Source organism: Bradyrhizobium septentrionale (genome assembly GCF_011516645.4).
Taxonomy (GTDB): domain Bacteria; phylum Pseudomonadota; class Alphaproteobacteria; order Rhizobiales; family Xanthobacteraceae; genus Bradyrhizobium; species Bradyrhizobium septentrionale.
In genome coordinates this window covers 6,889,430-7,003,766 of the sequence record NZ_CP088285.1, presented here as the reverse complement: position 1 = coordinate 7,003,766, position 114,337 = coordinate 6,889,430, and the positions used below count along the sequence as shown (strand labels likewise).

The window sequence follows — 114,337 nt, the reverse complement described above, 5'->3', positions numbered from 1 at the left end:
TGGCGAGCGTGGTGTAAAGCGCTGATGCGGCGTAGGATTCGGTTGCAAAGCCACCCCATCACCTTCAGCCGCGAACACCACGCCCGCCATGACCGATGATACGATTCTGCCCTTCTCGTTTCCAGCCGTTCACGCCAAGAAAGTCACAGCTGCCTTCGATGGCGGTCGGCTGACCTCGAACGGGGGCGTGATGCTTCTGGCGATGGCCGAGCGGCGTCTCGGCTTGGCCGACAATTTGGCCCGGGTGTTCCCGGATCGGCGCGATCCGACGCGGGTCGTGCACAGCCTTGTCGATATGTTCCGCGCGCGCATGTTCGCGATCTGCTGCGGCTACGAGGACGCCGACGACCTCGATCATCTGCGGTCCGATCCCGCATTCAAGCTGGCCTGCGGACGGCTGCCGGACACGGGTCGCGATCTGTGTTCCCAACCGACGCTGTCGCGGCTGGAGAATGCTCCGCGCCTGCGCGACGTGATCCGACTGACCTACACTTTGGTCGACGCATGGATGGATAGCTACCCGCGCGAGCCGGCATCCGTCACGCTCGACATCGATGATACCTGCGATGTCGTCCACGGCCATCAGCAGCTCTCGCTGTTCAACGCTCATTATGACGAACGCTGCTTCCTGCCTGCCCGCTGAAAGGCCGCCGCCTCTGCCGACGAGTCGGCCGGAGAGGCATCTTGCGCGTCCACGCTATCCGTTTGTTGACGCGCGCGATACATTGAGCGAAGTTCATCTGTACTCACTTTCGAAGATGAAGGCCAGGAGCGCTGATCGTATGTGCCTGGACTTGAGCCGACACATCGCCGGCATTTGACGGTTCAGCTGCCAAGCGAAAGGAAGTCGTGGTCACGACGCTCCCGATCGAATTTCAATCGGACCCCGTTGTCGATCTGTTCGAGGAGTTCGCGCCGTCGAGCTCATCGGGGATTTCCTCTCGGTGATAACGGCCACTTGATCGTGTCACCACAGCGGCGCTCCGGCGCGAGACACCCAGGTAACTACATCCCGAGGCGCGCGAACTGCATCGACGCGTGCTCCGCCTCGGGAAGGGGATACCACGGCTGGCTGCCAGCTGCGGTGCGCAACAAGGACCTACAGAACGCCGGCGTGAGCTTGCCGCGGTGGATCACGACGTTCTCGCGCCCCGTCGCAGCTCGAGCGCTCTGCCAGTCCTGATTGTAGCCGCGCTGGTCATTGGACTTCACGTGGCAAGCGGCGAACGCGGCATCGCTCAGCGTTGCCAACTGCCAGGCATGTACCGGCCGCTTGGTATGGATGTGCACCCACATCGGGCTTGGGATCGCGCCATTGCGCAGGGCCTTGGGCTGCAGCTTGATCTCGAACAGTGTCCCCGGATCACCCTTCAAGGCGCGCGGTGGATTCACAGACGCCAGCTCCCCGGCCGCCCGCAACTGTTCAAGATACTTCTGGGACGGAAACGCGTAGGTCTTCATGCAATCGATCGTGATCGCCGCCTTTCGCGTCTTCAAAGAGTTCGCCTGTCCCTGCACCTCGGACAACATCGCCTTGAGCCGGGTTATTTTGTCATGCACTTCCGGCACTTGCGCAGGCGTGAGTAGGCCACGTCGGCGAGGCTCCTCCAGCGCGACTACACTGGCCTCAATCTCGGAGGCCTGCGTCTGCAGTCGCTTAACGACGAGATCCACGACGTGATCGGCGTCCTCGGGCTTCATCTGGCGCGCTTGCGAGACGGCGCTTTGCTGAGCCGGCAGATCGAACTGCAAAAGTTCGTCCATTCGCTCGAGTAATCCGCTCAGTGCTTTCCTGGAGGGCGGAGCTTGCAATATCTCCAGGTGCCCAGTCGCCGACGATGACGCCCTCGCGTCTGCCTCCTCCGCGCTCGCGAGTTTCTTTGTACCCAAATCCGAGAGTACGATCACCTTGCCTGTTGGGGCCGTGGCAGCGTCGGGCGTGGCGAGCTGCGGCTCGCGCAGCCCGGCCGCCGAACTTCGCTCGCCTGCGGCCGGGGCGCGCTTGCCTTTCCCCTTCCTCCGCGCCGCACCCCCCTCAACCACTACGGCAGTCCGGGCCGGCGGCTCAATCATGGCGGGCGTCTTTGGCTGCACGTGCAAAAGACGCGTGACGTCGTCCGCGGTGACCCATGCACCTTCCGCGATCTGGCCCAACAGTTCCAATGGAAGGTCGGCATCCGTTCCGGCGTCCCTTAGCCTGGTAACGACGCCGTGCACCCCTGAGGCAAATTCCGAAAGCCGCTCCATGACTCCTTCCAGAACGGTGCAGTGGTCTGCGTCGAGCGCCGCTCCCCGCAGAACGGCGTCGGAAGTCGAGTTGAATGCCGGAAAAAAATCCGTGATAAAGGTCCCAAGCAGTCGCACCCGCCCGTCCTCACCCATGAGGGCGTCGTTCACGGCTGGGCCGAACGTGGCCGCCTTCGACTCGATCAAGAGTCGCGCGAGAGCGATGCGCGATTCCAGGTACATGCACTTCGTATTAAGTGCCCAGCCGGTACGCTGGCGTAGCGCGGCCTCGTCCTCCTCCCGCATCTTGGACGTGGCGCTTGGCAAGTTGGCGGTGGCCGCATAGACGGACTGCATCCGCTCCGAGCGCAATACCTTCTTTCCCCACCAATCCAAGCAGGCTTCGTAATGCTTCGCCACGCTGGATACCGCCCGGCCCAGCTGGCCGGGCGGAGCGCCGGCATCTCGCATCCGGCCGAGCACGGCTGCTGCTTTGCTCCTGTTCGCCTCCAGGTCCTTGACAATCCAGGCGGCCACGGCGTTGCATTCGTCTCCCGCAGCGATAGTTTCGGCGCGGACTCGGCGAGCCTGACCGTCGGAAAGAAGCTCGCGCGCCATGTCCGGGGGAAAGCTCGCGTAATAGCCCAGAACTTCCGAGCCTGCCTTGACGACTTGATCGATCCGCTCTTGCATCTCCGACGGATCCCGGGCTTGCATGACTGCATTTTTAGAAGCATCAAGACCCTCAAGCAGGCTGCGCATTTTTTGCTTCGCTGCTTTGATTCCGTCGCCACTCGAGGGCATCCGGACCGCCACACCGGACGCGGGTGGCTCACTCATGAGCGCGATTCCATCTTGAGGTCCGGAGCGCATCCGCTCCAATTCGCTGTCGAAAGATTGCCCGCCTTCCCCAGGGGCGGGACCGGGCTCCGGGCTCGAACTGCTCGATCCCCATGCGCTGTCGGCTCCTGAAGGCCCAACAATGCCCGCCATCTTCCACCTCCAATCAGGTCCATAATGCGCAGCCTGTTTGGATAGACAGCTTGGCTGACGAGAAGCTGACCAAGGGCGTTTTCCCCGGATGCACAGGAAAACCCAGCTCACCATGGGTTGCAATTCTATGGCGTCTGGGGTGCTGCTGGAGGTAGCGGGGCATCGTCAACTTAATCGACCGGGAGCCGAAGGAGGCGCTTCTCAAAGGTTTGAGATTAGCTAGGAGCTTGTCTGGATAGTCGCTGTTCAAATCTGGTCGGGTCTGATTCAACATTGGGCGATGAGCAAGTATTTTCGGCCTTGGAACATCGATCAGACGCTGCTTCTGCCGCCGAATGTGCAGGACTTCGTGCCGAAAGGCCATGTCTCGCGGTTTATGGTTGATCTGGTGCGGGAGAGCCTCGATCTCAGGGAGATCATGGGCAGCTATGTGAGCGGGCTTGGGCAGCCGCCGTTTGATCCGCGGATGATGGTGGCGCTGCTGCTGCATAGCTATGCGAGTGGGCTGTATTCGTCGCGTCGGATTGCCAAGGCCTGCCGGGAGCGGAACGATTTTGTGATGATCGTGGCGCTGGATGCGCCGGATTTTCGGACGATCAGCGACTTTCGCAAGCGACATTTGAAGGCGCTCGGCGCGCTATTCGTGCAGGTTCTGAAGTTGTGCGAGACGGCCGGGCTGGTCAAGCTCGGTCATGTCGCGCTGGATGGTACGAAGATCAAGGCGAACGCGTCGAAACACAAGGCGATGAGTTATGAGCGCATGAAGAAGCGCGAGGCGGAATTGAAGGCCGAGGTCGCTCGCATGCTGGCGGCCGCCGAGGCGGCGGATGCCTCGGAGGATGAGACTTTCGGCAACAGCGACGAACTGCCGGACTGGACCGTCGACAAGCAGAAACGGCTGGCGAAGATCCAGCAAGCGATGGCGGCGCTGGAAGCGGACGCCAAACTGGCGGCGGAGGAAGAGCGCCGCATCGAGGCCGAAAAGGAACAGCAGCGCCAGGCCGAAGGCCGCAAGAAGCCGGGCAAACCGGCGGCGCTGCCATCGGAGGAACCCAATCCCAAGGCGCAACGCAACTTCACCGATCCGGAAAGCCGCATCATGAAGTCGAAGGATGGCTTCGTTCAGGCCTATAATGCCCAGGCGGCCGTCGATGCACATGCCCAGATCATTGTCGCGCAAGAACTGACCCAGCACGGCAGCGATCAGGGCCAGTTGGTGCCCCTGATCGAGGCCATCGAGAGCAATCTTGGCCGCAAGCCGCGGCAGGCCTCAGCGGATTCCGGCTACTGCAGCGAAGCCAATCTCGAAGCGCTCGACACACGCAGCATCGATGGCTATGTCGCGCCCGGACGCGCCAAACACCCGACAGTAGCGAACGGAAAAGTCGGCGGCCCGCTGACACAGGCCATGCGAAAGAAGATCGACGATGGCGGCTTCGAAACACCCTACCGATTGCGAAAGCAAGTGGTGGAGCCGGTGTTCGGACAGATCAAACAGGCAAGAGGCTTCCGCCAGTTCCTGTTGCGGGGCATCGAGAAAGTGCGCGCCGAGTGGACAATGATCTGCACCGTCCATAACCTCCTCAAGCTGTTCAACCTCGCAAACGCAGCCTGAGCCTGCTACTCTACAACAAATGCCCGTCACGAAAACATATCTGGACGGGCTCCTAGGCTCTCAAGGTCTAGGACCATCTTTCGCAGGGCTTCATGGGTGTTCTCGATATCGCCCGCCAGCGTCGCCCGGCGCTTCACCAGCCCGTTCAAGACAAATTCGTTCATTGGACCCCTCCGGTGTTATGGTGCAAGCGCCACCAGCGAGGACAGTAGCCGGGCAGGCAGGATCAACCGATATGTGGCTTGGTGAGTTTGCTACCTAATGCCGGATCTTCCTCCCCTACCGGACCACGCACCTGCGGCTCTCGCAGGCCCAGCAGCGGGCCTTCCGGGCCGGGCTCCTCTCCCGCGAGGAGGCCGGGCTGCATCGCGTGCGAGGCCATTTCAAAATTCGAAAAACCGGCGTGTACTGGTGGAGCCCGTTCTTCCGGGGTGATCCGGACAGGCCTCTGGAGCGGCAGCAGTACAACGTGGCTTGAGCAGGAGGTCACATGGCCAGCAAGAAGAATGAGCGCATCGAGGCGCTGCGCGACGCCTTCGCCAAGGCTGCAACGGCGAACGACCCAGCAGGCATACAGCTCATCGGTCGCGAGCTGCTGACCGAGTACGCCAACCAGCCGAAGCTCAGCAAGCACTACCAAATGCACCGCGACATCGTTCACATGACCCTGGTGACGATGATGGCAATGGACGAGCTGCGAAAGGATGAAACCTTTGGCGAGATGTCGCCAGAGCAGCGCGACCGGCTGCCATTCGACTTAGCCATGATGGCGATGGACGTGCTGAAAAAGCAAAAACAATGATGCCCGCCAAGTTTCCCGACATCCCGCCCGACGTGGCGCGCAAATTCCTCAACGATATGGCGGCCTATTTCAGCGCGTCGACCGAGTTGCAGCGCGACGAGATCGCAGCGCGGTGGCGCCACATCCTGCTCGACTACATGCCGGCCAAAACCACGCTGCGGCTCAACGACGTGAAGGAACTGTTTCGCAAGATGCGAGACGAGGGATGATCACCGAAGTCCTCGCCCAAATCCGCGCCCCCAACTTCACCGCCGGGATCGTGCTGTTCGACGACGTGGTGGTCGAGACCGCGCCCATCGTCGGGCGACGCGCAATCAACGGCCGAATGACCAAGAAAGCCGCCTTCGCGCGGGCGCAGGAACTGCTGGAGGTCAGGGATGGCAGACGACAATAACATCAGCCGCGCCCGCCGGGACGCCAGCAAAAGCAAAACGGCCCGCCTCTCGGCGGGCCGTTTGCACTTCAATCGAGTGTCCCCTTTACGCCGCCTTCTTCAACGGGACCACGTTGTCGGCATCCTCACGCGCCAGCAGCGCATCGCGCGCGATGTCGTCCGAATATTCGGTGATGTGCTTGCTGTAGGTGCGTTCAATCTCGATGGAGGACGTATCGTGCAGGCTGGCAACCAGCCGGATCGGCACGTTCTTCAGCAGCATCCGAACAATCGATGAATGCCGCAGGGCGTACATCGTCACCTTTGTGGGGTCCTCGCCGATGCTCGTGACGATCGCCGTCACGTCATCGCGATAGTCGTCGGCCGGCCGCTCGCTCCAGGGCCGGTCATCGCTCCGCAGCAGGAGCGGCGCATCCGGCGCGCGACCCTTGGCGGCCGCCTCCAGCCTCTCGGCCAGCTCCACACTGATGGGCACGGAATAACGCTCCTGCTTGCGCTTCATCCGGTTTTTGGAGCCACCCTTGCCACCCTTCGGCATCATCAGTTTCGGCTTAGCGCCGCAGCGCAGGTCCTCGACCAGCAGCCGCGTCGGCTGGCTCGGCCGGGCACCGGTCTCGGCCAGAACGTCAACGAAGTCGCCCAGCTTCCTATCGATGGCAAGGGCTCCGTTCACGAACGCGCGGACCTGGGCATCATCGAGCGGGAAATTGCGCGCGACGTGGGCATCGGGCAAGGCTTCGAGACCGTCCTGCCAGGCCTCCAGGTTCTTGATCCGCCGATCATGCTTGGCCGCCAGCTTTACCGCAGCGAGCAAGCCCTTGCACAGGCGGTTGACCGAACCATCCACCAGCTTGGTGCGCAGGCCATCGTGCCATGTGCTCAGCTCGTTTTTGGCAACGAGCGCCACCGGCTTGGACAGCAGCACGCTGGTCAGGTGCTTGCGCGGATACGTGGCATTGTATTTGGAGCCGCCGCGCTTTTCGAGATCGCGCTCATAAGCGGCCAGGGCACCATCGACGGTGATTGGCGCGGCATCGGACGTCACCGCTTCATCGCCGCCGCGCGCCAGCTCCTTTGCCCGATCGCAAGCCTGATAGAAGGTCAGGATGGTCTTGCCGTCAGCGTCCTCGAGATCATCGGCGAACGCGAAGCCCTTTGTCCAATATGAGCCGTGACCGTCGGCGGCCTTCACCACCCAGGTGCCATTCGTTTTGTTGCGGCGATAGAGGAGCTGGATGCCGCGTGCGAGCGTCGGCCCCGTGTAGGTCTTGAAGCGGATCGCGAGCTTCGTCAGCCGCGCGGTGCGGCTCTCCAATTTGCAGTCTTTTGCCTTGCGTGCCATCTGAATTGCTGTCCTTTTCTGTCCCGTGAACTGTCCCAAAAGCGGGCGTGTAAGCCGAGGGAACCGTATAGCACTCATGGTGGAAAATGACAACGCCGCCAATGGTTTAGCGAGATTTGTATGGAGGCGTATGGGGGCGTGGGAATTGCAAATTCTCCCCTTGTGGGAGAAGGTGGCGCGCAGCGCCGGATGAGGGGTCTCTCTCCACGGATGAGCTCGCGGAGAGAGACCCCTCACCCGGCTCGCTTCGCGAGCCACCCTCTCCCACAAGGGGAGAGGGTACACCGAGCAAGATATTGGCAGCTTTTGAGCAGCGATGGATGGCCGGGTCAAGCCCGGCCAGGACCGTCCAAGACGGCCACCGGGCGCGCTATACGGAAGGCGTCATCGACCCGCAGGGTTTCAAGCTTTTGAGCAGGTGCCCGCTCCAGCACTCATGATGCTCCTGGGCGTAGCTAATCGCCCCAATCACAATCAAAGCGATTACAACAAGTCCGGCGACGATGTTCTGCACCATGGCTGCCACTCCGGGACCGCACCGCCTAAAGGGCGGATGATGGACACCAGGAACCATCGCCGTCAATGCGCTACATGGGCTAGGCGAGCGGCGCACCGCCTGGGAAACTCGTCATGCCCCGGGTTTATCCCGGGCATCCACGTCTTTGGTTTCGGCATCAAGAAAGACGTGGATGGCCAGGACAAGCCCGGCCATGACGGGCGTGGCGCCCTCAGCTGAAATAGATCAGGCCGAGCCAGTCGGCGACCAGCGCGGGCTTCTCCTCGCCCTCGATCTCGACCGTGACGTTGGTGCGCGACAGCAGTTCCTTCGGCTTGCGCAGCGTGGCTTCCGCCAGCACGAAGCGGCCGCGGACGCGCTTGCCCGAGCGCACCGGCGAGATGAAGCGCAGCTTGTCGAAACCGTAATTGACGCCCATCGCGGTGCCCTCGAGCACCGGCATCACCTCGTAGGACATGATCGACATCAGCGACATCGTCAGGAAGCCATGGGCGATGGTGGTGCCGAAGGCCGTCTCCTTTTTGGCGCGCTCGGGATCGACATGGATGAACTGGTGATCCTCGATCACGTCGGCATAGGTGTCGATACGGCCCTGATCAAGCAGGTGCCACGACGACACGCCGATCTCCTTGCCGACCATGCCCTGGTAGGTTTCCAGCGACACCGGCGGCTTCTTCCAGACTTCGTTCATTTCGCTAGCTCTCCGATCCGGATGACCGCACTCTCTGCAGCTCCGGAAATTCTTCCTCGCGGAACTCGGCTCCGCGCAACGCATCGCTGCGATTATCGTCATGTTCGAGCCGGCGCAACTGCACCCGGCGGATTTTTCCGGAGATCGTCTTCGGCAGCTCGGTCACCAGCTCGATCTTGCGGATGCGCTTGAACGGCGCCAGCCTTGCATGCAGGTGCTGGAAGATCGACAGCGCGGTCTCCGGCGTGCGCTCGACACCTGAGACCAGCAGCACATAGGCCTTGGGGATCGCCAGCCGGATCGGGTCCGGGCTCGGCACCACGGCGGCTTCCGCCACCGCATCGTGCTCCAGCAGCACGCTTTCGAGCTCGAACGGCGAGATCCGGTAGTCGGAGGATTTGAAGACGTCGTCGGTGCGGCCGACGAAGGTCAGATAGCCCTCGTCATCGGTGAACACGACGTCGCCGCTGCGATAGATCTCGCCGTCGGCGCCGGCGAGCTTGCCGTCGTCGCCCTGATAGCCCTGCATCAGACCCGCCGGCCTGTCGGCGCCGAGCAGGAGCGTCACCTCGCCTTCCTTGGAGGCATGGCCGTCATTGTCGGTGACCTGCACGCGATAGCCCGGCAGCGGCCGGCCCATCGAGCCGACCTTGACCTTCTGCCCCGGCGAGTTGCCGGCGAGCGCCGTGGTCTCGGTCTGGCCGTAGCCGTCGCGGATGGTCAGCCCCCAAGCCGATTTGACCTGGTCGATGATCTCAGGGTTGAGCGGCTCGCCGGCGCCGCAGACTTCCCGCAGACTCACCTTGAAGTCTGACAGTTGCTCCTGGATGAACATCCGCCACACCGTCGGCGGCGCGCACAGCGTGGTGACGCCACAGCGGGCGATGGTCGCGAGCAGTCCTTTCGCCTCGAAGCGTGGCTGGTTGGCGATGAAGATCGTCGCGCCGGCATTCCACGGTGCGAAGAAGCAGCTCCAGGCATGCTTGGCCCAGCCGGGCGACGAGATGTTGAGATGGACGTCGCCGGGCTGCAGGCCGATCCAGTACATGGTCGAGAGATGGCCGACCGGATAGCTGCGCTGGCTGTGCCGCACCAACTTTGGCTTTGCCGTGGTGCCCGAGGTGAAATACAGCAGCATGGGGTCGTCGGCCTTGGTCGGGCCATCGGGCGTGAAGGCTTCGGGCGCCTTCGCGGCGTCCTCGAACGGCAGCCAGCCCTCCTGGGTCTGCGCCGCACCGACCACGATGCGCACCAATTTGTCGCTGCCGAGGCCCGCGAACTTCGCGACCTGATCCTGCGTCGCAACCACCGCCTTGGCCCGGCCGCGATCCAGCCGGTCGCGCAATTCATCCGCGGTCAATAGCGTGGTCGCCGGGATCACGACGACGCCCAGCTTCATCGCCGCCAGCATGGTCTCCCACAGCGGCACAACGTTGCCGAGCAGCAGCAACAGATGATCGCCGCGCTTCAACCCCTGCGCGCGCAGGAAATTCGCCACCTGGTTCGAGCGGCGCGACAGCGCGGCAAAGGAAAGCTTGGTTTCTTTGCCGCTGGCGGCATCGACGATCCACAGCGCCGGCCGATCGCGGCTGTCAGGTGATTTCGCCAGCTCGGCATCGAACCAGTCCAGCGCCCAGTTGAACGGCACCGGATCCGGCCAGCGAAAATCCCTCACCGCCGTGTCGTAGTCGGTGCGGTGCTTGAGCAGAAAGGCGCGTGCGTCCTGAAATGTGGTCATCCGGCTTCACCACGTCTTCTGGCGTCATCCTGAGGAGCCGCGCCCTTGCGCGGCGTCTCGAAGGATGGGTCACGGGCACCGCATCCTTCGAGGCTCGCTGGCGCTCGCACCTCAGGATGACGCGATTAACATTACTTCCCAGCGAGGCTGCGAACGTGCTGGATAATTCCGGAAAAGTCGACCCCGCCATGGCCCGACGCGTCGAAGGTCTTGTAGAGTTCCTGCGCATGCTTGCCGAGCGGCGTCACCGCGCCGGCGGCATTGGCGGCGTCCTGGGCCAGCGTGAGGTCCTTGACCATCAGGTTGGAGGCGAAACCCGGCTTGTAGTCGTTGTTGGCCGGCGAGGTCGGCACCGGGCCGGGAACCGGGCAATAGGTCGTCAGCGACCAGCACTGCCCCGACGAGGTCGAGGCGACGTCGAACAGCGCCTGGTGCGACAGGCCGAGCTTTTCGGCCAGCACGAAGGCCTCGCCGACCGCGATCATGGAAATGCCGAGGATCATGTTGTTGCAGATCTTGGCCGCCTGCCCTGCGCCGCCGCCGCCGCAATGCACGATCTTCTTGCCCATGTTGGCCAGCATCGGCTGGGCCGCCGCAAAGGCCTTCGCCTCGCCGCCGCACATGAAGGTCAGCGTCCCGCCCTTGGCGCCGCCGGTGCCGCCGGAGACCGGCGCATCGACCGAGGCCATGCCATGCTTGGCGGCCAGCGCATGCGCCTGCTTGGCACTCTCGACGTCGATGGTCGAGCAGTCGATGATCAGCGCACCCTTGGCCATCGACGGAAGCACCTCGTTCCAGACGCCGAGCACGTGCTTGCCGGCCGGCAACATGGTGATGACGACATCGGCGCCCTTCACGGCAGCAACGCCGCTCTCGGCGATCGCGGCACCGTCGTGCCTCGCCTGATCGCGAGAGGCCGCGACCAGATCGAACGCGGTGACCTTGTGGCCGGCCTTGACCAGATTGGCCGCCATCGGCCCGCCCATATTGCCGAGCCCGATGAATGCGACGTTTGCCATGGGAAGTCCTCCGCTTGCGACGTTTCTATTTGCTGTCAGGAAATTTCAGTTCGTCGGCGCCGATCTCGGCGAAATACGGTGCAACCATCTCCGGCGTCACATCCTCGATCCGGGTGGGCGACCATTTCGGATTGCGGTCCTTGTCGATCACGGCGGCGCGCACACCCTCGCGGAAATCGTCGCTGGCGAACACCTCGAGCGCCGCGCGATATTCGCGCACCAGGCACTCTTCCAGCGTCGCGGCCGCCCGTGCCAGCCGCAGCAGCTTCAGCGTTACCACCATGCCGCGCGGCGACTTCTCAGCCAGCGTCTTCAAGGTTGCCTGCGCCAGGTCCGATCCATCGGCTTTCAGCGCGTCAATGATGTCTTCCATCCGCGCGCACGCGAACCATCCGTCGATTTTGGCCTGCATTGCGGCAACAGGGCCGGATGTCTCGCCGGTGGCGAAGCCTGCGATCAGGCGATCGATCTCGGTGGATGTCGTGCCCGGAGCAATCTTGGTCAGCGCCTCGCGCAACGCGGGGAGCTTGGCGCTCGGCACCACCGCGTCGGCGAACTTCGCGTAGATCGCGTCCGGACCATTCATGGTGGTGCCGGTCAGCCCAAAATAGGTGCCGACCTCGCCGGGTGAACGCGACAGCAGATAGGTGCCGCCGACATCGGGGAAGAAGCCGAGACCAACCTCAGGCATCGCGAGCTTGGTTCGCTCCGTCACCACGCGGTGGCGGCTGTGCGCCGACAGGCCGACGCCGCCGCCCATCACGATGCCGTCCATGAAGGCGACATAGGGTTTTGGGAATGTCTTGATCCGTGCGTTGAGGATGTACTCGTCGCGCCACAGGATCTTGCCGAGGTCACCCTTGACCTTGGAGCTTTCCCAGAGCGCGCGGATATCGCCGCCGGCGCACAGGCCGCGCTCGCCGGCGCCTTCCAGCAAAATGACCGCGACATCAGGATCGGCTTCGAACAGGTCGAGCGCCCTGTCGATGTCGTGGAACATCTCCAGCGTCACGGCATTGATCGCCTTCGGCCGGTTGAGCCGGATGATGCCGGCCGATCCCTCCCTGCGCGCGATCAGATCGCCTTCGGCAGAAGCCGCATCATTCATCGCGCGCCCTCGATCAGCTTGCGCGACACGATCAGCCGCATGATTTCATTGGTGCCTTCGAGGATCTGGTGCACGCGCAGATCGCGCACGATCTTCTCGACGCCGTATTCGCTGAGGTAGCCGTAGCCGCCATGCAACTGTAGCGCCTGGTTGGCGACCTCGAAGCCGACATCGGTGCCGAACCGTTTTGCCATTGCACAGAGCATGGAGGCATCCGGGTCCTTGCGGTCGAGCGCCGCCGCGGCGCGCCACAGGAAGGTGCGTGCGGCCTCCAATTCGGTCGCCATGTCGGCGATCTTGAACTGCAGCGCCTGGAATTCGTCGAGGCGTTTGCCGAACGCCTTGCGGTCCTTCATGTAGGCCAGCGCCTTGTCGAGTGCTGACTGCGCACCGCCGAGCGAGCACGCCGCGATGTTGAGCCGGCCGCCGTCGAGGCCGGCCATCGCGATCTTGAAGCCGATGCCCTCCTCGCCGAGCCGGTTCGCGACCGGCACGCGCACGTTCTCGAACACGACAGCGCGGGTCGGCTGCGCATTCCAGCCCATCTTGCGCTCGTTGGCGCCGAACGATACGCCCGGCGTCTTGCCGTCGATGACAACAGTCGAGACGCCGCCCGGACCATCGCCGCCGGTCCGCACCATCGCCACCAGCAGGTCGGTCGAGCCGGCGCCGGAGATGAACTGCTTCTGGCCGTTGAGCACGTAATGATCGCCGTCGCGCACCGCACGGGTGCGCAACGCGGCCGCGTCGGAGCCGGCGCCCGGCTCGGTCAGGCAGTAGCTGGCGATCAGCTCCATGGTGCAGAGCTTCGGCAGCCACTTATGGCGCTGGGTGTCGTTGCCATAGGCATCGATCATCCAGGACGCCATGTTGTGGATCGAGATAAAGGCCGACGTGGTCGGGCAACCCGTCGCAAGCGCCTCGAAGATCAGCGCGGCGTCAAACCGCGTCATCGCCGAGCCGCCGACATCGTCCTTGATATAGATGCCGCCGATGCCGAGGCCGGCGGCCTCGCGCATCACGTCAACAGGAAAGTGCTTCTTCTCGTCCCATTCGAGCGCGTGCGGCGCGATCTTCTCCGCCGCAAACGCCCGCGCCATGTCGCGAACCGCGATCTGGTCCTCGTTGAGAGCGAACTGCATCTTTGCCTCGCCCTGAAAGGACCTACTTCATCGTCGGGATCGAGAACTCCGCACCATCCTTGACGCCGGACGGCCAGCGCGAGGTCACCGTCTTGGTCTTGGTGTAGAAGCGGACCGAGTCCGGACCGTGCTGGTTGAGATCGCCGAAGCCCGACTTCTTCCAGCCGCCGAAGGTGTAGTAGGCGATCGGCACCGGGATCGGCACGTTGACGCCGACCATGCCGACATTGACCTTGGCCGCGAAGTCGCGCGCGGTGTCGCCGTCGCGGGTGAAGATCGCAACGCCGTTGCCGTAGTCATGCTCCGACGGCAGCGCCAGCGCCTCCTGATAGTCGTGCGCGCGCACCACCGAGAGCACCGGCCCAAAGATCTCCTCCTTGTAGATCCGCATGTCCTTGGTGACGTTGTCGAACAGCGAACCGCCGAGATAGAAGCCCTTCTCGTAGCCCTGCATCTTGAAGCCGCGGCCGTCGACGGCGAGCGTCGCGCCTTCCTTGATGCCGATGTCGATGTAGCTCTTGACCTTCTCGACCGCCTCGCGGGTCACCAGCGGACCGTAATCGGCCGACGGATCGACCGAGGTGCCGATCTTGAGCGACTCGACGCGCGGGATCAGCTTTTCCATCAGACGGTCGGCAGTGGTCTTGCCGACCGGGACGGCAACCGACACCGCCATGCAGCGCTCGCCGGCCGAGCCGTAGCCGGCGCCGATCAGCGCATCGACGGTCTGGTCCATGTCGGCGTCGGGCATGATGATGGCGTGGTTCTTGGCGCCGCCAAAACACTGGCAACGCTTGCCGGTCTGCGCGGCGCGCTCGTAGATGTATTGCGCGATCGGGGTCGAGCCGACGAAGCCGACCGCCTTGATGTCGGGATCGTCGAGGATGCCGTCGACCGCTTCCTTGTCGCCGTTGACGACGTTGAGGATGCCGGCCGGCAGGCCCGCCTCCATCATCAGCTCGGCGAGTTTCATCGGCACGCCGGGATCGCGCTCGGAGGGCTTGAGGATGAACGCATTGCCGCAGGCGATCGCCGGCGCAAACTTCCACATCGGGATCATCGCCGGGAAGTTGAACGGCGTGATGCCTGCGACGACACCGAGCGGCTGCCGCATCGAATAGATGTCGATGCCGGGGCCGGCGCCTTCGGTGTACTCGCCCTTCATCAGATGCGGGATGCCGCAAGCGAACTCGGCGACCTCGAGGCCGCGCTGGATGTCACCCTTGGCATCGGGAACCGTCTTGCCGTGCTCGCGTGCCAATAGCTCGGCGAGCTTGTCGTAGTCGCGCTGCACCAGTTCGACGAATTTCATCATGACGCGCGCGCGGCGCTGCGGATTGGTGGCGGCCCACTCGGGCTGCGCTGCCTTGGCGTTCTCGACCGCGGCGCGGACTTCCGCCTTGGAGGCCAGCGCCACCTTGGCCTGGACCTCGCCGGTCATCGGCTCGAAGACGTCGGCCGTGCGGCCCGATGTGCCCTTGACCTCCTTGCCACCGATGAAATGTCCGATCGAGCGCATGAATATCCTCCCTTGGAGACCTGAATCGCCGCGGCCGGCGGCGAGATCGCTTTACAAACCCTAATGACCCTGCATTTTATAGGATTCAAGTCCGATAAATTGCACCATAGATGTGCGGAAATGCAGGATCAAGGCGGCGACGCGATCGACTGGGACGACTTCCGCTTCGTGCTGGCGATCGTGCGCGGCGGGTCGGTTTCGGCTGCCGCCAAGCAGCTCGGCGTCGATCATGCCACAGTGATCCGGCGTGTCGACCGGCTGGAGCGCCACCTCTCCGCAAAACTGTTTGATCGCCGCAAGACCGGCTATCTGCTGACAGAGGCCGGCCAGCGCGTCGCCGACAGCGCCGAGGCGATGGAATCGACCATCGTCGCCAACCAGGAGGCGGTCGGCGGCTCGCGCGCGCATCTCACCGGCACGGTGCGGATCGGCGCGCCCGACGGCTTCGGCAGCCACTTCCTGGCCTCACGGCTGGTCAAGTTCACCGAGCGGTATCCCGACCTCGATCTGCAGCTCGTTGCCACCGCGCGGCTGTTCTCGCTCTCCAAGCGCGAGGCCGACATCGCGATCAGCCTGACCATGCCGAAGGAAGGCCGCATCGTCGGCCGCAAACTCTTGGACTACACGCTCGGGCTTTATGCCGCACCTACCTATCTCGCGCAGGCGCCAAGGATTGCCGCGCGCGCCGACCTGCCGCAGCACCGCTTCGTCGGCTACATCGAGGAGCTGTTGTTCACGCCGGAGCTGGACTATCTGCCGCAGGTCTCGCCGAAAATCTCGGCAAAATTCCGCAGCGCCAATCTGATCGCGCAGCTCAACGCCACCATCGCCGGCTTCGGCATCGCCGTGCTGCCGCACTTCATGGCGACCGCCCACCCCGAGTTGGCGCCGGTGCTGCCGGACGAGGTGCGGATCTCCCGCACCTTCTGGCTTCTGATGCACGCCGACAGCAAGGACCTCGCCCGCATCCGCGCGGTGGCGGATTACATCTACGAGACGGTGGAAACCGAGCGCGCGCTGTTCAGCGGGCCTTTCCGACGCGCTGACGCCTGATGGTCAGACGCGCGTGGTGCCGGGTTCGAGCCCCAGCGCAAGCCGCCCGACGATGGTGTAGTTGTTCGGACTTACCGCCACATGCTTGGCCGCCGCCTGGACGTCGCGAACCGCACGCTCCAACTTTCCGGACTCGAAGATGGCCGCGGTGCCGGCGTTGGCCGCGATGCTATCGACAATCTGCAGCGCGCATTCGGTTGCATTGCTGCAGGCCGCTCGAAACGCGGCGCGCGCCTGCAAGAGACGATCCCCGCCGACATCGGTTGCCATCATGAGCTCCGCCATTGCATCCACCAGCAAGGCACGCGCGGCGTGCAGTGCCGTTTCCGCACGCCCCACCATCGCCTGAACGAGTTCACTCTCGCGCAGCAACAGAGTGCTCCCTAGTCGCGCCTTCCGGCCGGCAAGCGCAATAAATGCGTCGATCGCCCCCCGCGCGATCCCGAGTGGAACGGCCGAGATGGTCGATGCAAACGCCGACAGGCCGGGCAAGCGGTAGATCAAACCCGGCTGCGTCGGCTTGAAGTCGACCAACGGATGCGTGTGGTCGGCGGAGACAAAGACGTCGCGGACTTCAAAATCGCAGCTGCCGGTGGCGCGCAGACCGGAAACGAACCAGTTGTCGTGAATGGTGACATCGCACTTCGCGAAATAGCAGCACAATGGCGGTTCGCTCTCACCGTCGGCGGCCTTGACGTTGGCCAGTCCCATGAACCTTGTGGCGTGATGGGCGCCGCTGCCGAACGGCCACCGCCCGCTGACGCGATAGCCTCCGGCCACACGTTCCGCCACGCCGACGGCTCCGGTCGCGCTGGCAATGAACGTGTGAGGGTCGGCGAACCAGTCGCGAACCACTGTTTCCGGCAGATACCCTCCGATCCGGCTCATTCCCGCGCCATTGCCAACCAGCCAGCCGACCGAACCGTCAAGCGCGCAAGCGGCTTCGACGACGCTCATGAAATCGAACGGCGACAGCTCGGGCCCGCCCAGCACCTTCGGCAGATAAAGGCGGAATAGTCCGGCCTCGGCCAGCGCGATGAACACCGCGTCGGGAATCCGGCGCTCCGTATCGAAGCTTCCTCGATGCTCGTCGATGAGAGGCACGAGCCGTTGCACGGCTGCCAGATAATCCGACACACCGGTGTGAGCCGTCATCAGCATGGACACCTCCATCACGCGCGACAGGCAGTCTAGCCCGTCTTATTCGTCAGAGTGCGCCTGAGAGGCTGGCGAGCGTGGTGTAAAGCGCTGATGCGGCGTAGGATTCGGTTGCGAAGCCAACCCCATCACCTCAACCGCGAACGCCACGCCCGCCATGACCGACGATACGATTCTGCCCTTCTCGTTTCCAGCCGTTCACGCCAAGAAAGTCACAGCTGCCTTCGATGGCGGTCGGCTGACCTCGAACGGGGGCGTGATGCTTCTGGCGATGGCCGAGCGGCGTCTCGGCTTGGCCGACAATTTGGCCCGGGTGTTCCCGGATCGGCGCGATCCGACGCGGGTCGTGCACAGCCTTGTCGATATGTTCCGCGCGCGCATGTTCGCGATCTGCTGCGGCTACGAGGACGCCGACGACCTCGATCATCTGCGGTCCGATCCCGCATTCAAGCTGGCCTGCGGACGGCTGCCGGACACGGGTCGCGATCTGTGTTCCCAACCGACGCTGTCGCGGCTGGAGAATGCTCCGCGCCTGCGCGACGTGATCCGACTGACCTACACTTTGGTCGACGCATGGATGGATAGCTACCCGCGCGAGCCGGCATCCGTCACGCTCGACATCGATGATACCTGCGATGTCGTCCACGGCCATCAGCAGCTCTCGCTGTTCAACGCTCATTATGACGAACGCTGCTTCCTGCCGATCCACGTCTACGACACGGAGAAGAGCCGGCCCGTGGCGGTCGTGTTGCGGCCCGGCAAGACGCCGGGCGGCGTCGAGGTGCGTGCCCATCTGCGCCGCCTGATCCGGCATATCCGGACGCGGTGGCACAACACGCGAATTACGTTCCGTGGCGACGGGCACTATGCCCGGCCGGAGGCCATGGCGTGGTGCGAGACCAACGGCATCGACTACATCTTCGGTCTGTCCGGCACCAAGCCGCTCGCCAGAAAACTCGACGAGGCCGCCGACGACATCCGCACGCGACGCGCCATCGAGAACCTGCCGGTTCTGCGTGGCTATACCGAGACGCGCCACAAGGCCAAGTCCTGGGATCGCGAACGGCGTACCGTCGCCCGTATTGAGGCGACGATGCTCGGCCTCGACATCCGTTTCGTCGTCACCAGCCTCGATGTCGGCTCGGCCGAGTGGATCTACGACAGCCTGTATTGCGCGCGCGGCCAAGCCGAGAATCTGATCAAGCTGCATAAGACACAGCTCGCCTCCGATCGCACCAGCTGCCGTTCGGCGCTCGCCAATCAAGTCCGCCTCGTTCTCCACACCGCCGCTTATTGGCTGATGCTGACCGTGCGCGACGCGATTCCCAAAGCCCGGGAATTGGCCACAGCCGAGTTCGCGACGCTGCGTCTTCGTCTCTTGAAACTCGCTGCCCGTGTCGTCGAGACCACGAGCCGCATTCGCCTTGCGTTTGCCGCGGCATGTCCCGAAGCCGACCTGATCCGCGGCTTGCCAGGCGCGCTGCTGCCGCTCGGTCCTTGACCGGCGGGGCATCCGCCCCCCGTTCGCCCAACCTACACCTCAAGCGCGTTGCAAAGTACGGGTCGGTCAGGCGGTGAAAAGCCGAAGGCAATCCCGCGCGCCTCGTCAGAGCAGATGTGCGGCCACATCAAGCGGACTAAAAAACGCACTCTCACGAATAGGACGGGCTAGTACCCAGAATCAGAGCTGAGTGATACGGCGGCCTTTGAAACGGCGTTGACGGACCTTTTTCTTGGTCCAGACGAAGGGCTCGGCTCTGTCGTTGTATGCGTTGACGTAGGCATCGATGTGCTCCTGAAGCTGCGTGAGGCTTGTGAAGGAGGTGCCGCTGAGCGACTGCCCCTGCAAGATCGAAAACCATACCTCGACCTGATTGAGCCAAGACGCACTTGTCGGCGTGAAATGAAATTGCACGTTGGGGTGGGCCTTGAGCCAATGCTCGTTCTTCTTGTGGGTGTTGAGGTTGTCGAGGATGACGTGAAGCTTCCGGTTCGGAAAAGCCGCGGTGACGCTGTTCATGAAGTCGAGAAACTCGACGCGGCGTCGGCGTTTTGAATGCGCCGCGATGATCTTTCCGGTGGCGACTTCGAGCGCCGCAAACAATGTTGTGGTGCCATGCCGCTTGTAATCGTGGCTCTGGCCGGTCAAGGCGCGGCCATTGGGCAACTTCAGATAACCCTGCGCTCGCTCCAAAGCCTGGATCGAGGGCTTCTCGTCCACGCACAGCACAATGGCCTTCGCGGGCGGGGCGACATAGAGGCCGACAACATCGGCGGCTTTGGCCGTAAAGTTCGGGTCGTTGCTCTCACACCAGGACTTACGAGCCGCGAGGTCAATCTTGTGGCTGCGCAGGAACCGCCAGACATATTGGACGTCAACATCGCCCAGCGCCCCGGCCAGCAGGGGCCCGGTCCAGCGTGCGAACCCGTCCGGCGGCGGCTTGTCCAGCAGCTTCAGAATCCGCTTGTCGGTGGCCTTCGTATAGATTGGCTGCTTGCCCGGTCGCGGCTTGTCTTGCAGCCCTTCAAGGCCTTGGTCGGCATAGCGATGCCGCCAAAGGCTGACAATCCGCGGCTGGACCCCAACTTCCTTGGCGATCGACCGAGTGCTGCGTCCATCCGCCGCCAACAGAACTATCCGCGCCCGCTTCAAATCGCGCTGCAACGTCACCGGGGAGCGGCAACACGCCTCAAGCACCTTGCGATCTTTCCTCGAAAGGTGGACTTCTCTTGCTTCGGGTATCATCCCGACCTTGAATCACGACTCACGCTTTAAGAACAGTAGGTACTAGAAAGCAGGAACTGCCACGGCAAATCCGAAGAATTCAGGTGCAGGTGAACTGAATTCATCTACAATGCCGCATGCGCAAATTGCCGCCGCTGACCGAACTGCGCGCGTTCGAGGCCGCCGCCCGCCACCTCAGTTTCAAGCTGGCCGCGGCCGAGTTGGGCGTCACGCCAACCGCAATCAGCCACCAGCTGAAATTGCTGGAGCGTCACTGCGGCCAGTCGCTGTTCCGCCGCCGGCCGCGGCCGCTGGCGCTCACGCGCGCCGGACAACAGCTGTTCCCCGTAGTTCGCGACGGCTTCGAAACCTTCGCCGAGGCGCTGAGCGGGATACGAAGCGGCGGCACAAGCGGACGGCTCCGCCTGACCGCGACCAACGCATTCACCGCACGGTGGCTAGTGCCGCGATTGCCTGACTGGCGGCACGCCTATCCACGCCTGAAGCTCGACATCATCGGCACTGACACGGTGCTCGATCTCGATAGCGGAGAGGCCGACATTGCCGTTCGCTACGCCCGCAAGGCGCCGCCGGGCCGCCCCGCGATCGAGCTGTTTCGCGACGAATTCTACGTCGTCGCCAGTCCCCGGCTGGTCGGCGACCTCAAGCGACCGTTGAGCCCAGCGGAGCTGGCGCGATTTCCCCTGATCGAAGCCGAATGGCCACCGACCGATCTTGATGCGCCGCGCTGGCAGCACTGGCAACGCGTCGCCAGCCGGCGCCATCGCTCCGCGCCCGATTTCACGGCGCTGCCAAGTCTGAGCTTTCGCGAGGAGCTGCATGCGATCGAGGCCACGATCGCCGGCCAGGGTGCGGCGATCTGCAGCACCGTCCTGATCGGTCCCGAGCTCGCAAACGGCAAGCTGGTGCGGGTCTCCCGGATCAAGCTGCCGGGTTACGGATTCTACATCGTGCACCGCGCAGGACACCCGAAGACGGACTTGATCAGGGCGTTCATCAACTGGGCGCGGGCCGCCGGATAGCCGGCTCGCCAGCGGCGGGAGCATAGGCGGAAAGCGTAACCGACCGTTCAGGGCGGGCATCTGCGCCAGGAGACGCCTGGTTGTGTCCAATTCCGGCCGCTGCCGGATATCGACATCGTCAGGCGGGTCGGATGCCGCGCGGGTCGGTATCCCGGTTCGCGGCGACGTAGTCGATCTCGCCACGGGAAATCCCGATATCGACGAGCTCCCGATCGCTCAAACTGCCGAGATCGGCGCGCAGCCGCTCCCATTTGCGCCATTCCTGGATTGCATCCCAAAAACTCCTGAAGGCGCCGCGCCCACGCGGCGTCGATGCGGTCGTCCGGGCTGAACGCGTTGGACTGTAGGTCGTGCTCATTGCAGCACCTCCGGGATACGTTCTCTCAATCCGGACAAGGTGCCGCGGCATGAGCGCACGCGCTTCACAGGCGGCTTACATTTTCCTCACCGGCGGCTTATTCTTGGCGCTCCAGGCGGTGCCAAGGCGCCTCGTGACGATCATCGGAGGCACACCCAAGGGATTCGCAGCTTGCGCTATCTCTTCGAGGAGTACGCACTCGACACTGACCGGCGCGAGTTGCATCGCGGGGCGGAGGTGGTCTCCGTCACGCCACAGGCATTCGACCTGCTCGACTTTCTGATCCGCAACAGGGAGCGCGTCGTCAGCAAGGACGACGTCATCGAAGCCATCTGGAACGGGCGCAGCGTGTCCGACGCAGCGCTGACCACACGCCTCAATGTCGCGCGCAGCGCCATCGGTGATTCCGGCGAACAGCAGCGCCTGATCAAGACACTGCCGCGCAAAGGTTTCCGGTTCGTCGGTGCGGTCCGGGAAGATCTGGGGCCAGCAAGCGCGGCAACAGCCGACGCTGAGCTGGAACTGCCGAAGCCAACCGTCGCGCTCCCCGACAAGCCTTCGATTGCCGTGCTGCCCTTCCAGAACCTGAGTGCTGACCCGGAGCAGGAGTATTTCGCCGATGGCGTCGTGGAAGATATCACGATGGCACTGTCGCGGTTTCGCTGGCTGCTCGTGATCGCGCGCAATTCGAGTTTCACCTACAAGGGCCGGCCCGTGGACATCAAGCAGGTCGGCCGCGAACTCGCGGTGCGCTATGTCCTCGAAGGTAGCGTGCGCAAGGCCGGAAATCGCATTCGCATCGCCGGTCAGCTGATCGATGCCGAAACCGGTGCGCATCTCTGGGCTGACCGCTTTGATGGTGGGCTCGAAGATATCTTCGATCTGCAGGACCAGGTGACCTCTACCGTCGTGGGTGCAATCGCGCCCATGCTGCAGCGCGAGGAAATCAGGCGAGCCAGGCGCAAGCCGACCGAGAACCTGGATGCATACGACTATTACCTGCGTGGGTTGGCGAGCGTTCGCCGGTGGACCAGGGAAGCGAACAGCGAAGCACTCCAGCTCTTTTGCAAGGCGATCGAACTCGACCCCGGTCTGGCGTGCGCCTATGGCATGGCCGGATGGTGCTATATCCAGCGCAAAGCCCGTCGCTGGATGATCGATCGTGCGCAGGAAAGTGCCGAAGCTACAAGACTAGGCTGGAAAGCAGTGCATCTGGGAGCAGATGACCCGGCAGCGATGTGCATGGGTGCATATGTCCTCGCCTTCATCGCCCATGAGTTCGATGATGCGATTGCTTTCGTGGATCGCGGACTGGCGATCAATCCGAACCTGGCGCACGCTTGGAATCTTGGTGCCTGGGTGAGAGCTTTTAGAGGTGAGCCCGACCTCGCACTTGACTACGCTGCGCGTGCCATGCGCCTGAGCCCGCTCGATCCGTCTATGTACGCAATGCACGGAGCCATGTCGTATGCTCATTTTCTCTCGGGCCGCTATGATCTGGCGTCGTCAGGGGCCGAAAAGGCATTGCGCGACAATCCGGATTTCCTGCTGGCAATCTGCGTCTTCGCAGCAAGCAATGCGCTAACCGGACGCCTCGAACTGGCACAGAAGAGCATCGCGCGTGCACGCGAATGCAATCCCGATTTGCGCATCTCCAATCTGGAAGATCTGGCACCATTTCGCCGCGTGGAGGATGGTGCCCTTTTTGCCAAGGGTCTTCGCGAAGCTGGGCTTCCGGACTGATCGTGAGTCCGCGGCCTCACCCGCGTCCACGCGGTGACTGCATCTACGAGACACTAGAAGCCGAGCGCGCGCTGTTCAGGGGGTCTAATCTCTTCGTCGTCCCGGCGAAGGCCGGGACCCATAACCACAGGATCGTGTTGTTGACGGGATCGTGGCCCCAGCGAGACTCACAGCTGGCATTCGTGGTTATCGGTCCCGGCCTTCGCCGGGCCGACGCTGGGGAAGCAGATTGCCTAATTCACCTTCTTCTTCGCCGGCGCCTTCGCCGCCGCCGCCCGGCCCATCGCCGCCTCGCGGCCGGCGGCCAATATCTCGTCGGACATTTCGCCGCTACCCGAGATTCGCGACATCACGATGGTGCCCATCATGGTCGCCAGCGTAGCCATCGCCTGCTTGCGCGCGGCCTTGCGCGGCACGTCGGGGATCTGGTCGGCGATCATGTCGATCATCTGGTCGAGCTTGAGGGCAAACGCCTTGCGGGTCTTCGGGCTCTCGCGGGCGATCTCGGCGCCGAGCGCCGGGATCGCGCAGCCCTGGCCGGGATCGTCGCGATGAGCCGCCGACAGATAGCCGTCGATGATGGTCGACAGCCGCTTCTCCAGCGGTATGTCCGCCGCGACCTTGCGCCAGCGCTCGATGGCGCGGTCCATCGCGTAGCTGAAGGCCTCGATCACCAGCGCCTCGCGCGAATCGAAATGCGCGTAGAAGCCGCCATGGGTCAGCCCGGCGTCCTTCATCAGGTCGGCGACGCCGATGCCGTGGGCGCCCCGCTCGCGCAGCCGCGTCGCGGCCTTCTTCACGATCCGCGCGTGGGTCTCCTGCTTGTGCTCTTTCGAATAGCGCATGCCGCTCTCATGGAATGTTTCTAATCATATAATAGCAGATTTGTGCCCGCGATGCTGCATTTATTTCGTCTCATTCGGTGTCTGGTCCCGACTGTTGCCCAGAGTCTTGGGTTCCCCGCCGAGCATGGAAAATGTCGCGGTCGCGTGCACCGCAAGATTGCCCCTGCCGTCGCGGACGAAGCCTTCAGTATAGCTGGTCTGGCGGCCGAGCTTGATCACCTTGCCCTCGGCCGAGATGGTTCCGGAGCGCGACGAGAGCGGCCGCAGATAGGTCAGCTTGAGGTCGAGCGTCACCGAAGTCTGCCCGGCCGGCAGCACCGTCGAGATCGCACAGCCCATCGCGGTATCGAGCAGCGCCGCGGCGGTCGCGCCGTGCAGCAGGCCGATGGTGTTCTCCAGGCTCTCATGCGGCTCGAGTTCCATCACGATCCGCTCCGGCTCGACCACCGCCATGCGGAAGCCGATCAGCTTGGCCATTGGCGGCGGCGGCAGCCGGCCGTCGCGGATCGCGCGCATCGCCTCGATGCCCGACATCGGCATCGCCGCCTTCGCGACCGGCCCGGGCGCCTGCCACTCCACCACGCGGGTGCGCAGCAGATCGGGCGAATGAAGGTCTGATGTCTCGGCGGCGGTCATGACGGCTCCATTTGTATGATGAATATAATTCTATAGATGCGCGCCCTGCGACGCAACCGCCAGTCCGGTCCCTTGACAGCGGCGCGCTTTGTCCGGGACATGGCGCGATCCAATTCCTGCGCCGGGACTTTTTTCATGGACATGCTCAACCCCCACTGCGGCATCGACCGCGACGCCAGAGGCGTCGTCCGCCTCACGATCTGCAACGCCGGCAAGCTGAACATCGTCAGCTCGGCCGTGACCAACGGCGTGCGCGAGGGTTTTGAGCACCTCGCCGCCGACCGCGATATCCGCGCGGTGGTTCTCGCCGGCGAAAGCGAGCGCAGCATGATCGGCGGCGCCGACATCAAGGAGATGGCAAAGCTCGACCAGACATCTGCAGAGGCGTTTATCAGCCGCCTGCGCGACCTCTGCGAGGCCGTGCGCAACTTCCCTGCGCCGGTCATCGCCCGCCTGCCCGGCTGGTGCCTCGGCGGCGGGCTCGAGGTCGCGGCCGCCTGCGACGTCCGCATTGCGGCGCATGACGCGATGTTCGGCATGCCCGAGGTGCGCGTCGGCATCCCCTCGGTGATCCATGCGGCGCTATTGCCGCGCCTGATCGGCTGGGGCCGCGCCCGCTGGCTGATGATGACCGCGGAGAACATCGACGCCCCCACCGCGCTTGCCTGGGGCCTGGTCGACACCGTGGCAAAACCCGGCGGCCTCGACGACGCCGTCGAGCACACCGTCAAGGCGCTCCTCGAATGCGGCCCCGAGGCGCTGCGCATCCAGAAGGATTTGCTGCGTCAGTGGGAAGAGCTGCCGCTGACCGAGTCGGTGAACCTCAGCGTCGGCGTGTTCGGCAAATCCTTCCAGACCGGCGAGCCGCAGCGCCTGCTGCAGGGGTTTTTGGATCGGAAGCGGTAAGCGGGCGACATCTTGTAGCCCGCATGAGCGCAGCGACATGCGGGATCGTCTGTCCCCGGATGTCGCTTCGCTCGTCCGGGCTACGCTGACGTCATCCCCTCACCTTGCATTGGCCGGCGCATGCGTCGGCCAGAGATCGGCGCGCCAGTGCAGTGCGATCGCCAGCATTGCGATGAAGCCGGCAGCGGCGAGCAGCGTGCCGGTCGCGGTGTAGCCGATCAGGTCGATCAGGCTGCCGGCGGCGAGCAGGCCGAGCGGCAGGCCGTAGATCACCATCATGCGCACGCCCATCACGCGGCCGCGCAGATGCGCACTGGCGTTGCGCATCAGCATCACCGCCGCCGAGATCATCGACATGCTCTGCGCGATGCCGGCCAATACCAGGCAGGCCATCGCCACCGGCATGGTCCGGAGCTCGACGAAGACCAGCAGCATCGCATACCAGGCCAAGGTGGCGCCGATCAGGAGCCGCGCGATGCGCACGCCGCCGGCCATGCTGAGCGTGATCGAGCCGATCAGCGAGCCGACCGCAAAACTCGCCGAGAGATAGCCGAGCCCGGTCTGGTCGGTATGGAAGATGTCGCGCGCGACATAGGGCAATAGACCGTTGGTGAGCGGGAACGCGGTGAGGTTGGCGAGGAACGCAACGCACAGCGCGGCGCGCATGCCCGGGCCGCTCCAGGCATAGACGATGCCCTCCTTGAGGTCCCGCACCAGCTTTGAACCCGGTAGATCGTCGGCCGCGAGATCGGCTGCGCCGTGTGATTTCGGACGGCTCATGCACAGCATCAGGATGGCGGCGATGAAATAGAAGCCGGCGATCCCGACATAGACATAGCCGATGCCGAGCGCCGCGAACAATCCGGCCCCGGTCAATGCGCCGGCGATGCGGGCGGAGTCCTGCGTGGTGCGCGCCAGGCTGATGGCGCCGACCAGTTGCTCCGGCGGCATGATGTCGGCGAGCAGCGCACCGCGCACGCCGAGATCCGACGGGCGGATCACGCCCATGATCGCAACGATGATCATGACGTTCAAGGGCGCCAGGTGCCCCGTCAGCGCCAGCGTCATGATGGTGCCGGCGAGTACGGTATAGGCAAAGCGCATCACGGCGAGCAGATCGCGATGCCCCATGCGATCGCCGATCATGCCGACGACAGGCGCGACCAGGGTGCCGACATATTGCAGCGAGGCGAGCACGGTCAGCAGCAGCACCGAGCCGGTCTCGACCATGATGTACCAGCCGAGCACCAGCGTCTCGACCTCGAACGCCCACGAGGTGAGCAGATCGGACGGCCATTGAAAGCGATAGCTGCGGATGCGAAATGGCGCGAGCGCGGAGGTCCGCGTGGCTCCGCTCAAGACGCGATGACGCGTTTCACGGCGTTCCTGCCCTTGTTCTTGGTTCTTGGTCGGCTCTCGAGTCTGGTCGTGATGAGTCTGGTCTTGATCGCAGTCGGTTGGGAAAACTTCCCTGTTCCGGAAGCCTAGCGCCAACGCTGCCCCTGTCAATCGCAGCCGCCGCATGCGGCCATGCTTGGCGGGCCCTCTTCGCACCGCTCGCGTCAAGGCCTCGCGTCAAACCCGGACCGAATCAGCCGCAGCCGATCATGCGTTGGCGGAAGCGCCGGCAACGGCGAAGTGAGTATTGCTGGTTTTTCCCGATCATAGGAACGAACCGATCTCCCCCAAGTTCTCCGTTCGAAGCAAACGCGGAGGAGCGAGATGGGCGCTGGCGATCAGGTCGCATGCATATCGGTGGTGGCGTTGTTCTCGATCGCGCTGATCGTCACATCCAGCCTGTTCGTCGAGTCGCGGGCGGCAAGGAGCCCTGCAATGCCGGCCGTGCCGCAGGTCCGGGCCCCGCTCTAGCGCGCGGTCAAGTGCTCACGCGCTGTCACGGCCTGCGATCTCTGAGCCGTCTGAGGCGAAGTGGTTAATTGAGGTGTCTCAACCATCCCGCGCGGCGCGACTACCGCGCCTGATCCCGTTCCTGCTCCACCAGTCCACACAAAAAATCAGCTCCAGCGCAGCCGGGGAACTGCGCCGGAGTCTTATTGGGAAGTTGATTGTGTCTTAATGCACGGCATCAACCGGGACAGAGACAAACAGTTCCAGCCGGCTGCATATTTTTCCCGAAAGGCAGGAATGGCCGTCTTCCGCAAAGCTCAGTCCAGCTCCAGCTCGACCGCGATCCGCACCAGGTCGGAGTGGTTCTTGGCGCCGAGCTTCTGCTTGAGCAGCGAGGTGGTGTTGGCGACGGTCTTGTAGGAGATGCCGAGCGCGGAGGCGACATCGACGATCTTGTCGCCGCGGCCCAGCAGCCGCAGGATCTCCAGTTCCCGCGCCGACATCTGCGAGGCGGGGTTGGCCTTGATCGCGGCGCCCGCGAACGCGATCGCCTCCGCGAGATGCGGCGAGATGAACCGCTCACCGGCCGCGACCTTGCGCACCGCCTTCACGAACATGCGCGGATCGTCGCTCTTCGAGAGGTAGCCCTGCGCGCCCATCTCCACGGCCCGCACCACGAATGCGGGGTCGTCGTTCATGCTGAACATGATGATGCGGGCGTCCGGATCGTCCTTGCGGATCCTGCGCAGCAGCTCGAACCCGGAGACATCGGGCAGCTTGATGTCGATGACGGTGACGTCGGGCCGCTTCTGCATGAAGGCACGATGGCCGGCCTTGGCATCGGCGGCCTCGTCGATCTTGACCGTCTTGTCGGAGGCGAACAGGGAGCGGCAGCCCGAGACCACGACCGGATGGTCGTCGACGATCAATACCCTCGTGGCTGATTTGGCCGTTTCGTGCATGACTACCCCTCCGCCTTGATAGAAACTTCGCGCGGGAATGGAAAGAGAAGAATCGCCGAACGGAGCCCGACGTGCCAAAACTCTGGAACCGCCTCTCCCTTCGCGCCCGGCTGTTGCTGCCGATGGCGGCGATGGTGGTCGGGGCGCTGCTGCTCGGCGGCCTGGCCCTGCAGATCGCCTCGCCCGAGCAATTCGAGAGCGAGAACGCGCAAGGGGCGAGGTCCGCCCGGTTCGTCGCCGACGCGCTGAATGCCGCGCTGGCGGCTGCGGGCAATCCGCAGCGGACCCTCGATGCGTTCGCGGCCGGGCTCGGGAGCCATGAGGCCATCGCATTCGTACCGCCCGGGTCCAGCCCGCAGCGCAATGCGGCCGCCCCCTACCGTGGCAACATTCCCGCCTGGTTCACCGCCCTGCTCCAGGTCCCCCAGCTCGGCTCGACCCATCCGGTCAGAATCGGGGCGGTGCATGTCGGGGACATCGTCTTCAGTCCGGATCTTTCGCCCGACATCGAGGAGAAATGGTTCGGCTTCCTGGCCATCGCCGCGTCCAGCTCGGCGCTGATGCTGCTCGCCGCGCTCAGCGCCTATTTCACGACCGGCACCGCCCTTCGCCCGCTGGCCGAGCTCGGCGCCGGCCTGACCCGGATGCGAAACGGCGATTACGATGCCGCCATTCCGCAGGCCGGCCCGCCCGAGATCCGCAACAGCTGCGCGGAAGCCAACCAGCTCGCCGCGACGCTGAGGCGCTTCAGCCAGGACAATCGCGAGCTGCTGCGCAAGCTCGTTGCGGTGCAGGACGACGAGCGCCGCGAGCTCGCCCGGGAGCTGCATGACGAGATGGGCCCGCTGCTGTTCGCCATCCGCGCCAACGCCACGGCGCTGGCCGAGGCCGAGGGCCCTCCCGAGCCGGGCTCGCCGGCGCATGGCATCCTCAGCGCTGCCGAGGCCTTGCAGCTGGCCAACCGGCGCGTGCTGGAGGGGCTGAGCCCGCTCTATGTCACGGAGCTGGGACTAATGGCCAGCGTGCAGGCGTTGCTGCGCAATGCCAAATCCCAGGCGCCCGACCTCAGCCTGCAATCGCAGATCGATCAGGGGCTGAACGACCTCGACGGCCTGCTCTCCCAAACCGCCTACCGCGTCATCCAGGAGGGGGTGACCAATGTCCTCCGCCATGCGGAGGCGTGGACGATGAGCGTCGCGGCGGCGATCGAGGACGCCCAGATCCGGATCGAGATTTCGGACGACGGCATTGGCCTGCCGCGGAACCTGGTTTTCGGCCGCGGCCTGACTGGCATGCAGGAACGCGTGCGCGCGCTCGACGGCACGCTGGAGCTGGTCCGCGAGCAAGGCCTCACCGTCGTGCGTTGCCGGCTGCCGCTCGACCATCCCGTCGCGCAATGAGGAAGGCATCACTGCGACGACGGCGCACAGCGCATATGCGATATCCGTCCCTCGGCATCGAACCCGAACACAATCTGAACCCGCCGGCCCTCGAAGCTCAGATAGTCAAGCACCACGCCGTTCCCTCGCGGCGAAATCTCCTCGAGCCCGAACGCGCTCGACGCCACCGCGGACAGTTTCGGCCGCCAGTAATCCGCCAGCGCGGAACGGCCGCTGATCGAGCTCCCCTCGCAGGCGCATTCCAGCCGGGCATCATCGGCATAGTGGTCGAGCAACGCCTCGAGATCGCGGCTCCGGCAACAGTCGAGCCAGTCCACCACGACGGCCATCTCATCAAACTGATTGGTCAAATGAGCTCCACAAAAATCGATTGCGGAATAATGCCGGTCAGGTCGCGCCCGCCGAATGCAGCGTAAACGCCGCTCCGGCTCGTTCTGCAACGACCGCGCCGCTGGATGTTAACGCATCCGCGGATGCCGATACAGCAGATCGTGCTCCGGCGCCGCCGCATGCCGCCATGCCGCGGTGGCATTAGCGGTGGGGTCTTCGATCTGCGGAAGCCGACGTCCTTCACGTCCGCGGCACGGCGCGCCGCAGCATGAAGTGGGTGGGGATGAAGGCGAGCAGCGGAAGGCCTATCATCAGGCCGGCGAGCCACACCAGCGGCGGCACGAAGCCTTGCGGCGCCCTGTCGCTGGTGCCGAAGACGTAGTTGATGTTGACCGGGGTCATGCCCCGGTCCGGCCGCGGTGGCGGCATCACGAAGTAGCAGAGCAGCAGCAGCGCCCACGCCAGCACGCTCCAGGCGATCAGCGCGCGCTGGTCGTAACCGAGACGCCAGACCAGGAACAACAGCAGGAACGGCAGCCAGCCGTGGAAGCCCGACAGGAAGCGCAGGAACAGCGAGAGGTTCGAGTCGAACATGTAATCGGTCATTCCGGTCAGCGAAAAGCCGGCGACATGCGCGAGGAAGTCGATCACCCAGACGGTCTGCGGCACCAGCAGCCCGACGGCACACATCGAAATCAGGAGCGCGCTTTCGGTCCAGACCCCGATCAAAGTGAGGATCAGGCAGACGTCGCAGAAATACAGAAAATTCGTCGGCCCGTAGGAATATGTGTACACCGGCACCAGGACGGCCATGAAGGCGCTGAAGCCGATCTTGACGGAGAGCGGAATGCGCGCGGGCGACTGTTCGACAGCGATGACGGACATTGCGATATGACTTTCAATTGCACAATCGGCGATGCCTAGCATCCGATCGGTAAACGGACCCTCCATGCCGCAACCTTGAATTGATCGGCGTTCGGGAATTCGGTTAACGCGGGCCCTGCGTGACCGGTACAGTTTTAGGTGCCGCCGTGCGGGTTTTTGGGTAGCATGCCCGCTTCAAAGCTGCGGAGGATCACATGAAAGCCTTCGAAGTTTTCGCGATCTATCTGACGCCCTTTGTGATCCTCGGGGTCGCAATCCGGCTCTTGATGAAGCGTTACGCCGTTGATCTGCCCGATCTGCACAAGCAGGCAGGCGCCACACCGAAGCGGCGGTTCCTGCTCGGCGCGTGGCGGTCGGACTGAGGCACACAGGCCTAGTGGCATCGAATGCGGGACCTCACCATCCCGGACATCGCCGCGCCAACGCTTTGCAGCAAAAGCCTGAGAACGTCGCGCAGATCGCCGCAGCATGGGATGAGAAATGCCTTAGAAATCCCTTGGCGGCGTAGCGCTTCATCCTTAAACCGTATTGTGGACGGACCCTGAGGAGGGAGTATGACTGTGCCCGACCCCGAAAGCCTTCCAATCGACCAGATTTACGTTCCTCTTAAGAAGAGGAAAACGCTGAGGCCTGAGCTCGTTCAGGAAATCGCGGCGAGTATTCTGGAATCAGGACAACAGATCCCTATTCTCGTTCGACCTGATGAAGGCCGGCTCGTTTTGCTCGAGGGATTGCATCGGCTCGAGGCCTGCAAGGCGCTCGGCGAGACGACGATTATCGGAGTCTTGGGTTCAGCCGAGACCGCTCACCACAAGGCGCTGTTGTCGGACACAGCTGAAACTGAGGCCGAGCGGGACAAGATGGCGCGATTGAAGAAGCTGCGCCTCGAAAAGGAAGCTGCGGAGAGATCGACCGCTTCCGCGGAGGCAGTCACGGAACCCCAATCAACCGGGCTTCGGTCAACGCGTTCCGGCGGGAGTACCCGACGAGGGTCGTCGGCCGATCCAGGATCAAAAACCAGGACCCTGTCGGAATGGCTCACGCAACAGAAGCGCGATGGTGGTCGCTATTGATTGCCGGCTCACACTCCTTCTGCCTTCCGCGTATGCCCAAAGGTGCACACAAGACAGCATCTTCGAACGCTGCGTGCGTTCCGCTGCACCGCAAAATGGAACTTTAGGGCGAATCGGGAGTAGACTTCTTACCTCCGGCAAGCGACGCCCCTGAGAGCCCAAGAGAGCCCAAGTCGGGAGCACAGCCCCGGTAAGGAGGACGAAATGCCTTACACCCATGAGTCCAGGAGACCCACCCAGGCTCAGCGCGAGGCCCAAAAGGCGTTCCGGGCAGCTGACGCCAAGACCGCGACATCGGAACACCAACGCGTCCAGAACGCATTTCATGCGAACCGAGAGCGATTGAAGGCGGAGCGTTTGGCGCGCGAGGCAGCGGCGAGCGCCGAAGCCGCGCCCAAGAAAAAGCGGTGAAAGCGTCTGGCAGCGCCGCCGATCGGCAGGTGCGCAGTGGGCCAGCAGGCGAAGACCCCCTCATCCAAGCGTCTGCTCGCCTGGGACCTGCATCCGCGGGCTACAACGCTTCAGCCATCACGGCACCCGGCCGCGCCCCTCGCCTGCAGGCGGTACACCGCCTCGGCCAGCGGCATGTCGGCCTGCGCGCCGTCGCGCTCGCGCAAGGTCACCCGGCCCTCCCTCATCTCGCGCCCGCCGACGATCGCCATCACAGGCACCGCCATGTCATGCGCCGCCACGATGCGTCGCGACAGCGTGTCGGCGCCGTCATAGCCAACGGCCCGGATCCCGGCATCCTCGAACGCTGCCTTGACGTCCGCGCCATACGCCGCCTGCGCTTGCGAGATCGGCGCCACCGCAACCTGGTCCGGCGACAGCCAGAACGGCAGCGCGCCGCCGTGATGCTCGAGCAGGATCGCGATCATGCGGCCGAGCGATCCGAAGATGGCGTGATGGATCATCAGCGGCGTCGCACGGCTGCCATCGGGAGCGATGTAGGATGCCTCGAGCCGCTGCGGCAGCACACTGTCGAGCTGCACCGTGCCGCACTGCCAGGATCGGCCGAGACGGTCGCGCAGCGCGAACTCCAGCTTCGGTCCGTAGAACGCGCCTTCGCCCGGATTGATCTGCGGCGCGAGGCCGCAGCGCCGCGCGGCGTCGCCGAGCTTCGCCTCCGACCAGTCCCAGTTCGCATCGTCGCCGGCGCGCAGCGCGGGCCGCGTCGCCAGCGCCACCTCGTAGTCGGGAAAACCGAGCTCGCGATAGACCTCGTCGAGCAGTGCGATGAAGCACGCGACTTCGCTCTCGACGTCCTGCTCGCGGCAGAACACATGCGCGTCGTCCTGCTCGAACGCGCGCGTTCGCATGATGCCGTGCAGCGAACCGGACGGCTCGTTGCGATGGCAGGCGCCAAACTCGGCATAGCGGATCGGAAGCTCGCGCCAGGAGCGCAGCCCCTTGTTGAAGATCTGCACATGGCACGGACACGACATCGGCTTCAGCGCCATCGCCGCTTCGCCGTCATCGAGGCGGAACATGTGCGCGCCGAACTTGTCCCAGTGGCCGCTGCGGTCCCAGAGCTGCTTTGGCAGCAGCTGCGGCGTCCGGACCTCGGCATAGCCGGCGCGGCGCATCTTGCGCCTGACATAGTCCTCCAGCACCCGGTAGAGCGCGGTGCCGCGCGGATGCCAGAACACCATGCCCGGCGCATCCTCCTGAAGGTGCCAGAGCTTGAGCTGTACGCCGAGATGTCTGTGGTCGAGATCGTCCATGGCTATTGTTCCTTGTGATGGGAAACAGCGCGGACGGTGACCACCCAAAACAGAAAAGGCCCCGTCCGTCGCCGGCGGGGCCTTTTCTGGGTGAAGGACGCTTGTCTCTAGCGCGCGCAACCAGCAGGCGATCCGCCGTCAGCGGTCGCGGTGGTGGTCGAAGCGGCTGAGAAAAGCTTGTTCATGCGTTGTATATGGCGGCAAAACGCCCGGGCGTCAACGCCGGCGCGAGCCGCTCGGCGTCGCGCCGAGTAATGGCGCCTCGCTCGTCGGGGCCCCTTAACCAGAAGCGTCTCAGTCGTCCCGCTGCACCAACTCGATGGTGATGCCCTCGGGACCCTCGAACAGCCGCAGCTTTCGGCTGATGTAATCCATCTCGTCGCTCAGCATGGTGACGCCGTTGGCCACGAGGTGTGCGGTGGCCGCCTCAATGTCGTCGACGCGGAACGCGAGGTGGTTGAAGCCGCGTCGTCGCAGATTCGTCGGGTGCTCACCCGGATCGGTCGCAGGCGGCGGGTCGAATGCGAGCAGCTGGATTTCGAAATGAGGATCCGCTCCGTCGAGTACGAGCGTGATGTGCTGCGCTTTCATGCCCGGCATGCCCATGTACTGGGCGGGCACGCCACCGTCGATCGTCGCGACATGCGCCTTTCTGAAGCCAAGCAGCGCGAAGAACGCGATCGCCGGGCCGGCGTCGGCCACTGCGATGGTGACATGATCTGGATTGAGTATCATCTCATTGCTCCCGTCATCAACGCCAAGGCCCGGTCATCTCATTCGGGCACGCCAGCGATACGATAGGCTTCGATAAAAAGCTCAACATCCTCTTGCCGAAACATCTCGATCCGCTTCCGGCTTTGAGGAATCGTCGTAGCAACACGCCGACGGGCCAGCATCATCTGCGCATCGGGAATACGGCCCAGCATGGCGTAACTCGCTGTAGCAACCCCTCTGGCCGGGACGTAATTTTTTTGACGGGCCAGCGCTTTGGTAGCCCACGATAATGCAACCTCAAAGCGACGTAAAAAGAAATTGGCAAACGCCAGTCCGGACTCCACAAGGTAGATTTCCGGATCGAGCGGATTAAGCCGCATCGCGTACTGGAATTGCTCGATGGCGGCCTCGTGTCGACCGAGGTAGGCGCTGATCCAGCCGCGCATTCGCCAGGCTATGGACAGATTGGGGTTTACGGCAATTGCTTGATCCACAATCGCATCGGCAGTTCCGGTGTCCCCCAAATTACGGCCGAAGAAGTTTGCCGCCCGCGCAAGCGCAAACGCGTCATCCGCTCCGACTTCGATTGCGCGCAAAGCATATTGCTTGCCTTCGGCGGCAGCATCATCGGTTGTGATCCAACCAAGCTCTTCCTGCCCAATATAGCAGTCCAGGGCTAGGCCATACGCGGCCGCAAAATTGGGATCGAGCGAAATCGCTTGCCGGGTAAGCCGCACAGCATCTTCGTATCCTTGACGGGTAACGCGCCGGTGAGCGTGGAGAGCACGGTAGTACAGGTCAACGGCGTCGAGGCTTTCAGTCGGTTTGCGCTCCGAGCGATCGATCTCCGCCTGTACAAGGCGCGGCTCGATTGCCGCGACGACGTTTGATGTGACCTTGTCCTGCAGCGCAAAGATGTCATCCAGAGCTCCGTCAAACCGGTCAGCCCATAGATTTGCTCCGGTGGCGGCCTCGATCAGCTGGCCACTGATGCGGACCTTGTCGCCGGTCTTGCGGACACTGCCTTCCAGCACATAGCGGACGCCCAGCTCCCGTCCAACCTGCTTGATCTCGACAGCCTTGCCCTTGTAGGTGAAGCTCGAATTGCGGGCGATGACGAACAGCGATTTGAACCGCGAGAGCGCGGTGATGATGTCCTCCACCATGCCATCCGTGAAATATTCCTGCTCGGGATCATCAGACATGTTGTCGAAGGGCAGCACGGCTATGGAAGGCTTGTCGGGGAGCGGCAGCGGCTTCTCGGCCTCCGGGGCCGGCGCAGAAATCGCTCCGCCCTTCAATTTTGAAGCGTAGATGCGGACGGGGCGGTCAATATTCTTGAGGGTCTGCTCGCCCAGATCGACGAACTCAACCTCGACCTTGCCGCGAACCTGATCGTAGGCAAAGGACGAGATGCAGACGCCGCCGGGTTCTGCGATGCTCTCAAGCCGCGCCGCGATGTTGACGCCGTCTCCAAAGATGTCATGGGCCTCGACGATGACATCGCCGATATTGACGCCCACACGGAAGGCAATGCGCTTGTCTTCAATCTCGCCGATTGTAAGTTCATTGACGCAGGTCTGGAACTGCAAGGCAGCACGAACCGCTTCGACCGCGCTCGGAAACTCCGCCAGGAACCCATCGCCCGTGTTCTTTACGATGCGGCCCCCATGCTCCGTGATCGCAGGCACGACACCATCCGCGAGCAGCGCTGCCAGTTTGGCATGCGTGGCCTCTTCGTCGTCGTGCATAAGCCGCGAATAGCCAGCCACGTCAGCGGCCACAACAGCTGCCAGTCGACGCTCGACGCGCTCGCCCGCCACGAAGCACCCGGTGGTTGATTTGAGCTAAATTATCAAACCATAGGGACCAGCCTCGCGCCAGCGGGGTGCAGCATGAGCCGGGCTAAATGTCGGCCTGGGGTCATTTATGGACCTCAGCCGGGGACACGCGCAGGTCCGCCAACGGCCAAATCCAGGCTCAAGCGGTGCACCAAAAAGAGACGCTATTCGATCATGCGGCCGGTGTTTCCAAGACGGTTTGCTTGATCAATGTTCCTGCTAAGACGAGATCGGGCGTCGCGAAGTCCTCAGTGAACCGTCATCAACCGAGCGGGGACTAACCTTTCAGCGCGGCTGGTCTGACCGCAAGTGGGAAACGGCCGCGAAGCCGCCGCAGCCGAATGCCCTATATGGAACCTCTCGATGGCCGACACCCATACCCGCGACTCCTCGTGGACAACCGATTTGATCTGGCACTATCTCCACAACGTCACGACGGCGGCCAAGACGCCCGCCTATCGCAAGTTTTACAGCAACCAAGACCCCGGCGACGAATTGGACAGCCGCCATCGCGTCTATGAAATGCTGGTGGATGAACCGCTGAACACCCTTCCCACCCTGGCGGCGACCGCGGACGAGTCGATGGAAAACTACAAGAAGAGCAAGCTGCCATGGAACCAGAACAATGGCGGCTTCCTCAAGGCGGTGAACAATCAATATTGGTGCGGTTCGATCATCAAGATCGTGTTCGTCCGCTATATGGGCTGGAAAATGGCCGAACCGACGGCGCGCGACCAGGTGAGCGCGGCCCGCGATCCCGGCAAAGCGGTGGATTGGACGATCAAGAACCTTGAAAACAAAGTGCCGGTGCGGGCCTCCCTCGGCGGCGCCCACTATGTCGGCATCGTCGGTCACCGCACTTCGGGAGCCGACGGCAAGATCACCGAGTTTCTGTGCCTCGACCCATGGGCCTATGGCATCGACGGCGGCAATCGGGACATGAAATATGCCGGTTCGCCGACCGCCTTTCTCGGGATCAGCAAACGCGACGGCGCGATATGGACCTATAGCAACAAGGCCGTCGCCTTCGTCGAACGGCCATCCTAGAGCGTGATCCGGAAAAGTGCGAAGCGGTTTTCCGAAGAGATCATGCTTAAACAAGAATCTAAAGCGCGATGACGGTTCAACCTGATCTCATCGCGCTTTAGAGCGCCAGCGGCGCCGGAACATCAGCCTGGAGGCGGAAGCCGACGTTCCGACGATGTCCGAACCGACCGCTCTATGCGCTCCGCCTGACCTCGGCGAGCATCAGGCTTTCAAGCTCCCTGACGGCTTCTGCTTCGGTCATGCCGCTGACAAGCGCGACTTCTCCGGACAGGCGATCGACTGCGGCCGCGTAAAGCTGTCGTTCGCTGTAGCTCTGTTCGGGATTGACCGCGGGCCGATAGAGATCGCGCATGACTTCCGCGATGGCGACAATATTGCCCGAATTGATCTTGCTTTCGTATTCCTGAGCAAGCCGGGACCAATTCCCCCGCGCTTTGTGCGGCGCTTGACCCAGGATTCGTCGCATCTGCTGGATGGCAGCGGGATCGGACGGTTTACGCATTCCAGCGCTTGCCGCTTTCCTCGTCGGAACGCGCAGCGTCATCTTGCTCTTCACGAAATAGACGACAAAGAACTCGAGGCAAGCCCCTGCCACTGTCTGTTCCTCAATCGCTACAATTTGGCCAACGCCGTGCGCAGGATAAACGATCAGGTCCGTCGCCTTGAAACCAAAGCGCATCTCAGCGCTCTGGCTTTCAGTCGTTTCGTCGACGGGGTTCGCTGATGCTGAATGTGTGTGGTTCGAATAATTGGATGTGGATCGATTATCAAAATTCATTTCGCGACAAGCTCCATGGCTTCTTGAATCGGTTCATGCCAATTCCAGCTCTGATCAATCACGCATCTGAAACAAACTGCCGGGCCGGCAATCATTCATGCTGCCCGATTTGATCCCTAACCAATAAGCCGCGAGCGCGCGCGCCGCCACGAAAATGACGCTTCCAATTTCCATTCCCTTAGATCGCTGTGGTTTCTCGGCAACGTGTTCCCACTCGACGAAATCAATAGTTCCGTGCCGACAAAACGAATGTTTGCCAGAGCTTAGAAACGGGCACTTGCGACCAATCGATGGAATCGAGAGTGATGCACGCGCTTCTCGCCGCTCCTCGTGTGGTGCACCTATCCACAGGCGATGATCTCTCGTGTCTCGGTCAGGTCGATCATTCGTACTGCAAGCGCGATGATCCCGAGATCGCTTGGGTCAAGGGCCGACATCGGCGCACGCCTCCGAGTTTAGCCGCTCTGGGCTGCAAGCGGACCCATCGGTCGGGTCGCCCTCCCCGTCGTCTCGCTCATTCCGGTAGCCGCCTCCCGCAGCCGCAAGTCACAAGCCCGGCCGAAATCTCGATCACTGAGTTGCCCGACGATGCAAGCCCCTCACGCAAAAATATTTCTGTTTCCCGGAACACCCAACTCAGTGTAAGAACTGTTCGTCTCACCCGATCAGGGGCGCTTCGCGGTCGTCACGAACGCGGCGTGGGATGCGGTGGACGCTGACGTCACGACTGACGAGAGTGACGGATGCGGACGGTGAAGTCGTGTGGTCCTGACGCCCTAGCGGCAGGTGTCCTCTCGTATGACGCGAACGCGTCTTGCGAAGGCGGTGACAAACAAGCCCAGTCTCGCCGGGGAGAGCACGAAGTAAGCCGTAACCCATCGCGCAGGGAAAGCCGGATTGTTCGGTTTCACCTGTGGTCCTACCCCCGAGCTTTCTACCTTTTGCTCGGGGCCCATGGGTGCGATCGGCACCCGGCTTTCCCTGCGCCCTCTGTTCAAGAGAGGGCGAGACGAAGAGCAAAGCTCGGACAAATCATGTCGCGAGAATGCGGCGCTATGTCCTCATCCCCATCTGTCGTCGCCCGGCTTGACCGGGCGATCCAGTACGCCGCGGCCTCTCGGTTCGAACGCCGGCGTCTCTGGAATACTGGATCACCCGCATGCGCGGGTGATGACATCTCAGGGTGGGGATACGCAGGGCGACGACTGAATCGACGCGACAGCACTGCCCCACGCTCCCTGTCCATTTCATGCGAACACGACATTTTGTCATGGCAGGCGGACACGCAGTTGCATTTTTTGCATTGCATCATATGATGAGAATAATTCAATCAAATCCCCGGCATTGAAGGAAATCCTGCCATGGCATCCAGCGCCGATCCCGTCGTCATCCTCTCCGCCGCCCGCACCCCGCTCGGCCGCTTTATGGGCGAACTGACGCCGCTCGCAGCACACAAGCTCGGCTCGCACGTGATCGGCGCGGCACTCGAACGCGCAAAACTCGCGCCGGAACGCATCGACGAGGTGTTCATGGGCAACGTGCTGCCCGCGGGCCAGGGCCAGGCCCCCGCCCGCCAGGCCGCGCGCGGCGCAAAACTGCCCGATGCCACCGGCGCCACCACCGTCAACAAGGTCTGCGGCTCCGGCATGAAGGCGACCATGCTCGGCCACGACATCATCAAGGCCGGCTCGGCCGAGATCGTGCTGTCCGGCGGCATGGAGAGCATGAGCAACGCGCCGTATCTGCTGCAGAAGGCACGCGGCGGCTATCGCGCCGGCCATGACCGCATCATCGACCACATGATGATGGACGGGCTCGAGGACGCCTACGAGACCGGCCGCTCGATGGGCGATTTCGGCGAGGCGACCGCGGAGGCCTATCAGTTCACCCGCGCCGACCAGGACGCTTTTGCAATGGAGACGCTGAGCCGCGCCCGCAAGGCGGTCGAGAGCGGTGCTTTCAAGGCCGAGATCGCGCCGATCACGCTGCAGGAGAAGGCCGGCCCCCGCATCATCGCCAATGATGAGCATCCGCTGAAGGTCGATCCCGCAAAGATCCCCGGCCTCAAGCCCGCATTCCGTGCCAACGGCACCATCACGCCGGCGGCCTCCTCCGCCAACGCCGACGGCGCCGCGGCGCTGATCCTGGCGAAGCGCTCGCTTGCCGACCGCGACGGGCTACCGGTGCTGGCCGAGATCAAGGGCCACGCCACCCACAGCCAGGAGCCGCAGTGGTTCACCACCGCGCCGATCCCGGCGATCAGAAAGCTGCTCGACAAGGTCGGATGGAGCGTCGGCGATGTCGATCTGTTCGAGATCAACGAAGCCTTCGCCGTGGTCGCGATGGCCGCGCAGCGCGACCTCGGCATCCCGCGCGACAGGCTGAACATCAATGGCGGCGCCTGCGCACTCGGCCACCCGATCGGCGCCACCGGCGCGCGGCTGATCGTGACGCTGCTGCACGCGCTGGAGGCGCAGAATTTGAAGCGCGGCGTCGCCGCTTTGTGCATCGGCGGCGGCGAAGCCACCGCGATCGCGATCGAGCGCATCACGCACTGACCTGAGGTACGAGTCCGAAAACGAGGGAACTATGTCATTTTAGACATAGCTCCCTCGTGCCATATTGCGCATCACGAACAGAACCCTCATCGCATTTCATTTGGGGCCCAATGATCTCGAACTGGCTTGCTTCCGCCCTCGCCCGCCGCAACATCCACTACGGTTGGGTGATGGTCGCCGTCACTTTCCTCGCCGCGCTGATCTCGGCCGGCACCGTCGGCGCGCCCGGCGTCTTCATCGTGCCGCTGCAGAAGGAGTTCGGCTGGTCCACCGCCGAGATCTCCTCGGCGCTGTCGATCCGCTTCATCCTGTTCGGGCTGATGGCGCCGTTCGCCGCCGCGCTGCTGAACCGCTACGGCCTGCGCAACGTGACGCTGGCGGCGCAATTGATCGTGGTCTCCGGACTATTGGCCTCGCTCGCCATGACGCAGGTCTGGCAGCTCGTGCTGTTGTGGGGCGTCGTGATCGGGATCGGCACCGGCATGACCGCGCTGGTGCTCGGCGCGACCATCGCCACGCGCTGGTTCGTGGCGCGGCGCGGGCTCGTGATCGGGATCCTCACCGCGAGCGTTGCGACCGGGCAGCTCGCCTTCCTGCCGCTGCTCGCGACGCTGACCGAGCGTTACGGCTGGCGCATCGCGCTGTCGCTGGTCTGCGTCGTGCTCGGCGTCGCCGCCTTCGCCGTGCTGATGCTGATGCGCGACCGTCCCAGCGATGTCGGCCTGCGTCCGTTCGGCGATCAGGGCACCGCGCCCCTCCCGGCGCCACCGCCGGCCAATGCGCCGATCGTGGCGGCCGCGCTCGGCACGCTGCGCGATTCCTCGAAATCGTCGGTGTTCTGGATCCTGTTCGCGACCTTCTTCGTCTGCGGCGCATCGACCAACGGCCTCGTCCAGGTCCACCTGATCCCGATGTGTCTCGATTACGGCATCCCGCAGGTGCAGGCCGCCAGCCTGCTCGCCGCGATGGGCATCTTCGATTTCTTCGGCACCATCATCTCGGGCTGGCTGTCGGACCGCTACGACAACCGCTATCTGCTGTTCTGGTATTACGGCCTGCGCGGCCTCTCGCTGCTGTTCCTGCCGTTATCCGACTTCACGTTCTACGGACTGTCGCTGTTTGCGATGTTCTACGGGCTCGACTGGATCGCGACCGTGCCGCCGACGGTGCGCCTCACCGCGCAGCGCTTCGGCGCCGAGCGTGCCAATCTGGTGCTCGGCTGGATCTTCGCCGGCCACCAGCTCGGCGCCGGCACCGCCGCGTTCGGCGCCGGCCTGTCGCGCACGCTCTATCAGAGCTATCTGCCGGCGTTCTTCATTGCCGGCGCGCTCTGCGTGTTCGCCGCGTTGATCGCGCTGGCGATCGCCCGGCCGCAGCCGAAGCCCGCGGCCGAGCCGAAACCGGCAGCGGCTTGAGGCCCTCGCCTGCGCGACTGTGCGCCGGTCAGTACGAGAGGATGGTGCGCATCCCGAACACGATGCTGTCCTTGATCCGATGCGTCTGCGTCGGATCATTGGGGTCGACGGCGCCGCCGCCGGGATGGGCGATGTATTGAAACATCGGCTGCATCGTGAAATTGGCGTTCACGACGTGCTGGTAGGTGATCTCGAGGATCGCCTCATAGTCGCGGATCGGATACGCCGTGCCGCTGAATATCTGCGTATCACGATCGAGCGCGCGGGCGGCGTCGGAAATCCTGCCGTAAATCCCGGCGATGCCGAACCGGTCGTCCGGATATTTGTCGCTGAAGCCGGTGAACAGGAAGCCGCCGTCGACATAGGTGCTGATGAGGTTGCGGTCCGACGGGCTGACCGAAGCTCGCATGAAGAACGCGACGCCCTTGTCCGCGTCCGGCTTGGCGCGCGCGAGCAACTGCTCATAGACCATGAAGATGCCGTTGTCCCGCCGCAGCCACCGCGTGTCGCCGGAGCTGTTGGGATCGGCGAGCGACAGCCCGTCGGCCCCGAAGCGCTGATCGGCGAACGACATCATGTGATACCAGCCGCCGCCGGTGATCGTGGCCGGCAGCTTGCTCTCGCCGATATCGAACTTGTATTTGAGCTGGCCGATCCACCAGGGCGGATCGTTGACGCGAAACAGGATCCCGTGCGGATTGAGGAGTTGCGGGTCCGCGGTTCCCTGCGGCGGAGCGGCCGAACCGTCAAACAGCCCCAGATAGGCCGTGAGGCGGTCGGTCAGGCTTGCCTTGATGCGGATCCCGGGCACGGCAAGCGCCGGCGCGGGTCCGCCGGTGGGAAGATTGACGCCGGTGATGCCGGGCCAGCCCAACGCCGAATTGATGAAGATGTCGTCGTACTGGCTGTCGATGAACTCGACGTCGGAGCCCTGCTGGCCGACGCGCACGGCGAGCCTGCCGTCCAGGAGCTTCTGCTCGATCCAAAACTCGTAGAGCCGCGTCGCCGGCAGCGACTCGACGCCGGACACCAGAAACAAATTGCCGACATAGCCCCGCGACAGCCCGTCGCCATGGATCTGGAACATGTTGGCGTGGAAGGTCGCGCCGGTCCAGCCCATCACCTTCTCGAGGTCGATCGTGGTGCCGAGATCGAGACGGCCGGTATAGGCCGCACCGTTGCTCACACCGCCCGAGGTGTTGGTAAACGCCTCGCCGATATAGGTCATGCTGAACTGGTAGCCGGCCTGCTCCAGCGCAGCGCGCGTATCCGCGATCCGATCGGCAACCGGCTTGTCGTCCGCATGCGCCGGGGTGCAGAGCGCGAGGGCCGCGGCCACCAGTGTTGCGCGGGAAAGAGCTCTGCTCATGGGAGATGCCGCGGTGCGATCGCGCTATTTGACGATGCCGAGCCGCCGCATCAGCAGATAGGCCAGCACCGCCGATCCGATCAGCAGGCCTGCGGCCACCAGAAACCCGCTGTCGACGTCGGTCAGCGGCAATCCCTTGGTGTTCATGCCGAAGATGCCGGTGACAAGCGTCGGCGGCAGCAGCAGCATGGTGACGACGGAGAGCGCATGCAGATGCTTGTTGCTCTCCTCCTCGAGCTTGAAGCGCAGCTCCTCCTCCAGCAGGCGGCTGCGCTCGCGCAGTTCGACGATGTCGTGGTCGAGGCCGTCGAGCCGCTGTGCCAGCTTGCCGGCCTGCAGCCGCAGCGCCGGGCTGAGATTGTCCATGCTCTTCAGCTCGAGCCGGTGAAACAGCACGCGCAGGCCGGCGAGCTGGCGATGCAGCCGCACGCAGGTCCGGCGCATCCGCCCGAGCGTGCCGCGCATCTCGGAATTGGTTTCGCCGGCGACCACCCGGTCCTCGATCGCATCGATCTCGGTGCCGACCTTGTCGGCGATGCGGTCCATGGTGTCGGCGACCTCGTGGATGATCTTTTCCAGCAGCGCCGCGACGCTCTCCACGCGATAGCCGCTTTCGAGCACGCGGCGCGTCGCGTCGACCGCGCAGAGTGCCTGGTGGCGTCCGCTGATCAGGAGACGCTCGGTCATCGCAAACCGAAGGAAGTCGGTCTCCTCGGTCGGAGCATCGATGCTGCGCACCAGATCGGAGAACACGCCATAGACGCAATTGTCGATGGTGTGGATCTGCTGGAATTCGTCGTTCGACAGCAGCAGGTCCCGCGCGAGCTGCGGGATGTGCATGTTGGCGAGCCACGCCCGGGTACGGACATCGCTCAGGTTGAAGTGCAGCCACACCCGTCCGTCATGGCTCGGCTCGATCGGCTTGTCGATAGGAAGCGCCTCGGCACGGCCGTCGTGGTGCAGACGAAACGCCCAGACCAGGCCGGGGACGGCCTCACGCGTCAGCAGCGAGCCGACAGGAGCAGGAGGTGGATCAGCCAGCATGGCCGCTCTCCAAGAGAATATTTCAGGCAACCGCGCGAAATGACATGTTCAAAAACCCGCCCACGCGCAAAACCGGGCGGGCGCGTCCTTCGTCATATTGGAGGACGCGCCCGTTACAGTTTTATGTCAGCGACAGCCCTACTCGGCCGCAAGACCGGTCGGCGTCGCCGCCTCGGCGGCTTCCTTGTTGTAGTCGTGCACGACGCGGCCGAACGGCAGCGTCAGGTCGGCGAGGAAATGATGCGCGCCGACGACGCGCTTGACCGGGAAATCCGCGACCGGCGCGTTGACATGCGGCACCAGATGCAGCCGGCCCGGCCCGATCCACGATCCCTTGACGACGATGTCGGTCAGGTTGATCGCAACGAGCTGGCAAATTTCGAGATGGCCGTCGACGCCGGGGATCATCTTCAGATTGATCTGCGTCTTCGACAGCGTGGCGCGGGTGACGTCGCCATTGCCCGCCATGCTCTCGTGCTTGTAACCCATCGTGCCCATCGCAACGAGCTGCCCGGCATATTCCAGCGTACCGGTCAGCGTGTCCTTGACGATCTCGAGCTTCGGGTGGGCGTACTTCTTCGGAAAGCCCCAGATCTCGCGGCCGGCCGCGATCGGCGGATCATCGTCGAGATACATCTGGCAGACGAAATTGACCTCTTCGCCATGCAAGCGTGCCGGGATCACGAGGCCGGACTCGGTGTAGCTGCCGAAGCCGGAGCTGTCGGGCATCTTGATCCATTCGTAGTGCACGATCGCCTGCTCGATCGGCTCCAGCGGCTCAGGCAGGCCGGCGCGGATCAGCTCGGGATCGGTCTCATAGGTGATGACAAGGAATTCGCGATCGATGAAGCGGTAGGGACCGGCGGGATAGCTCGGACCGGCGGCCGGCATGGACGGAAGCTTGAGCAGATCTTCCCTGCGCATCGCAATAACCCCCTGTTTGAAAAATTTGCACGGAAGCTAACGGCCGAGATTGACAGCGAGATGAGGGATTTCCGTCAGCCGCATGACCCGCGTCTCACGGTGGAGGCGAATGCTAACCATGCAGGCAGGCATGGCGGATGCGCCATGGGCGGACGCGGCGTTTGTCATCACGGCGTCATCGGCGCCCTGAATTCTCGCCGCGAATTTTTGGAGTGTCTGAGATGGACGCGCGAACCCCTCATTTTGACGATATCGAGCACGCGACGCCCGGCTGGCGCCCGGAAGGCTGCGATCGCGTGGCGCTGGTGCTGCAGGGTGGCGGCGCGCTCGGCGCCTATCAGGCTGGGGTCTATCAGGCGCTGCATGAATCCAATATCGAACCCGACTGGGTCTGCGGCGTCTCGATCGGCGCGATCAACTCGGCGATCATCGCCGGCAATCCGCCCTCGAAGCGGCTGGAGCGGCTGCACACGTTCTGGGATCGCATCACCAGCCGCAAGATCTGGCATTACACGCCTGACGGTGACGTCTTCCGCAAGGCGCGCAATTTCACCAGCTCATGGCTGACGACGACGCTCGGGCAACCTGGCTTCTTCACCCCGCATCAGACCAATCCGTGGCTCAGCCCGGCCGGCGCGCGCACCGCCACCAGCTATTACGACACCACGCCGCTGCGTGAATCGCTGCTCGAGCTGGTCGATTCCGACCGCATCAATTCCAAGACGATGCGGTTTGCGGTCGGCGCGGTGAACGTGCTGTCCGGCAACTTCATCTATTTCGACAATGCCCATGACGAGATCATCCCCGAGCACATCATGGCGAGCGGCGCGTTGCCGCCGGCACTGCCGATGGTGAAGGTCGGCACCGATCATTTCTGGGACGGTGGCATCGTCTCCAACACGCCGCTGCAGCACCTGCTCGACCAGGAAGACAACGCCAACTCGCTGGTGTTCCAGGTCGACCTGTTCTCGGCGCGCGGCGTGCTGCCGCGCGACATCCAGGACGTGATGGCCCGCCACAAGGACATCATGTATTCGTCGCGCACCCGCTACAACACCGACGTCTACCGCAAGACCTACAATCTGCGCACCGCCCTGCACAACGCGCTGGGAAAAATCCCCGACGATCAGCTCTCGGATGAAGAGCGCCAGCTCAAGAAGGCGAACAGCCGGCTGCCCGGGATCACGCTGCTGCAGCTGATCTATCAGCAGAAGGCCTATGAGGGCGACGCCAAGGACCACGAATTCTCCGGCACCTCGATGCGCGAGCACTGGGTGAGCGGACACGAGGACACCAAGCGTTCGCTGAAGCATCGCGAATGGATCAAGATGCCGGAGAACGGCATGGGCATCGTGATCCACGACGTGCATCGGGAGAGCGAGTAGACGGGCGCATCTCTTGCTCGTCATTGCGAGGAGCGAAGCGACGAAGCAATCCATGCTTCAACGCGTGCGGATAGATGGATTGCTTCGCTGCGCTCGCAATGACAAGGGCGCGGCTTACGGCCGCGTCGACATGTTGCCCGGCGGGCCCGGGGTGCGGATCGGTTCGGCCAGACGCGCGAATTCGCAGAGCAGCGAGCGCGTCTTGCGCGGATCGATCACTTCCTCGACCCAGAACTTCTCGGCCGAGCGGAACGGCGAGCGCAGCTTGTTGAGGCGATCCTCGATCTCGCGCAGCTTGGCGGCGGGATCGCTGGCCGCGTCGATCTCGGCGCGGTAGGCGGCCTCGATGCCGCCCTCGAGCGGCAGCGAGCCCCAATAGGCCGACGGCCACGCATAGCGCATCGAGAAGCGGTTGGCCGGCTGATGCACGACGCCGGCAACGCCGAAGGCGTTGCGGATGATGATGGTGCACCACGGCACTGTGCTCTGGTTGACCGCCGCCATCGCCCGCACGCCGTGCCGGATGGTCGCCGACTTCTCGGCCTCGAGCCCGATCATGAAGCCGGGGCAGTCCATCAGATAGACCACCGGCAGATGGAAGGTCTCGGCGAAGTCGACCCAGCGCACCACCTTCTGGCAGGCGTCCGCAGTCCACGAGCCGCCATAGTGGAACGGATCGCTGGCGAGCAGCAGCACCGCCCTTCCCTCGATCCGCGCCAGCCCGGTGATGACAGGCCGGCCGAAATTGGCGGCGACCTCGAAGAACGAGCCCGTATCGACGACGGCCTCGATGATCGGCCGCATCTTGTAGACCTGCCTGCGGTTGCGCGGCACGGCTTTCAGCAGCGCCTCCTCGGCGCGTTCCGGATCATCGGTGCAGGGAATGGTCGGCGGCAAATCGTAGACCGACGACGGCAGATAGGACAGGAAGCGCCGCGCGTAGTCGAACGCCTCGTCCTCGGTCTCGACGGCCTGATCGATCGCGCCGGCGCGGGTCTGGATGTCGGCGCCGCCGAGCTCCTGCTTGGTCAGATCCTGCCCCAGGCGCTTCACCACCGGCGGACCGGCGACGAACATCGCGGAGCTCTTGGTCATGATGGAGTAATGCGTCGCCGCCAGCCGCGCCGCGCCGAGGCCCGCGACCGAACCGAGGCCGAGGCCGACCACCGGCACGCGCGCCAGATTGGCGGTCGTGTACCAGTACCAGCGCGTGCCGCCGACGCCGCCGGGCAGATTGGCGGCGCCCTTGGTCTCGATCGTCTTCACCGAGCCGCCGCCGCCGGAACCTTCGATCACGCGAACGATCGGCAGGCGGAAATCATGCGCCATCTCCTCCGCCATCAGCGGCTTGGCGGAGATCGATGCATCGGCCGAGCCGCCGCGCACGGTGAAATCGTCGCCGACCACCACCACGGTGCGGCCGTCAACCCTGGCGCGGCCGAACACGCAGTTTGCCGGCGTCAGATGCTTGAGTTCGTTGCTCTCGTCATATTCGGCGATGCCGGAGATGGCGCCGATCTCGTGGAAGCTGTTCTGGTCGACGAGCTTGTCGATGCGCTCGCGGACGGTGAGCCGGCCCTGGTCGCGCTGCCGCTTGACCTTGTCAACGCCTCCCATCTCCCGCGCGAACGCTTCGCGCCGGGCGAGGTCGTCGAGTTCCGGCTTCCAGTTCATTCATTGCCTCCGTCTTGATCATTTTGTTGTTGTTATGGGCGGCCACCGATAGCGACTTGCGTTCGATGCGATTGCTGAAGATGTCGCCGTCGGCGCCTTCGAGCAGGCTGCCGAGTGCGGCGGCGAGTTCGACCATCTGCGGTGCGACCTCGCGGTGCAGCCGCTCTTCGTCATACATCGCCGAGAGCAGGCCGATCGTGGTGACCACATAGGTCTGATACTGCGGTGACCACAGCGGCACTGCGACGCCGTTGATATGCGGGCTCCACAGGCCGCAGGCGACGACGTAGCCGTGCTCCTGCAGGTGACGGCGGTTGGCCTCGATGCGCGGCGTCAGCATCTTGGCGCTCTCAGGCAACTCGCCTTCCATCTCTGATATCAGCGCGTCGCCGATCGCGGGATCGAGCGCGGCCGTGTAGGCGTGGCCGGCGGCGGTGGTCGCCATCGAGATGCGGCTGCCAGTGGCCTCATGCAGGCCGAGCGCGTTCGCCGCGCGGGCAAACTCCAGATAGACCATTTGAAAGCGGTCGGGGATCACGAAGCCCACCGTACCCGGCAATTGATCGGCGACATCCTGCAGCCGCAGCCGGATCAGATTGCGCAGCTGCAGCCCCTTCATCATCGTGGTGCTCATCGCGACCGCACTCGGGCCAATCCGATACTTCTGGTCGCGCGGCAGATAGACGAGCTGTCCCATCCGCGTCAGCGTGTGCGTCAACCGCGACACCGTCGAACGCGGCAAGCCGCAGCGGTTCGAGATTTCGAGATTGCCGAGCCGGGCTTCGTGCCCCTCGAAGCACCGCAGCACATCGAAGGCGCGCGACACCACCTGGATGACATCGCCATCGCCTGTCTCGCTGGCGAGCATTCCCTGCCTGCTAAGTCGTTCCGAGCGCCGTCCCATTTGCTTTGGCTCCATTCCGTCCTGCGGAATAAAATTCCACTTGCAGATGAAGCTACCTCAGGCAATCTGCCGCCACAACAAAAAGCCGTTCGCCGGATGAAATTTCCGCAAGACGGTATCGGAGAGTGGAATGCCAGAGATCAAGGTCGTGACCGAAGTTGCCGGGCGCGTTTGCGCGCTTCCTGTCGAGGCCGGCACCAGCATCGGCGATGGCGACGAGATTGCGTTCGTCGAGGCGATGAAGATGGAAATACCGGTCACATCGACGGCAGCAGGCAAAATCAAGTCGATTCTGGTCAAGATCGACGACGTCATCGCGGAAGGCCAGGCGGTCGCGATCGTCGAGACCTGAGATCTCGCAACCTCCGCCAGCCGCGACAATCTGTCCGGTGATGCAGCGGCCGAAATCGGCGGCCTGCGGCCAAGGCGGCGTTGCCATCGCCGGATCGCGATGCAATCATCCCGCCCGGGAAAGTTTCGCACAGCGAAACAAAGGGAGGGATTATGATCCATCGGCTGATGGCGCTCGCGCCTGCCGCGCTTGCCGGCCTGTCACTCGTCGCTGCCCTGCCCGCCTCGGCCGAGGACATCAAGCTGCCGCCGACCATGGCGGTGACCGCCTATGACACCGGCACCGCCGGCTTCAACATCGCGGTCGGCGTCGGCAAGATGATGAAGGACAAATACGGCACCGACGTCCGCGTGCTGCCGGCCGGCAACGACGTCGCGCGGCTCGCACCCTTGCGTGCCAAGCGCGCGGTCTCCTCGGCGATGGGATCGGGCACCTATTTCGCGCAGGAAGGCGTGTTCGAGTTCGGCGCCAAGGAATGGGGCCCGCAGCCGCTGCAGCTCATGCTGTCGTCGGTCGACTGCAATTGCGGCGCGCTTGGCGTGGCGGCGGATGCCGGCGTCAAGGAGATGAAGGATCTGCGCGGCAAGCGCGTCGGCTTCGTGGTCGGCTCGCCGGCGCTGAACCAGAACTCGCTGGCGATGCTCGCCTTCGGGGGCCTCACCCAGAACGACGTCAAGATCGTCGAGTTCGCAAGCTACGGCGCGATGTGGAAGGGCCTCATCAACAACGACACCGATGCCGCCTTCGGCACGACGATCACCGGTCCCGCCAAGGAGGCCGAGACCTCGCCGCGCGGATTGATGTGGCCGCCGCTGCCCGCCAGCGACAAGGAAGGCTGGGCGCGGGTGAAGAAGGTCGGCTCGTTCTTCTTCCCGCAAACCGCAACCTGCGGCGCCGGCATTTCACCGGACAAGCCGATTGAGCTTGGCAATTATCCCTACCCGATCTTCGTTGCCTACGCCGCGCAACCGGCCGACCAGATCTATGCGATCACCAAGGCGATGATCGTGAACTACGACGCCTACAAGGATTCGGCCCCCGGCGCCGGCGGCCTCAGCGCCGACCGCCAGACCAAGAACTGGGTCGTCCCCGTGCATCCCGGCGCGGTGAAGGCGCTCAAGGAGGCAGGCTACTGGAGCGACGAACAGGACGCGCATAACAATGCGCTGTACAAGCGCCAGGAGGTGCTGGGCACCGCCTGGACTGATTACGGCAAGTCCAACCCACCCTCCGATGAAAAAGCCTTCCTCGACGGCTGGATGAAGGCGCGCGCCGCAGCGCTTGCCAAAGCCAATATGCCTAATGGCTTTGACTGAAAGCTGTTAGGCTGCCGCGAAAAACAAGATCATCGAGAGGGAGCGCGATGTCCAACGGCGCGGCCGCGACGGCGAAGAAGGTCGAGTTCGACGATCCGCACCTTTCCGCGGCGGCCGACCTGCAGGAGTCCGAGGTCACGCGCGTCCGCACCTTGCGCGGCGCGTGGCGCTGGGCCCTGCTGGTGGCCACGGCTGCGACCATCCTTCTGTGCGTCAATCAGCAATTCTCGCTGCGCTTCTTCATCGATTACACCCAGCTCAACACCGAATATTTCTACGTCCTGATCGCGCTGATGCTGCCGTTCACCTTCCTGATCTTCCCGGGAAGCGAGACCGCGCCGCTCGACCGGATTCCCTGGTACGACCTGCTGCTGTTCGCGCTGACATTCGGCTCGGCGATCTGGCTGATGGCCAACATCCGCAAGGCGGCGCAGGCCGGATGGGAGTTCGACGGCGCGCCGACCAATGTCATCGTAGCCGGACTGATCATGTGGTTCGTGCTGATGGAGGCGTTGCGCCGCACCGGTGGCTGGAGCCTGCTGCTGAGCGTGTTGCCGTTCACGCTCTATCCGCTGTTTGCCGACGCCAGCTGGCTCGGCCCATTCCGCGGGACGCAGTCGACACTGCAGCAAACCACGGCCTATCACATGCTCTCAGGCGAAAGCCTGCTCGGCATCCCGATCCAGGCCTTTGCCGACACGGTGATCGGCTTCCTGGTGTTCGGCACCGCGTTGATGATGACGGGCGCCGGCAAGTTCTTCATCAATATCGCGTTCGCGATGTGCGGCACCTTCCGCGGCGGCGCGGCCAAGGTCTGCGTGTTCGCCTCGGGACTGCTCGGGACCGTCGGCGGCAGCATCGTCTCCAACGTGCTGACCGCGGGCACCATGACCATTCCCGCGATGAAGAAGACCGGGTTCACGCCGTCCTATGCCGGCGCAATCGAGGCCTGCGCCTCGACCGGCGCGGTGCTGGCGCCCCCGGTGCTCGGCGCTACGGCCTTCGTGATGGCGCAGTTCATGAACACGAGCTACGCCGACGTTGCGCTCGCCGCGACCATTCCGTCGGTGCTCTATTATGTCGGCCTGTTCGCGCAGGTCGATGCCTACGCCGCCCGCCACAAGTTGGAAGGCATTCCGCGCGCCGAGCTGCCGCGGTTCCGCGATGCCTTTATGGAGGGCTGGTATTATCTGTTCGTCATCGTCGTGCTGGTGGTGATGCTGCTCTACTTCAAGCGCGAGAGCCACGCGCCGTTCTATGCTTCCGCCCTGCTCGTGATCCTTCACCAGTGGTCGGGCCCGGCGCCGTGGAAGGCCGGCAACACGGCGGTTCTCGCCCTGTCGGTCGCGGTGACGGCGATCATGCTCTGGTTCGGCGTGCTCAACGCTGTGCTGTGGGGAATGTGCCTGCTGGTGGCACTCAATGAATTTTTCCCCGGCAAGAACTGGGGCGGCGCCCGCTGGCTGCAATTCCTCGAACTGAACGGCAAGACCTTCGTCGAATTGATCGCGATCCTCGCCGGCTGCGGCCTCCTGATCGGCGCGTTCTCGCTGACCGGCGTGATCTCGAGCCTCGCTAACGACCTGCTCAGCATCGCCGCCGGAGATGCCTTCCTGCTGCTGATCATGTGCGCGATCACCAGCCTGATCCTCGGGCTCGGGCTGACGACGACGTCCTGCTACATCTTCCTCGCCATTCTTGTCGCGCCCGCGCTGGAGAAGCTCGGGCTGAACAAGATGGCCGTGCACATGTTCATCTTCTACTGGGGCATGCTGTCCTCGATCACGCCCCCGGTTGCGATCGCCTCCTTCGCGGCGGCCGGCATCGCCGGCGCGCCGGCGATGAAGACCGGATGGGAATCGATGTGGGTCGGCAGCATCATCTATTTCATCCCGTTCTTCTTCGTGCTGAACCCGGCCCTGCTGCTGCAGGGCAGCAACCCCTATCTCGAGGCGCTCGGGCTGACCGGCCTTGCCTGTTTCGGCATCGTCTTCATTTGCGGCGGCATTCAGGGCTACCAGGCCTATGTCGGTGACCTGCGCAGGGCCGGCATCGTGGAATGGCCGCTGCGGGTGCTGCTGGTGATCGGCGGCTTTGTGATCGCGACGCCGGGCGGCGGCATCAACCCGCTGTCGCAGCTGCAGGTGACGCTGCTGGGGCTTGCGATCCTCGCCCCGACCACCCTGATCGCGCTGGTGCTGGTGCGCCGCCAGGCGCTGGTTGCGAACCAGTTGCGCGCGCCCTGATTGCGTTGCACAACAGGAGGCGATGAAACAGTCGCCTCCGCCTGTCACCGCCAGCACCGTCAACTGGACCAGCTCGCAGCCGCCGCTGCTGCGGTTTCTGCACACGTGTTACGCAGACTTCCTCGCGGAGGCCGCCGGCGCGGTCGCCGATTACATCCCCGAGCTCGGCAAGGCCAACCCTGCCCATTTTGGCATCAGCCTCGCGACGCTCGACGGCCATGTCTACGAGGTCGGCGATACCAGGGTGCCCTTCACCATCCAGTCGATGTCAAAACCGTTCGTGTTCGCGCTGGCGCTGGACACGCTGGGCGCCGAGCGGGTGGAGAGCGTGATCGGGGTCGAGCCGTCGGGCGACCCCTTCAATTCGATCCGGCTCAATGCCGACAATCACCCGTTCAATGCGATGGTCAATGCCGGCGCGATCGCCTGCTCCGGCCTGCTCCACGCCGACAAGGGCGACGGTGCGTTCGACTTCATCCGCCAGGCGCTCGGCCGCTTCGCCGGCCGCGAGCTCGGCGTCGACGAGGCGGTCTACGCCTCCGAGAGCGCGACCGGCGACCGCAACCGGGCGATCGGCTATCTCTTGCGCACCAACAGCGTGATCACCGACAACGTGCCTGCGGTGCTCGACGTCTATTTCCGGCAATGCGCCATCCTGGTCACCGCGCGCGACACCGCCGTGATGGCGGCGACGCTTGCCAACCGCGGCATCAATCCACTGACCGAAGAGCAAGTGGTGACGCCCTACGCAATCGCGCGCACGCTCTCGGTGATGACCTCGTCGGGCATGTACGACTACGCCGGCGAATGGATCTACCGGGTCGGCATCCCCGCCAAGAGCGGCGTCGGCGGTGGCATTCTTGCGGCGCTGCCGGCCCGGCTCGGGCTCGGCAGCTACTCGCCGAAGCTCGACAAGCACGGCAACAGCGTGCGCGGCATCAAGGTATGCGAGGCACTGTCGTCGCATTACGACCTGCACATGCTGAACCGCAGCGACGACGCCCGCCACAGCATCATTGCCGACTACAATATCGGCAAGAACCCGTCGCGGCGGGTGCGCCGACCGCAGGAGCAGGAGATCCTGGCGAAGCACTTCCAAGAGGTGCGCGTGATCGAGCTGGTCGGCACGCTGTCGCTCTCCAATGTCGACTATGTCGCGCGCCGCCTCGGTGGCGGGCCGCGGCCGGAGTTCGTGATCTTCGATCTGCGCCGCGTCACCGCGACGACGCGCGCCGGCGCCCGGCTGGTCGCGGAAGCCTTCCAGGAACTGGCCGAGCTCGGCGTCACCGTGATCCTCTCAGGCATCAAGCGGACCTCGCGCGAATGGGCCACGATCAGCGAGTGGACCAACCGGCTCGGCAATATCAGGGATTTCTATTTGCTCGACACCGCGATCGAGTGGGCGGAGGACCAGATCGTCTACCGCTATGGCGGCTCGATCGACTTCCTCGAGACCACGGAGCTTGCCGAGCAGCCGCTGCTCGCCGGACTAAATGAGCAGGAGATTGCCGATCTTATCCCGCTCTGCACAGTCAGGACCTACCAGCCGAATGAGCAGATCATCGCTGCGGGCAGCGAGGCGACCTCACTGTTCTTCCTGCGCAGCGGCGTGGTCCACGTCACCCTGCCCGATGGCATCCGGCTGGCGACGCTGACCGCCGGCATGGCATTCGGCGAGATGGGACTGCTGGAGCCGAAGCGGATCGCGGACGTGGTCGCCGACATGTCGGCGACCACCTACGAAGTGACGATCAAGGATTTCGAGCGCTTCCGCGAGCAGCATCCGAGCGCCGGCGAACGGATCATGCGGAACCTCGCGGAGATCCTCGCCGACCGGCTGATCCTGGCGAATGCGAAGATCGATCTGCTGACGTCGGGCTAGGCTCTGCTTCCCCCTCTCCCCGTTCTTACGGGGAGAGGGTCGGGGTGAGGGGCTGCCTCCGCAAAATGACTACGCGTCGCACTCGCGGAGGCTCCCCCTCACCCGGACCGCATTCCGCTTCGCTGCATGCGTTCCGGCCTCTCCCCGCACGCGGGGCGAGGCGAAGAACTCCGCGCGGCGTGATCAGCTCACCACTTCCGTCACCGGCTGCATGTCGATCTCGAACGTCTCGAGAAACTTCGACGTCATGATGTAGAAGCCGACCGAGAGCTGCAGCTCGATCAACGCCGCCGGCGTCAGCATCGCCGCGATCGCCTTGAAGGTCGCGTCGGTCGGTTTCCTCAGCTTGACGATCTCGTCGGTGAAGGTGAGCGCCGCGCGCTGCACCTCGTCGAAGCAAGTCGCGGACTGCCAGTTGTCCAGCGCCGCATTCTGCTCGTCGGTGACGCCGACATTCTTGCCGATGCGCTTGTGCGCGACGATCTCGTAAGGCGCCTCGCAGAGAATGCCGGTGCGCGTGATCGCAAGCTCGCGCACGATCGGATCGAGTTCGCCCTTGTGCCGGATCGCGCCGCCGAGCCGGCAGTATTGTTCAAAGTAGCTCGGCGAATGCGCCATCATGCGAAAGATGTTGGCGTTGCGGTTCTTGTCGAGGATCTCACGGGTGCGCGGGCTTGCCTTCGCGGGATCGGAGTAGTCGATGCGGGCCATTTCCTAACCTTGATCTTGCTGTCGTTTCTGTCGGGTTCCAAAACACTAGAGCCTTTTCCGTTCCGATGAAATCGGAACGGGGCTCTAGATCCTTGTTTTGACGCGTTTTCTTCACGCGAACCGGTACCCACTCCGCTCGAAAACGCTCGGTACGGGCGGCCGTCGCAGGAGCAACACGCGCGAGTCAAATTGCCGCCGCATTCCGAGACAACCTTGTCACAGTCGATATTCGCTGAGTGGGGACTCATCAAAAGCGAATGCTCGACGCGGGGTGTTCCGAGTACAAAAATCTGGCCGTCTTGCGCTTTCTCAGCGCAACGATGAGTCACGCCCAAGTCTAGGGGAAACGCATGAAGGAAGCCACCAAGAGGGCGGCCTCGGAAGCGCTTGCGCAAATGCTGGCGGTGACGGCAATGCTCGTCATCGCCAGCTTTGTCTTTTATTGGCACTGAGGCATGATCCGGAAAAGTGTGTAGCGGTTTACCGAAGGATCATGCCCAAACATAGTATCGACGCAACTGGAGGGGCGCGAGCGAACCAATTCAGCCTGGTCTCGCGTTCTGATCGGATCGTTCAGCCCCTCATTTCGCCTTCGCGAAATACGGAACCAGCCGTCCCGCGAATTGCGTGAAGCGCGCGGAAACCTTGTCGCCGATGGCGAGGTCGTGGTCGCCATGGGCCATCATGCGAAAGCCCTCGTCGGCATCAACAAGCAGGATGTTGTAAGGCGCATGCGCCGGTGTCGCGGCACGGCAGACCAGCGAGGTCGCATACACCGTGCCTGCCCCGCCCGCGCGATGCTCGGCGAGATCGGACGCGCCGCACGCCGCGCAGAAGCTGCGGCGGAAATATTGCCGCGCGCCGCAGGCGTTGCAGCTCTGATAGACGATGGCTTCCGCGCCCTTGGTCCAGTCAGCGATCGGTCCGCTCATCGCACGCGCTCCAGGAACATGCTGACATGCGACGACAGCACGCCGCCGTCGCCGTGCAGCAGCGCGACCGAGGCGTCGCGCACCTGACGGTTTTCGGCGCGGCCGGTCATCTGCAGCTGGGTTTCGACCAGATGCGCCATCGCGCCGCCGACGCCGCAATGGCCGTAGCTAAGCAGGCCGCCATGGGTGTTGAGCGGCATCTCGCCATCCTGATCGAAATAGCCGGCGCGCACCCGCGCCGCCGCCTCGCCGCGCCCGGCAAGACCGAGATCCTCCAGCAGCATCGCGAGCGTGATCGTGAAGCTGTCGTAGATTGCCGCATAGCGAACGTCTGCAATCGCGATGCCCGACGCCTGCTTCGCCTTCGCGATCGAAATCTCCGCGCCAAGCTCGCTCAGCGCCGGCGCGGCGGTGACGTGCTGATGGGTGTGCGCCTGGGCGCAGCCGCGGACGCGGACCCGCCGCTCGCCGGTCGGCTCGCGGCTGATCACGCAGGCCGCACCGCCGTCGGACACCGGACAGCAGTCGAGCAGTTTGAGCGGCATCGCCACCGGCTTCGAGGCCATCACGTCGGCAACCGTAATCGGCTCGTGGAATTGCGCGCCGGGATGCGTCAGCGCGTGCTTGCGCATCAGCACCGCGAACTCGGCGAGGTCTTCTTGTGTGAGGCCATACTCATGCATGTAGCGGGTCGCGACCAGGCCGTAATAGGCCGGGATCGTCGGCCCCAGCGTCACCTCGTAGTCGGGATGCCCGACCTGGGCCAGCGCCTGGATCGAGGCGTCGCGGCTCTGCCCGGTCAGCCGGTTCTCGCCGCCGACCACCAGCACGTGTTTTGCAATGCCGGCTTCGACCAGGTGATGCGCCAGCATGGTCATCGCAAGTCCGGTGGCGCCGCCAACCTGCACGGCGTGGGCGTAAGCCGGCCGGATGCCGAAATGCTCGGCAAACACGGTCGCCAGCATGATGTGCGGCGAGACTGTGGAATAGCCGCAGAGGATGCCGTCGATCTCGGAGCGCTTCAGCCCGGCATCTGATATCGCAAGCTCGGCCGCCTTGCTCATCAGGTCGAGCGAGGATGAGCCCTCATGCTTGCCGTAGGATGTGAGGCCAACGCCGGTGACGAAGCTCATCTCTTAACCTCCCCTTGCAAAGGGGAGGTCGGCTTGCGCAAGCAAGCCGGGTGGGGATCCGTCTCCACCTCGCATGCTTTCGCCCGTGGCTGACCCCCACCCTGCCCTCCCCCTTTCAGCAGGAGGGAGAAGACCGCGATGTGTCTGCGCGAGCGCAACATCTCAATACGACTTCGGAAGGCCGAGCACCTTCTCGCCGATGAAGCTGAGGATCAGCTGCGGGCTGATCGGCGCGATGCGCGGGATCAGGGATTCCCGCAGATAACGCTCGACGTGATATTCCTTGGCGTAGCCGAAGCCGCCATGGGTCATCACCGCCTGCTCGCAGGCGTGGAAGCCGGCTTCCGCGGCGAGATATTTTGCCGCGTTCGCCGCGGGGCCGCACGGCAGGTTCTGGTCATATTGCCAGCCGGCGCGCAGCACCATCAGCCAGGCAGCCTCGAGCTCCATCCAGCACTTCGCCAGCGGATGCTGGATCCCCTGGTTCATGCCGATCGGGCGGTTGAACACGATGCGGCCCTTGGCATACTCCGACGCCCGCTTCAGCGCGATCTGGCCGAGGCCGACGGCTTCGGCCGCGATCAGGATGCGCTCGGGGTTCATGCCGTGCAGGATGTATTCAAAGCCGCGGCCCTCTTCGCCGATGCGGTCCTCGACCGGGATCTCGAAATTCTCGAAGAACAGCTCGTTGGAATCGACGGGCTTGCGGCCCATCTTCTCGATCTCGTGCACGGTGACGCGCTTGCGGTCGAAGTCTGTGTAGAACAGGCTCAGACCGTGGGTCGGGCTGCGCACTTCCTCCAGCGGCGTGGTGCGCGCGAGCAGCAGGATCTTGTTGGCGACCTGCGCGGTCGAGATCCACACCTTCTGGCCATTGACGATGTACTTGTCGCCCTGGCGCACCGCGCGGGTCTTGAGCTGCGTGGTGTTGAGGCCGGTGTTCGGCTCGGTCACCGCGAAGCAGGACTTGTCGCGGCCGTCGATGATCGGCGGCAGCATGCGCTGGCACTGCTCCCTGGTGCCGAACACCACCACCGGATTGAGCCCGAACACGTTCATGTGCACGGCCGAAGCGCCCGACATGCCGGCGCCTGACTCGGAAATCGCGCGCATCATGATCGCGGCATCGGTAATGCCGAGCCCGGAGCCGCCATATTCCTCGGGGATGCAGATGCCGAGCCAGCCGGCATCGGCCAGCGCGCGGTGGAAGTCAGAGGGATAGCCGCCCTCCTTGTCCTTCTTCAGCCAGTAGGCCTCGTCGAAGCGGCTGCAGATCTTTGCGACGGCATCGCGGATCGATTCCTGGTTGGCGGAGAGTGCGAAATCCATCTGTCCTGCTCCTAAGCCTGCACCGCTTTGGCCGCGCCGTCGTGCACCATCGCCGCGATCTCGTCGGTGGAGTAACCCGCCTCCCGCAAGATCTCCGCGCTGTGCTCGCCGAGCCGCGGTGCGAGCCGGCTCGGCTCCACCCTGGTCTCCGACCAGCGCGCCGACGGCGTCATGCTGCGGATACGGCCCTCGGTCGGATGATCGATCACGGGAAAGACGCCGGTCGCGACCATATGCGGGTCCTGCAACAGGCTCTCCAGATCGTGCATCGGCATCACCGGCACGTCGGCCTTCTCGAGGATCGCGTTCCACTCGGCGGTGGTCTTGGTCTGCAGGATGCGCGCGAGCTCGGCGTAGACCACATCGATATTGTTGGCACGGCCGGCGAAGGTCGCGAATTTCGGATCGCTGCGCAGATCGTCGCGGCCCGTCGCCTTGAAGAAGTTCTCCCACTGCTTGTCATTGTAGACGATCACGCAGATATAGCCGTCGAGCGTCTTGTACGGCCGTCGATCCGGCGACAGATGGCGGGCATAGCCGCCTTTGTCGAGCGGCGGATCGTAGGTCAGTCCGCCCATATGATCGCCCATGACGAAGCCGGCCATGGTCTCGAACATCGGAATGTCGACGCGCTGGCCCTGCCCGGTGCGGTCGCGATGCACGAGGCTGGCGCAGATCGCGCCGACCGCGGTGAGGCCGACGATGCGATCGACCAGCGCGTTCGGCACGTAGCGCGGCACGCCGTCGGAGGTCTGCGCCATCAGCGCCGGCAGCGCGGTGGCGCCCTGGATCAGATCGTCATAGGCGGGCTTGGCGGCATACGGCCCTTCCTGGCCGAAGCCGAACACGCCGGCATAGATCAGCCGCGGGTTGACCTTGGCGACGACGTCGTAGCCGAGCTGCAGCCGCGCCATCGCCTGCGGGCGCACATTGTAGACCAGCACGTCGGCCTTCGCGATCAGCCGCAGCACGGCCTCACGCCCCGCCGGCTTCTTCAGATCGAGGCAGACCGAGCGCTTGCTGCGGTTGGTATTGAGGAACACCGGCCCCATGCCGGGATGCCGCGTCGGACCGATCTGCCGCGTGACGTCGCCGTCGGGCGATTCCACCTTGATAACGTCGGCGCCGTAGTCGCCAAGCATCTGCGTGGCATAGGGTCCCATCAGCACGGTCGTCATGTCGACGACCTTGATACCCTGCAATGGTCCCATCGTCCTGTTCACTCCCGGATGTTCTGGTTACGGAGCTAGTAACGGGAGGTTTTTGCTGAGATCAAGCTGCGCCAGGCGTATGGGCGTATGCGTGGCGGCGGCCGGACCGTTTCCACGCAGCGGAACGGCAGGACAAACGAAGCGTGCCCACCGCCCCCAACGTCGGTTACTGCCCCGTCATCGCCTCGCGTGCTTTCAGGAGCTTTTCCAGTTCCGCATTCTGCTGCTCGAGGCGGTCGGCGATGCGCTCCTCGACTTCGGCGCCCGCAGCGCCTGCAGCCTGCTCGATCAGCTGCCTGATGTTGTCCCGGAGGATTGCGATGCGATTGTTCACTTCCGACAGTGACAGAGACGTCTCGATTCCCATGGTCCGTTCTCCCGGTGACAGGCGCAGCCAGCTTAGCGCGGCGGGAGGCGGCGGCCTATCCCTTAGCCCATCCCTTGGCCTATCCCTTTGGCCATCATCTCCCGCAGCGAGGTCTTCAGCACCTTGCCATAATTGTTCTTCGGCAGGGCATCGAGATAGACGTAGCGCTTCGGCCGCTTGAACCGGGCGATCGAGGCCAGGCAATGCGCGTCGAGCTTGCCGTCGTCGGCCGCGGCGCCGTCCTCCAGCACGACGCAGGCGACGACGATCTCGCCCCATTCCGGATCCGGCACACCGATGGCCGAGACCTCGCGGACGTCGGGATGGGTCAGCAGGGCTTCCTCGACCTCGCGCGGATAGATGTTGGTGCCGCCGGAGATGATCACGTCCTTGGAGCGGTCCGACAGCGTCAGGAAGCCGTCGGCATCGAGCCGGCCGACGTCGCCGGTGCGCAGCCAGCCGTCCTTCAGCGTCTCGGCATTGGCCTTCGGGTTGTTCCAGTAGCCGAGCATCACGGTTGCGCCCTTGACCTCGATCTCGCCGGTCTCGCCCGCCGGCAGCAGCTTGCCGTCCTTGTCGGTGATGCGCACGGTGACGACGCTCTGCGCCGTGCCGACCGAGGCCAGCCGTTCGAGATAGCGCGGATGGTCGCTCCGCCGGTGCCAGTCGCGCGACAGCGCCGTGATGGTCATCGGCGACTCACCCTGGCCATAGATCTGCACGAAGCGCTGGCCCATCGTCGCCATCGCGTCCAGGATGTCGGCGGTGTACATCGGCCCGCCGCCATAGATGATGGTGCGCAGCCCCTCGCCGTCCTCGCTGCGCTTCTTGGCGGCATCAACCAGCCTGCGCACCATGGTGGGCGCCGCGAACATCACGACGTTATCGAGCTGGCGGCCGAGGTTGAGCACCTCATCCGGATCGAAGCCGCCGGATTCCGGAACGACGTGGCGGCCGCCCATCCGGACATGCGGGAAATTGTAAAGGCCTGCGCCATGCGAGATCGGTGCGGCATAGAGCGAGGCGTCGTTCGGCGTCGCCGCATCGACGTCGGCGAGATAGCACAGCGACATCGCGACCAGATTGCCGTGGCTCAGCATCACGCCCTTGGGACGGCCTGTCGTGCCTGAGGTGTAGAACAGCCAAGCGAGGTCGTTGACCTCGCGCGACAGCGGCGCGGGCGCGCCCTCGCCGCTTCGCATCGCATTGTAGTCGTCGCTGTCGACCGACAGCATGGTCATGCCGGAGGGACAGTCGTCCTTCGCCTCGCTCAGGGCGCCGATCGTGTCGTCGGAGACGAAGGCGAGCTTCGCGCCGCCATTGCCGCAGATCCACGCCGCCTCGCGGCCGTGGAGTTTTGCGTTGACCGGGATCGCCGCGGCGCCGATCCACCAGATACCGTAGAGGCATTCGAGATATTGCGTGCAGTTCGTCGCAAACAACGCGACGCGGTCGCCGGCGGCAATGCCGTTATCGCGCGCCAGCGCCGCGCCGATCGAGGCGGCGCGGCGGGCAAAGGTTGCGTAGTCGGCGTCGAGATCGAAGCCGGTCAGCAGCGCCGGCGCGTCGGGACGCGCCCGCGCCGTCGCCGCCAGCCATTCGGCTATGTTCATCGCGGTAGCCCAAGCAAACTGTCATGCCCGGGCTTGACCCGGGCATCCACGTCTTTGGCGCCACACAACGAAGAAAGACGTGGATGGCCGGGTCAAGCCCGGCCATGACGAATGGAGAAAATCTCGCTCACTTCGCCGGCTCGAGGATCGAGACGTAATTGGCGACCGCGGCGCCGCCCATGTTGAAGATGCCGCCGATCTGCGGGTTCTTGAGCTGCATGCCCTCGGGCGCCTGCCCCGTGAGCTGCATTGCGCTCATGACATGCATGGAGACGCCGGTGGCGCCGATCGGATGGCCCTTGGCCTTGAGGCCGCCGGAAGGATTGACCGGCAGCTTGCCGTCCTTCTGGGTCCAGCCTTCCATGATCGCGCGCGCACCCTGGCCCTTCGGCGTCAGGCCCATCGCTTCATATTCGATCAGCTCGGCGACGGTGAAGCAGTCATGGGTTTCGACGAAGGAGAGATCGGAGAGCTGCAGGCCGGCCTTCTGCAGCGCGCGCTGCCAAGCGGTGGTGCAGCCTTCGAACTGCAGGATGTCGCGCTTGGACATCGGCAGGAAATCCTGCGCATGCGCGGTGGCGCGGATATTCACCGCCTTGCCCATGGTCTTGGCGGTCTCGGCATCGGTCAGCACCAGCGCGGCGGCGCCGTCGGAGACCAGCGAGCAGTCGGTGCGCTTCAACGGGCCCGCGACGAACGGGTTCTTGTCGCTCTCGGCGCGGCAGAACTCGAACCCGAAATCCTTGCGCATCTGCGCATAGGGATTGGCGACGCCGTTCTTGTGGTTCTTGGCGGCGATCATCGCCAGCGCGTCCGACTGGTCGCCATACTTCTGGAAATAGGCCTGCGCGATCTTGCCGAACACGCCGGCGAAGCCGCCGACCGTGTCGCCATCCTCGGGCAGATACGACGCCTTCAAGAGGTTCTTGCCGATCTCCGGACCCGGCGTCCGCGTCATCTGCTCGACGCCGACCACCAGAACGACCTTCGCAGCGCCGGCTTCGATGGCGCGAATGCCCTGATGCACGGCGGCCGAGCCCGTGGCGCAGGCATTCTCGACGCGGGTGGTCGGCTTGAAGCGCAGCGCCGGATTGGCCTGCAGCACCAGCGAGGCCGTGAAATCCTGCGGCGAGAAGCCGGCGTTGAAATGGCCGAGCATGATCTCGTCGACGTCGGACGCAGCAATGCCGGCATCGGCGAGCGCCTCGTTGGCGACCTTGACGACGAGGCTCTCGACGGTCTCGGCGTCGAACTTTCCGAATGGCGTATGCGCCCAACCCACGATGCTGGCTGTCATGGCCGTATCTCCCTGTTCCTGTTCAGGGAGTTATGTAGCGTATCTTCAGGCGGCTTTCAGCGTTTTCATCGCCTTCGCGCACATGGCGGTTATGCCGGCCCAATTGCCGGCGCGGATATCGGAGGCCGGGCACAGCCAGGAGCCGCCGACGGCCAGCACATTGGGCTCGGCTAGCCAGGTCGCCGCATTGGCCTCGCCAATACCGCCGGTCGGACAGACCCTCACATGCGGGAATGGACCGGCCAGAGCACGCAGTGCCTTGATACCGCCGGCCTGCTCGGCGGGGAAGAATTTGACGACGTCGAAGCCTTGCGCCAGCGCCTGCATCAGCTCGGACGCGGTCGCAATCCCCGGTGCGAAGGGCAGCCGGCTGGCAGCAGCCGCCTTCAGAAGCTCGGGCGTAGCGCCGGGGCTGATGCCGAATTTGGCGCCGAGCGCTTCGGCGCGCGCCAGATCGTCGCCGTTGAGGATCGTGCCGATCCCGACGATCGAGTCGGGCACCTCGGCGATGATGGCCCTGGCCGCATCGACCGCGACCGGCGTGCGCAGCGTCACCTCGAGCGTCCGCACGCCGCCGGCGACCAGCGCCCTGGCGAGCGGCACTGCGTCTGCGAGCCGCTCGATGGTCAGCACCGGGATCACGGTGGCCTGGCGGATCAGTTCGGCGATCCGGTCCTGCTTTGATGTCGTTGTCATTGCGAGGCCTTGCGGGATGGTGGGGGACGAGGCGCCTTCTTCGGCGGCATGGCGTAACGCGGAATGATCGCACCGGGATAGCACACCACGACGCCGGCCAGCCGATGGCCAGCGCGCGCCGCCTCCTCCGGTTCGGCACCGCCGAGCCGCGCGGCGAGATAGGCCGCGGCAAAACTGTCGCCGGCCGCGGTGGTATCGACCACCGGCTTTGGCAGCGGCTCCGCCCTCACCTCGCGCGTGCCGCCGGCAGAGCGCACGATGCAGGCAGGTTCGGCGAGCTTCAGCACGACCTCCGGGCTCGAGATGCCCGCCAGCAGCGCCGTGTTGCTCTCGCCGGGATAAAGCGGCGCCAGATCTTCCGTCGAGGCGAGCACGATATCGGCGGTCTCGAAGGCGCTGCTGAAGGCTTTTCGCGCGATGGTCAGGTCCGGCCAGCCGCGGGCGCGGAAATTGGTGTCGAACGCAAAGCGTGTGCCCAGCAATCGCGCGCGCCTGAGCGCCGCCATCAGCCGCTCCCGGCCGTCCTCGCGCAGGATCGAGAGCGTGATCGCCGAGAGATAGACGACGTCATAGGTCGCCAGCGAGTTCAGCAGGTCGTCCGTCTCGGGAAGATCCATCAGCTCGCGCGCGGCGGCGCTGTCGCGCCAGTGGAAGAAGCGCCGCTCGCCCTTGTCGTCGGTCTGGATCAGATAGAGCCCCGGCAGCTTGCCCGCCAATCGCGCGACATGCTTGGTGCCGATGCCTTCGCTCGCCCAGCCGGCGATCATCTCATCGCTCAGCGCGTCATCGCCGAGCGCCGTGATGTAATCGATGTGGATGCCGAGCCGCGACAGATAGACGGCGGTGTTGAGCGTGTCACCGCCGTAGAAGCGCGAATACAGACCGCCGATCTGGCCGCCCGGGGCCTGACGCAGCTCGATCATGCATTCGCCGATGCTGGCAACCCTGGTCATCTCGAGAGCCGCGCTCGCCCGGACGTCGCTCAGGCGGCGAACTTGCCGCCGAGCTCGTCCTCGATGTGGATACGGATGATATCGTCGAACGTCTTCTCGGCGGTGGTGAAGCCGAGCTTCAGAGCGCGGTCGGTGACGAAATCGCGCGGCCAGCCGGAAACGATGCCGATGATGGTCGGATCGGGCACCCGCTTGATGCGCGCGGTGACGTTCTTGCCGGCGACGCGCTCGAGCGACGCGATCTGCTCACCGACGGTCACGGACATCCCGGGCATGCTGAGATTGCGCCGCGGCCCGACCGCATTGAGGTCCATGGTGCCGGCATGGACCAGGAAGCCGACCGCCGATTTCGGCGAGGCGTGCCAGTGCCGGACGTCCTCGGAGACCGGCAGGACCGCCTCCTCGCCCGCCAGCGGTTCACGGATGATGTTGGAGAAGAAGCCGGACGCTGCCTTGTTCGGCTTGCCCGGACGCACACAGATCGTCGGCAGACGGATCGAGATCCCGTCGAGCAGGCCCTTGCGGGTGTAGTCGTTGATCAGGAGCTCGCAGATCGACTTCTGCGTGCCGTAGCTCGTCAGTGGCGTGTGGAAGAACTCGTCGCCGATCTTCTCGGGGAACGGCGCGCCGAACACCGCGATCGAGGACGTGAACACCAGCCGCGGCTTGTAGCCGCCGCCGACTGCACGGATTGCGTCGATCAGATAGCGGGTGCCGTCGAGATTGATCCGGTAGCCCTTGTCGAACTCGGCCTCAGCCTCGCCGGAGACGATTGCAGCAAGGTGGAAGATCACGTCGGGCCGCTCGGCGATCAGCGGCGCCGCAGCGCCGGCGTCGGCGAAATCGGAGGCGACGACATTGACCGGGATCGCGGCATTCGCGGGCTTGGCCGGCGCGACCACGTCCTGCAGCGTCATCCCAGTGATGTCCTGCTTGCCGAGGCGTCCCTCGCGCAGCAGACGCTCGGTCAGCTTGCGGCCGACCATGCCGGCGGCGCCCAGAATCAGAATGTGCACGACCCTGCTCTCCTTTTCTTGTCTCGTCTTCTTGGCTTGTTCTTCGAATTCAGATGCGGGCCTTGCACGCTCATTCCTTTACGGCGCCCGTCATCGCCGAGACATAATGCTCGACGAAGAAGGCGTAAAGAATAACCAGCGGCAGCGAGCCGCATAGCGCCCCTGCCATCAGCGAACCCCACCGATAGATGTCGCCGTCAACGAATTCGTTGACGATCGCGACCGGCACCGTCTTGTTCGGGGTCGATTGCAGGAACGTCAGCGCGTAGATGAACTCGTTCCAGCACAGCGTAAAGCAGAAGATGAAGGCCGAGATCAGGCCGGGGATCGCGAGCGGCAGCACGATCTTGATCAGGATCTGCCAGCGGCTGGCGCCGTCGATCAGTGCGCACTCCTCGAGCTCGAACGGGATGGTCTTGAAATAGCCCATCAACAGCCAGGTCGAGAACGGGATCAGGATCGTCGGATAGGTCAGGATCAGCGCCATCGGCGAGTCGAACAGGCCGTACTGGAACACGACGGTGGCAAGTGGAATGAACAGGATCGACGGCGGCACCAGATAGGCCAGGAAGATCAGGCCACCGACGAGGTTGGCGCCCTTGTAGCGCAGCCGCACGATCGCATAGGCCGCGAGCACGCTCGCGACGATCGACAGCACGGTGGCGCCGATCGCCACATACATCGTGTTCCAGAGCCAGTGCGGATAGTAGCTCTCGAACAGCAGCTTGTGGATGTGCTTGAAGGTCGGATTCCAGGTCCAGAACGGATTGTATTTGTCGAGGTCGAGCAGCTGGTCGTCCGGCTTGATGGCGGTCAGCCCCATCCAGTAGAACGGGAACAGCAGGATGATGACGATGATCGACAGCGGGATATAGAGCGTCACGATCCGCCGTGGCACCGACTGCAGGTAGCTCATGCCCTCGCTGTTGTCGACGCGCGCCGACGTCGACAGGATCGACTTGAGATCGACCTTTTGGGCGGGAAGATCAGTCATGACGCCCTCTCTTGTCCCGCGCGCGGTGCATCGCGCAGCGGTGCACCGTAGATGCGGGACCCATTGTCTTGGTGGAGTGGACCTGTGGGTCCCGGTTCAGCAGCGCGTCATTGCATGCCGCGCTGCGCCCGGGACGCGAGAGCGCGCGCGGCGCCTGCGCCATCAGCGCAAACAAATGAGCGAGACGGCAGAGATCAATCATTGCTCTCTCCCTGCTGCCACTTCCTGCGCTGCAAGCCGAACCAGGACACCATGATCGCGGCGAGCAGGAACGGGATCATCGCGCTCGAGATCGCAGCGCCCTCGCCCAATTGCCCCGCGATGATCGCGCGCTGGTAGGACAGCGTCGCCATCAGATGGGTGGCGTTGACCGGGCCGCCGCGGGTCATCGCCCAGATCAGCTGGAAATCGGTGAAGGTGAACAGCACCGAGAACGTCATCACGACAGCGATGATCGGCGTCAGCAAGGGATAGGTGATGAAGCGGAACATCTGCCAGCGCGACGCGCCGTCGAGCGTCGCCGCCTCGTAGAGCGAAGGCTGCACGGTCTGCAGTCCGGCCAGCAGCGTGATCGCGACGAACGGCACGCCGCGCCAGATATTGGCGAAGATCACGCAGATGCGGGCCCAGGTGGTGTCGCCGAGGAAATTGATGTTCTGGGTGATCACGCCGAGATGCTTCAGCGACCAGGAGATGATCGAGAACTGGGAATCGAAGATCCACCAGAACGCCAGCGCCGACAGCACCGTCGGCACGATGAAGGGGATCAGCACGGCAGCGCGCAGCAGCGCCTTGAACGGCATCCGCTCATTGAGCAGCAGCGCCAGATAGAGCCCGACCGCGAACTTGATGGCGCTCGCCACGAAGGTGTAGAGCAGCGTGTTGAACACCGACAGCCAGAAGATGGAATCGTCCCACAGCCATTCATAGTTCTCGGTGCCGACGAAATGACCGACGCGGCCGATCCGCGTGTCGGTAAACGACAGCCAGATGCCGAGCCCCAGCGGATAAGCCAGGAAGAAGATCAGGAAGGCCAGCGCCGGCAACATGAACCAGAAGCCGAGCCAGTTCTTGTTGTGGCGGAGCTGATCCCAGGTGGTCGCTTCGCGGATTTCCGTCTTCGCACGTCGCGGTGCAAGGGCAATGTCAGCCATAGGCGATGTCCCGATTGCTCAAAGGATTGAGCATGACCACGCAAACTTCCAATGATGGCATTCCAGCGATGGCGCGAGCGGCGGCCGTCCGCCGCCCGCGGACATCACATCAGCGATAGATGCGCTTCAACTGCCGCTCGGCTTCCGCCATCGCGGTCTTGCCGTCCTTGGCGCCGGTGCAGTAGTTCGCGAACATGTCGACCACGATGAAATCGGCGATCGCGGTCGCTGCCTTCTCGCCGGGCGTGCCGATGCCGGAAGCCGGCAGCGCGCGCTTGGAGGCCTGGCCGAACACGGCATTCTTCGGATCGGCGGTCCACACCGGAGCCGAGTCGTAGGCATTCAGCGTCTGGGTGAGATAGCCCCGCGCGCCCGACAGCCACTTCTCGAAATTCTCCTTCTCCAGCATAAAAGCGATGAACGCCTTCGCCGCGTTCGGATATTTGGTGAAGTTGAACGCCAGGATCGGAACAGCAAGCTGCAATTCGGCCGGCTTGCCGATCGGGCCGACCGGCCACAGCGCGTGGTCGATATCCTCGGCGAGTTCCTTCTTGCTCGGATCGTCTTTCGCCGCGACATAGACCGAGATGCCGTTCCCGGTCAGGAACAATTCGCCCGACAGGAACGCCTTGTTGTTGGACGAATCGTTCCACGATGCCACACCGGGAATGAAGGTCTCCGACAGGGCCTTGGCGTAGTCCAGCGCCTTCATCGTTTCCGGCGAGTTGATGATGACCTTGTCATCCTTGTCGACGGTCCAGGCGTTGTGACCCCAGAGCACATTGTGCAGCCAGAGGTTGGCGTCGCCGGTGGCGTGTCCAAGCGCGAAGCCGGCCGGCGTGTTGTTCTTCTTCAGCGCCTTGCACAGTTCGAGATAGGCCGGGAAGTCGGACGGCACCTGCTTGAAGCCCGCCTTCTCGACCGCCGACTTGCGATAGGTCAGGTAACCGCCGATGGTTGCGACGGGAATGCCGAGCCAGTCATCGCCTTGCTTGCAGGTTTTCGCGGCAGCGTCGGTCCAGCCGCCGTATTTCTTGCCGAGATAGTCGGCAACGTCGTTCATCTTCAGCACTTTGGTCGGGAACAGCTGCGGCAGCGTGTGCAGGCCCCAGGCGAGGTCGAGACCGGAGCCGGTGTTGGCGGCAACCGACGCCTTTGGCTGCACGTCCTCGAAGGACTCGCTGAACACGTTCATCTCGGTGCCGGTCGCCGTCTTGAACGCCGCGACCATGGCGTTGAACGCATCATCTTCCGCAGGCACGAAGCGCTTCCAGCGCATCACGGTGAGCTTGGCGCCGGGCTCCGCCTTCCAGGGCGCGCTCTGCGCCCAGGCCTTGGCGAAGTCAAACAGCGCCGGCCCGGTGAGCATGCCGGTTGCAGCCAGCGCGGTGCCGCCCTGAAGTAGCGAGCGGCGAGTCAAATCGTGCATCGTTCTTCCTCCCAAATGATTTGTGTTTTTCTTGTTTTTGATCTGGCCTGTTGGTCGGCCATTCCGATCAATCGGTCCGTCAGCTATTCAGTCGTTTCCCCGTCGAATCGTCGAACAGATGAACCAGCGCCGGATCCGGCTTGAGCCGAACCTTGTCGCCGGGATTGAACTGATGGCGCTCGCGGAACACCGCGACGACCTGCTCGCCGCCGAGCTTGGCGAACACCTGGGTCTCCGAGCCGGTCGGCTCGACCACCACGATCTCGGCCTCGGCGCCGTCATCGGCGATGGTGAAATGCTCGGGCCGCACGCCGTAGACCGCGGGCTGGCCGTCCGAATTGGCCGGCGCCGATTTCAGCGGCAGCTTGACGCCGTTCGGCCCCTCGAAATAGGCGGCGCCGTTCACCTTGACCTTGCCCTTGAGGAAATTCATCGCGGGCGAGCCGATGAAGCCGGCCACGAACTGGTTCTCCGGCTTGTCGTAGAGCTCGAGCGGCGAGCCCATCTGCTCGACGATGCCGTCATGCATCACCACGATCTTGTCGGCCATGGTCATGGCCTCGATCTGGTCGTGGGTGACGTAGACCGTCGTGGTCTTCAGCCGCTGATGCAGCTCCTTGATCTCGGTGCGCATGGCGACGCGCAGCTTGGCGTCGAGGTTCGACAGCGGTTCGTCGAACAGGAACACCTGCGGATCGCGCACGATGGCGCGGCCCATCGCGACGCGCTGGCGCTGGCCGCCGGAGAGCTGGCGGGGATAGCGCTCGAGCAGCGGCGTCAGGGCGAGGATCTCCGCGGCGCGCTTGACCCCGCCCGAGATTTCCGCGGCCTTGGCGCCGCGCAGCTTCAGCGAGAAGCCCATGTTGTCGGCAACGGTCATGTGCGGATAGAGCGCGTAGTTCTGGAACACCATCGCAATGTCGCGCTCCTTGGGCTGGACATTGTTGACGACGCGGTCGCCGATCGAGATCGTGCCCGAGGTGATGTTCTCAAGCCCCGCCAGCATGCGCAGCAGGGTCGACTTGCCGCAGCCGGAAGGGCCGACCAGAACGACGAACTCGCCGTCCTCGATCGGGATCGACACGCCGTGCAGGACCTCAAAATTGCCGAACGATTTCCGCACGTCGCGAATCTGGACCGACGACATCCACTTCCCTCCCTCAAGTTCCCGACGACGTACGACGAGTGCCGCCACCGCTCTGTTTTGTTCCGGCCGCGCTGGGTGCGCGGCTCTGTTGGACTGACGTTATTGTCCGCAGTTTATCCGATTTTGGCAATCGTTCGATTAGCAATCGCTTGGTAGCGCTGTCAATATCAGTTTGTCTGCGACGAACGTCGTGATATGAGCGGCAAATGGCCCGAAAGCGCATCACGCCAGGCAAGATCCGGCTCGCGGAAGTCGCGAAGCTCGCCGGTGTCAGCCCGATTACGGCCTCACGCTTCTTCAGGAATCCGGAAGCCCTCTCGCTCGGCAGGCGCGCCCGGGTCGAGAGTGCGGCAAAAGAACTCGGTTATGTGCCCAATCTCGCGGCACGCGCGCTCGCATCGCAGCGCACCGAGGTGATCGGTGTCCTGATCCCGTCGCTGACCAACAATGTGTTCTCCGACGTGCTGCGCGGCATCTATGACGCACTCGACGGCAGCCGCTACAGCATACAGCTCGCCAACACCCGCTACAGCATCCTGCAGGAAGAGCGCCTGCTGCGTCTATTTCTGGCACAGAAGCCGGCAGGGCTCATCATCACAGGCATCAATCAGACCGCTGATTCCCGAAGCATCATGGAAACGGTCGATTGCCCGATCGTGCAGATCATGGAGGTCGGCCCTGCCCCGATCGACATGATGATCGGATTCTCGCATTTTGACGCGGCAAAAGCCGCGATCGCCCATCTTCTCGCGCAGGGCTACCGGCGGATCGGCTTCCTCGGCGCGCGGATGGATCCACGGGTGCAGCGCCGGCTCGACGGCTATCGCGCCGCGATGACCGAGGCTGGGCTGTTCGATCCACAGCTGATCGTCACCACGGCGATTCCGACCTCGGTCACGCTCGGCGGCACGCTGTTTGCCGACCTGCTTGCCAAGGCGCCTGATATCGACGCGGTGTTCTGCGTCAATGACGACCTTGCGCTGGGCGCGCTGTTCGAATGCAAGCGCCGTCACGTGGCGGTGCCGGAGCAGATGGCGATCGTCGGCTTCAACGACCTCGAATTCATGGCGTCGAGCGAGCCTACGCTGAGCAGCGTGCGCACCAATCGCTACGAAATGGGCAGAAGCGCTGCCATGATGGTGATCGAGACGCTGGAAGGACGCCGCCCCGCCGAGCCGGTCGTCGATCTCGGCTTCAGTGTCATGGAACGGCAAAGCTCGGCGCGACGCACCTGACATCCACCCGTCAACAGCCCGTCACAAGGGAAGCAAAAATGACAAAATGGTAGCGCAACCAAGAGCCTTCAACTAAGGTCCAATCCATCCAGTGAAACACCTGTGCGTGATCGTCGGGGTTTGTAATGCGCCACGATTTGCGCAAGGTAGAACAACGTTGAACCAGAGCCCTTGAATGGGCCCACCAAGAGTTTGCATTGCGGGAGAAACCAATGACAAAACCCCCCACCAACGGGCACAGCGCCGCAGGCGAGACCAAGCAGGGCAAGGGCCGCCGGCTCCGCTCCCAGGAATGGTTCGACAACCCGCACAATCCGGGCATGACCGCACTCTATCTCGAGCGCTACCTCAATTACGGCCTGACCCGCGAGGAATTGCAGTCGGGCAAGCCGATCATCGGCATCGCCCAGACCGGCAACGATCTGTCGCCCTGCAACCGGCATCACCTGGAGCTTGCGCACCGCGTCCGCGAGGGCATCCGCGCCGCCGGCGGCATCGCGATGGAGTTTCCGACCCATCCGATCCAGGAGACCGGCAAGCGCCCGACCGCGGCGCTCGACCGCAACCTCGCCTATCTCGGCCTGGTCGAGATCCTGTTCGGCTATCCGCTCGATGGCGTGGTGCTGACCACCGGCTGCGACAAGACCACGCCGGCCTGCATGATGGCGGCGGCGACCGTCAACCTGCCGGCGATCGTGCTGTCGGGCGGCCCGATGCTGAACGGCTGGCACGAGGGCCAGCGCACCGGCTCCGGCACCGTGGTGTGGAAGGCCCGCGAGCGGCTCGCCGCCGGCGAGATCGACTATGAGCAGTTCATCGAGATCGTCGCCTCCTCGGCGCCCTCGGTCGGCCATTGCAACACCATGGGCACCGCCTCGACAATGAACTCGCTTGCGGAAGCGCTCGGCTTCTCGCTGCCGGGCTGCGCGGCGATCCCGGCGCCCTATCGCGAGCGCGGCCAGATCGCCTACGAGACCGGAAAACGCATCGTCGACATGGTCTGGGACGATCTGAAGCCGTCGGACTTCCTGACCCGCGAGGCGTTCGAGAACTGCATCGTGGTCAACTCCGCGATCGGCGGCTCGACCAATGCTCCGATCCACATCAATGCGCTGGCGCGCCATGTCGGCGTCGAGCTGTCGATCGACGACTGGCAGAAATACGGCCATGACGTGCCGCTCCTGGTGAACATGCAGCCGGCCGGCTTCTATCTCGGCGAGGAATATCACCGCGCCGGCGGCGTGCCCTCGGTGGTGCGCGAGCTGATCAAGCACAACCGCATCCATGAAGGCGCCCTCACCGTCAACGGCCGCACCATGGGCGAGAATTGCAAGGAAGCGCCGAAGCCCGACGGCGACGTGATCTGGGGCTACGACAAGCCGCTGGTGAAGGATGCCGGCTTCCTCGTGCTGCGCGGCAATCTGTTCGATTCCGCAATCATGAAGACCAGCGTGATCTCGAAGGAATTCCGCGACCGCTATCTGTCCAACCCGAAGGACCTCAACGCTTTCGAGGGCCGCGCCATCGTGTTCGAGGGCCCGGAGGATTATCACGCCCGGATCGAGGATCCCGCACTCGACGTCGACGAGCACTGCGTGTTGTTCGTCCGCGGCACCGGCCCGATCGGCTACCCCGGCGGCGCCGAGGTGGTGAACATGCAGCCGCCGGCGGCGCTGATCAAACGCGGCATCCTGTCCCTGCCCTGCATCGGCGACGGAAGGCAGTCCGGCACCTCGGGTTCACCCTCGATCCTCAACGCCTCGCCGGAGGCCGCGGCCGATGGCGGGCTCGCGATCCTGAGGAGCGGCGACAACGTGCGCATCGACCTCAACAAGGGCAGCGCCAACATCCTGATCTCGGAGGATGAGCTGCGCACCCGCCGCGCCGAGCTGAAAGCCAAGGGCGGCTTCCCGCACCCGGCCAACCAGACGCCGTGGCAGGAGCTGTACCGCCAAACGGTCGGCCAGCACGCGACCGGCGCCTGCCTCGAGCTCGCGACCCGTTACCACGACATCGCCGGCAAGGTCGGCGTGGCGCGGGATAATCACTGAACCCCAAAACCGTCATTGCCGGGCTTGACCCGGCAATCCATCGCTCTTCGCAAGATGGATGCGCGGGTCAAGCCCGCGCATGACAGCAGAAAACATAAGGAAGAAACGCATGTCAGACCGACTGAAGGGAAAGCGCGCCGTTGTCACCGCCGCCGCGGCGGGCATCGGGCGTGCATGCGCAATCGCATTCGCGCGTGAAGGCGCAACCGTGATCGCAACCGACATCAATGAGAGCGGCATCGCCACGCTGGGCAAGGAAGGCGTCGCCGAGACCGCCCGGCTCGACGTTCGCAGCACCGCTGAGGTCAACAGCTTCGCCAAGCGCGTCGGCAAGATCGACATCCTGCTCAATGCGGCGGGCTTCGTGCATCACGGCACCATTCTGGAGTGCTCGGACGAAGATTTCGACTTCTCGTTCGACCTCAACGTCAAATCCATGCACCGGACCATCAAGGCGTTCCTGCCGGCGATGCTGGCGGGCGGAGGCGGCAGCATCGTCAACATTTCGTCTTGCGCGGCATTGCGGCCGCCGGCCAATCGCTATGTCTACAGTGCGTCGAAAGCGGCAGTTTCGCTGCTGACGCGCGCGGTCGCGCTCGACTTCATCACCCAGGGCATCCGCTGCAACGCGATCTGCCCGGGCACCGTGGAGACGCCCTCGATGCTCGATCGCGCGGCCGCCGCCGGCCCGGATGGACGCGAGAAATTCGTCGCCCGCCAGAAGATGGGCCGGCTCGGCACCGCAGAGGAAATCGCGGCCATGGCGGTCTATCTTGCGAGCGACGAAGCGGCATTCACCACCGGCGTCGACATGGTCGTCGACGGCGGCTTCATGCTCTGACCTCCACGCGATCAAAGGCATTTTGCATGAACAAGATCGATCTCAACGGCCGCTGTGCCGTGGTCACCGGCGGCGCGCAAGGGTTCGGCCGCGCCATCACCGAGCGCTTTGTCGCGTCCGGCGCCAAGGTCGCGATCTGGGATTTCGACCAGCCGCTGGCCGAGAAGACCGCGCGGGCGATCGGCGAGAACGTGATCGCGATCAAGACCGATGTCACCGATCCCGACGCGGTCGACGCCGCGCGCGATCAGACGCTGCGGGCGTTCGGCAAGATCGACATCCTCGTCAACAATGCCGGTATCACCGGGGCCAACAAGCCGGTGTGGGAAACCGATCTCGACGACTGGCGCAGGGTGATGCGCATCAATCTCGAGGGCCCCTTCATCTGCTGCAAAGCGATCGTGCCGACCATGATCGGCCAGAAATACGGCCGCATCGTCAACATCGCCTCGATCGCCGGCAAGGAAGGCAACCCGAACGCCGCACATTATTCGTCGTCGAAGGCCGGCCTGATCGCGCTGACGAAATCGCTCGGCAAGGAGCTCGCCCAGCATGACATCCTGGTCAACGCGGTGACGCCGGCCGCGGCGAAGACCGCGATCTTCGACCAGATGACGAAAGCGCACATCGACTTCATGCTGTCGAAGATTCCGAAAGCCCGCTTCGTGCTGGTCGAGGAGCTCGCCTCGATGGTGGCGTGGCTGGCGTCGGAAGATTGCGCCTTCTCGACCGGCGCAGTGTTCGACATCTCCGGCGGTCGCGCGACGTATTAAGCTACGCTACGCCTCGCCGGCTGCCGAAGCGCCGCGACCAAATGATCGGCAAGCAGTGACGCCGCGCGCGAAAGATTTTGCGCGCGGTGCAGGCGGATCTCGGCGCGCGGCAGCCGCGGCATGCCGTCGCGCGCAGTCAGGCGCCGCAAGCTCGGCGGAAAGGTGCCCGACTTGACGACGGTCACGGCAAGGCCTTGCTCCGCGATCGCCTCGACGGCGGACAGGCTGTGGCTGACAAAGGCGAGCCGCCACGGCCGGTTGGCCTCGTCGAGCGCCTGCATCGCCCAGCTCCGGAACAGGCAGCCCTGCGGATAGAGCGCGACCGGCAGCGGATCGAGCTGCTCGACGCGATGCGCGGCGCTCGCGGCCCACACCGCCTGCTCGGTGCGCAGCAGCTCGCCCTCGCCGCGCCCCTCGGGGTGCATCGCGATCACGAGGTCATAGGCTTCGCCGAGCCGGTCCGTCATCGACGAGGTCAGCCCGGTCTCCATCTCGACATGGATCAGCGGATAGTTGGCGATGAAATCCTTGAGCAGCGGCGGGACGATCAACGTGCCGTAGTCGTCCATCACGCCAAGGCGTACGCGCCCATCCGTGCCGTGTTCGCGCACCCGGCCGACCGCCTCCGCATTGAGGCTCAGAATGCGGCGGGCATAACCGAGCAGCCCTTCGCCGGCCGCACTCAGATCGACATTGGTCGTGCTGCGATGGAACAGCTCGGCCTGCAGCCGCTCCTCCAGCCGCTTCACCTGCATGCTGACCGCGGATTGGGTCCGGTTCAGCGCCGAGGCGGCGCGGGTGAAGGAGCGATGGTCCGCCACCGCGACAAAGGCCTGCAGCAGGTCCGGATCGAGGACGGGCGTGCTCATAACGATCCGTGATTTGATTGATCAAATCTATTCGATTTCCTGATTATCGCCGCTTCCCTAGATTGCGCAAGCGAAACCGGGGGCGAACGGCATGGGCGAGATCTCTGGGGTGTTGGCGGCGGTGCTGTCGAGTGCGCTCGGCGGCACCTCGATCGGGGCGACGCGGTATCTGGTCGACGCCATCGATCCGCTGGCGATCGGCTCGTTCCGCTTCGGCATGGGCGTCTTGCTGCTGCTGCCGCTGGCGCTGTTGCTGCGTCGGAGCTGGCCACGGCGGCGTGACTGGCCCGGCGTGGCCGGCCTCGGCCTGTTGTTCTTTGCGGCGTTTCCGATCCTGTTCAACGCTTCGCTGATCTTCACGACCGCCGCGCGCGGCGCGCTCGCGCTCTCGACCCTGCCGCTGCTGACGATGCTGGTCGGCGCTGCGCTCGGTGCCGAGCCGCTGACCGCACGCAAGACCGCAGGCGTGCTGGTCACGATCCTGGGCGTCTCGCTGGCGCTGCTCTCCGGCCTCGCCACGGCGCCCGTGGGCGCCTGACGCGGCGACCTGCTGATGGTCGCGGCCGCGTTGTGCATGGCGCTCTACAGCATCTGGTCAAAACCCTTCATCCGCCGCTCCGGCCCGATCCTCTTCACCACACTCGCCATGGCGGCCGGGGCCGCGGTCCTCATCAGCGCCTCGCTCGTGCGCGGCAGCTTTGCGCCGGTTGCCGATTTCGGCGCACCGCAATGGTTCGGCGCGATCTATCTCGGCGCCTTCGGCGCAGCACTCACCTTCTATCTCTGGGCCTTCGCGCTGGAGCGGACGACGCCGACCCGGGTGGCAATTTCCGTCACCGTCAATCCGATCGCGGCCTCGCTGGTCGGCGCCGTCCTGCTCGGCGAACCGCTGAGCTGGAATCTGACGGCCGGCATCCTCACCGTCTTCGCCGGCATCTGGATCGCCACCACACAGCCGCAACAGGCGCACGTGGCCGAGCCGGCCGTCGCTCCGGACGCGCGCTGACCTGCGGCAACGCCTGCCAGCCAGGTTCTTGGCGAATCCGTGCTAGCCTGACGGTCCGGTCCAAGCGAACCCGACAAGCAAACCCGAGGCGGCACGCATTTGAACATTTCCCTCTACGACGTCTCCGTCTGGGTGCTGCCGGTCCTCATCGCCATCACCTTCCACGAAGCCGCACACGGCTTCGTTGCGCACCGGCTCGGCGACGACACCGCCTGGCAGCTCGGCCGCGTCAGCTTCAACCCGCTGAAGCATATCGACCCGTTCGGCACGCTGATCCTGCCGGCCATGCTGCTGTTCGCGCATTCGCCGTTCCTGTTCGGCTACGCCAAGCCGGTTCCGGTGAACTTCCGCAAGCTCAACCATCCCAGGCTCGACATGGTGTGGGTGGCGTTGGCCGGCCCGGTGACCAACATCATCCTGGCGACCGCGGCGGCGCTGGCATTCCACGCGCTGCCCTTGGTGCCGGCCGATGCCGCAAAATGGACCGCAGACAACCTGAAAAACGCCTTCCTGATCAATATCGTGCTCGCGATCTTCAACATGATGCCGATTCCACCGCTGGACGGCGGCCGGGTCGCGGTCGGGCTGTTGCCGCGGCCGCTGGCGACCACGCTCTCCAGGCTCGAGCCCTACGGCATGCTGATCCTGATCGGGCTGTTGATCCTGCTGCCGGTGGTCGGCCGGCAGATCGGCCTAAATCTTGATGTTATTTCAACGATACTGCGAACTCTGACCGGCTATGTGATCAATGCCCTTCTCCTCATTACCGGAAACACATAGCCTTGGCTTGATCATGACCCGATCGGAAAACCGGTGTCCATTTGTCCGGGTCATGCGCGGCAACGGGAACGCTTCGAGGCCATGGTGATCAAAGCTGCCGATATGCTGATTGCACGACGCGCCGACACCCGCGCGCGGGCTGACTTTGCGACCTGGAAGATGATGGCCAAGCTGAACGGCACCTCCGCATTGCCGCCCGAGGCGCAGAATTTCCTCGCCATCTACAACAAGCTGCTGGACCAGATGAGCGAAGCCGATGCCGGTGAGGCAACCATCCAGCAGATGTATCGCACCTACTATGCGGAGATGGGCGGTGCCGGCAAGGCGCCGGAGGTTCCAGCGCGCTCACGCGAACCGGTCGCCGACACCGGCAACGTCACCACGTTCCGCCGCCTGCCCGCGAAGAAGGTGAGCACCTCCGACGCGAACGCGAAGCGCCCGATGCCGGTCGCGCTGATCTTCGCCTGTCTTGTCGTGGTCTACGTCGCGATCCGCTACTACTTCAAATAGCGCAGGCCGCGCTTCAACCCTTCCCGTTTTGATGATCGACGCGCGGACGCCGCGGCATCCCGTCGCGCGTCACCGGCCACTCATATCGCCGCAGCGTGGAATAACGCGTGCGACCGATCGCGCCAGTGCCCTAGGCGATACGACCGATGCCGGGCATAATGCCGAACTCAAAAAACAAAATCATACTGGAGGGAAGATGAAGCGTTCCATTGCAGCCCTGGTCATGACCACGAGCCTCGTGCTCGCAGGCAGCGCGTCGGCGCAGACCATGGACAAGGTTGTCCGGGTCGGCAGCCTCGGCGATCAGTCCGGTCTTTATCAGGACATCGGCGGTCCCGGCTCGACGGTGGCGGCGCAGATGGCGATCGAGGATTCCGGATTGCTCGCCAAGGGCTGGAAGATCGATGTGATTTCGGCCGATCACCAGAACAAGCCCGACGTCGGCGTCAACATCGGCAAGCAGTGGATCGACGTCGAGAAGGTCGACGTGTTTGTCGATCTCGCAAGCTCGGGCGTCGGGCTTGCGATTGCCAACCTCGCCAAGGAGAAGAACGTCGTCAACCTGAACTCGGGCTCGGCATCATCGGACCTGACCGGCGCGCAGTGCTCGCCGAACACGGTGCACTGGGTCTACGACACCTACATGCTGGCCAACGGCACCGGCAAGGCGCTGGTGAAGTCCGGCGGCGACACCTGGTTCTTCCTCACCGCGGACTACGCGTTCGGCCAGGCGCTCGAGCGCGACACCGCGGCGGTCGTCACCGCGAATGGCGGCAAGGTGCTCGGCAGCGTCAAGCATCCGCTCAACAACGCCGACTTCTCGTCCTTCCTGCTGCAGGCGCAGAGCTCGAAGGCCAAGATCGTCGGCCTGGCCAATGCCGGCGGCGACACCACCAATGCGATCAAGCAGGCGGCCGAGTTCGGCATCGTCGCCGGCGGCCAGAAGCTGGCGGGCATGCTGATGTTCCTGACCGACGTCAACGCGCTCGGCCTCAACGTCGCGCAGGGCCTGAACTTCACCGAAACTTTCTACTGGGATCTGAACGATCAGACCCGCGCCTTCACCAAGCGGTTCATGGAGCGCTTCAAGAAGAACCCGCCGACCATGGTGCAGGCCGGCGTGTATTCGTCGCTGATCCATTATTTCAAGGCACTGGAGGCGCTCGGCGGCAATCCGCATGACGGCCGTGCCGTGGTCGCCAAGATGAAGGAGCTGCCGACCGACGATCCGCTGTTCGGCAAGGGTTCGATCCGCATCGACGGCCGCAAGATCCACCCCGCCTATCTGTTCGAGGTGAAGAAGCCACAGGAGTCAAAGTATCCGTGGGACTATTACAAGCTGGTCGCCACCATCCCCGCCGATGAAGCCTTTTTGCCGCTCGAGAAGAGCGTCTGCCCGCTGGTGAAGAAAAGCTGAGCGCTGCAGCTGTGTAGGGGGATTAGCGACTCGTCCGCCGTAGCTCGACGAGCGAAGGCGGAAGCGTAGTCCGCCGCTCGTCGAAAAAGAATGGCGGGTGACGCTGTCGCTAACCCGCCCTGCGCGACTTCGCGTCGTATTCAATGGTGAAATGGATTCCGGGCTCGCGACTTCGTCGCGCCCCGGGATGACGAAGCCTTGCGATCGTATCGCGAGTCGTCCCGCTACTTCTTCGGCTTGTTGAACTTGACGTCGAGGCTGAAGGAGAACTGATCGTCGGTCAGGTCGGCCGGGGGCGCCGGCACCGGATCTGAACGGTGCACCATCGAGACCGCCGCGTCGTCATAAGCGGCGTCACCCGACGATTCCATCACAGCGACCGACAGCACCTTGCCGACGCGGTTGAGCACAAGGGCCACCTTCACCTTGGCATCCTTGATCTTGTTCTCCGGGAATTTCTTGTGCAGGTCGAGATAGGCGCTGATCTTCTTGCCCCATTTGGCGGTCAGCGCGAGCTTGTCCTTGCCGATGCCGGGATTGGGGGCCTTGGTGGTCTCCGACTGCCGCGAAGCGTCTTCCAGCTTGGTCGGCGCCGCCTGCTCCGAGGCCTGCTGAGCCTCCTGAGCGCTGGTCTCGACCTTGGCGACCTTGGCCTCCTCCTCCTTCTGCTTCTTGCTGTTGTCCTCGGTGACGACGCGATCGGGGTCGTCGGCCTCCATCGGCTGGGCCTGCGGCAGGTCGGTATCCTTGACCTCCGCCTTCTGCTGGGTCATCTCCTGCACGGCCTGCTGCTCGTCGGCCGGCGCTCCGGGCGGTGCGGCTTCCTCAGGCACATCCGGGGAGGCAAGCTCGACGGCATATTCCGCGCCGGCAGCGCCAAGGCCCTCGTCGCCGTCGTCGCGTAAATTGGTCAGCGCCAGCGCCGCGCCGCCCAGATGCAGCCCGACCGCCGTCACCGCGGCGATCACCCAGAGCCGCTTGGACGTCCGCAGATCGAGATCGGGGTTGGTGGACATCGTCGTTCGCCCGTCAGGGTTTGGCCGGCTCGGCGGCCTGCGGTTCCGCGGGCGCTCCCGGAACGCCCTCGAGCGTGACGAGCTTGACCCGCGTGTAGCCGCCAGCGCGCAGCAGCTCCATCACGCCCATCAGCTCGCCATAGGGCACGACACGGTCGGCACGCACGAACACATACTTGTCCCTGCTCATCTCGGGCACCGCATCCAGCGCATTGACCAGGTCGGCGCGCTTCACCGAATTCTCCCCGATCGCCAGCGTCAGGTCCGGCTTGATGCTGACATAGGTCGGCTTGTCCGGCTTCTTCTGCGGCGTCGCGCTGGAGGTCGGCAGATCGATCGGCAAGTCGACGGTCGAGAGCGGCGCCGCCACCATGAAGATGATCAGCAGCACCAGCATCACGTCGATGAACGGCGTGACGTTGATCTCGTGGGATTCCGCGAAATCGTCGTCGCCATCGTTCTCGGAGATCGAGACTGACATCGCCTACTCCGCCGCCGCGGCGCGCGCATGCGTGCCGAGCGGAACGCTGCCATGGGTGCGATCGAGATCGCGCGACAACAGACGTCCGGCCGCACCCGAGGCGCGGTTGACGAGCTCGAGATAGACCTTCGTGACACGCGAGAAATGGTTGTAGATGATCACGGCCGGGATCGCCGCGACGAGGCCGATCGCGGTTGCCAGCAGCGCTTCCGCGATGCCCGGCGCCACCACGGCAAGATTCGTGGTCTGCGACTTCGAGATGCCGATGAAGCTGTTCATGATGCCCCAGACGGTACCGAACAGGCCGACGAAGGGCGACGTCGCGCCGATGGTCGCGAGCAGGCCCATGCCGATGCGGATCTTGCGGGCTTCGGCGCGCACGATCTCGGCAAAGCTCGACGCGGCACGCTCCTTGATGCCGCTGTCGCTGGAGATCCCCGCCGACAGACGTCCCTCGCGCATCGCAGCCGCGATGAACGACGACAGCACGCTGCCCTTGGCGCCGAGTGCGAATTGGGCTTCTGCCAGCGAGCGCGATTCAGCGATCTTGGCCAGCGCGCCACGCAGCTTGCTCTGCGCCACGGTGAGCTCGACCATCTTGGCGATGAACACCGTCCAGGTGACGAGCGACGCGAAGGCAAGGCCAAGCATCACCGCCTTCACGATGATGTCGGCGTTCAGGAACATATTCCACGGCGACAATTCGCGCAGCCCGGTGCCGGTCGACTTCAGCGACTTGCCATCGCCGCCTCCGGGCGCCGCCGACGACGCATCGATCGCGGTCGGTGCCGGAGCCGCCGAGGCAGGTACCGGGGCGGCCTGGGCTTGCGGTGCCGCGGAGGCCGGCGGGGCTACCGGCGCAGCCACTGGGGATGGGGCCGCCGGCGCCTGTTGGGCCGCGGGCGCTTGTTGAGCCGCGGGCGCTTGTTGGGCCGCGGGCGCCTGGGCCACAGGCAATTGAGACTGGGTCACGGGCGCTGGTTTCGCGGCAGGCGCCGTTTGCTGCTGCGCCGAAGACGGCGCGGCCAGCATCAGCATCGCCAGCGAGGCGATCACGGCGGATGCAGCGGGGAACTTGGATGTCATCATCAGTTACACTTCAGCCCAGTGACGGATCAGGTTGTGATAGATGCCGGTCAATTTGACCGTTTCAGGGTCATCGCGCCCCAGCCGCTCCACCAGAGCCTGGATCGCCGTATCGAGATCGAAGATCAGGCTGCGCACGTGTGCATCCCGTACCATGCTCTGCAGCCAGAAAAAAGACGCAACCCGGGTACCCCGGGTGACCGGCGTGACCAGATGCAAGCTAGAAGCAGGATAAACCACCAGATCGCCTGCCGGCAGCTTGATTTCGTGCGATCCGTAGAGATCCTCGATCACAAGCTCGCCGCCATCGTAGTCCTCCGGCTCCGATAAAAACAGCGTGACCGAGAGGTCGGTGCGGATCCGCAGGCCCGTCAGCTTGTCGCCGCGCACCGCATTGTCGACATGCAGGCCGAAATGGTGCCCGTCGCTTGCGGCATAGCGGTTGAACAAGGGTGGAAAGATTCTAAGCGGGATCGCCGCCGAGATGAAGCGCGGGCTTGCCGACAGCGCGCTCAGGATCCGGTTGCCAAGCTGCCGCGCGACCTCGCTGTCGGGCGGCAGCTGCTCGTTGCGCTTGACCAGCGCGGAAGCAGCACCGGCGGTCGAGCGGCCGTCCTCCCATCCGCTGGCATCCATGATGCGGCGGAAGTCCGCCACATCAGCCTTGCTCAATACGTTGGGAACACAGACCAGCATCTTCCGCCGCGAAGCCTCCGTCAGTAACGCGCAGAAACAACCAGATACGCGGCGCGTCCTGGAGCTTCGAGCACGAACGGCGCTGCGCTCTGGTACAACGCGTCGTAGTAGCGCTTGTCGAAGATGTTGTTGACGAACAGCTTCATGGTCCAGTTCTTGTCGATCTTCGCCTCGGCGAAGGCGTCGAAGCGCCAATAGCTCGGGATCGACGTGCCCTGGTTCGCCGCGAGCAGCGTGCCGCCGTACACCTTCGAGCGGTACACCGCCTGCCCGCCGAGCTCCCACATGTCGGTGAGTTGGTACTTCGTCAGCATGCTGAACGACTGAGGCGCGACGTTGGCGAGCGGCAATCCGACGTTGCTGGAGTACAGGATCGTGTTGGCCGGCGGCGCCAGCGACTTCGTCACGACTGACTGCATCAGCACGAGTCCACCGAACACGCTCCATTTGTCGGTGATCTTGCCGCCGACGCCGAGATCGATGCCGCGGATACGGTAGGCGGCGCCCGCCGTGATGCAGGAGATGTTGCCGGCCGTTCCGGCTGGATAGGTGCATCCGAGCGCTGAAGCCGCGGCTGCGTTGTTGACATTCTGCGCTTCGCGCGCGTTTTCCTTCTCGGTCTGGAACAGCGCCGCCGTGACCAGCAAGTGGCGATCAAACAGCTCCCACTTGGTGCCGACCTCGATGGCCTTGTTCTTTTCCGGCCCGAAGATCTGGGTGTTGCCGCCGGGAAGGTTGGGATTGATGCCGCCATAGGCGGTGCTGGTGCCGTCGAACTCGGCGCCGACAGGGTTGGACGAGGTCGCGTAGGCTGCATAGACGCTGCCGTTCGGGAGCGGCTTCAGGGTGAGGCCGAGGTTGAAGTTCGGCATCCCGAACTCGGCCGACTGCTGGCCGAGGGTACCATTGGTCGCGAATGCGGACGTGTTGATCTTGTAGTCGTCGTAACGGACGCCGCCATTGAGGATGACGAAGTCGTTGTAGTTGGCGGAATCCATGACGTATCCGCTCACGGTGTCGATGCCGATCTTGGTCGGCCTTCCCGCCAGCGACGGTATTCCGAACGGCTGATTTGTGAATTGCGGGTTGAAGACGCTGACGCCGGAGAGCGAACCGCTGCCCGTGAACGACGATGTGCCGGTGGTGATTTCGGAGCTCAGGCCGGTGAAGCTGTCAATCGAGGACCGCTCGTTGTCGTATTCGACGCCCGCCGTCGTCGTGTGCTTGAAGCCAAGCCCGTCGACCGACTTGTAGGTCGCCTCGGTCTGGTTGGCGAACACGTCGGTGACCTGGAAGCGGCTCTGCGGATTGGCGCTGAGCGTATACGCCGTGAACGGCGCGCCCGCGGCCAGCGTCGGCGATTCAGGCAGCGTGCCGATGTATTTCTGGGTCGAACGCGATTCCCGGATCTTGTTGCTGATCATGAGGTCCGGCGTGATCTGGACCTCGGCATTGATCGTGCCGATGTCCTGCCCGGTCCTGAAGAAGTCGCGATTGACGAAGCCGTAGAAATTGTTGCGGTTGACACCGAAATCCGGGAACGGGCCGCCGGCCGTGCTCGCGGTGCTCGGCCGATAATACGGCACGCCAAAATCCGGAATGCCGGTGAGCTCGGTGTGGATGTAGTTGCCGGTGATCTTGACCGCATCGACCGGCTTCCAGTTCGCCGCGACGAAGCCGCCATCGCGATTGTCGGTAACGTAGCTGCGGCCGGCGACGCCGGCATCCTGGAACAGGCCGCCGGCGCGGATCGCCAGCGTCGGGCTGATCACCTGGTTGACATCGAGCACCACTCGCTTGGTGCGATCGCTGCCGAACGTGGTGTCCATGTTGTAGAAGCTCCCCCCCGTCGTCGCCTGCTTGGTGACGATGTTGATCGCGCCGCCGGTGGTGCCGCGTCCTGCAAAGGAAGAGCCCGGGCCGCGCAGGATCTCGACCTGCTCGGTGAAGAAGTTCTCGCGGACGCTGACGCCGGCGTCGCGGACACCGTCGATGAAGATATCGTTGCGCGCATCGAAGCCGCGGATGAAGAAGCGGTCGCCGAAGGCGTTGCCGCCCTCGCCCGTGCCGAGCGTGACGCCGGCCGTCGACAGGATAGCCGATTTCAGCGAGGTCGCATTCTTGTCTTCGAGCACGTCCTTGGTCAGCACGGTGACCGACCTCGGCGTGTTCAGGATCGGCTCGGGAAACTTGCCGGATGCCTGCAAGCGGTCGCCCTTGTACGGCGCGGCCGGATCCGCATAGGGGTCGCGGTCGGCGGCAAGACCGCCGGCGTTGGGAAACGGCACCGGTGCCTGCTGCGCCTGCTGGTTGTTGCGGCGCGCGGCACGGCGCAGCGCGTTGCGGGCGCGCACCTGGTCCGAGGTCGGCTTTGACGTGACGGGCTTGGGTCGGGCGACCGGCGCATCGACATTCACCGGCGGAAGGTTGGACTGCTGCGCTTCCGCCCCCGAAAACGACGCCACAGCGATCAGACCAGCGACCGCGGAGACCTTCGTCGCGGAATAACCCGTATCATCAGCCGAACCGTTCGCTGCATCGAAGCGCAGCGATTTCGGCGCCTTCACATTGCTCATTTTTTGCGTGCCCCAGATAAATCCAGTTCATTCGCGAAATGAAGCTGCGACGAACTGTCTTCATCGGTTATCGAGCGTGAGTTTTTTTATCAATGCGATCAGCGCCACAGTCGGTTTGAATCGCCCCAATTCAAAGCGATTCTAATCTGCGCTTTGAAATCGTTCTAAACTCTAGTTTTTAAGCGTTCTAATAACTGTTCTAAAGTGACACCCAAGCGTCACCGGCCACCGCTTTGCAAGGCGCTGATCCATACGTCGTCCCGATCACTCGGCGCTCGGTGGCTTCATCAGCGAAAACAGCTCGTCAATGGTCCGCTGCGCGACCTGCCGCACGCTGTCGCTGTTCTCGAGGCCCGTGATATTGACGCCGTTGACGACAGCTTTGATCTCGTCGCGGAAGTCGGTGAGGAAGCGCAGCGGGTCGCGCTGCTCGTTGGCGACGCGCGCGATCAATCCGGTGACCAGGATCTGGCATGCCATCATGCGCCCGTTCAACTCATCCATCGCGGCCCTCATCCTCTCGCATCGTCGCTCGCGCGATATGAACGACATCGCGCGGCGTTTCAACCACGTCGCGCAAGCTGCAGCAGGTGAACGGACAAGAAAGCAGATCTGCGCGCGACGAGATGCGCGCTATTTCGCGGCGATGTGCTCCGCCTCCTCGCCGAGCGCCTTGATGCGATCCTTGACCTCGCGAAGCGTGTTGAGGCCGCTTTCGACATGCTTGTCGGAGACGTCGCGCAGCACGTCGCCGGCGATCGCATCGCGCAGACTGTCGAGATCGTCGACGAGGCGGCGCCCGATCCTGGTCAGGAACAGGCGATTGGCGCGGCGATCCCTGGGGTCAGGCCGGCGTTCGAGCAGGCCATGCTCGACAAGGCGATCAAGCAGCCGCACCAGCGAGATCGGCTGCAGTTCGAGCACGTCGGCGAGATCGACCTGGGACAGTCCCTCCTGCTCGCGCAGGCGGAACAGCACAATCCATTGTGCACGCGTGGTGCCTCGCGCCTTGGCGCGATGATCGATATAATTGCGCAGCAGCCTGGAACTCTCCACGAGTTGCGCAATGAACTGGCGTTTGAGATCGAGCGACATAGGGGTCCTCGGTGCGTTTCCCAGACGGAATGTTTCTGCTCGTTTCTGACCTAAACCTTTCCAAATGTTTAGGATTCTCAAGCCTTGGTGTGTTTACACATTAAGTGCACGCATATTATATCCGCAAGCTCTGTGAACCGTTTCGATCACCCTTTATTGTTACGTCGAGCCCAAGAGTCCGCATGTCCAAGTCACGCACCATCGGTTGGGTTTTAGTGATCGCTGCGGTCGGCGCGGCCGGTTATTTCGGCTGGCAGAAATACACCGACAACCAGCAGGCGATCGCAGCCGCGCAGAAGCGGGCCGCGCAGCGCCCGGCCGTTCCGGTCAAGATCTCGCCGGTCGAGAAGGCTGACTTCCCGGTCTACCTCACCGGGCTCGGCACCGTGCAGGCGTTCAACACCGTCCAGGTCCGCACCCGGGTCGACGGCCAGATCACCAGGATCGCCTTCAAGGAAGGCCAGTTCGTCAAGGCCGGCGACACGCTGGTCGAGATCGATCCGCGGCCCTATCAGGCGACGCTCGACCAGGCCAAGGCCAAGAAGGCCCAGGACGAAGCCAACCTCGCCAACGCCAATCTCGACCTGCAGCGCTACACCAAGCTCGGCGAGTTCGCGACGCGCCAGCAGCTCGACACCCAGCGCTCCACCGTGGCCCAGCTCACCGCCCAGATCGCCGCCGACGAGGCCTCCATCTTCAACGCGCAGACCCAGGTCGACTACACCACCGTGAAGTCGCCGATCGACGGCATCGTCGGCCTGCGGCTGGTCGATATCGGCAACATCGTCAACGCCTCGGCCGCGACCGGCATCGTCACGATCACCCAGATCGAGCCGATCACGGTGATCTTCACCGCGCCGGAAGACCAGCTGCCCGATATCAAGGCGGCGCTGGCCGTGGCACCGCCCAAGACCATTGCTCTGACCACCGACGGCAAGCGGGTGCTGTCCACCGGAACCCTGGCGCTGATCAACAACCAGGTCGACACGTCAAGCGGGACTGTCCGGCTGAAGGCGGTGTTTGATAACAAGGACCATGCGCTGTGGCCAGGCCAGTCGGTCTCGACCCGGCTCTTGGTCAGGACCTTGAAGGATGCCACCGTCGTCCCGGATGACGCGGTGCAGCATGGCACCGAAGGCCTCTACGCGTATTCAGTCAATCAGGAGAACAAGGCCGAGCTTCGCAAGATCAAGGTCAGCCAGTCGATCGACGGCAAGTCGGTGATCGAGGAAGGCCTGTCGCCGGGACAGCAGGTGATCACCGCGGGCCAGTACAAGGTCTCGCCGGGGACCCTGGTGACGACGGCGGTGGCGAGCTCGGATCAATCCCAGTCGAAGGTCACGCAGGAATGAGCGCCGGAATTTCCGCACCATTCATTCGCTTCCCCATCGGCACCTCGCTGCTGATGGCCGGCATCCTGTTCATAGGCCTCGTCGCCTATCCGCTGTTGCCGGTGGCGCCGCTGCCGCAGGTCGACTTCCCGACCATCCAGATCACCGCGACGCTGCCGGGCGGAAGCCCGGAGACGATGGCGACTTCGGTCGCTCAGCCGCTGGAACGCCAGTTCGCGCAGATCCCCGGCATCGCGCAGATGACCTCGACGAGCTATCTGGGCACCGCGGCGGTCACCATCCAGTTCGATCTCAACCGCTCGATCGACGGCGCCGCCAACGACGTTCAGGCCGCCATCAACGCCGCCAGTGGCCAGCTGCCGAAGACCCTTCCTTCGCCGCCGACCTACCGCAAGGTCAACCCGGCCGACTCGCCGATCATGCTGCTGTCGGCGACGTCAGACACGCTGCCGCTGACCACGGTCAGCGATGCCGTCGACGCGCAACTTGCCCAGCAGATCAGCCAGATCTCCGGCGTCGCCCAGGTCATCATCGGGGGTCAGCAGAAGCCGTCGGTTCGCGTCCAGATCGATCCGGCCAAGCTGGTCGCCAAAGGCCTGTCGCTGGAAGACGTCCGCGCCGCGATCAACATCGCCACCGTCGACAGCCCGAAGGGCAATATCGACGGCGCCACCCGCGCCTACACCATCTATGCCAACGACCAGTTGCTCACGGCCGATCCGTGGAACGACGTCATCATCGCCTACCGCAATGGCGGGCCGCTGCGCATCCGCGACATCGGCCAGGCCGTCACCGGGCCGGAAGACGCCAAGCAGGCCGCCTGGGCCAACGGCAAGCGCGGCGTGTTCCTCGTCATCTTCAAGCAGCCCGGCGCCAACGTCATCGACACCGTCGACAAGATCAAGGCAGCGCTGCCCCGGCTGGTCGCGGCGATCCCGCCGGCGATCAAGATCGATGTCATCTCGGACCGCACCACCACAATCCGCGCCGCGGTGGAGGACGTCCAGTTCACCCTGCTCCTGACCATCTTCCTGGTCGTGATGGTGATCTTCGTCTTCCTGCGCAGTTTCTGGGCCACCGTGATCCCGACCGTCACAGTGCCGCTGGCGCTACTCGGCGCCTGCGCGCTGATGTGGGTGTTCGGCTACACGCTCGACAATCTGTCGCTGATGGCGCTGACGATCGCGGTCGGCTTCGTGGTCGACGACGCCATCGTGATGCTGGAGAACATCAGCCGCTACATCGAAGAGGGCGAGAAGCCGATGGCGGCCGCCTTCAAGGGTTCCAAGGAAATCGGCTTCACCATCGTTTCGATCAGCATCTCGCTGGTCGCGGTGCTGATCCCGCTGCTGCTCATGGGCGGCATCATCGGCCGCCTGTTCCGCGAATTCGCGGTCGTGCTGGCGATGACGATCTTCGTCTCGATGTTCGTGTCGCTGACGCTGACCCCTATGATGGCCTCGCGGTTCCTGCGCGCCCACAATGAGGAGCGGCACGGCCGCTTCTACCAGCTCAGCGAGCGCGGCTTCGACGCAATGCTGCGCGGCTATCAGTCCGGGCTCGATCTTGCGCTGCGCTGGAAGTTCACGACGCTGATGATCTTCTTCGGGACCTTGGCGCTGTCGGTCTACCTGTTCGTCGTCATTCCGAAGGGCTTCTTCCCGCAGCAGGACGTCGGCCTGATCACGGCGACGTCGGAAGCCAGCCAGGACATCTCCTTCGCGGATATGAAGCGGAGGCAGGAGGAGCTCGGCAAGATCGTGATGACTGATCCGGCCGTCGCGACGGTGGCGATGGCGATCGGCGGCAGCGGCCGTGCCGGCAACAACGGCGCAATGTACATCACGCTCAAGCCGCTTAGGGATCGCGACGCCAACGCGCAGCAGGTGATCGCCCGGCTGCGGCCGAAGCTGGAGAAGATCGAGGGTGCCCGGCTGTTCATGCAGGCGGCGCAGGACGTCCGCCTCGGCGGCCGCCCGACCCGCACCCAGTTCGAATTCACATTGCAGGATGCCGACCTCAGCGAACTGAACCAGTGGGCGCCGAAGATCCTCAGCAAGATGCAGACGCTGCCTCAGCTGCGCGACGTCGCCACCGACCAGCAGACCAACGGCACCACGGTCGAGCTGAAGATCAACCGCGACACCGCATCGCGCTATGGCATCCAGCCGCAGCTGATCGACGACACGCTCTATGACGCGTTCGGCCAGCGCCAGGTGACGCAGTACTTCACCCAGCTCAACAGCTACCACGTGATCCTCGAGGTACTGCCCGAGCTGCAGGGCGCGATCGACACGCTGAACAACATCTACATCAAGTCGCCGCTGACCGGCGAGCAGGTGCCGATCTCGACCATTGCGAAATGGACCAGCGTGCCGGTGCGGCCGCTCTCGATCAGCCATCAGGGCCAGTTCCCGGCGATCACCATCTCCTTCAACCTGGCGCAGGGTGTCGCACTCGGCCAGGCGACGGAGGCGGTGCAGAAGGCGATGGTCGACCTCGGCGCCCCGGCGACCCTGAGCTCGAGCTTCCAGGGCACCGCGCAGGCGTTCCAGCAATCGCTGTCGACCGTGCCGCTGCTGATCCTGGCCGCGCTCGTCGTCGTCTACCTGATCCTCGGCATTCTCTACGAGAGCTACATCCACCCGATCACCATTCTGTCGACGCTGCCTTCGGCCGGCGTCGGCGCGCTGGCAATCCTGATGGCGGCCGGTTTCGACTTCTCGCTGATCGCGCTGATCGGCATCATCCTGCTGATCGGCATCGTGAAGAAGAACGGCATCATGATGGTCGACTTCGCGATCGCCGCCGAACGCGACCAGCATATGGAGCCGGAGGCGGCGATCCGTCAGGCCGCCCTGCTCCGCTTCCGCCCGATCATGATGACGACGATGGCGGCATTGCTCGGCGGCGTGCCGCTGATGCTCGGCACCGGCACCGGCTCGGAAATCCGCCAGCCGCTCGGTTACGCCATGGTCGGCGGCCTGATCGTCAGCCAGGCGCTGACGCTGTTCACGACGCCCGTCGTCTATCTCTATCTCGACAAGCTCTCCAACGCGTTTGCGAATTGGGGCCGCTCGCCGCGCGCCGATCACGACGCCGACGACGGCGAGGACGGATCGGTCAAGCAGGCCGCCGAGTGACTTGACTTTGCCCGCATACCGGCACATCCGAAAGATGTTCGTTTCGGAGCCGGTACCGTGCAGATTGTCGCAAAGTCGCTTGTCGTGCTGTTGGCCGTGTTCGGCATGGTCGGCCTCAGCCACGCTCAGACGCCCAAGGCCAGGAATGCCGCCGCGCCGGCTCCGGCCGCAGCTCCACAAGGCGACGCCGCAGCCCCCAACAACACCGGCTGGGTCGCGCGCTGCACAAGTGCGAGCCGCGACGCCCCGCTCGAATGCGCGATGGAGCAGACCGCGGTGCTCACCAAGACCGGCCAGCTCATCGTGCTGGTCAACATCCGCGTTCCCGGCGACACCCGCACGCCGGTCGCGCTGGTCCAGCTTCCGCTCGGGCTGAACCTGCCCGTTGGCGCCAAGCTGCAGGTCGACGACGGCAAGGCCGTCGACGTGCCGATCCAGACCTGCGAGGCGCGCGGCTGCTACATCAACGCGCCGATTGCCGCCGATGTGCTGACCCAGCTGAAATCGGGCAAGCAGCTGAAGGTGTCGTTCCAGAATCTGGCCAAGGAAACCATCTCTATCCCGATGCCGCTCGCCGACTTCGCGACGGTCTACGAGAAGATCAAGTAGATCAGCGCAGGCAGCCGTCCGCGCTATCGCTCTCGCTTGTAGAGGAACGCGTTGTCCGGCTGCGGCATGCCGATCGACTTGTAGAAGCCGATCGAGTCGGGCGCCGACAGCAACAGGCACATCGATTCAGGCCCCGCGTGGCGCCGCGTTTCCGCGATCAGCCGCTTGCCGATGCCGTGCCCCTGGTGCCGACGATCGACCGCAAGATCGGCCAAATAGCAGCAATAGGCGAAATCCGTCAGCGCGCGCGAGACGCCGATCAGCGTGTGCCCCTTCCGCGCCGTCACGATCAGATTGGCATTGGCGATCATGCGCGCCATCCGGTCGGTATCCGCGAGCGGACGCCGCTCGCCGAGGCTCGACTGGCGCAGCACCTCGATGAACTCGTCGATGCCGATCGACGCTTCGCGGGCATAGTGAATTTCGTCCATCACCTTAACCTCTGTCGCAACATTGGAGCGGCCGGAGCCGCGCGCGAGACCATGGTGGATTGCGCCGGGCTAATCCACCCTCGATGCGGTGAGGGCACGCTGCGACGCGTTACGACCGGTCCTGCATCAGGAGCAGGCTGCGCCGCGCAGTCGCGTCAGGATTTTGAGGGTTGCTCGCGCCACTAAAGCAGATTGGCTGGGGAACCTGGATTCGAACCAAGACAAACAGAGTCAGAGTCTGTTGTGCTACCGTTACACCATTCCCCAAGAATTGTCCGTGGTATCAACAGCTTAGCTGGATGACTGGACATCTCGGTGCAGCGCCTTCGCTGGCCAAATCAGCGCCCGCGCGAGTGCGACCTTCTACCTGCTTGGTCCCACGCTTGGCAAGCATTGTTGGCGGGGAATGGGCGTGAAAATCGCCCTCAATACAGCCCGCCCGTCCCTGACCGCATCACGGCCCGGTCAGCGTCGGGTGAGATCGGCTGCTGGGTCCCGTCGATCACATCGGTACCGGCGACCATCGTCGGATCATAGAACGGCGGCGCCTGCCCCGGCTTGAAGGCTTCGAGCACTACGCCCCGGTTCTGACCAGACGAGGCGCGCAGGCCGGTCTTGGCATCGACCAGCACCAATCTGATGCCGACCGGCTGCTTGAACGGCGTGGCCGGCTTGTCGGCCAGCGCGAGCTTCATGAAGTCGCGCGCGATCGGCGCCGCGGTGTGGCCGGCCTGCGCGTTGCGGCCGAGTGAGCGCGGCTTGTCGTAGCCGACATAGAGACCGACCACGAGGTCCGGCGAGAAGCCGACGAACCAGAGGTCTTTGGCCTCGTTGGAGGTGCCGGTCTTGCCGGCGATCGGCTTGCCGACCTCTTTCAGCGCGGTGCCGGTGCCGGCCTGAATCACGCCCTCCATCAGCGAGGTGATCTGGTAGGCGGTCATCGCGTCGAGCACCCGCTCGCGGCGGTCGACGAGCTGCGGCTCCGGCTGGCTCTTCCAGCCCTCCGGCGCGTCGCAGCCGCGGCATTCGCGCTGATCGTGCCTGAAGATGGTGTGGCCATAGCGGTCCTGGATGCGGTCGATCAGGGTCGGCTTCACGCGGACGCCGCCATTGGCGATCATCGAATAGGCCGTGGCCATCCGCATCACCGTGGTCTCGCCGGCGCCGAGCGCATAGGCGAGATAGTTCGGCAACTCGTCATAGACGCCGAAGCGCTTGGCATACTCGCCGATCACAGGCATGCCGATCTCCTGCGCCAGCCGCACCGTCACGGTGTTGAGCGACAGCCGGAGCGCATTGCGCAGCGTCACCTGGCCCTGATACTTGCCGGTCGAGAAGTTCTCCGGTCGCCAGACATTGCCCTGCCCCTGGTCGATCTCGATCGGCGCGTCGATCATCACGGTCGACCCGGTATAGCCATTGTCGAGCGCCGTCGAATAAACGATCGGCTTGAAGGTCGAGCCGGGCTGCCGATAGGCCTGGGTCGCGCGGTTGAACTGGCTCTGGTCGAACGAGAAGCCGCCGACCATCGCCAGCACACGGCCGGTATGCGGGTCCATCGCCACCATCGCGCCCGACAGTTCGGGGATCTGGCGCAGCCGGTACTGGCCTTCGATCGCCTTGCCGTCCTTGTAGAGCGGGTCGGCGTAGATCACGTCGCCGGGCTGCAGCACCTGCGAGACCGCCGTCGGCACCCTGCCCTTGATCTTGGCCCAGCGCACGCCGTCCATCGTGACAATGCCGGTCTCGCGCTGCTTGCTGACGGCGCCGCCGAGCTCGCGGCCCGGCTGGAAGCCGATCCGCGCCGACTGGTCGTTGCTCTCCAGCACCACGGCCATCCGCCACGGCGAGATGTCCGAGAGCGACTTGATCTCGGCGAGCGGCACGCCCCAGTCGCTGGTCAGATCGAGCTTCTGGATCGCGCCGCGATAGCCCTGCTGCTCGTCATAGTTCACGAGCCCCGCCACCATGGCCTTGCGCGCCATCACCTGGACCTTGGGGTCGAGCGTGGTGCGCACCGACAGGCCGCCCTCATAAAGTTTCTTCTCGCCGTAGCGCTCGAAGATGTCGCGGCGGACCTCTTCCGAGAAATATTCGCCGGCGAAGGTGTGCGCGCCGTTGCTGCGGTTGGTGACAGTCAGCGGCTCCTTGCGCGCCTTGTCAGCGTCGGCGGTGGTGATCCAGCCGTTCTCCTGCAGGCGGTCGATCACGTAGTTGCGCCGCTCGATCGCGCGCGCGCGGTTGCGCACCGGATGCAGGCTGGCCGGCATTTTCGGCAGCGCCGCCAGATAGGCCGCTTCGGCGACCGTGAGCTCGTTCACCGACTTGTCGAAATAGACCAGCGAGGCAGCCGCGATGCCATAGGCGCCGAGGCCGAGATAGATCTCGTTGAGATACAGCTCGAGGATCTTGTCCTTGGAATAGGCCCGCTCGATTCGCATCGCCAGCAGGGCTTCCTTGATCTTGCGGCTGAACGAGACCTCGTTGGTCAGCAGGAAGTTCTTGGCGACCTGCTGGGTGATCGTGGAGGCGCCCTGCGGACGGCGGTTGGAACCGAAGTTCTGGACATAGGAGACGCCGGCACGTGCCATGCCGGTATAGTCGATGCCGCCGTGCTCATAGAAATTCTTGTCCTCGGCGGCGAGGAACGCGTTGATCACGAGCTTCGGCACCGCCTGGATCGGCAGATAAAGCCGGCGCTCCTTGGCAAACTCACCGAGCAGCGAGCCGTCGGCCGCGTGCACGCGGGTCATCACCGGCGGCTCGTAGTTCTGCAGCTGCGAATAGTCGGGCAGGTCCTTGGAAAAATGCCAGAACAGCCCTGCGACCGCGGCCAGACCAGCCAGGAACAGGATGGTTCCTGCGGTGAACAGGAACCCGAAGAACCGCAACAGAAATTTCATCGACCAGATTTTCCGTGGCGAATACGTCGCTCGTTCTGAGCGCGCTGCGTGCCACATAGGATGCCCGGTATATCGGTCGCCCCAGGGACCTGCAATTCAACGCGGGAGAATTAAAGCGGGCAAGGCGTCAAACTTATGCCATAGAACCCGGCTCGCGCGCTCAAGCCAAATCAGCAGACGTCCCGACCGGGCGATGCTCAGCGGGGCTGCATCGATCTCCGGCACACCGCACCTCGATTCGCCCACGCGTCGCCGACTCCTGCCCCGGCCTCAATCGAGGCACTTGCGGGGCGGACTGGTTACGAAAGAAAAGCGCGGGCCGAGCACATCGCCTCCACTACCCGGCTGCCGTTTCGGATGCTGCGTCATCAGAAACCGGTGGACAGCCCCGCGGGTCCGTCACATTAACAATCCGTTAACTATAACTACTGCAAGTTGTCGGCATACCTGACTCGCGACGGGCTGAATCTTGATGGCACTGCGCGGATTTAGACGGCCTTTTGCGGCCGACCCGAACGTCCTTGGATTTCCAAGACCACCCGCATCGGCTGTGGGCACCGAAGCCTTGGACCTCGTCTATCAGGCGGCGGATCTGTTCCGCAGCATCGAGGACCGGGCCCGCGCCGGCGAGGCACGCGCCGAGGCTGCCGAACAAGCACAGCTCGAAATCATCGCCGCCACCGAGCGCAAGCTGAGGGACGCGTCCCGGGCGCTCGAGGAGGCCCGACGGCGCATCGAGTCCCAACAGGAGCAGCTCGATGCCGCGAAATTTCGCGCCCAGGCCGCCGAGGCCGAGGCACGTGGAGCCCGGCAATCGCTGGCCCTGGTCGAGGACGCGATCCGCCGGCGCTTGCTGCTCACGGCCGGACATGACGGCGACGGCAGGTCGACGGCGGTCGCCTGACGCGAGATACATCTCGCAAGCGCCGGGGCCCTGCCCGGCCGCCACCACGCAATCGCACAGCGACAATTAATAGCCGGCGGCGAGCCCCGAATTGCGGCGCGGATCGTTCGCGCCATAGAAGCGGTTGTTGCCGACCGGCTTGCCGCCGAGCGACGGCGCGCCGACGATGATGACCGCGAGATGGTTGGCCGGCTGCGGCGGGCCGAATTTGTGGCCCATGCCTTCCAGGATTTTCCGCGTGTCCGGCGACAGCGCAAAATCCTCGACATTGGTGGCTTCGGGAAGCCATTGCTGGTGGAAGCGCGGCATGTCCACGGCCTCTTGCGCGTTCATGTCATAGTCGATGGCGTTGATCATCGTCAGCAGCACGGCCGTGATGATGCGGCTACCACCCGGCGTGCCCACCACCATGACCGGCTTGCCGTCCTTGGTGACGATGGTCGGGCTCATCGAGGACAGCGGACGCTTGCCGGGAGCGACCGCATTGGCCTCCCCCTGCACCAGGCCATAGAGGTTCGGCACGCCGATCTTGGCGGTGAAGTCGTCCATCTCGTCGTTCAGCAGCACGCCGGTCTTGGCCGCCGTCACCTTGGCGCCGAACCAATCGTTCAGCGTATAGGTGACCGACACCGCGTTGCCGTCCTTGTCGGCGATCGAATAATGCGTGGTGTTGCTGCCCTCATGCGGGGGAACGCCGGGCTTGATGTCCTTGGACACGCCTGCCCTGGCCGGATCGATCACAGCGCGGATCTTCGCCGCATACTCCTTGTCGAGCAGACGCGCGAGCGGATTCTTCACGAAGTCGGGGTCGCCGAGATAGCTGTTGCGATCGACATAGGCGTGGCGCATCGCCTCGATCTGGTAGTGCACGGCCTGCGCGGAATGGTAGCCCAGGTCCTTGAGCGGATAGCCTTCCAGAATGTTCAGGATCTCGCAGATGACCACGCCACCCGAGCTTGGCGGCGGCGCGGAGACCACGTGGTAGCCGCGATAGTCGCATTCGACCGGCGCGAGCTCACGAACCCTGTAATTGTCGAGATCCTCCTGCGTGAGCAAGCCCTTGCCGGCCTGGCTCGAGGCCACGATCGCCGCGCCCACCCAGCCCTTGTAGAAGCCGTCGGTGCCGCGCTTGCTGATCTCGCGCAGCGTCTCGGCGAGTTCGTGCTGCGCCAGCCGCTCACCGGCCTGGAACGGCTTTCCGTTGTTGAGGAAGATCGCGGCCGAAGCCGGATCCTCGCGAAGATCGTCGACCGCGGAGTTCAACATATCGATGTCGCCGCGGTCGAGCACAAAACCGTCCTCGGCGAGTTGCAGCGCCGGCGCGATCACGTCCGCGCGCTTCATGGTGCCGTATTTCTCGCGCGCATACTCCATGCCTGACACCGAGCCTGGCACGCCGACGGCGAGATGCCCCTTGGTCGACAGGCCGTTGACGACCTTGCCGTCCTTGTCGAGATACATGTTGGCGGTGGCGCCCTTCGGCGCGGTCTCGCGGAAATCCAGGAAGGTCTTGCGGCCGTCGGCGAACTGGATGGTCATGAAGCCGCCGCCGCCGAGATTGCCGGCGGCGGGATAGACCACCGCAAGCGCATAACCGACCGCAACCGCGGCGTCGACCGCGTTGCCGCCCCGCTTCAGCATCTCGATGCCGACCTGTGTCGCGAGATGCTGCGCCGATACCACCATGCCGTTCTCGGCGGCGACCGGCGCAACCGACGCGGCGCGGCCAGGGACTGAAGCTGTGAGGCCGATCGCGACAATGGCCGCGATCACGCATCGCGCGCCCGTTCGTGGATTTCGCATTGGAGTTCCCCCGATTGCCGCCGTCTGGGTGCGGCGTGTGTTCCTTCTATCGGAGCGAGCAAGTGTAGCAGGCCGCGCGCCCGCGGACTATGGGGTCGTCGCGCGCAGCGTCAGCGTCAGCCTTGGAGTTCCATCAGCCCGACGCGCGCGCGGCGGCTTGCCCGGAAAAATCCAGCACCGGCGTCGCGGCGAGCAGCGCCTTTGTGTAGGCATGCTGCGGACGGTCGAACACGTCGTCGCGCGAACCCTGCTCGACGATACGGCCGCCCTGCATCACCACCACACGGTCGGCGACCTGTTCGACCGCGGCGAGGTCATGGCTGATGAACAGACACGCAAAGCCGTATTGCGCCTGCAGCCGTTCGAACAGCTTCAGCACCTGGGCCTGAATCGTCATGTCGAGCGCGGAGACCGGTTCGTCGGCGACCACGAAGGACGGATGTCGCACGATCGCGCGTGCGATCGCGATGCGCTGGCGCTGACCGCCGGAGAGTTCATGCGGCCAGCGCTGCGCGAAGCCGGCAAGCCCGACCTCGTCGAGCATATCAGCGACGCGCCGATCGCGCTCGGCGGACGAAAGCTCCGTGACATGCCGCAGCGGCTCGGCGACAATCTCGCCGACCCGCATGCGCGGGTCGAGCGACGAATAGGGATCCTGGAACACGAGCTGCGAGGCCAGGCGAAACGCGCGATCGCGCGTCGCGATCACGTCCCTGCCCTGAAAGCGGATCTCGCCGCCGGCGGCCGGGATCAGCCGCAGCATGGCGCGGCCAAGCGTGGTCTTGCCCGAGCCGCTGCCGCCGACCACGGCGACGGTTTCGCCGGCGCCGATCTCGAGATCGACACCATTGACCGCCGCAACATTGGCATCCCTGCGGAACAGCCGCTGCCGCCCGCCGAACGAGACCTTCAAGCCGCGCACGCTGATCAACGGCTCGCTGGCCGCGCGGCGCCCGGCTGCTGCCCGCCGCCGCGGCAGCGCATCGACGAGTTGACGTGTATAGGCCTCGCGCGGCGCAGAGAGGATCTGCTGGACGCTGCCGCTCTCCACCAGAAGACCCTGCCGCAGCACGACCGCGCGCTGCGCATAACGCGACACCAGGCCGAGATTGTGGGTGATCAGTATCACCGAGGTGCCGTGATCGCGCGCCAGCTCGACCATCAGGTCGAGCACCTCGCGCTGGCTCAGCGTGTCGAGCGCGGTGGTCGGCTCGTCGGCCAACAGCAGCTTCGGCTTCAACAGCATCACCGAGGCCAGCATGATGCGCTGGCGCATCCCGCCGGAGAATTCATGCGGATAGGCATCGAAGGTCCGCTCGGGATCGCGGATCTGCACCCGCGCCAGCATGTCGAGGCAGCGCTGCCTGATCTCGCCCCGCGTGAGCTTCTCGTGCAGGGCAAGGCCCTCGGCCATCTGCGCGCCGACGCTGATCGCCGGATTGAGCGACACCATCGGCTCCTGGAACACCATGCCGACCGAGCGGCCGCGCAGAGCGCGCATGCGCTGTGGCGCGATATCAGCGAGATCCTCGCCATCGAGCCGGATCTCGCCGCCGACCCGCCGCAGGCCCGGCGGCAGCAGGCCGAGAATGGCACGCGCCGCCGCGGTCTTGCCGCTGCCGGACTCGCCGACCACGGCGAGGAATTCGCCGCGCTCGATCGCAAACGACACATCGTCAACGACGACAGCGCCGGTCCTGGCGGCTTCGATGCGCAGATGATCGACGGCCAAGAGCGGTGCGGTCATCCGTGCGCCATCCGGGGATCGAGGCGATCGCGCAGGGAATCGCCGAGCAGGTTGATGCCGAGCAGCGTCAGCGCGATGCACAGTCCCGGTGCAATGCTGAGCCAGGCCGCGGTTTCCATGTAGGGACGGCTCGCCGCCAGCATGTTGCCCCAGGTCGGCGCCGGCGGCGGCACGCCGAGGCCGAGGAAGCTCAACGCGCTCTCGGCCAGCAGCACCCAGCCGAACATGCTGGTGGCGAGCACCGCCACCGGCGCGATCGCATTGGGCAGCACATGGCGGAGCATCGAATAGAGTTCGGAGTTGCCGATCACGCGCGAAGCCTCGATATACTCCTTCTCGCGGATCGACAGCACCGTGCCGCGGACCACGCGCGCAACCGAGGGGATGTAGGCAAGCCCCAGCGCCAGCACGAGACCGGTCTTGATGGCGCCGATCACGATCATCACCGCCAGCGCCAGCAGGATGCCGGGAAACGCCAGCAGCGCGTCGTTGACCGCCATGATGACGCGATCAGTCCAACCGCGCAGATAGCCCGCGACGCCGCCGACCAGCACGCCGATACTGACGGCGATCAGGACGGTGGCGAGCGCCACCACCACGCTGGCGGCGGCTCCCGTCATCAGGCGGCTCAGCACGTCTCGGCCGAATTCATCGGTGCCGAACCAGTGCAGCGCGGATGGCGCCTGCAGCCGCGCCTTCAAATTGATCCGCAGCGGATCGAACGGCGTCCAGAATGCGGCGGTCGCGGCGGTGCCGAGCAGCAGCGCGATCAGCGCGCCGCCGATCATGGTGTTGACGCGCCATTTCATGCCACGGCCACCCTCGGGTCGAACAACGGATAACAGAGATCGACGATCAAATTGACGACGACATAGATCACCGCCGTGAACAGCAGGCAGCCCTGCACCACCGGATAGTCGCGCGCGAAGATCGAATCGACCAGCAGCCGACCAAGCCCCGGCAGCGTGAACACGGTTTCGATCACGGCAATGCCGCCGAGCAGATGGCCGAGCACCAGCCCGATCAGCGTCCAGGTCGGCGCGAAGGCGTTCGGCAGCACATGGCGGCCGAGCACCAGCCATTCCGGAACGCCCTTGGCGCGCGCATGCGTGACATATTCGAGCCGCAGCACCTCGATCGAGGCCGCCCGCGCCATCCGCGTCAGCACGCCGATCTCGACGGCGGTCAGCGTCACGATCGGCAGCACCATGAACATCGTCGCCTGCCAGACATTCTCCGAGAACGGCACGTAGCCGATCACCGGCAGCCATTTCAGCTTCAAGCCGAACAACAACAGCAGCAGCAGGCCGAGCCAGAAGCTCGGGATCGACAGCAGCAGCGTGGCACCGCCGACGATCGCAAGATCGAGCGCGCTATTCTGCTTCCAGGCTGCGATCACGCCCGCCACCACCGCGATACAGGCGGCAAGGCCGACCGCCACCAGCACGATCACGGCCGAGACCTGGAAGCGCTCCAGGATCAGCGGCAGCACCGGAAGATTGTTGGTGATGGAATGGCCGAGGTCGCCGGTCGCAAGCTTGCCGAGCCAGTACAGGAATTGCAGCGGCACCGGCTGATCGAGCCCGAGCTGCGTGCGCAATTGCGCGGCCTGCGCCGGATCGGCGTTGTCGCCGAGCATCACCTGAACCGGATCGCCGGGGATCAGGCGCACCAGCGTGAACACCGCGACCGCCACCAGGAGAAGCGTCGGGATCGTCATCGCCAGCCGTCGTGCGAGGTAGCCCAGCATCGCCGCGATCCCTCCCCTACTGCACGCTCACGCCCCAGAAGCGCGGTTGCCCGAACAGCCAGCCGGAAAATCCCTTGACGTTGTTGCGCAGGGCAGCGATCTCGGCGCCGTTGAACAGAACGATCATCGGCACATCGTCGATGAAGCGGCGGTGCAGCTCGTCGAACAGAAGCTGGCGTTTCGCCTTGTCGTCGATCATCATCGACTCCTGTAGCATCCGCTGTGCCTCCGGATTGTCCCAGACCTTGCGCGGCTGGGTCGCCTTCGGCCCCATCAGCATCTCGAAGCTGAGCGACGGGTCGAGCCGCGGCGAGTAGACGAAGGCCATCGACTGATAATCGCCGCGGTTGTAGCGGTCGAGCTGGGCGGCCCAGTCCAGCACCTCGATCTCGATATTGATGCCGACGGCCTGCGCCATCGCCTGCACCAGCACGGCGGAATCGAACACATAACTGTAGCGCTTGTTGGCGATCATCTTGATCGGCTGGCCGCGATAGCCGGCCTGCGCGAGCAGCTTCTTGGCTTCGGCGATATCCTGGGTGTAGCCGTGGGTCTCCACCTCGCCATAGAACGGGCTGCCGATCGGCAGCGCCGAATTGTTGGCGCGCGCGATGCCCTCCATCACCGCCTCGATGATCTGCGGTGTGTCGAGACTGAGCGCGATCGCCCGCCGGATCCGCACGTCCTTGAGAAGCGGATCGCGGGTCTGGAACAGGACGCCGGTGAGACCGAGCGCCGGCGTGATGCTGAGCTGCACGTCCGGCCGCCCCTTGAGGTCCTCGACATCTGGGATCGCAAGATTGCCGATTGCATCGAGCGAGCCGGACAACAGGCCCGCCTTGGCCGCCGAACCGTCGGGAACGACGTTGAACCTAATCCGGTCGACTTGCGCGATCTTGGCGCCGGTATAGCCGGTGCGCGGCTCGCTGCGCGCAGCGTAACCGTCGAAGCGCAGCAGATCGACGTACTGGCCGCGCTTCCATTCGCCGAGCTTGAACGGCCCGGTGCCGACAGGCGCGATCCACTTGCCGTCCGCCCCGACCGAGTCGCGATGGATGATGGCGGTCTGCCCGCAATCGGGCCGCGCCAATGTCGACAGGAACAGCGCCGTCGGCCGGTCGAGCGTGATCGCGACGGTCTGCGTATCAAGCGTCTCGATGGCCTCGATCCGGGCGATGCCGGTTGCGCTGAATTCGGACAGGCACCGCCATTGCGTGGCGGGATCGAGCCAGCGCTTCAACGACCACACCACGTCGGCGGCCGTCATGGTCGCGCCGTTATGGAATTTGACGCCCTGGCGCAAATGGAACGTGTAGGTCCTGCCGTCGTTCGAGGTGGTCCAGCTGTCCGCCAGCATCGGCCCGATCGAGGTATCGTCGCGAAACGCGACCAGGCCCTCGACGACATGCGCCATCACGCCGTCGGTGTTGGCGTCGCGGTTGGTGCCGGGATCGGTGGAGCGGATGTCGGCGTTGAGCCGCGTCCGCAACAGGGTCTCGGCGCCGGCGCGCGACGGCGCCGCCGCGCCCATCGCGGCGAGCGCCACCAGGCCGACCATCATCGCACGCGATGGCCGACACAGGTTCATCAGGACGCCCTCGCGGTCGCTGATGGCCCCGCCTCATTGCGCGGGCTGGCCGCGACGTCGAGCCGGTAGGACGTGAACTGCCGGTTCAGCGCCGGCAGCGGCGCGACTTCCATCAGCCCGCTCGCCGGCTCCATCAGGATCATCGCGACCGTGGCGCTGAGATTGTTGCCAAGGTTGCGGCGCGGCGGCCGGCACACCGACCATGGATAGGCGAAATCATCAAACAGCGCCGACTTCACGGTCTCGAAGCTGATGGCACCGAGATGCGGCTGCAACAGATCGCGGACCCGGATATCGCGATAGAGGCTGTCCGGCGTGCTGGCGATGCCGGTGTCCTTCAACTTGCCGAGTGCAACGGGGCTGACGAAATGATTGGCGTGCACCAGCAGGCCGCGATCGGGATGCACCTGGAATGTCTCGTCCGGCGCACATTCGAAGTCGATCGCGACACCGTCGCGATGGCTGACGATCATGTTGTTGGCGGCGGATTTCTTGGTGCAATAGACCGTACGCATCGACAGGGCGACATGCTCGCTCTCCAGCACCTTGCGCCGGATCAGCGCCAGCGGCGCGCCGATCTGACGATAGTCGCGGTCGCACTGCAGATAATTCGCTGTGATGGCGATACCGGCCGCGTTGAAACCGCAGCGGCCAAGCGCGCCGGCTTCGGTGAAGGTCATCAGATCAGGACCATCGTCGCGGCGCACCTTCAGCACGACGGCAGTCTCGGCGCATTCGCGCTTCCAGTCCCAGTTTTGGGCGTGGATCAACCGCCCCGACGCGCTTGCTTGCGGCAGCACAACCACGCCGGTGCAGCCATCGGGCTCGTCGGGCGTCTTCAGCCGCGCCCGGACCGAGGGCTCGGCGAGCTTGAGGATCTCGGTGCGGGCATTCAGCAGCACGATATCCTCGAACGGAACGCCGGCGCCCTCGGCGATGCCGCGCATCTCCTCAATGTACGTCGGCTCGAACGCCTCGATGACAGGAAGATAGTCGCGCACCAGCACGGCCACGCCCGCGGCGTCGAGCGAAAGCTCCTTGAGCTGGGAGAAGTAGTGCGAGGTGCCCTTGCGGATGCGATCGGCCGCCTGACGGCCATACTGTTTGCCGCGCTCATGCGGCGGACCGGAAATCTCGATCAGGGGAAAAGGTTCGACCATCGTTTGCGCCAACTTCCTTTTGCGTTTCCGCGAAAGCTAATGTATTTTGTAAGCACATGAAACAAAAATCTGCGCCCATTGCGAAGGCAGCCCCGAGCCGCCTGCAGCGCGAACTGTCCGCGGGCATCCTGGAGCTGATCCGGGCGGAAAAACTCGCGCCCGGCACGCGACTTGCGGAGGTGGCGCTGGCGGAGCGGCTGCAGGTTTCGCGCACGCCGGTGCGCGCGGCGCTGAAATTATTGGCCGGCCGCCGCCTGATACGGGTCGGTGCAAGCCGCGGCTACTTCGTGACGGACACGGCTCCGCCGGCACCGAAGACACCAGGCAAGCCCGCGCCTGCGGATACCGATCGGCTGTTCGTTGCGATCGCGCGCGACCGGCGCAGCGGCCGCCTTCCGGTCGACGTCTCCGAGCGCGACCTGATGCAGCGCTACGGCGCGTCGCGGCCGGTGGTGCAGCGGGTACTGGCCAAGCTTGCAGAGGTCGCGGCGGTGCAGCGCAAGCCCGGGCATGGCTGGCGATTTCAGCCGATCATCGCCGATGCCAAGGCGCGCGCCGAAAGCTACCGCTATCGGATCCTGATCGAGCCGGCCGCCCTGCTGGAGCCGGGCTTTCAGCTCGACCCAGTCTGGGCCGCCGAGATGCGCCGGCGTCATCAGGACGCGACCAGGCGAACCTGGAACGAGACCGCGAGCATCGCCTTCTTCGAGATGAACGCAGCCTTCCACGAAGGATTGGCCGCCGCGTCCGGCAACCGCTTCCTGCTGGTCGCGGTGCAGCAGCAGAACCGGCTGCGCAGCTTTGCGAACTACGACTGGACCTTTGGCTATGAGCGCGTGCTGGTGAACTGCCGCGAGCATCTTGCGATCCTCGACCGGCTCGAGGCCGGCGAGCGCGAGGCCGCGGCCGCGCTGATGCGCAGCCATCTCGAAGGCGCCTCAAGGGTCAAGCGCGTCACCGACGAGGCGGCCAACGGCCGCCGCACCAACAACGGCAAGTAACAGGAGGCCTCCATGCATTCACCGCACGCCGCGGCAACGAACACGCCCCTCACCCGCGAAGCGTTGGAGCCGTTCTGGATGCCGATGACGCCCAATCGCCAGTTCAAATCCAACCCGCGGCTGTTCAGCGGCGCCGAGGGCATGCACTACATTACGCAGGACGGCCGGCGCATTCTCGACGGCATGGCCGGGCTCTGGTGCGTCAACGCCGGGCACGGCCAGAAGCGGATCGTCGAGGCGATCCAGGCGCAGGCCGCGAAGCTCGATTTCGTGTCCTCGTTCCAGATGAGCCACCCGGCCGCATTCGAGCTCGCCGGACGGATCACCGAGATCACGCCTGAAGGCCTCGACCATGTGTTCTTCACCAATTCGGGCTCAGAGTCGGTCGATACCGCGCTCAAGATCGCGCGCGGCTATCACCGCGCCCGCGGCGAAGCCAGCCGCATCCGCTTCATCTCGCGCATCAAGGCCTATCACGGCATGGGCTGGGGCGGATTGTCGGTGAGCGGCCTGTTCCGTCACCGTCGCGATTTCGGCCCGCTGCTGCCCGAGGTCGACCATCTGTCGCTCCCCCATGATCCCGAGCACACCGCATTCTCGCGCGGGCAGCCGGCATGGGGCGCGCATTTTGCCGATGAGCTGGACAAGCTCTTGCTGATCCACGATCCCTCGACCGTAGCGGCCGTGATCGTCGAGCCCGTGACCGGTTCGGGCGGCGTCTACCCGCCTCCATCAGGCTATCTCGAGCGGCTGCGCAAGATCTGCGACCAGCACGGCATCCTGCTGATCTTCGACGAGGTGATCACCGGCTTCGGGCGGCTCGGCGCGCCGTTCGCGGCCAATGCGCTCGGCGTGACGCCTGATCTGATCACCTGCGCCAAGGGCATGACCAATGCCGCCGTGCCGATGGGCGGCGTCATCGTCCGCGACAAGGTCTATTCCGCTTTGATGAACGGCCCGGAAAACACCGTCGAGCTGTTCCACGGCTACACCTACTCGGCACATCCGCTCGCCTGCGCGGCGGGGCTGGCCGCGCTCGACGTCTATCAGGACCTCGGCCTGTTCGAGCGCGCCTGGCGCATCGCGCCGGTGTGGGAGGCAGCGGCGCATGCATTGAAGGATACGCCACATGTGATCGACGTCAGGAACATCGGCCTTCTGGCCGCGATCGATCTGAAGCCGCGCGACGGCGCGGTCGGCGCGCGCGGCACCGAATGCGCCAGGCGATGCTACGATGACGACGGCATCCTGATCCGCGCTGCCGGCGACATATTGCTGATCTCACCGCCCCTGATCATTACCGAGGAGCAGATCGAGGCGATCTTCGCAGCGATCCGCCGCGCGCTGCACGCGATCGAGTGACCCCCGGCCGAACTCGACCGGCCACGGACCGGGCGCAACTCGCGCGTCGCTCGCGTGGCCGGCGAAGCGCGACGCAAAGCTCGGGCACATTATGCCGCGAGAACGTTGAGCCACATCCTCGACGCTGTTTAACAATGCGCGAGATTTATCCCGTCATCCTGAGGTGCGAGCCTTGCGGCGCACTTGCGCCGCTGGGCGAGCCTCGAAGGATGCACGGCCCGGCTGGTGGCCGTCGATCCTTCGAGGCTCGCCCGAAGAGGCTCGCACCTCAGGATGACGGGGCAAGTGCTTTCGCAGGGACGACGGTCTCTTCGCGGAGACGGGCTCGCAATGTCGCGAACAAGCGAATCCTCGCTGCGCCCCGCCTACACCCCACCCTTCGTCCGCAGCCGGCTGTGGCGCCGGCCGTAGACCGCATAGATCACCAGCCCGATCACGAGCCACACCGCGAGCCTGATCCAGGTGTCGAGCGGCAGGCCGAACATCAGGAACAATGACGTCCCAGCGGCTGCCGGGGCCACCAGCCAGATCGCCGGCGCCTTGAACGGACGCGGCAAGTCCGGATCGCGCAGGCGCAGCACCAGCGTTCCGATCGAGACCACGGTGAACGCGAACAGCGTGCCGATCGAAACGAGTTCGCCGACCAGCCCGATGGGCAGTAGCCCGCCGAGAACAGCGGCGACGGTGCCGGAGAAGATGGTCGAGACATACGGGGTCCGGAAGCGCGGATGGATCTTGGCGGCAAAGCCCGGCAGCAGCCCGTCATGCGCCATGGCGCGAAAGATCCGCGGCTGCGCCAGCAGCATGATGAGGATCACCGAGGTCAGCCCGAACAGGATGCCGAGCTTGATGAACGGACCGAGCCAGCCGATGCCGATCGCATCGATGCCGACCGCGATCGGATCGGGCACGCTGAGCTTGTCGTATGGCACGATGCCGGTCAGCACGAAGCCGACCGCGACATAGAGCGCGGCGCAGATGACGAGCGAACCGAGAATGCCGATCGGCATGTCGCGCTCCGGCGTCTTCGCCTCCTGTGCCGCGGTCGAGACCGCGTCGAAGCCGATATAGGCGAAGAACACCACCGCCGCGCCGCGGATCACGCCGGACCAGCCGAATGCGCCAGGGCCGGCATTCGGCGGGATCAGCGCGCCGTCCGGATTGCCCGCCGTTACCCAGTTCGCCAGCGACACCGAGGATGCGGCGGTCGCGAGAAACAACGCGATGACGACGAGCTTCACCACCACGACGAAGCCGGTGAAGCGCGCGGACTCGCGGATGCCGACCACCAGCAGCGCGGTGACGAAGGCGATGATCGCCATCGCCGGGATGTTGATGACCGCGCCGGTCGCCGACCACGCACCGCTGTTGACGTCGTAGGCGAGCGGCGCCGAGGTGAATTGCTGCGGCAGGTTGATGCCGAAATCGCGCATGAAGCTGACGAAATAGCCGGACCATCCGACCGAGACCGCGATCGCGCCGACCGCGTATTCGAGGATCAGGTCCCAGCCGATGATCCAGGCGATCAGTTCGCCGAGCGTCGCGTAAGCATAGGTGTAGGCGCTGCCGCAGATCGGCACGGTCGAGGACATCTCGGCATAGCACAGGCCGGCGAACGCGCAGGCGACGGCGCCAAGCATGAAGGAGAGCGTGACCGCGGGACCGGCATTGGCGGCGGCCGCGTGGCCCGTCAGCACGAAGATGCCGGCGCCGATGATGCCGCCGATGCCGAGCGTGACCAGCTGCAACGCCGACAACGAGCGCTTGAAGATCGGCGTCTCCGCGTCGCCGTCCGCGCGCGCCGCCTCGCGCAACAGGTCCGAGGTCGACTTTCGGTCCCAGAAACCGGCCAGGGTGTCGGTCACGCCAGATGCCCTCCGCCGCTCGAGCCCGGCGGGACCCGACACGATCGGCCGACTATAACGCGCCCGACGCGCAGTCGTTCGGGCGCCGGGCCATAGCCGGCGCGCTTATCCACCGCCAAGAACTACGGCTAAACGCGGTGCGGGGCCCTATTGGCAGGGATGGCGGCGGCCGTCGCGGCCAAGGAAGGTGCCGGACGCAGGATCGAACGAATGGTAGCGGGCGCAGGAGGAGGACGGTGCCGCCAGCATCGCCCCATAGGCGTTGGCCGGGTTGCCGCGCTGTTGCGCCGCCAGCTGGGCCTCACCCCACGGCGTCAGGGCGCCGCCGTTGATCGCGCTGCGCCCCGGATTCTGCGCGTCGAAAAGTGCCGGCTCCGACATCTGAGCCAAGACCGGCGTGAACGTCATTCCCACCAGCAGCACAGCGGCTGCAACGGCCTTGAGTCCGGCCATAGGATCTCTCCGATGCATCGATTGAAAATTGTCCAAGAGACTGTTCAGGGGCGGCAGCGCCGTCCCTGTGCCCGCAACCAATGTGGTGACGACCACGGTCCGGGCACAGGCACCAGCAAGTCACAATGCCGCGAGGCAGCCGTCTGCGTGGCACGCCAACCGCGGCTCGCGAAGGACGTCCAGCCCGCGCTTCAGCGATTATGCACGTCGGGCCGCGGGTCGGAGACGAACCCGTCGCGGTTCGGCATCTTGACGGCGGCGAGCGATTTCGCGTCGAGCACGGCGTTGGTGGGGACGATGCCGTTGAGGCTGAGGATGTAAGCGGACACCGCATAGACGTCCTCATTGCTCAGCGACTGCGGCGCGTTCTGCGGCATCGCGCGCCTGACATAGTCGAACAAGGTCGAGGCATAGGGCCAATAGCTGCCGACGGTGCGGATCGGTTTTGGGCTCGGCAGCGTACCCTGCCCGCCGACTAGGCGATCGCCGACGCCGCCCTGCCCGCTGTCGCCATGGCAGGCCGCGCATTGCTCACTGAACACGGTGCGGCCGCGCTCGACGCTGCCGCTGCCCGGCGGCAACGCCGCGCCGTCGCGGCCGATATCGATGTTCCAGCCGGCGATCTCCGCCGGCGTCGCCGCCCGGCCGATGCCGTAACGCTCCTCGGCATGAACAGCGACGCCGAGCATCACGAACGTACTCACCAGAGCCGCGGTCTTCACATTACGCCTGGCCATTGCTCACCTCGCCATTTGCAGCGATGCGCCAGGGCCAGATCGCGTTGTTGTGGTAGAAGGAGTTGAGACCACGCACCGCAACCAATTCGGCCAACGTCGGCTGCACGTAGCCGGTCTCGTCGATGGCGCGGCTCTGGATCACGGCGGGGGCGCCATCCCAGTGCCAGGGCAACCGGAAGCGCGTGAGAGCACGCGTCAGCACCGGCTCCTGGAGTTCCGCCTGCTGCCAGCTCTTGCCCTCGTCGAGCGAGACCTCCACGCTTTTGATCTTGCCGTGGCCGCTCCAGGCAAGCCCGGTGATCTCGTGAAAGCCCTGCGTGGTCAACTTCTGGCCGCCGGACGGCCGCGTGATGATCGATTTGGCTTCCATGTAGAAGGTGAATTCGCGCGACGTGCCGTCCGGCATCGGGTCGGTGTATTTCGAGGTCTCCTCGCGCGAATAGGCCGGCTCGGCGACCACCCTGAGCCGGCGCAACCATTTCACGTTCATGTTGCCCTCGAAGCCGGGCAGCAACAGCCGCAGCGGATAGCCCTGCTGCGGGCGCAATCGCTCGCCGTTCTGGCTGTAGACCAGCATGGCGTCGTCGAGGCATTTCTCGATCGGGATCGAGCGCGTCAATGCGGCGGCGTCGGCGCCTTCGGCCACGATCCATTTGGCGCCGGCCTGCAGGCCGGCTTCGTCGAGTACGGTCTTGAGCGGCACACCGGTCCATTCCGCGCAGCTTACGAGGCCGACAAGGTCGGAGGCCGTCTTGCCGTAGGGCTTGGTGTAGACCGGATTGCCGGAGCATTCGATGAAGTGGATGCGCGACTGCGATGGAAAGCGGCGGATGTCCTCCATCGTGAACAGCAGCGGGCGATCGACCATACCGTGCAGCATCAGCCGGTGCTCGGCCGGATCGATCGTCGGCACGCCGCCATGGTGGCGTTCGTAGAACAGACCGTTCGGCGTGATGATGCCGTCGAGCTCCTGCAACGGCGTGCGGCCGGAGGCGGAGATATATTGCGGCAGTGTCTTCGAGATGTTCTTGACGACGCCCTTCTCGTGAACCGACGGCGTGCCATAGGGCTGGCTTCCCATCGGATCGCCGGGCGCTTTCATCCATTCCGGCACATTGGGCGGAAGATTATTCCCCTGTTCGGCAAGTGCGGTAGAACCGGCAACTCCCGCCATCGCGGAGCCACCGGCCAGTGCTGCACCAGCCTGAAGGAATTGCCTGCGAGACGCCTCTCGCACGCGTTTGTCCGTCGTGTGTTCGCTCATCGACGTTTTCCCCTGACGTTACGAGGTGCAGCCTAACACCAAACGGCCGAGGCGAGGCAAGACTGCAATGCGCAGTGCTGCATCAACTGCCAGCGACGACCGGCAATTTGTCGATCGAGCGGATGCCGGGACGTCCACGCCAGTGGATCTGCTCCGGTCCGACCGCAAGCTGCAGGCGCGGCCAGCGCGTGAACAGCGCCTGCAGTGCGCAGGCCGTCTCGATTCGCGCAAGCTGATGGCCGAGGCAGAAATGAATTCCGGTCCCGAACGAAACATGCCGGTTCGGCTTGCGCTCAAGGTCCATTCGTTCAGGATGGACGTGCGCGCAGGAATCGACATTGGCGGCTGCGATCATAGCCATCACACGCTCGCCCTTCTTGAGATGGACACCACCCAGCTCGACGTCGCGCCTGACATAGCGTGGCTTGGTGAATTGCACCGCCGATACGAAGCGAAGCAATTCCTCGACCGCGAGGCCGACGCGCCTCCAGTCCGCCGCGAGCCAGTCCCGTCGCGCGGGGTCCTTGAGCAATTCGAAGACCGATCCGCCGATCAGATGGGTCGTGGTCTCCGAGCCCGCGCCGAGCAGCAGGAACACCATCGAAACCATTTCGTCCGGCGTGATGCGGCCGCCCTCCCTTTCGACCTGCACAAGCTCCGCGATCAACCCGTCGCCGCCCCGCTCGCGGACGAGTTGCAATTGTTGCGCGAGATATTTCCGCATCTTCGACAGCGAGCCCATCATGCGCAGGAAGCTGATCGGTCCCCTGAGCTGCGTCATCGTATTGGCCCAGGCGATGAATTTTGGCCGGTCGGCCGGCGGCAGGCCGAGCAGTTCGCAGATCACCGATACCGGCAGGACACGCGCATAGCGCTGGATCAGGTCGGCCGGGCTTCCGGCTGCGAACAATTCATCTGCCAGGCGATCGGCGATGCTGCGGATGTGGGGCTCCATCCCGAGCACGGCACGGCGTCGGAAGGCTTCGTCCACGATGCTGCGCAGCCGCGTATGATCGGGCTCGTCCATCGTCAGCATGTTGTTGGCGACGATCGTGATCGACTTCGGCATCCACCAGCGCAGACCGGCGACCTCGCCGTTTTCCTTGCGGAGCGTGAAGGTCGTGCTGTCCTTCAGCACTGCGGAAGCCGTGTCGTAGGTGGTCGTCAGCCAGACCCGACCGACGATCGGAAACTTGACCTCGACGACCTGCCCACGGGCACGCAGCGCGGCGATGCCGGCGGCAGTATCTCGATTGAATGTTTCGCTGGAAAAATCCGGTTGCGATGCCATTGCATCACCTCATGCGGTGTCGCCCTGGGGGCCGCCGGAACATGGTGTGGCACGCTCTGCGTGCAAGGCCGTCCGAGGCAGCCCCGGCTTCAAATTGCCGAGACCGCACCCCGATACCAAGATCGTCGGCTCAGTTCGCGACCGGCGGCGTGCCGTGGGTGTGGAACGACTCGATCGTCTTCAACCCCCACGCCTGTCCCTTCTTGCGCTCCTCCTCGGTCCACACGATCGGCTTCCAGTCCGGCGCGAGGATCAGGCGCGCTCCGGCGTTGGCGACTTCGACGCGGTTGCCGCCGGGTTCATAGACATAAAGGAAGAAGGTCTGCTGGATCGCGTGCTTGTGCGGCCCGGTCTCGATATGCACGCCGTGCTCGAGGAAGATGTCGGCGGCGCGCAGGATCTCCTCGCGGCTGTCGAGGGCGTAAGTGACATGGTGGAACCGGCCGCTCTTGCCGTAGTGGTCGCGCGTATAGGCGAAGTCGTAGCTCTTGTTCGACATCGTCATCCACATCGCGGCTTCCGTGCCGTCGTTGAGCACGATCTGCTCGGTGGTGCGGCATCCCAGGTAGTTCTCGAAGAACAGGCGGTTGGCCTTGATGTCGACCGCAAGACAATTGAGATGGTCGAGCCGACGGACATTGACGCCGCGCGCCGGAAAGCGCTGCGCCTGGTTCTTCAGCGCGGGCTTCAGCTCGGCCGGCGCCTCGTACCACTCGGTCTCGTAATAGAGCTCGATGACGTGGCCGTCGGGATCGCGGCAGCGGAATGCCGGTCCCTGCCCCATGTCGCCTTCGATCCAGCCGATATCGAAGCCCGAGCCTTTCAGCGCGGCGACGCGGCGCTCCAGCGCCTGCGGACTGCGGGCCCGCAGCGCCATGTGCTCCATCCCCGAATTGTTCGACGCGGTGAGCTTCAGCGAATAGCGCTCATAATCGTCCCAGCCGCGCAGATAGACCGACTCGCCGTTGCGGCCGCTGACCGTCATGCCCATCACGTCGACGAAGAATTTCAGGCTCTCGTCCGGCTTCGGCGTCAGCAGCTCCATGTGCCCGAGATGAGCGAGATCGAAGATCGGTTCCGGCTGCATGGGCGGTCTCCTTCCGCGACGGCCGGATCGACGTCTTTTCGCTCGGGCGGGCGGCGGCGTGTCGATTTGCACTAGTGTACAAAGGATTAGGTCTCGTCAACAAATTATTCGGCGTGCGTATCGACGAGATGGCCGGCGCCCACGCGGCAGTCCGCGGCCGGAATCACACAATGAAAGCGATCGAGGCCGGCGGTCAGGCGACCGAAACGGCTTTCTCGCGATGCGACGA

Annotated in this window: 99 protein-coding genes, 1 tRNA gene and 3 pseudogenes (1 of these 103 only partly in view); 36 read left to right on the top strand and 67 right to left on the bottom strand. The window is 64.4% G+C overall.

All coding sequences use genetic code 11. From position 1 onward, the window contains the following. Positions 1-88: 88 nt before the first annotated feature. Positions 89-634, top strand: a pseudogene (locus tag HAP48_RS34860) (IS1380-like element ISNha3 family transposase); the annotation flags it as partial. A gap of 371 nt (positions 635-1,005) precedes the next feature. Here HAP48_RS34860 and HAP48_RS34855 read toward each other — a convergent pair. Beyond that, positions 1,006-3,219: a hypothetical protein gene (locus HAP48_RS34855; RefSeq protein ID WP_166204331.1), complete on the bottom strand. Its 2,214-nt coding sequence runs from the start codon at positions 3,217-3,219 to the stop codon at positions 1,006-1,008. A gap of 280 nt (positions 3,220-3,499) precedes the next feature. Between HAP48_RS34855 and HAP48_RS34850 the strand changes: the two genes are divergently transcribed. Then, positions 3,500-4,834, top strand: a complete 1,335-nt coding sequence (locus HAP48_RS34850) for an IS1182 family transposase (protein WP_166202952.1) — start codon at positions 3,500-3,502, stop codon at positions 4,832-4,834. A 26-nt stretch (positions 4,835-4,860) separates the two neighbouring features. Here the strand turns inward: HAP48_RS34850 and HAP48_RS34845 are convergent, their stop codons facing one another. Further along, a complete protein-coding gene (locus HAP48_RS34845) occupies positions 4,861-4,998 on the bottom strand; it encodes a hypothetical protein (protein WP_166202816.1) in 138 nt (45 codons plus the stop codon). Between the two features lie 326 nt (positions 4,999-5,324). Here HAP48_RS34845 and HAP48_RS34840 point away from each other — a divergent pair, with 326 nt between their 5' ends. The 3 genes from HAP48_RS34840 to HAP48_RS34830 are packed head-to-tail and all read left to right on the top strand — an operon-like array spanning position 5,325 to position 6,030. Continuing rightward, positions 5,325-5,636: a hypothetical protein gene (locus HAP48_RS34840; protein WP_166204330.1), complete on the top strand. Its 312-nt coding sequence runs from the start codon at positions 5,325-5,327 to the stop codon at positions 5,634-5,636. Then, positions 5,636-5,845 carry a hypothetical protein gene (locus HAP48_RS34835; protein ID WP_166204329.1) on the top strand — a complete coding sequence of 70 codons (210 nt, stop codon included), beginning with the start codon at positions 5,636-5,638 and terminating at the stop codon, positions 5,843-5,845. The genes HAP48_RS34840 and HAP48_RS34835 overlap by 1 nt, the downstream gene beginning before the upstream one ends. Next, positions 5,842-6,030: a hypothetical protein gene (locus tag HAP48_RS34830; protein ID WP_166204328.1), complete on the top strand. Its 189-nt coding sequence runs from the start codon at positions 5,842-5,844 to the stop codon at positions 6,028-6,030. The genes HAP48_RS34835 and HAP48_RS34830 overlap by 4 nt, the downstream gene beginning before the upstream one ends. A gap of 85 nt (positions 6,031-6,115) precedes the next feature. Here the strand turns inward: HAP48_RS34830 and HAP48_RS34825 are convergent, their stop codons facing one another. The 7 genes from HAP48_RS34825 to HAP48_RS34795 form a co-directional block, all read right to left on the bottom strand. Beyond that, a complete protein-coding gene (locus tag HAP48_RS34825) occupies positions 6,116-7,705 on the bottom strand; it encodes a tyrosine-type recombinase/integrase (RefSeq protein ID WP_224496738.1) in 1,590 nt (529 codons plus the stop codon). 395 nt (positions 7,706-8,100) lie between these two features. After that, positions 8,101-8,580 carry a MaoC family dehydratase gene (locus HAP48_RS34820; RefSeq protein WP_029078684.1) on the bottom strand — a complete coding sequence of 160 codons (480 nt, stop codon included), beginning with the start codon at positions 8,578-8,580 and terminating at the stop codon, positions 8,101-8,103. A gap of 4 nt (positions 8,581-8,584) precedes the next feature. Beyond that, complete coding sequence (locus HAP48_RS34815; protein WP_166204327.1) at positions 8,585-10,318, bottom strand: AMP-binding protein; 1,734 nt, start codon at positions 10,316-10,318, stop codon at positions 8,585-8,587. A 131-nt stretch (positions 10,319-10,449) separates the two neighbouring features. Further along, positions 10,450-11,337, bottom strand: a complete 888-nt coding sequence (gene mmsB, locus HAP48_RS34810) for a 3-hydroxyisobutyrate dehydrogenase (RefSeq protein WP_166204326.1) — start codon at positions 11,335-11,337, stop codon at positions 10,450-10,452. Positions 11,338-11,362: 25 nt separating this feature from the next. After that, complete coding sequence (locus HAP48_RS34805; RefSeq protein ID WP_166204325.1) at positions 11,363-12,445, bottom strand: enoyl-CoA hydratase/isomerase family protein; 1,083 nt, start codon at positions 12,443-12,445, stop codon at positions 11,363-11,365. Further along, positions 12,442-13,587 carry an isobutyryl-CoA dehydrogenase gene (locus HAP48_RS34800; RefSeq protein ID WP_166204324.1) on the bottom strand — a complete coding sequence of 382 codons (1,146 nt, stop codon included), beginning with the start codon at positions 13,585-13,587 and terminating at the stop codon, positions 12,442-12,444. Before HAP48_RS34800 ends, HAP48_RS34805 begins: the two co-directional genes overlap by 4 nt. A 22-nt stretch (positions 13,588-13,609) precedes the next feature. After that, positions 13,610-15,106, bottom strand: coding sequence for a CoA-acylating methylmalonate-semialdehyde dehydrogenase (locus tag HAP48_RS34795; protein WP_166204323.1), 1,497 nt, complete (start codon positions 15,104-15,106; stop codon positions 13,610-13,612). A gap of 120 nt (positions 15,107-15,226) precedes the next feature. On the opposite strand from HAP48_RS34795, the gene HAP48_RS34790 reads away from it, so the two are divergent. After that, the gene (locus tag HAP48_RS34790; protein ID WP_166204322.1) at positions 15,227-16,159 is read left to right on the top strand and encodes a LysR family transcriptional regulator; all 933 of its coding nucleotides are present in this window, start codon (positions 15,227-15,229) and stop codon (positions 16,157-16,159) included. A 3-nt stretch (positions 16,160-16,162) separates the two neighbouring features. Here the strand turns inward: HAP48_RS34790 and HAP48_RS34785 are convergent, their stop codons facing one another. Next, complete coding sequence (locus HAP48_RS34785; protein ID WP_166204321.1) at positions 16,163-17,320, bottom strand: acyl-CoA dehydrogenase family protein; 1,158 nt, start codon at positions 17,318-17,320, stop codon at positions 16,163-16,165. A gap of 154 nt (positions 17,321-17,474) precedes the next feature. Between HAP48_RS34785 and HAP48_RS34780 the strand changes: the two genes are divergently transcribed. After that, the gene (locus HAP48_RS34780) at positions 17,475-18,818 is read left to right on the top strand and encodes an IS1380-like element ISBdi2 family transposase (protein WP_166204320.1); all 1,344 of its coding nucleotides are present in this window, start codon (positions 17,475-17,477) and stop codon (positions 18,816-18,818) included. Between the two features lie 180 nt (positions 18,819-18,998). Here HAP48_RS34780 and HAP48_RS34775 read toward each other — a convergent pair whose 3' ends face one another. Then, on the bottom strand, positions 18,999-20,063 hold the full coding sequence (locus tag HAP48_RS34775; protein WP_166204319.1) for an IS630 family transposase: 1,065 nt from the start codon (positions 20,061-20,063) through the stop codon (positions 18,999-19,001). 116 nt (positions 20,064-20,179) lie between these two features. Here HAP48_RS34775 and HAP48_RS34770 point away from each other — a divergent pair, with 116 nt between their 5' ends. Next, on the top strand, positions 20,180-21,085 hold the full coding sequence (locus tag HAP48_RS34770) for a LysR substrate-binding domain-containing protein (protein ID WP_166204318.1): 906 nt from the start codon (positions 20,180-20,182) through the stop codon (positions 21,083-21,085). A 118-nt stretch (positions 21,086-21,203) separates the two neighbouring features. Here the strand turns inward: HAP48_RS34770 and HAP48_RS34765 are convergent, their stop codons facing one another. Further along, the gene (locus HAP48_RS34765; RefSeq protein ID WP_166204317.1) at positions 21,204-21,443 is read right to left on the bottom strand and encodes a DUF1127 domain-containing protein; all 240 of its coding nucleotides are present in this window, start codon (positions 21,441-21,443) and stop codon (positions 21,204-21,206) included. Positions 21,444-21,614: 171 nt separating this feature from the next. Between HAP48_RS34765 and HAP48_RS34760 the strand changes: the two genes are divergently transcribed. After that, entirely contained in the window at positions 21,615-23,186 is a 1,572-nt protein-coding gene (locus HAP48_RS34760) for a winged helix-turn-helix domain-containing tetratricopeptide repeat protein (RefSeq protein ID WP_166204316.1), read from the top strand. 233 nt (positions 23,187-23,419) lie between these two features. Here HAP48_RS34760 and HAP48_RS34755 read toward each other — a convergent pair whose 3' ends face one another. Further along, positions 23,420-24,031 (bottom strand): TetR/AcrR family transcriptional regulator, encoded by a 612-nt coding sequence (locus HAP48_RS34755; protein ID WP_166204315.1) that lies wholly within the window; start codon positions 24,029-24,031, stop codon positions 23,420-23,422. A gap of 60 nt (positions 24,032-24,091) precedes the next feature. Further along, positions 24,092-24,667 carry a PaaI family thioesterase gene (locus tag HAP48_RS34750; protein WP_166204314.1) on the bottom strand — a complete coding sequence of 192 codons (576 nt, stop codon included), beginning with the start codon at positions 24,665-24,667 and terminating at the stop codon, positions 24,092-24,094. A gap of 135 nt (positions 24,668-24,802) precedes the next feature. On the opposite strand from HAP48_RS34750, the gene HAP48_RS34745 reads away from it, so the two are divergent. Next, positions 24,803-25,573 (top strand): enoyl-CoA hydratase, encoded by a 771-nt coding sequence (locus HAP48_RS34745; RefSeq protein ID WP_166204313.1) that lies wholly within the window; start codon positions 24,803-24,805, stop codon positions 25,571-25,573. A 99-nt stretch (positions 25,574-25,672) separates the two neighbouring features. On the opposite strand, the gene HAP48_RS34740 is transcribed toward HAP48_RS34745, so the two are convergent. Then, the gene (locus tag HAP48_RS34740) at positions 25,673-26,932 is read right to left on the bottom strand and encodes an MFS transporter (RefSeq protein ID WP_166204312.1); all 1,260 of its coding nucleotides are present in this window, start codon (positions 26,930-26,932) and stop codon (positions 25,673-25,675) included. Between the two features lie 363 nt (positions 26,933-27,295). On the opposite strand from HAP48_RS34740, the gene HAP48_RS34735 reads away from it, so the two are divergent. Then, the gene (locus HAP48_RS34735) at positions 27,296-27,442 is read left to right on the top strand and encodes a hypothetical protein (protein ID WP_166204311.1); all 147 of its coding nucleotides are present in this window, start codon (positions 27,296-27,298) and stop codon (positions 27,440-27,442) included. Between the two features lie 296 nt (positions 27,443-27,738). Here HAP48_RS34735 and HAP48_RS34730 read toward each other — a convergent pair whose 3' ends face one another. Then, positions 27,739-28,383, bottom strand: coding sequence for a response regulator transcription factor (locus HAP48_RS34730; RefSeq protein ID WP_166204310.1), 645 nt, complete (start codon positions 28,381-28,383; stop codon positions 27,739-27,741). A gap of 71 nt (positions 28,384-28,454) precedes the next feature. Here HAP48_RS34730 and HAP48_RS34725 point away from each other — a divergent pair, with 71 nt between their 5' ends. Beyond that, positions 28,455-29,783 (top strand): histidine kinase, encoded by a 1,329-nt coding sequence (locus HAP48_RS34725; protein ID WP_338028963.1) that lies wholly within the window; start codon positions 28,455-28,457, stop codon positions 29,781-29,783. An 8-nt stretch (positions 29,784-29,791) separates the two neighbouring features. Here HAP48_RS34725 and HAP48_RS34720 read toward each other — a convergent pair whose 3' ends face one another. Next, on the bottom strand, positions 29,792-30,133 hold the full coding sequence (locus HAP48_RS34720) for a nuclear transport factor 2 family protein (RefSeq protein ID WP_224496737.1): 342 nt from the start codon (positions 30,131-30,133) through the stop codon (positions 29,792-29,794). 220 nt (positions 30,134-30,353) lie between these two features. Then, a complete protein-coding gene (locus tag HAP48_RS34715; RefSeq protein ID WP_166204309.1) occupies positions 30,354-30,998 on the bottom strand; it encodes a hypothetical protein in 645 nt (214 codons plus the stop codon). 194 nt (positions 30,999-31,192) lie between these two features. Between HAP48_RS34715 and HAP48_RS34710 the strand changes: the two genes are divergently transcribed. Further along, positions 31,193-31,360 (top strand): hypothetical protein, encoded by a 168-nt coding sequence (locus tag HAP48_RS34710; protein ID WP_166204308.1) that lies wholly within the window; start codon positions 31,193-31,195, stop codon positions 31,358-31,360. Positions 31,361-31,558: 198 nt separating this feature from the next. Then, positions 31,559-32,071 carry a ParB N-terminal domain-containing protein gene (locus HAP48_RS34705; protein ID WP_166215447.1) on the top strand — a complete coding sequence of 171 codons (513 nt, stop codon included), beginning with the start codon at positions 31,559-31,561 and terminating at the stop codon, positions 32,069-32,071. Positions 32,072-32,592: 521 nt separating this feature from the next. On the opposite strand, the gene thrS is transcribed toward HAP48_RS34705, so the two are convergent. The 3 genes from thrS to HAP48_RS34685 form a co-directional block, all read right to left on the bottom strand. Further along, positions 32,593-33,795 carry a threonine--tRNA ligase gene (gene thrS, locus HAP48_RS34695; RefSeq protein ID WP_166204307.1) on the bottom strand — a complete coding sequence of 401 codons (1,203 nt, stop codon included), beginning with the start codon at positions 33,793-33,795 and terminating at the stop codon, positions 32,593-32,595. A gap of 294 nt (positions 33,796-34,089) precedes the next feature. Continuing rightward, complete coding sequence (locus HAP48_RS34690; protein ID WP_166204306.1) at positions 34,090-34,530, bottom strand: VOC family protein; 441 nt, start codon at positions 34,528-34,530, stop codon at positions 34,090-34,092. 38 nt (positions 34,531-34,568) lie between these two features. Next, entirely contained in the window at positions 34,569-36,332 is a 1,764-nt protein-coding gene (locus HAP48_RS34685) for an adenylate/guanylate cyclase domain-containing protein (RefSeq protein ID WP_166204305.1), read from the bottom strand. Positions 36,333-36,713: 381 nt separating this feature from the next. On the opposite strand from HAP48_RS34685, the gene HAP48_RS34680 reads away from it, so the two are divergent. Further along, a complete protein-coding gene (locus HAP48_RS34680; RefSeq protein ID WP_166204304.1) occupies positions 36,714-37,397 on the top strand; it encodes a hypothetical protein in 684 nt (227 codons plus the stop codon). Between the two features lie 172 nt (positions 37,398-37,569). On the opposite strand, the gene HAP48_RS34675 is transcribed toward HAP48_RS34680, so the two are convergent. Continuing rightward, positions 37,570-38,175 carry a CarD family transcriptional regulator gene (locus tag HAP48_RS34675; protein WP_166204303.1) on the bottom strand — a complete coding sequence of 202 codons (606 nt, stop codon included), beginning with the start codon at positions 38,173-38,175 and terminating at the stop codon, positions 37,570-37,572. A 1,361-nt stretch (positions 38,176-39,536) separates the two neighbouring features. On the opposite strand from HAP48_RS34675, the gene HAP48_RS34670 reads away from it, so the two are divergent. Further along, positions 39,537-40,733, top strand: coding sequence for an acetyl-CoA C-acyltransferase (locus tag HAP48_RS34670; RefSeq protein WP_166204302.1), 1,197 nt, complete (start codon positions 39,537-39,539; stop codon positions 40,731-40,733). A gap of 110 nt (positions 40,734-40,843) precedes the next feature. After that, the gene (locus HAP48_RS34665; RefSeq protein ID WP_166204301.1) at positions 40,844-42,148 is read left to right on the top strand and encodes an MFS transporter; all 1,305 of its coding nucleotides are present in this window, start codon (positions 40,844-40,846) and stop codon (positions 42,146-42,148) included. 28 nt (positions 42,149-42,176) lie between these two features. On the opposite strand, the gene HAP48_RS34660 is transcribed toward HAP48_RS34665, so the two are convergent. From HAP48_RS34660 to HAP48_RS34650, 3 genes are all read right to left on the bottom strand, one after another. Then, positions 42,177-43,517 (bottom strand): carbohydrate porin, encoded by a 1,341-nt coding sequence (locus tag HAP48_RS34660; protein WP_166204300.1) that lies wholly within the window; start codon positions 43,515-43,517, stop codon positions 42,177-42,179. A 24-nt stretch (positions 43,518-43,541) separates the two neighbouring features. Next, positions 43,542-44,561 carry a transporter gene (locus HAP48_RS34655; protein ID WP_166204299.1) on the bottom strand — a complete coding sequence of 340 codons (1,020 nt, stop codon included), beginning with the start codon at positions 44,559-44,561 and terminating at the stop codon, positions 43,542-43,544. A gap of 138 nt (positions 44,562-44,699) precedes the next feature. Beyond that, positions 44,700-45,485, bottom strand: a complete 786-nt coding sequence (locus tag HAP48_RS34650; protein ID WP_166204298.1) for an acetoacetate decarboxylase — start codon at positions 45,483-45,485, stop codon at positions 44,700-44,702. Positions 45,486-45,706: 221 nt separating this feature from the next. On the opposite strand from HAP48_RS34650, the gene HAP48_RS34645 reads away from it, so the two are divergent. Then, positions 45,707-46,870, top strand: coding sequence for a patatin-like phospholipase family protein (locus tag HAP48_RS34645; RefSeq protein WP_166204297.1), 1,164 nt, complete (start codon positions 45,707-45,709; stop codon positions 46,868-46,870). A 114-nt stretch (positions 46,871-46,984) separates the two neighbouring features. On the opposite strand, the gene HAP48_RS34640 is transcribed toward HAP48_RS34645, so the two are convergent. After that, complete coding sequence (locus tag HAP48_RS34640) at positions 46,985-48,544, bottom strand: acyl-CoA carboxylase subunit beta (protein WP_166204296.1); 1,560 nt, start codon at positions 48,542-48,544, stop codon at positions 46,985-46,987. Then, positions 48,474-49,448, bottom strand: a complete 975-nt coding sequence (locus tag HAP48_RS34635) for an IclR family transcriptional regulator (RefSeq protein ID WP_166204295.1) — start codon at positions 49,446-49,448, stop codon at positions 48,474-48,476. Before HAP48_RS34635 ends, HAP48_RS34640 begins: the two co-directional genes overlap by 71 nt. A gap of 130 nt (positions 49,449-49,578) precedes the next feature. On the opposite strand from HAP48_RS34635, the gene HAP48_RS34630 reads away from it, so the two are divergent. The 4 genes from HAP48_RS34630 (at position 49,579) to glsA (ending at position 55,244) form a co-directional block, all read left to right on the top strand. Continuing rightward, complete coding sequence (locus HAP48_RS34630; protein ID WP_166204294.1) at positions 49,579-49,800, top strand: acyl-CoA carboxylase biotin carboxyl carrier protein subunit; 222 nt, start codon at positions 49,579-49,581, stop codon at positions 49,798-49,800. Between the two features lie 152 nt (positions 49,801-49,952). Further along, positions 49,953-51,116 (top strand): TAXI family TRAP transporter solute-binding subunit, encoded by a 1,164-nt coding sequence (locus HAP48_RS34625; RefSeq protein WP_166204293.1) that lies wholly within the window; start codon positions 49,953-49,955, stop codon positions 51,114-51,116. Positions 51,117-51,163: 47 nt separating this feature from the next. Next, positions 51,164-53,362 (top strand): TRAP transporter permease, encoded by a 2,199-nt coding sequence (locus HAP48_RS34620; protein ID WP_166204292.1) that lies wholly within the window; start codon positions 51,164-51,166, stop codon positions 53,360-53,362. Positions 53,363-53,384: 22 nt separating this feature from the next. After that, positions 53,385-55,244 (top strand): glutaminase A, encoded by a 1,860-nt coding sequence (glsA, locus tag HAP48_RS34615; RefSeq protein WP_166204291.1) that lies wholly within the window; start codon positions 53,385-53,387, stop codon positions 55,242-55,244. A gap of 183 nt (positions 55,245-55,427) precedes the next feature. Here glsA and HAP48_RS34610 read toward each other — a convergent pair whose 3' ends face one another. From HAP48_RS34610 to HAP48_RS34535, 16 genes are all read right to left on the bottom strand, one after another. After that, positions 55,428-55,955: a carboxymuconolactone decarboxylase family protein gene (locus HAP48_RS34610; protein ID WP_166204290.1), complete on the bottom strand. Its 528-nt coding sequence runs from the start codon at positions 55,953-55,955 to the stop codon at positions 55,428-55,430. Between the two features lie 581 nt (positions 55,956-56,536). After that, positions 56,537-56,887 carry a Zn-ribbon domain-containing OB-fold protein gene (locus HAP48_RS34605; RefSeq protein ID WP_166204289.1) on the bottom strand — a complete coding sequence of 117 codons (351 nt, stop codon included), beginning with the start codon at positions 56,885-56,887 and terminating at the stop codon, positions 56,537-56,539. Continuing rightward, a complete protein-coding gene (locus HAP48_RS34600; RefSeq protein WP_166204288.1) occupies positions 56,884-58,020 on the bottom strand; it encodes a thiolase family protein in 1,137 nt (378 codons plus the stop codon). Before HAP48_RS34600 ends, HAP48_RS34605 begins: the two co-directional genes overlap by 4 nt. 162 nt (positions 58,021-58,182) lie before the next feature. Further along, positions 58,183-59,349, bottom strand: coding sequence for an acyl-CoA dehydrogenase family protein (locus HAP48_RS34595; RefSeq protein ID WP_166204287.1), 1,167 nt, complete (start codon positions 59,347-59,349; stop codon positions 58,183-58,185). A gap of 11 nt (positions 59,350-59,360) precedes the next feature. Next, positions 59,361-60,560 carry a CaiB/BaiF CoA transferase family protein gene (locus tag HAP48_RS34590; RefSeq protein ID WP_166204286.1) on the bottom strand — a complete coding sequence of 400 codons (1,200 nt, stop codon included), beginning with the start codon at positions 60,558-60,560 and terminating at the stop codon, positions 59,361-59,363. A 166-nt stretch (positions 60,561-60,726) separates the two neighbouring features. Further along, a complete protein-coding gene (locus tag HAP48_RS34585) occupies positions 60,727-60,927 on the bottom strand; it encodes a hypothetical protein (RefSeq protein ID WP_029078642.1) in 201 nt (66 codons plus the stop codon). 62 nt (positions 60,928-60,989) lie between these two features. After that, the gene (locus HAP48_RS34580; RefSeq protein ID WP_166204285.1) at positions 60,990-62,540 is read right to left on the bottom strand and encodes a class I adenylate-forming enzyme family protein; all 1,551 of its coding nucleotides are present in this window, start codon (positions 62,538-62,540) and stop codon (positions 60,990-60,992) included. A gap of 127 nt (positions 62,541-62,667) precedes the next feature. After that, the gene (locus tag HAP48_RS34575; RefSeq protein ID WP_166204284.1) at positions 62,668-63,837 is read right to left on the bottom strand and encodes an acetyl-CoA acetyltransferase; all 1,170 of its coding nucleotides are present in this window, start codon (positions 63,835-63,837) and stop codon (positions 62,668-62,670) included. A gap of 45 nt (positions 63,838-63,882) precedes the next feature. After that, the gene (gene eda / locus HAP48_RS34570) at positions 63,883-64,533 is read right to left on the bottom strand and encodes a bifunctional 4-hydroxy-2-oxoglutarate aldolase/2-dehydro-3-deoxy-phosphogluconate aldolase (RefSeq protein WP_166204283.1); all 651 of its coding nucleotides are present in this window, start codon (positions 64,531-64,533) and stop codon (positions 63,883-63,885) included. Then, positions 64,530-65,486: a sugar kinase gene (locus HAP48_RS34565; RefSeq protein WP_166204282.1), complete on the bottom strand. Its 957-nt coding sequence runs from the start codon at positions 65,484-65,486 to the stop codon at positions 64,530-64,532. Before HAP48_RS34565 ends, eda begins: the two co-directional genes overlap by 4 nt. 29 nt (positions 65,487-65,515) lie before the next feature. Then, on the bottom strand, positions 65,516-66,502 hold the full coding sequence (denD, locus tag HAP48_RS34560; protein ID WP_166204281.1) for a D-erythronate dehydrogenase: 987 nt from the start codon (positions 66,500-66,502) through the stop codon (positions 65,516-65,518). A gap of 70 nt (positions 66,503-66,572) precedes the next feature. After that, positions 66,573-67,496, bottom strand: a complete 924-nt coding sequence (locus HAP48_RS34555; protein WP_166204280.1) for a carbohydrate ABC transporter permease — start codon at positions 67,494-67,496, stop codon at positions 66,573-66,575. Beyond that, positions 67,489-67,698, bottom strand: coding sequence for a hypothetical protein (locus HAP48_RS34550; RefSeq protein WP_166204279.1), 210 nt, complete (start codon positions 67,696-67,698; stop codon positions 67,489-67,491). Before HAP48_RS34550 ends, HAP48_RS34555 begins: the two co-directional genes overlap by 8 nt. After that, positions 67,691-68,650 (bottom strand): carbohydrate ABC transporter permease, encoded by a 960-nt coding sequence (locus tag HAP48_RS34545; RefSeq protein WP_166204278.1) that lies wholly within the window; start codon positions 68,648-68,650, stop codon positions 67,691-67,693. The genes HAP48_RS34550 and HAP48_RS34545 overlap by 8 nt, the downstream gene beginning before the upstream one ends. A gap of 109 nt (positions 68,651-68,759) precedes the next feature. After that, the gene (locus tag HAP48_RS34540; RefSeq protein ID WP_166204277.1) at positions 68,760-70,079 is read right to left on the bottom strand and encodes an ABC transporter substrate-binding protein; all 1,320 of its coding nucleotides are present in this window, start codon (positions 70,077-70,079) and stop codon (positions 68,760-68,762) included. Between the two features lie 79 nt (positions 70,080-70,158). After that, a complete protein-coding gene (locus tag HAP48_RS34535) occupies positions 70,159-71,226 on the bottom strand; it encodes an ABC transporter ATP-binding protein (protein ID WP_166204276.1) in 1,068 nt (355 codons plus the stop codon). Positions 71,227-71,432: 206 nt separating this feature from the next. Between HAP48_RS34535 and gntR the strand changes: the two genes are divergently transcribed. The 4 genes from gntR (at position 71,433) to HAP48_RS34515 (ending at position 76,126) form a co-directional block, all read left to right on the top strand. Continuing rightward, a complete protein-coding gene (gene gntR, locus HAP48_RS34530) occupies positions 71,433-72,461 on the top strand; it encodes an HTH-type transcriptional regulator GntR (RefSeq protein WP_166204275.1) in 1,029 nt (342 codons plus the stop codon). A gap of 212 nt (positions 72,462-72,673) precedes the next feature. Beyond that, the gene (locus tag HAP48_RS34525; RefSeq protein ID WP_166204274.1) at positions 72,674-74,512 is read left to right on the top strand and encodes an IlvD/Edd family dehydratase; all 1,839 of its coding nucleotides are present in this window, start codon (positions 72,674-72,676) and stop codon (positions 74,510-74,512) included. 109 nt (positions 74,513-74,621) lie between these two features. Further along, positions 74,622-75,353, top strand: coding sequence for an SDR family oxidoreductase (locus tag HAP48_RS34520; protein WP_166204273.1), 732 nt, complete (start codon positions 74,622-74,624; stop codon positions 75,351-75,353). A 26-nt stretch (positions 75,354-75,379) separates the two neighbouring features. Then, a complete protein-coding gene (locus HAP48_RS34515; protein ID WP_166204272.1) occupies positions 75,380-76,126 on the top strand; it encodes an SDR family NAD(P)-dependent oxidoreductase in 747 nt (248 codons plus the stop codon). Here the strand turns inward: HAP48_RS34515 and HAP48_RS34510 are convergent. Next, positions 76,123-76,995, bottom strand: coding sequence for a LysR substrate-binding domain-containing protein (locus tag HAP48_RS34510; RefSeq protein WP_166204271.1), 873 nt, complete (start codon positions 76,993-76,995; stop codon positions 76,123-76,125). The genes HAP48_RS34515 and HAP48_RS34510 overlap by 4 nt on opposite strands. A 91-nt stretch (positions 76,996-77,086) precedes the next feature. On the opposite strand from HAP48_RS34510, the pseudogene HAP48_RS34505 reads away from it, so the two are divergent. From HAP48_RS34505 to HAP48_RS34490, 4 genes and pseudogenes are all read left to right on the top strand, one after another. Further along, positions 77,087-78,001, top strand: a pseudogene (locus tag HAP48_RS34505) (DMT family transporter). Between the two features lie 99 nt (positions 78,002-78,100). Further along, the gene (locus HAP48_RS34500; protein ID WP_166204270.1) at positions 78,101-78,781 is read left to right on the top strand and encodes a site-2 protease family protein; all 681 of its coding nucleotides are present in this window, start codon (positions 78,101-78,103) and stop codon (positions 78,779-78,781) included. Between the two features lie 81 nt (positions 78,782-78,862). Next, positions 78,863-79,291, top strand: coding sequence for a hypothetical protein (locus tag HAP48_RS34495; RefSeq protein ID WP_224497102.1), 429 nt, complete (start codon positions 78,863-78,865; stop codon positions 79,289-79,291). 196 nt (positions 79,292-79,487) lie between these two features. After that, positions 79,488-80,708: an ABC transporter substrate-binding protein gene (locus HAP48_RS34490; protein ID WP_166204268.1), complete on the top strand. Its 1,221-nt coding sequence runs from the start codon at positions 79,488-79,490 to the stop codon at positions 80,706-80,708. Positions 80,709-80,932: 224 nt separating this feature from the next. Here HAP48_RS34490 and tolA read toward each other — a convergent pair whose 3' ends face one another. From tolA to HAP48_RS34455, 7 genes are all read right to left on the bottom strand, one after another. Beyond that, the gene (gene tolA / locus HAP48_RS34485) at positions 80,933-81,724 is read right to left on the bottom strand and encodes a cell envelope integrity protein TolA (protein WP_166204267.1); all 792 of its coding nucleotides are present in this window, start codon (positions 81,722-81,724) and stop codon (positions 80,933-80,935) included. Between the two features lie 13 nt (positions 81,725-81,737). Next, positions 81,738-82,205, bottom strand: coding sequence for a TonB system transport protein ExbD (exbD, locus tag HAP48_RS34480; protein ID WP_166204266.1), 468 nt, complete (start codon positions 82,203-82,205; stop codon positions 81,738-81,740). Positions 82,206-82,208: 3 nt separating this feature from the next. Continuing rightward, on the bottom strand, positions 82,209-83,294 hold the full coding sequence (gene exbB / locus HAP48_RS34475; protein ID WP_166204265.1) for a tonB-system energizer ExbB: 1,086 nt from the start codon (positions 83,292-83,294) through the stop codon (positions 82,209-82,211). Positions 83,295-83,297: 3 nt separating this feature from the next. Further along, positions 83,298-83,987: a Fe2+-dependent dioxygenase gene (locus tag HAP48_RS34470; protein ID WP_166204264.1), complete on the bottom strand. Its 690-nt coding sequence runs from the start codon at positions 83,985-83,987 to the stop codon at positions 83,298-83,300. Positions 83,988-84,007: 20 nt separating this feature from the next. Then, positions 84,008-86,563, bottom strand: coding sequence for a TonB-dependent receptor (locus HAP48_RS34465; RefSeq protein WP_166204263.1), 2,556 nt, complete (start codon positions 86,561-86,563; stop codon positions 84,008-84,010). Positions 86,564-86,827: 264 nt separating this feature from the next. Continuing rightward, positions 86,828-87,067 carry a hypothetical protein gene (locus tag HAP48_RS34460; RefSeq protein ID WP_166204262.1) on the bottom strand — a complete coding sequence of 80 codons (240 nt, stop codon included), beginning with the start codon at positions 87,065-87,067 and terminating at the stop codon, positions 86,828-86,830. A 129-nt stretch (positions 87,068-87,196) separates the two neighbouring features. Then, positions 87,197-87,658, bottom strand: coding sequence for a MarR family winged helix-turn-helix transcriptional regulator (locus HAP48_RS34455; RefSeq protein ID WP_166204261.1), 462 nt, complete (start codon positions 87,656-87,658; stop codon positions 87,197-87,199). A gap of 182 nt (positions 87,659-87,840) precedes the next feature. On the opposite strand from HAP48_RS34455, the gene HAP48_RS34450 reads away from it, so the two are divergent. The 3 genes from HAP48_RS34450 to HAP48_RS34440 all read left to right on the top strand — a co-directional run bounded on the left by HAP48_RS34450 (position 87,841) and on the right by HAP48_RS34440 (position 92,762). Next, a complete protein-coding gene (locus HAP48_RS34450; protein WP_166204260.1) occupies positions 87,841-89,010 on the top strand; it encodes an efflux RND transporter periplasmic adaptor subunit in 1,170 nt (389 codons plus the stop codon). Further along, positions 89,007-92,153: a multidrug efflux RND transporter permease subunit gene (locus tag HAP48_RS34445; protein WP_166204259.1), complete on the top strand. Its 3,147-nt coding sequence runs from the start codon at positions 89,007-89,009 to the stop codon at positions 92,151-92,153. The genes HAP48_RS34450 and HAP48_RS34445 overlap by 4 nt, the downstream gene beginning before the upstream one ends. 105 nt (positions 92,154-92,258) lie before the next feature. Continuing rightward, a complete protein-coding gene (locus HAP48_RS34440; protein ID WP_166215445.1) occupies positions 92,259-92,762 on the top strand; it encodes an invasion associated locus B family protein in 504 nt (167 codons plus the stop codon). Positions 92,763-92,785: 23 nt separating this feature from the next. Here HAP48_RS34440 and HAP48_RS34435 read toward each other — a convergent pair whose 3' ends face one another. The 3 genes from HAP48_RS34435 to HAP48_RS34425 form a co-directional block, all read right to left on the bottom strand. Further along, complete coding sequence (locus HAP48_RS34435; protein WP_166204258.1) at positions 92,786-93,193, bottom strand: GNAT family N-acetyltransferase; 408 nt, start codon at positions 93,191-93,193, stop codon at positions 92,786-92,788. A 193-nt stretch (positions 93,194-93,386) separates the two neighbouring features. Continuing rightward, positions 93,387-93,460 (bottom strand) — tRNA-Gln (locus HAP48_RS34430). A 158-nt stretch (positions 93,461-93,618) separates the two neighbouring features. Further along, on the bottom strand, positions 93,619-96,096 hold the full coding sequence (locus tag HAP48_RS34425) for a penicillin-binding protein 1A (RefSeq protein WP_166204257.1): 2,478 nt from the start codon (positions 96,094-96,096) through the stop codon (positions 93,619-93,621). Between the two features lie 565 nt (positions 96,097-96,661). Between HAP48_RS34425 and HAP48_RS34420 the strand changes: the two genes are divergently transcribed. Beyond that, the gene (locus HAP48_RS34420) at positions 96,662-97,000 is read left to right on the top strand and encodes a hypothetical protein (RefSeq protein WP_210292719.1); all 339 of its coding nucleotides are present in this window, start codon (positions 96,662-96,664) and stop codon (positions 96,998-97,000) included. Positions 97,001-97,066: 66 nt separating this feature from the next. On the opposite strand, the gene ggt is transcribed toward HAP48_RS34420, so the two are convergent. The 6 genes from ggt to HAP48_RS34390 all read right to left on the bottom strand — a co-directional run bounded on the left by ggt (position 97,067) and on the right by HAP48_RS34390 (position 105,048). Next, on the bottom strand, positions 97,067-98,803 hold the full coding sequence (gene ggt / locus HAP48_RS34415) for a gamma-glutamyltransferase (RefSeq protein ID WP_166204255.1): 1,737 nt from the start codon (positions 98,801-98,803) through the stop codon (positions 97,067-97,069). 133 nt (positions 98,804-98,936) lie between these two features. Next, on the bottom strand, positions 98,937-100,550 hold the full coding sequence (locus HAP48_RS34410; RefSeq protein WP_166204254.1) for an ABC transporter ATP-binding protein: 1,614 nt from the start codon (positions 100,548-100,550) through the stop codon (positions 98,937-98,939). Further along, complete coding sequence (locus HAP48_RS34405; RefSeq protein WP_166204253.1) at positions 100,547-101,359, bottom strand: ABC transporter permease; 813 nt, start codon at positions 101,357-101,359, stop codon at positions 100,547-100,549. The genes HAP48_RS34410 and HAP48_RS34405 overlap by 4 nt, the downstream gene beginning before the upstream one ends. Then, a complete protein-coding gene (locus HAP48_RS34400) occupies positions 101,356-102,300 on the bottom strand; it encodes an ABC transporter permease (RefSeq protein WP_166204252.1) in 945 nt (314 codons plus the stop codon). The genes HAP48_RS34405 and HAP48_RS34400 overlap by 4 nt, the downstream gene beginning before the upstream one ends. A 16-nt stretch (positions 102,301-102,316) precedes the next feature. Then, the gene (locus HAP48_RS34395; RefSeq protein ID WP_175612250.1) at positions 102,317-103,888 is read right to left on the bottom strand and encodes an ABC transporter substrate-binding protein; all 1,572 of its coding nucleotides are present in this window, start codon (positions 103,886-103,888) and stop codon (positions 102,317-102,319) included. Further along, positions 103,888-105,048: a C45 family autoproteolytic acyltransferase/hydrolase gene (locus HAP48_RS34390; RefSeq protein WP_166204251.1), complete on the bottom strand. Its 1,161-nt coding sequence runs from the start codon at positions 105,046-105,048 to the stop codon at positions 103,888-103,890. Before HAP48_RS34390 ends, HAP48_RS34395 begins: the two co-directional genes overlap by 1 nt. Positions 105,049-105,104: 56 nt before the next feature. Here HAP48_RS34390 and HAP48_RS34385 point away from each other — a divergent pair, with 56 nt between their 5' ends. Continuing rightward, positions 105,105-106,049, top strand: a complete 945-nt coding sequence (locus tag HAP48_RS34385) for a GntR family transcriptional regulator (RefSeq protein ID WP_166204250.1) — start codon at positions 105,105-105,107, stop codon at positions 106,047-106,049. Positions 106,050-106,061: 12 nt separating this feature from the next. Then, on the top strand, positions 106,062-107,411 hold the full coding sequence (gene aptA, locus HAP48_RS34380) for an omega-aminotransferase AptA (protein WP_224496735.1): 1,350 nt from the start codon (positions 106,062-106,064) through the stop codon (positions 107,409-107,411). Between the two features lie 365 nt (positions 107,412-107,776). Here aptA and HAP48_RS34375 read toward each other — a convergent pair whose 3' ends face one another. The 7 genes and pseudogenes from HAP48_RS34375 to HAP48_RS34345 all read right to left on the bottom strand — a co-directional run. Further along, positions 107,777-109,264 (bottom strand): amino acid permease, encoded by a 1,488-nt coding sequence (locus tag HAP48_RS34375; RefSeq protein WP_166215438.1) that lies wholly within the window; start codon positions 109,262-109,264, stop codon positions 107,777-107,779. A gap of 159 nt (positions 109,265-109,423) precedes the next feature. Further along, positions 109,424-109,729 carry a BA14K family protein gene (locus HAP48_RS34370; protein ID WP_224496733.1) on the bottom strand — a complete coding sequence of 102 codons (306 nt, stop codon included), beginning with the start codon at positions 109,727-109,729 and terminating at the stop codon, positions 109,424-109,426. Between the two features lie 191 nt (positions 109,730-109,920). Beyond that, the gene (locus HAP48_RS34365; protein WP_224497101.1) at positions 109,921-110,418 is read right to left on the bottom strand and encodes a c-type cytochrome; all 498 of its coding nucleotides are present in this window, start codon (positions 110,416-110,418) and stop codon (positions 109,921-109,923) included. A 34-nt stretch (positions 110,419-110,452) separates the two neighbouring features. Beyond that, on the bottom strand, positions 110,453-111,730 hold the full coding sequence (gene soxC, locus HAP48_RS34360) for a sulfite dehydrogenase (protein ID WP_166204248.1): 1,278 nt from the start codon (positions 111,728-111,730) through the stop codon (positions 110,453-110,455). Positions 111,731-111,812: 82 nt separating this feature from the next. Beyond that, positions 111,813-113,021, bottom strand: a complete 1,209-nt coding sequence (locus tag HAP48_RS34355) for a cytochrome P450 family protein (protein WP_166204247.1) — start codon at positions 113,019-113,021, stop codon at positions 111,813-111,815. Between the two features lie 130 nt (positions 113,022-113,151). Then, positions 113,152-114,108, bottom strand: a complete 957-nt coding sequence (locus HAP48_RS34350) for a catechol 2,3-dioxygenase (RefSeq protein WP_166204246.1) — start codon at positions 114,106-114,108, stop codon at positions 113,152-113,154. A gap of 193 nt (positions 114,109-114,301) precedes the next feature. Further along, positions 114,302-114,337 (bottom strand): annotated as a pseudogene (locus tag HAP48_RS34345) (putative bifunctional diguanylate cyclase/phosphodiesterase); its annotated part runs 1,698 nt beyond the window's last position; the annotation flags it as partial.

What these genes read in the sequence shown, in the direction of transcription:
- HAP48_RS34855 (WP_166204331.1), bottom strand. Translation starts at nt 3,219, where the DNA reads ATGGCGGGCATTGTTGGGCCTTCAGGAGCCGACAGCGCATGGGGATCG.
- HAP48_RS34850 (WP_166202952.1), top strand. Translation starts at nt 3,500, where the DNA reads ATGAGCAAGTATTTTCGGCCTTGGAACATCGATCAGACGCTGCTTCTG.
- HAP48_RS34845 (WP_166202816.1), bottom strand. Translation starts at nt 4,998, where the DNA reads ATGAACGAATTTGTCTTGAACGGGCTGGTGAAGCGCCGGGCGACGCTG.
- HAP48_RS34840 (WP_166204330.1), top strand. Translation starts at nt 5,325, where the DNA reads ATGGCCAGCAAGAAGAATGAGCGCATCGAGGCGCTGCGCGACGCCTTC.
- HAP48_RS34835 (WP_166204329.1), top strand. Translation starts at nt 5,636, where the DNA reads ATGCCCGCCAAGTTTCCCGACATCCCGCCCGACGTGGCGCGCAAATTC.
- HAP48_RS34830 (WP_166204328.1), top strand. Translation starts at nt 5,842, where the DNA reads ATGATCACCGAAGTCCTCGCCCAAATCCGCGCCCCCAACTTCACCGCC.
- HAP48_RS34820 (WP_029078684.1), bottom strand. Translation starts at nt 8,580, where the DNA reads ATGAACGAAGTCTGGAAGAAGCCGCCGGTGTCGCTGGAAACCTACCAG.
- HAP48_RS34815 (WP_166204327.1), bottom strand. Translation starts at nt 10,318, where the DNA reads ATGACCACATTTCAGGACGCACGCGCCTTTCTGCTCAAGCACCGCACC.
- mmsB (WP_166204326.1), bottom strand. Translation starts at nt 11,337, where the DNA reads ATGGCAAACGTCGCATTCATCGGGCTCGGCAATATGGGCGGGCCGATG.
- HAP48_RS34805 (WP_166204325.1), bottom strand. Translation starts at nt 12,445, where the DNA reads ATGAATGATGCGGCTTCTGCCGAAGGCGATCTGATCGCGCGCAGGGAG.
- HAP48_RS34800 (WP_166204324.1), bottom strand. Translation starts at nt 13,587, where the DNA reads ATGCAGTTCGCTCTCAACGAGGACCAGATCGCGGTTCGCGACATGGCG.
- HAP48_RS34795 (WP_166204323.1), bottom strand. Translation starts at nt 15,106, where the DNA reads ATGCGCTCGATCGGACATTTCATCGGTGGCAAGGAGGTCAAGGGCACA.
- HAP48_RS34790 (WP_166204322.1), top strand. Translation starts at nt 15,227, where the DNA reads ATGCAGGATCAAGGCGGCGACGCGATCGACTGGGACGACTTCCGCTTC.
- HAP48_RS34785 (WP_166204321.1), bottom strand. Translation starts at nt 17,320, where the DNA reads ATGCTGATGACGGCTCACACCGGTGTGTCGGATTATCTGGCAGCCGTG.
- HAP48_RS34780 (WP_166204320.1), top strand. Translation starts at nt 17,475, where the DNA reads ATGACCGACGATACGATTCTGCCCTTCTCGTTTCCAGCCGTTCACGCC.
- HAP48_RS34775 (WP_166204319.1), bottom strand. Translation starts at nt 20,063, where the DNA reads ATGATACCCGAAGCAAGAGAAGTCCACCTTTCGAGGAAAGATCGCAAG.
- HAP48_RS34770 (WP_166204318.1), top strand. Translation starts at nt 20,180, where the DNA reads ATGCGCAAATTGCCGCCGCTGACCGAACTGCGCGCGTTCGAGGCCGCC.
- HAP48_RS34765 (WP_166204317.1), bottom strand. Translation starts at nt 21,443, where the DNA reads ATGAGCACGACCTACAGTCCAACGCGTTCAGCCCGGACGACCGCATCG.
- HAP48_RS34755 (WP_166204315.1), bottom strand. Translation starts at nt 24,031, where the DNA reads ATGCGCTATTCGAAAGAGCACAAGCAGGAGACCCACGCGCGGATCGTG.
- HAP48_RS34750 (WP_166204314.1), bottom strand. Translation starts at nt 24,667, where the DNA reads ATGACCGCCGCCGAGACATCAGACCTTCATTCGCCCGATCTGCTGCGC.
- HAP48_RS34745 (WP_166204313.1), top strand. Translation starts at nt 24,803, where the DNA reads ATGGACATGCTCAACCCCCACTGCGGCATCGACCGCGACGCCAGAGGC.
- HAP48_RS34735 (WP_166204311.1), top strand. Translation starts at nt 27,296, where the DNA reads ATGGGCGCTGGCGATCAGGTCGCATGCATATCGGTGGTGGCGTTGTTC.
- HAP48_RS34730 (WP_166204310.1), bottom strand. Translation starts at nt 28,383, where the DNA reads ATGCACGAAACGGCCAAATCAGCCACGAGGGTATTGATCGTCGACGAC.
- HAP48_RS34715 (WP_166204309.1), bottom strand. Translation starts at nt 30,998, where the DNA reads ATGTCCGTCATCGCTGTCGAACAGTCGCCCGCGCGCATTCCGCTCTCC.
- HAP48_RS34710 (WP_166204308.1), top strand. Translation starts at nt 31,193, where the DNA reads ATGAAAGCCTTCGAAGTTTTCGCGATCTATCTGACGCCCTTTGTGATC.
- thrS (WP_166204307.1), bottom strand. Translation starts at nt 33,795, where the DNA reads ATGGACGATCTCGACCACAGACATCTCGGCGTACAGCTCAAGCTCTGG.
- HAP48_RS34690 (WP_166204306.1), bottom strand. Translation starts at nt 34,530, where the DNA reads ATGATACTCAATCCAGATCATGTCACCATCGCAGTGGCCGACGCCGGC.
- HAP48_RS34680 (WP_166204304.1), top strand. Translation starts at nt 36,714, where the DNA reads ATGGCCGACACCCATACCCGCGACTCCTCGTGGACAACCGATTTGATC.
- HAP48_RS34675 (WP_166204303.1), bottom strand. Translation starts at nt 38,175, where the DNA reads ATGAATTTTGATAATCGATCCACATCCAATTATTCGAACCACACACAT.
- HAP48_RS34670 (WP_166204302.1), top strand. Translation starts at nt 39,537, where the DNA reads ATGGCATCCAGCGCCGATCCCGTCGTCATCCTCTCCGCCGCCCGCACC.
- HAP48_RS34665 (WP_166204301.1), top strand. Translation starts at nt 40,844, where the DNA reads ATGATCTCGAACTGGCTTGCTTCCGCCCTCGCCCGCCGCAACATCCAC.
- HAP48_RS34660 (WP_166204300.1), bottom strand. Translation starts at nt 43,517, where the DNA reads ATGAGCAGAGCTCTTTCCCGCGCAACACTGGTGGCCGCGGCCCTCGCG.
- HAP48_RS34655 (WP_166204299.1), bottom strand. Translation starts at nt 44,561, where the DNA reads ATGCTGGCTGATCCACCTCCTGCTCCTGTCGGCTCGCTGCTGACGCGT.
- HAP48_RS34650 (WP_166204298.1), bottom strand. Translation starts at nt 45,485, where the DNA reads ATGCGCAGGGAAGATCTGCTCAAGCTTCCGTCCATGCCGGCCGCCGGT.
- HAP48_RS34645 (WP_166204297.1), top strand. Translation starts at nt 45,707, where the DNA reads ATGGACGCGCGAACCCCTCATTTTGACGATATCGAGCACGCGACGCCC.
- HAP48_RS34640 (WP_166204296.1), bottom strand. Translation starts at nt 48,544, where the DNA reads ATGAACTGGAAGCCGGAACTCGACGACCTCGCCCGGCGCGAAGCGTTC.
- HAP48_RS34635 (WP_166204295.1), bottom strand. Translation starts at nt 49,448, where the DNA reads ATGGGACGGCGCTCGGAACGACTTAGCAGGCAGGGAATGCTCGCCAGC.
- HAP48_RS34630 (WP_166204294.1), top strand. Translation starts at nt 49,579, where the DNA reads ATGCCAGAGATCAAGGTCGTGACCGAAGTTGCCGGGCGCGTTTGCGCG.
- HAP48_RS34625 (WP_166204293.1), top strand. Translation starts at nt 49,953, where the DNA reads ATGATCCATCGGCTGATGGCGCTCGCGCCTGCCGCGCTTGCCGGCCTG.
- HAP48_RS34620 (WP_166204292.1), top strand. Translation starts at nt 51,164, where the DNA reads ATGTCCAACGGCGCGGCCGCGACGGCGAAGAAGGTCGAGTTCGACGAT.
- glsA (WP_166204291.1), top strand. Translation starts at nt 53,385, where the DNA reads ATGAAACAGTCGCCTCCGCCTGTCACCGCCAGCACCGTCAACTGGACC.
- HAP48_RS34610 (WP_166204290.1), bottom strand. Translation starts at nt 55,955, where the DNA reads ATGGCCCGCATCGACTACTCCGATCCCGCGAAGGCAAGCCCGCGCACC.
- HAP48_RS34605 (WP_166204289.1), bottom strand. Translation starts at nt 56,887, where the DNA reads ATGAGCGGACCGATCGCTGACTGGACCAAGGGCGCGGAAGCCATCGTC.
- HAP48_RS34600 (WP_166204288.1), bottom strand. Translation starts at nt 58,020, where the DNA reads ATGAGCTTCGTCACCGGCGTTGGCCTCACATCCTACGGCAAGCATGAG.
- HAP48_RS34595 (WP_166204287.1), bottom strand. Translation starts at nt 59,349, where the DNA reads ATGGATTTCGCACTCTCCGCCAACCAGGAATCGATCCGCGATGCCGTC.
- HAP48_RS34590 (WP_166204286.1), bottom strand. Translation starts at nt 60,560, where the DNA reads ATGGGACCATTGCAGGGTATCAAGGTCGTCGACATGACGACCGTGCTG.
- HAP48_RS34585 (WP_029078642.1), bottom strand. Translation starts at nt 60,927, where the DNA reads ATGGGAATCGAGACGTCTCTGTCACTGTCGGAAGTGAACAATCGCATC.
- HAP48_RS34580 (WP_166204285.1), bottom strand. Translation starts at nt 62,540, where the DNA reads ATGAACATAGCCGAATGGCTGGCGGCGACGGCGCGGGCGCGTCCCGAC.
- HAP48_RS34575 (WP_166204284.1), bottom strand. Translation starts at nt 63,837, where the DNA reads ATGACAGCCAGCATCGTGGGTTGGGCGCATACGCCATTCGGAAAGTTC.
- eda (WP_166204283.1), bottom strand. Translation starts at nt 64,533, where the DNA reads ATGACAACGACATCAAAGCAGGACCGGATCGCCGAACTGATCCGCCAG.
- HAP48_RS34565 (WP_166204282.1), bottom strand. Translation starts at nt 65,486, where the DNA reads ATGACCAGGGTTGCCAGCATCGGCGAATGCATGATCGAGCTGCGTCAG.
- HAP48_RS34555 (WP_166204280.1), bottom strand. Translation starts at nt 67,496, where the DNA reads ATGACTGATCTTCCCGCCCAAAAGGTCGATCTCAAGTCGATCCTGTCG.
- HAP48_RS34550 (WP_166204279.1), bottom strand. Translation starts at nt 67,698, where the DNA reads ATGATTGATCTCTGCCGTCTCGCTCATTTGTTTGCGCTGATGGCGCAG.
- HAP48_RS34545 (WP_166204278.1), bottom strand. Translation starts at nt 68,650, where the DNA reads ATGGCTGACATTGCCCTTGCACCGCGACGTGCGAAGACGGAAATCCGC.
- HAP48_RS34540 (WP_166204277.1), bottom strand. Translation starts at nt 70,079, where the DNA reads ATGCACGATTTGACTCGCCGCTCGCTACTTCAGGGCGGCACCGCGCTG.
- HAP48_RS34535 (WP_166204276.1), bottom strand. Translation starts at nt 71,226, where the DNA reads ATGTCGTCGGTCCAGATTCGCGACGTGCGGAAATCGTTCGGCAATTTT.
- gntR (WP_166204275.1), top strand. Translation starts at nt 71,433, where the DNA reads ATGGCCCGAAAGCGCATCACGCCAGGCAAGATCCGGCTCGCGGAAGTC.
- HAP48_RS34525 (WP_166204274.1), top strand. Translation starts at nt 72,674, where the DNA reads ATGACAAAACCCCCCACCAACGGGCACAGCGCCGCAGGCGAGACCAAG.
- HAP48_RS34520 (WP_166204273.1), top strand. Translation starts at nt 74,622, where the DNA reads ATGTCAGACCGACTGAAGGGAAAGCGCGCCGTTGTCACCGCCGCCGCG.
- HAP48_RS34515 (WP_166204272.1), top strand. Translation starts at nt 75,380, where the DNA reads ATGAACAAGATCGATCTCAACGGCCGCTGTGCCGTGGTCACCGGCGGC.
- HAP48_RS34510 (WP_166204271.1), bottom strand. Translation starts at nt 76,995, where the DNA reads ATGAGCACGCCCGTCCTCGATCCGGACCTGCTGCAGGCCTTTGTCGCG.
- HAP48_RS34495 (WP_224497102.1), top strand. Translation starts at nt 78,863, where the DNA reads ATGGTGATCAAAGCTGCCGATATGCTGATTGCACGACGCGCCGACACC.
- HAP48_RS34490 (WP_166204268.1), top strand. Translation starts at nt 79,488, where the DNA reads ATGAAGCGTTCCATTGCAGCCCTGGTCATGACCACGAGCCTCGTGCTC.
- tolA (WP_166204267.1), bottom strand. Translation starts at nt 81,724, where the DNA reads ATGTCCACCAACCCCGATCTCGATCTGCGGACGTCCAAGCGGCTCTGG.
- exbD (WP_166204266.1), bottom strand. Translation starts at nt 82,205, where the DNA reads ATGTCAGTCTCGATCTCCGAGAACGATGGCGACGACGATTTCGCGGAA.
- exbB (WP_166204265.1), bottom strand. Translation starts at nt 83,294, where the DNA reads ATGATGACATCCAAGTTCCCCGCTGCATCCGCCGTGATCGCCTCGCTG.
- HAP48_RS34470 (WP_166204264.1), bottom strand. Translation starts at nt 83,987, where the DNA reads ATGCTGGTCTGTGTTCCCAACGTATTGAGCAAGGCTGATGTGGCGGAC.
- HAP48_RS34465 (WP_166204263.1), bottom strand. Translation starts at nt 86,563, where the DNA reads ATGAGCAATGTGAAGGCGCCGAAATCGCTGCGCTTCGATGCAGCGAAC.
- HAP48_RS34460 (WP_166204262.1), bottom strand. Translation starts at nt 87,067, where the DNA reads ATGGATGAGTTGAACGGGCGCATGATGGCATGCCAGATCCTGGTCACC.
- HAP48_RS34455 (WP_166204261.1), bottom strand. Translation starts at nt 87,658, where the DNA reads ATGTCGCTCGATCTCAAACGCCAGTTCATTGCGCAACTCGTGGAGAGT.
- HAP48_RS34450 (WP_166204260.1), top strand. Translation starts at nt 87,841, where the DNA reads ATGTCCAAGTCACGCACCATCGGTTGGGTTTTAGTGATCGCTGCGGTC.
- HAP48_RS34445 (WP_166204259.1), top strand. Translation starts at nt 89,007, where the DNA reads ATGAGCGCCGGAATTTCCGCACCATTCATTCGCTTCCCCATCGGCACC.
- HAP48_RS34440 (WP_166215445.1), top strand. Translation starts at nt 92,259, where the DNA reads ATGGTCGGCCTCAGCCACGCTCAGACGCCCAAGGCCAGGAATGCCGCC.
- HAP48_RS34435 (WP_166204258.1), bottom strand. Translation starts at nt 93,193, where the DNA reads ATGGACGAAATTCACTATGCCCGCGAAGCGTCGATCGGCATCGACGAG.
- HAP48_RS34425 (WP_166204257.1), bottom strand. Translation starts at nt 96,096, where the DNA reads ATGAAATTTCTGTTGCGGTTCTTCGGGTTCCTGTTCACCGCAGGAACC.
- ggt (WP_166204255.1), bottom strand. Translation starts at nt 98,803, where the DNA reads ATGCGAAATCCACGAACGGGCGCGCGATGCGTGATCGCGGCCATTGTC.
- HAP48_RS34410 (WP_166204254.1), bottom strand. Translation starts at nt 100,550, where the DNA reads ATGACCGCACCGCTCTTGGCCGTCGATCATCTGCGCATCGAAGCCGCC.
- HAP48_RS34405 (WP_166204253.1), bottom strand. Translation starts at nt 101,359, where the DNA reads ATGAAATGGCGCGTCAACACCATGATCGGCGGCGCGCTGATCGCGCTG.
- HAP48_RS34400 (WP_166204252.1), bottom strand. Translation starts at nt 102,300, where the DNA reads ATGCTGGGCTACCTCGCACGACGGCTGGCGATGACGATCCCGACGCTT.
- HAP48_RS34395 (WP_175612250.1), bottom strand. Translation starts at nt 103,888, where the DNA reads ATGAACCTGTGTCGGCCATCGCGTGCGATGATGGTCGGCCTGGTGGCG.
- HAP48_RS34390 (WP_166204251.1), bottom strand. Translation starts at nt 105,048, where the DNA reads ATGGTCGAACCTTTTCCCCTGATCGAGATTTCCGGTCCGCCGCATGAG.
- HAP48_RS34385 (WP_166204250.1), top strand. Translation starts at nt 105,105, where the DNA reads ATGAAACAAAAATCTGCGCCCATTGCGAAGGCAGCCCCGAGCCGCCTG.
- aptA (WP_224496735.1), top strand. Translation starts at nt 106,062, where the DNA reads ATGCATTCACCGCACGCCGCGGCAACGAACACGCCCCTCACCCGCGAA.
- HAP48_RS34370 (WP_224496733.1), bottom strand. Translation starts at nt 109,729, where the DNA reads ATGGCCGGACTCAAGGCCGTTGCAGCCGCTGTGCTGCTGGTGGGAATG.
- HAP48_RS34365 (WP_224497101.1), bottom strand. Translation starts at nt 110,418, where the DNA reads ATGCTCGGCGTCGCTGTTCATGCCGAGGAGCGTTACGGCATCGGCCGG.
- soxC (WP_166204248.1), bottom strand. Translation starts at nt 111,730, where the DNA reads ATGAGCGAACACACGACGGACAAACGCGTGCGAGAGGCGTCTCGCAGG.
- HAP48_RS34355 (WP_166204247.1), bottom strand. Translation starts at nt 113,021, where the DNA reads ATGGCATCGCAACCGGATTTTTCCAGCGAAACATTCAATCGAGATACT.
- HAP48_RS34350 (WP_166204246.1), bottom strand. Translation starts at nt 114,108, where the DNA reads ATGCAGCCGGAACCGATCTTCGATCTCGCTCATCTCGGGCACATGGAG.